The organism is Paracoccus homiensis, from assembly GCF_900111675.1.
GTDB classification, from domain to species: Bacteria; Pseudomonadota; Alphaproteobacteria; order Rhodobacterales; family Rhodobacteraceae; genus Paracoccus; species Paracoccus homiensis.
On record NZ_FOHO01000003.1, the window covers coordinates 1 to 112283 of the forward strand.

Consider the following 112283-nt stretch of genomic DNA (forward strand, 5'->3'; position numbering starts at 1 on the left):
GAGCTGGCCGGATCATTTTTTTCCGAGCGCCTCCTTCAGCAGGTCGTTCTGCATGCTGACGTCGGCGTACATGCGCTTCAGCCGCCGGTTCTCCTCGGCCATCGCCTTCATCTCGCTGATGAGGCTGGCGTCCATGCCGCCATACTTCGCCCGCCACTTGTACAGCGTGGCGCTGCTCATCCCGTGCTCGCGGCACAGCTCGGCGGCGGGCACACCGCCCTCCATCTGCCGCAGCACGCCCATGATCCGGGCCTCGGTGAATCGTGTCTTCTTCATCGGAATCTCCTCGTTCATCCTGCCGAGAAAATTCTACTTCCGCATCCCCTTAAGATCGGGGGAGATTACCCCCACTATTTAGAAAACGGCCCGCCAGAGGGCGGGCCGTTTGAATTGCATGTCACATTTTCAGAAGTGAACCGACAGCGTGTCCAGCGGTGCCTGTTTCGGCGGCGCGAACTTGGTCAGGTCGATGCCCGTGACGGCCTCTTTGTATTCAGGCAGGGTGGGGGTGCGGCCCAGGATCGCGGACAGGACCACGACCGGGGTTGATGCCAGAAGCGATTCACCCTTCTTGGTTTCGGTATCCGCCACGACGCGGCCCTGGAACAGACGGGTCGAGGTCGCAAGAACGGTGTCCCCGTTCGCGGCCTTTTCCTGGTTGCCCATGCACAGGTTGCAGCCGGGACGTTCCAGATACAGGATGTTCTCGTATTCCGTCCGGGCGGTGGTCTTCAGGTTGAAGTCATCGAATTCGAAGCCGGAATATTTCTGCAGAATCTCCCAGTCGCCTTCTTCCTTCAACTCGTCGATGATGTTGTAGGTCGGCGCGGCGACCACCAGCGGGGCCTTGAATTCGACCTTGCCGGCGGTCTTTTCCAGATTGCGCAGCATCTGGGCGACGATCTTGATGTCGCCCTTGTGGACCATGCACGACCCGACAAAGCCCAGATCGACCTTCTTTTCCGCCATGTAGTAGGAAATCGGGCGGATCGTATCATGGGTATAGCGCTTGGACACATCGGCGTTGTTGACGTCGGGATCGGCGATCATCGGTTCGTCGATGGCGTCCAGATCGACCACCACCTCGGCGAAATACTGGGCATTCGCGTCGGGTTTCAGCGCCGGCTTCTCGCCCGAGCGGATTTCGGCGATGCGCTTGTCGGCGATGCCGATCAGCTTTGCCAGCATGCCGCTTTCCTGCTCCATGCCCTTGTCGATCATGATCTGGATGCGGCTTTTGGCGATTTCCAGGCTTTCGATCAGCGTTTCGTCATTGGAAATGCAGATCGATGCCTTGGCCTTCATTTCGGCCGTCCAGTCGGTGAAGGTGAAGGCCTGGTCGGCCAGCAGCGTGCCGATATGGACCTCGATGATGCGGCCCTGGAACACGTTGTCGCCATGCTGTTTCAGCATCTGCGCCTGTGTCGCGTGAACCACGTCGCGGAAATCCATGTGATCGGCCATTTCGCCCTTGAAGGTGACCTTCACGCTTTCCGGGATCGGCATCGACGCCTCGCCCGTGGCAAGGGCCAGTGCCACAGTGCCCGAATCCGCGCCGAAGGCCACGCCTTTCGACATCCGGGTGTGGCTGTCGCCGCCGATGATGATGGCGCGGTCATCCACGGTGATGTCGTTCAGCACCTTGTGGATCACGTCCGTCATGGCGTGATAGACGCCCTTGGGGTCGCGGCCGGTGACAAGGCCGAACTTGTTCATGAAGGCCATCAGCTTGGGCGTGTTCGCCTGTGCCTTCTTGTCCCAGACCGAGGCGGTGTGACAGCCGGACTGATAGGCACCATCGACCGCCGGCGACAGGACCGTCGCGGCCATCGATTCCAGTTCCTGGGCGGTCATCGGGCCGGTCGTGTCCTGGCTGCCGACGATGTTGACGCGCACGCGCACATCGGATCCGGCATGCAGCACCTTGCCTTCGGCAACGCCGACGGCGTTGGCGTTGAAGATCTTTTCGACGGCGGTCAGGCCCTGACCTTCATGGCTGATTTCCTTCGAGGGTGCGAAGACGACCGGCGGCTCGATGCCCAGAATCTCGGCGGCGGTGGTTTGCAGCTTTTTGCCAAAGACGATGGCGTAGGAGCTGCCCGCCTTCATGAATTCCAGCTTTTGCGGCGTGAACGAGGACGACATGTCCACCAGCTCTTCGCCGTTTTCGTTGTAAAGCTTCTTCTTCTTGGTGTTGATCTTCAGAACCGTGCCGGTCGCGACCGAATATTTCTGTTCCAGCAGCGGGTTGCCGTCATTGCCAAGGATCGGCTTGCCGTCCTCGCCCATTTTCTTGACCCAGTTCTTCAGATCGACCCCGATGCCGCCGGTCACGCCGACGGTGGTCAAGAAGATGGGCGAGATGCCGTTGGTGCCGGCCACGACGGGGGCGTAATTGACGAAGGGGACATAGGGCGAGGCCTGCTTGCCGGTCCACAGCGCGACGTTGTTCACGCCCGACATCCGCGACGAACCGACGCCCATCGTGCCCTTTTCGGCGATCAGCATGACGCGCTTGTCGGGATGTTGCAGCTTCAGGTCCTGAATATGCTTCTGCGCGGCCTCGTCGCACATGCATTTGCCGTGCAGTTCGCGGTCGGCGCGGGAATGCGCCTGATTGCCCGGCGACAGCAGGTCGGTCGAGATGTCGCCTTCGGCGGCAACAAAGGTGACGACGTCGATTTCTTCCTCGACCTCGGGCAGCTTGGTGAAGAATTCCGCATTGGCATAGCTGTGCAGGATTTCGGTTGCGACCGCGTTGCCCGCCTTGTGCGCGGCTTGCAGGCGGTCGGTGTCGGCTTCGTACAGGAAGACCTGCGTTTTCAGGACTTCGGCCGCCTCGGCGGCGATGGCCTTGTCGTCGCCAAGCGCCAGATCCAGCAGCACCTTGACCGACGGGCCGCCCTTCATGTGCGACAGCAGTTCAAAGGCGAAGGCAGGGGTGATTTCGGGAACCTCTGCCTCGCCAAGGATGATCTCCTTGAGGAAGGCCGCCTTCACGCCCGCCGCGCTGGTCGTGCCGGGCAGGGTGTTGTAGATGAAGAAATGCAGCGAGTCGGCGCGATGTTCGTGTCCGGGAACCTTGATCTGGGCGATGATCTCTTCGGTCAGCGCGCCATCGTCGATCGGCTTGGGGCTAAGCCCCTGCAATTTGCGCGTATCGATTTCTTCAAGATAGCTGGCATATTGGCTCATCGGAATTTCCCGGTTGCTGTGATACGGATCTGGGCAAGGACGATCGGGGCAGATCGACCGGCGGTAAGCTGGGTGTACAATTGTATACAACGCAGCAGATACACACAGATCAGCGATATTGCAACCGGCGACATGGGCCGGACAGGCGGGTTGGGCACCGGGCGGGATAAGCCGCAGGCTGTGCCCGGGGCAGGTATTCGGATCGAAACGGGCGGCGGCGTTGCGCGCTGCTGTGGCTGTCGGATGGGCTGACGCCCGGCAAGCCGTGCGGGGGCGCCGGGCGTCGTGAGATCTGCGGGATGGGTGGCGCCGCCTAGAACCAGCTGACCGTGTCGTCCATACTGCGCCGGGTCTTGGGAAATTCGGGGTCCTTGGCGCGATAGCCGAAGGCAAACATCACTGCCGGTTTCCATGCGGTGCCGTCGATCTGGAAATGATCTTGCAATGTCTGGGTGGTCCGTTCCATGTCGAAGCCTTCGATCGGGCAGCTGTCGATGCCCAGCAACGCGCCTGCGGTCATCATGTTGGCCAGCACGATATAGGCCTGCTTGCCCGACCAGTCGGTGATCTGGCGGTCGGTGGTGATGCCGTGATCGCTGGTCTGGAACTTGCCATAAGCGCCGTTGAAAATCTCGATCACCTCTTCGGGCAGGTGTTTGACGTCGCGATAATGGTCCTGCAGGTAATCCGAGCCTGCGGTCATCGTCTTGCCCGTGCTGGCCAGGATGATGCCGAAATGGCTGGCGGTGCCCAGTTGCCCGGTGGTTCCGCTCATCATGCCGTTCGCACCCCAGGAAAACTCGCGGAACAGTTCCCGCTTTTCCTGCGACTGGACCATCAGGATCTTGAAGGGTTCATGCCCGAACGACGTAGGCGACAGGCGCGCCGCCTCCAGAATGGTTGCGAAGGTGCGCTCGTCGATCTTCCTGTCGGCATCAAAGACCTTGGTCGCATGGCGGAAATTGAAGGCGTCGATGATCTGCGCCTGAATGTCTTTGGTGATGTCGGTGATCGCGTTCATGGGTGCCTCGGCGGGTAGGGTAAGTCTTTGCCGTCAGATAGCACCTGAACCCGCCGGTAAAATCGGCGCAGATCAGAGTTCAGTTTTCGTGTTCCGCATATAATGTTGCCCTGATGCGTTGGGGTCGGCAGCGCCGGGGGCGTGCTGGTCGGGCTGGGTGCGGCAGGATTGCCAGATCCGTTCCAGCACGGGGCGCGCCCGCTCTGCCGAACGGTAAAGTTTGACAGTGATCTGCGGCTCGAAGGCGGGCTGGCTGATCTTGACAAGGGTGCGGGCTTTCAATTCCTTCTGGACGGCGACCGCAGGCAGGAATGCGATGCCGTGGCCTTCCAGGCAGGCGGCCTTCAGCGCCTCGGCGACCGAGTTCTCGTAAACCGGGCTCAGCCTGTCGCGCAGATCGCCGCGCCTGACGGCAAGGTCGGACATCTGCCCAAGGAAACTGTCGGGCGAATAGCACAGAAAGGGGGTCTGTCGGGCGCCGTCCAGACGGTGCCGCGCTTCGCCATGCGCATCGGCGGCGCTGACGGCGATCAGCCGATCCTGCGCGACGGTGATCGAAGGATGCCGGTTTGCATCTGCGATGGTCCGCACCGAGGCATGGGCATAGCACAGCATGAAATCGGCGCTGCCGCTTAGGATCGCTTCGGCGCAGCCTGAATAGTTTTCGGCAACCACCCGCGTCTTCAGCGGGCCAAGCCTTTCGGTGATCCGGGTCAGCCAGCCGGGAAAGAAGGAAATCGCCAACGTGTGCAGGGCGATGAAGTTGACGACCTCGGTTCCCTGCCGCGACAGATCGCGCAGATCGTGCCGGCACATTTTCAATGCGTTGATCGTCTCGATGGCGGTGGGCCTGAATGCCCGGCCTGCCTCGGTCAGTTCGACGGGATGGACATTGCGATTGAACAATGGCGCCCCCGCCCAATGTTCCAGATTCTTGATGCGTCGGGTAAAGGCGGCGGGGCTGATGTTTCGTGCCTCGGCGGCCCTGGAAAACACCCCTGCGGAAGCCAGCGCCAGAAAATCCTCCAGCCAGTCAACTTCCATCGCAGATCCTTTCGCGCATCCTGTCGCGATTGTCGCACGGGCGATGCAAAATTCACAATGCCGTTGTGCGCTGTGAAATGGATGACCGCGCCGCGCCATGCATAACTGCGCCGAAAATCCGGCCAGCCGCGTTGCCACGCGGGCCGGACAAGTGGCTTCAGGAATGAAACGACATGACGATTGTACAGAACGATGCCGACGGCGTTGGTTGCCCGGTGGCTTGTCCAGTCTTGGGCGGCTGCGCGCAGGATACGTTCCGGCGCCGGGCTGGCGGGCTTGCGAAGGGGACGCCGCGATGAGCCGGGGGCAATCGTTGCGTTTGGGCATTGTCGGCGGACTGGGCGCGCTGGCCGGGGCCGATCTTCTGTATCGCATCGTCAAGGAAACCCCGGTCAGGGGCGAGGGCGATCACCGCGAATTGGTGTTCGAACAAAGGCCGATGCGCGAACCGACCTCTCCGAAAGATCCCGGCTACAGCCCGGTTCACCGCAAGTTCTATGTCTTTGATACCCTGTCGCATATGGAGCGCGAGGGCTGCGACCTCGCCCTGCTGCCCTGTTTCGTGACCCACACCTTCCTGGGTGAGCTTGCGGATGAACTGGGCATCAGGCTGATCAGCATGACCGAGGCGATCCGCGAGGCGGTTCAACGGCTGACCCCGCGGCCCAGTCGCATCGGCGTCGTGACCACGCCGTTCGTGCGCCGCACCGGCCTGTTCGACGGGCTGTTCGGCGACGATATCCGGGTCGAATACCCTTCGGACATGGCCGAGGCGGCGGTGATGCAGGCGATCTATGGGGAAAACGGGCTGAAGGCAGGAAATCTTGGCGTTTCGATCCTGCCCCCATTGAACGATGCCCTGGATGAATTGCATGGGCGCGGCTGTCAGGTCTTTGTGCCGGGCATGACCGAAATTCCGCTGTTGCTGGATCAGTTGACCGTGCCGCAGGGGATGTCGGTCCTGAACACCGCAGAGGTCTATGCGCGCCACGCCCTGAAGGTGACCGGTGCCGAGCAGCGCAGACGTTTCAAGGTCGGCGTCGTTGGCGGTGTCGGGCCCGCGGCGACCGTGGATTTCATGGCCAAGCTGGTCGCCGTGACCGAGGCGCGGCGCGATCAGGACCATATCAAGGTCCTGGTCGAGCAGAACCCCCAGATCCCGGACCGGACCGAAAATCTGGTGGGGGACGGCGTCGATCCGACCGTGGCCCTGTATTCGACCTGCAAGAAGCTGGAACGCGGAGGTGCCGACATCATCGCCATTCCCTGCAATACCGCACATGCCTATCTGGACCGAATCCAGCGACATCTGGGCATTCCGATCATTTCGATCCTGACGGCGGCGACCGACCATATCCGGCTGGTTGCGCCCGATATCCGCCGTGTCGGTGTTCTGGCCACCAATGGCACGATCCGAAGCGGCCTGTATCAGCAGGCGCTGCAAACCGCTGGGCTGGATCACATCCTGCCCGATGCCCCCCATCAGGCACTGGTGATGGAGTCGATCTATGGCCCGCGCGGGGTCAAGGCGGGCCATGTCGAAGGGCTGTGCAAGACGCAGATCGATCAGGCCATCGCGCATCTGGTCGCTTGCGGGGCCGAGGCGGTGATCCTGGGCTGCACCGAACTGCCGCTGATCGTGAAGGAAAGCCGCGACCAATTGGGTGTTTTGCCGGTCGATCCGACGCAGGTGTTGGCGCGCAAATGCGTGCAGCTTGCGCAAGGCTGATCCTGGGCAAGGGGCATTGCAAAGATCGCAAGCCGCTTGCCGTCTTTGCATCGGTCGCGTCACGCCGCGTCTGTTACGTATTGACTTCGCAAGCGGCGCGCCCGTTAAGCCAACCAAAACCAACAGATGAGAGGGATTACCCCAGATGCAACCAGAAACACGGAAATCCGGCTTCCTTGCGGGCTGGCGCAACATGCTTTTGTGGAAACAGATCGTGATCGCGCTGGTTCTGGGCGTCGCGGTGGGGATCGTGCTGAACATGACCGGCAATCAGGGTATTGCCGCATCGATCAAGAATATCGGCACGCTGTTCCTGTCGCTGATCAAGATGTTGATCGTGCCGCTGATCTTCGTGTCGCTGGTTTGCGGCATGACCTCGGTCAGCGACATGGCGCGGATGGGCCGGATCGGTCTGAAGGCCGTCCTGTTCTATATCGGCACCACCGCCTTTGCGATCACCATTGGCTTGTTGCTGGGCACGATCTTCCAACCGGGGGTCGGCGTCGACATCGCCGCAGCCTCGGCGATGGAACCCAAGGCCGCGCCTGCCTTTATCGACCAGCTGATCGGGATCGTGCCGACCAACCCGATCGCGGCCGCCGCAGATGGCAACGTGTTGCAGATCATCTTCTTCGCGATGATGTTCGGTCTTGCGATCAACCTTGTGGGCGACGCCGGCAAGCCGGTTCGCGATTTCTTTGAATCGCTGAACTCGGTGATCCTGAAACTGACCGAGATCGTGATCTCGTTCGCGCCCTATGGCGTCTTTGCGCTGATCGCCTGGGTCGCGGGGACCTATGGCCTGGATCTGCTGCTGCCGTTGGGCACCGTGATCGCGGCGCTTTACCTGGGCTGCATCCTGCACGGGCTTCTGGTCTATGGCGGTCTGATCACGCTGGTCGCGCGTCTGAACCCCGTGCGCTTCTTCCAGGGCGCGCTAGAGCCGATGATCGTGTCCTTCACCAGCACCTCTTCCTCGGGGACGCTGCCGGTCACGCTGACTGCGGTGCAGAAGAACCTGGGCGTGGACCGGTCAGTGGCCAGCTTTACGCTGCCCTTGGGTGCGACGATCAACATGGACGGCACCGCGATGTATCAGGGCGTGGCCGCACTGTTCGTGGCGCAGGCATTCGGCGTCGATCTGGGGATGTCCGAATATGTCACGATCGTGATGACCGCGACGCTGGCCTCGATCGGGACGGCAGGTGTGCCGGGGGCAGGGCTGGTCATGCTGTCGCTGGTTCTGACGTCGGTCGGTCTGCCGCTGGAAGGCGTCGCGATCGTCGCCGGCATCGACCGTATCCTTGACATGGCCCGCACGTCGCTGAACGTGACAGGCGACGCGGCCTGTACCGTGCTGATCGCGAAATCCGAAGGTCAGCTGGATCTGGAGGCGTATAACACGCCGCATGTTTTGGCGACGCCGCAGGTATCGCGCAGCTGAGTGAACAAGCGTGACGCAGATGGCCGCTCTTGCAAAAGAGCGGCCATTTTCATGCGTCATTCGGGTCATGCCGATATTCCGTCGCCCTTGGCTTGGTCGGGCGATAGGTTGACGGAAATGACCGCGCCGTCGACCGCGTTCAGCCGTTTACGCAAGGCCAGACGGTTTCGCTTCCGAAATGGCACGGTTCAACGCAACAAAGATCGGCGAATGGCGCAGACATCTGATGATGATATGGATTTTTATGGTGCTGCGAGAGAGGATTGAACTCGACTAAATCGCGGCCTTCTTGTTGATATTGAATGACTTTTCTAGAGGCCGTTGTGCGTTATGTGTACCAGCCGTGTGGCCAATGGTAAAGCCCCGCCCACAAAAGGCATTATCCACCTCGAAGGGCAGAGCCATGCGTATTTCTCAATCCGCTTCAAGGACACGGTAGACAGAGGATCGTGCCAACCCCAAGCGCTTGGCAATCTCGGTCGGCCCCAGTCCTTCCACGTCACGCAACCGCTTGACCTCTTCCGCGTCGATTGAAGGCTTGCGGCCCTTGTAGACGCCCGCTGCTTTGGCCTTGGCGATGCCCTCCATTTGCCTTTCACGTCGAAGGTTGGTCTCGAACTCGGCAAAGACCCCAAGCATCTGGAAGAACGCCTTGCCTGCTGCGGTGCCTGTGTCCACGGGTTGCTCTGTGGCCCTCAGCGTCACTCCCTTGTCCTGCAGTTGTCGCGAAATGGCGGACAGATCATCCATCGACCGCGCAAGGCGGTCCAGTCTGGTTACGACCAAGGTGTCACCTTCCCGAAGGAAGTCTAGCAGAGTGGCCAGTTCATCGCGCCCGGCCAACTTCGTGCCGCTGCGCTTTTCTTCTCGGATCACGTCGCAGCCCGCCGCCATCAAGGCTTCACGCTGAATAGTCAGGTTTTGGTCGGTGGTCGATACGCGGGCATAGCCGTAGGTCTTCATGATGAAGTGTCCGTTTTGGGTCTAAGACCCTTTCTCGGTATCGTCCGATAAGTGCGAAGTCAACCCTAATGGGACGTGAAAACTGTCCTGTCGGCGCGTCCCGTTAAGGTATACCCAAAAGAACAATGTCCTCGACTGGATGTCTTCGATGCGCTGGCCAATGCTTCCGCTGGCCAATGCTTCCGTTGGGCATTAGCCTACGGGCGATACTTTCTACGGTAGCGGAGATGCCGCATGCAGATTGACTGGGCAGTAGTTGCCGCGACATTCCTTGGCCCAATTCTGGCTGTGATCGTGACTTTGTTTCACCAGCGCCGACACGCTTTGAAGCAGGTGCAGATGGGTATCTTCTGCGACATGATGCAGTGGCGGCGTGATACTCTTAATCCCCAGTTCGTATCGGCCCTCAATCTGATCCCTATACACTTCCGAAAGAAAAAAGCAGTAATCACGGCCTATAGTCGTCTCATGGATACTCTCAGCGATCCGTCTTGGAATGTGACGGACGCGATCCCCAGCATCCACCAAAAATCACACTCCGATGTTGCAAACCTGCTCCACGAACTATCAAAGGCGGTAGGGGCCGAAGTCGATTATGCGGTGATCGCGCAGGGGGGATACGCGCCCACTGGCTGGATAAACGAGACGCTGGCCCAGCGAGACCTTCGGGACAGGTTGGCCTTGGTTCTCTCAGGGGAAGCGCCGCTAGAGGTGGTGTTGCGTCCCATGCCCACCGACGAGGCGCAAAAGGCCCTGACCAAGCAGGGTTAGCCGGGGCCACGGGGGGAACCCGGCTAAGATCATCTATATGATCGGCCTCTCACAATTTTCTGCAGAAACATCTTGGGGCTTCCGAAGACCTCCCCCGGTGGCATCACGGGTCAGGCTGCGGAGCGCTTGGCAAAACCGCTAGGCCTCGCCCGTTCCGCTGCTGTCCTCGCCAGTGCATCCGCGCGTTCGTTGTAGGCATGGCCCCTGTGGGCCTCTACCCACCGCCAAGAGACGTCCTGCCCCTCTGCGGCACTTTCCAGCCTTTCCCACAGGTCTTGGTTCTCGACCGCCTTGCCGCTGCTGTTCCGCCATCCTCGGGCCTTCCAGCCGGGAAGCCATTCGGTGAAGCCTTTGACCAGATATTGGCTATCGCTTAGGATGGTCACGGGTGTGCCGGGGTGGGCCTTGTTTGCATACCCCATGGCGGCAATGGCTGCTGCCAGTTCAGCCCGGTTGTTCGTGGTGATCTTGGACCCGGAAGCCGACCGCTCGGCCTCTTCGACTACGTTGCCGCCTTCGTCCAGCAGCACCGCGACAAAGCCCCAGCCGCTCGGGCCGGGATTTCCGAGAGAAGATCCATCGGTGTAGATTTCAAGGCGAGTTTCACCGGTAGCCGGTTCAGCATCGCCGCTGCTTGCTTGGTTCATCTGGTTTCCTTGTGGGTGTGTTGAAGATTGTCTGACCGCGAGTGCCGGTTGCAGACGTGTCGAGCGTAGAAAGGCCTCACCAGAGACATCAGCACCGTTCTATGGCGGTAACACTTGCAGGGGATCCGGCATTTCTCGCCATTGGGTCATGCGGGCCTGTGCGCTGCGACAGTCAGGAACACTTCGCCAGTAGCTTGAAGTTCATGCTCCACCTCCAACATGACTCCTGCCAATCGCCGCCACTCAGCGGCTGCGGCCAAGACTTCCCGTTTGTCGTATTTATCGACACCCGCCAAATTCTCGGGGTCAATCGCATCATCGGCCTCATGCAAGAGGTCTGCGGCATGTGTGCGCAGCAAAGTCGCCGCGTCTTGATAGTTGGCCGCCTTCTTGAGAAGGTCGCACGCCCGGTCACCCGACATGACCTTCGTTTGGGAGCAGCGCGTCATTTCCTCGGCATTGGTCAAGTCGAGGTGAGTGGTCGGTAGATCAGTATTCATGGTTCTTCCTCTTGTCGTGTTAATGCTGTCTGACTCAGGCTCGGGGGGCCTCGATGTCTTCTGTCCAGTATGGTGGGTAATCTGGTCTCGCCTCAGATTGGCGCTATCTCGGCGTGGGATGTTCAGGCCGCCCCACAGGCAGCTTTTGGGTGAGCGTCGTTCGGGACAGGTCCTTAGGCCCGTGACGTGTCAGCCGTAGAACGGCCCTAGACCCCTGCCGGGTGTCCTGAGCCATCAGAAGCGCCAAGGCCGCTCTGTGGCGATACCGTCTGCCCGAAGTCAGGCATTTGGCGGTAGTTGGTCAGGCGGATCGACTGGGTGTCGCTTTCGGTCGTTGCCATCCCCGCGAACTTGCCCAACGCGGTCGGAACGAAACAGAGGGTGCCGCCTCGGTAAATGTGCAGGACCGTTTCGGGGGCCACACCGGCTGCGACCAGCCTTCGGCAATAGGGCAACAGGACGGGTTTAACCGGCAGGTCAATCCGCATGGCAGGCGGGGCCGCCCCTTGGGTGCCGCCTTCCGGCAGGGCGCTGATGGTTGCTGCGATGATGTTCGTCATCTTGGTTTCCTTGTGACAGAGAAAAGCGAGGGTCATTCCTCGGTCATGCCGTCCAGCACGGGCCTGTCACCGCCACCAATGACAGTCGGAAAGCTGCCATCGGGTGCGCTGGGCGGCATGACAAAGGAATGAGGGGGAACTGTTCGGGCGAACCCGTGGGGACTCTGGGGGCCGTCCTGTGGGGCCTCAAGGGGGTCAAGCCTGACACACCCAGCCTAAACCACCAGCGAGTCTGAAGGGGGCCTTTCAGAGCCTCTGAGGGCATGCTGGCCATGGCCTACATTCCAAGGTCGGGCGGGGGGAACTGTTCTTGGGGCCTGCCATGGTGGTGGGCATCCTTGCCCAATGTCTTTGATGATACGCTGGATGGTCAGCAACACCGGCTCGGAAGGGCCGCTTTCAGCGGGGAAGACCGAGGGGCGCTGCTGTGTGGGCCAGCAGGCAGGGAAGACCAAAGGCCAAGAGGCTCTGGCCAAGGTGGTCTTCATCCTCGACCATCTGTAGGTCGATCAGGAAGAGCCTCCTTAGAACATCCTCAACAGGTAGTAGGCAAGGATAAGGTATAGATCATGGTGAAGATTGTCTTAGGACGAGTCATAAGGATCTCATCAGGTAATCATTAGGACATTCGGGGGTCTCTCATATATGGGGGGTAATCGCCTCGGTCCCCATCCCCCGGAAATGCAGAAGGGACCGCCGTAGCGACCCCCTTTGCCCCTCATGCCTGTCTTTTGTCAGCCATCCCGGTGTCAGCCCCCGGCCACCTTATTCATCCCTGACCGCTGCCCAGCCATCCACGGCCCACTCCGTCTGCCGGGTCCAGTGGCCCTGCCCAATGAAGGGCAGGCGATACCAGATCCAGTGGCGGGAAAGATCCAGTTCAATACGATAGCGCCCAGCGCCGATACGGAAGTTCATGGTGGTTCCTTATGCTCAGTGAATGGTCTGCGCATATCCCTGCCGACTCACCCGATCAAGAAGAAAAAACCATAATAATCAAGTCACTAGTGGGAGCATTGCCACTGTGCCATGCCGCCGTCTACTGCATCTCTAGCATTTCCTGAGTGGATCCCCGGCAAGCCCTAGATGTTGCATCTGGAAAAATCTTTGGGGTGGGCAAGGACACCATGGAGGCACTCTCCACCTTCACCTTCAACACCCACGACATCCGCGTGATCGACCGCGAGGGGAACCCTTGGTTCGTCGCAGCTGATGTCTGTCGGGTTTTGGGCCTGTCGAACACGACTGTCGCACTCCACCACCTGACCCCTGACGAAAGGGCTAAGGCAGACTTAGGGGTGCGTGGCCTCTGGCCTAACATCATCTCCGAGAGCGGCTTCTACCGCCTCGTCATGCGCTCGGACAAACCCGAAGCCCGCGCCTTTCAGGACTGGGTGACCCGCCACGTTCTCCCCGCGATCCGCAAGGATGGTGCCTATGTGATGGGTGGGACACCATGAACGCACTCACGACCAGCCCCGCCGAACCCCTCACCATGTCCAGCAAGGAGATCGCTGAACTGGTCGAGAAGCAGCACGCCCATGTCCGTCGCGACATTGGCCGGATGCTGGAAGAACTTGGCGAAGATGTCTCCAAGTTTGGAGGGATCTTCCAAGACAGCTATGGACGCAGCCAGTCCTGCTTCAACCTCCCCAAAGACCTGACCCTGACGCTGGTTGCGGGCTACAACGTGGTTCTCCGCAAGCGGATCATCGACCGCTGGCTGGCACTGGAAGCAGAGAAGGCCAAGGGTGCCTTGGCGATCCCCGACTTCTTCAACCCGGCAGCCGCAGCCCGTGCATGGGTGTCTCGATCACGACCATTCATACCGGGGCAGCTTCTGGATTTCCCGATACATGGCCTTCGCCGTGGTCTCGCCATAGCCCGCTGCGGCGCTGCCATCGCTGTGTCCTTGGATTGCGTCGATAAGCCTGTCTGGCATGTCCACATCACGGGCCAGCGTCTTGAACCGGTGACGCCATCCGTGGGTCGGCTGGACCCCCATATCGGTCACCCCCGCGCCCGTGCGGACCCACTCGCTGACCTTCTTGCCCACGTTCTCGGCCCGTCTGCTGGTGGCTTCCAAGGTCTCTGCAGGCGTCAGGAAGAGGTATTCCCCACGCTGGGCTGCGACGAACTCAAGCAATCCCATCTCGATCAGGTGAGGGTGCAGCGGCACAACCCGATAATGCCCGGTCTTCACCGACCCGGCGTCCGGGGTGATCCTGACGCACGGTATCCCGGCCTCTGTGATGAAGTCCTGCTTCCGTAGCTGGGTCAGTTCGTTGATCCTCGCCCCGGTATAGGCCCCCAGCCATGGCGTCCACCGGATTGCCAGCTTGTTCTTCTCGGCCATGTTGCCCAGCGTCGAGGGGTCTTGCAGGGCTGCCAAGAGGATCGCCCTGGCCTCTTCATCGGTGAACCCGCTGGGCCTCGTCTTGATCTGTTTGGGCTTTCTGACCCGGACCCCATCAGTCGGTGCCGCCGTGATTCGCCCCTTTTCCACGCCGATCCTGTAGACGGCTCTTACTGCCGTCAGGTATTTGTCGCCCACAGTCTTCGCTGACAGCTTGGCCTCGGCCCGCAGGTGGTCGCACCAGTCGATGATTTGCCGCTGGGTGACCGCCGCCGCATCATCATAGCCCAGATATGCCCCAAGACTGTCCAGCTTGTGGGCGAAGTCCCTAGCGGTTTTCTCCGATCCACCGGCCAGACGGTGCTCCTTGGCCCAGAGGTCGAACAGGTCGGACAGGGAAACCCTCGGCGCTGTCTGCGGCTGCCCCGCCTTGGCTCTGGTGGTCTCTGTCACCATGGCCCCATCATCAAAGGCAGGGAACCGGGCAGTCCTCGGATCGGCTGCGTAGTCGCCCACGGCCCGCCTTTCCTGACCTTCCGCAAACATCACATAGGCCCGGTGCATGGCTTCCATCAGGGCCTTGCGGCTGCCATCATCCACGGTCATGCCGCGCTGTTGCAGCATCAGGTTGGCGCTATCCCCGTGCAGCCGCTCTAGCCCCGCCACCGTCTCGCCCATGTCCTGCAGGGCGGACCTTGTCGCGTCCCATTCATCAGGCTGACCGGGGCTGTCCTGATGCTGCTGGGTCTCGGCTCGGTAGTATTCCCCCGCAAGGGCCTCAATCTGGCGCTGGGTGAGCCGCACAGGGCCTGTCGCGGCTTCCTGCTGGATGAGCCTGTAATGTTCTTGAAGGGCTGCTGAGGCGTCCCTGTAGCGTTCCTTGGCCACGGTCGCGTCCTTGGTCCGCAGGGACAGCTTCACCCAGCCACCGATCTTCACGGAAAGGCTCTGACCCTCGATCACAATTGCGACGGTTCTTCCTGCTGCCGTTTCTTGGACAGCTACAGGAACTCGCTCACGCAGGTAGTAGGAACCCGTTTCGGGATGCTTCCAAGGTGTCGCCATTCTCAAGCCCATGTGTACCCGTCCTGTGTACCAGTGAGACGGCCCATAGCCCTGATAAATCAGGAAGTTCTTGCAAATCAACAGGATGAGATGGTGCTGCGAGAGAGGATTGAACTCTCGACCTCTCCCTTACCAAGGGAGTGCTCTACCACTGAGCTACCGCAGCGCCGTGGAGGGGCGTTTAGCCAATGCTGCGGGGGGGCGCAAGGGGGGCTGGTGAAAAAATGTCGTCGCGGCATCCTGCCGGGCGCATAGCCTTTGCTGGACTGTCCTTACAGCGGGCGCTAACAGTTGCGGATGGAAGATCGTCAGAAGAACAAGCGCACCCTGGCAAAGGGTGATGGTGACAGCCGCGAAGACCGGCTGCGCGCGGCATTGCGTGCAAATCTTGCGCGCCGCAAGGCGCAGGCGCGTGCCCGCGACCAGAAGGCGCAGGACGGCGAATCCGATACAAGCAGCGATACAGGCAAGGACGACATTTAGATGGATCAGATCATCGTTCACGGGAACGGCCCGCTGAAGGGCGAGATTCCGATTGCGGGGGCGAAGAACGCCTGCCTGACCCTGATGCCCGCGACGCTGCTGACGGACGAGCCGCTGACGCTGACGAACGCGCCGCGCCTGTCGGACATCCACACCATGACGACCCTGCTGCAAAGCCTGGGCGCCGAGGTCGCGGCGCTGCAGGACGGGCAGGTGCTGGCCATGTCCAGCCACGATCTGACCAGTCATCGCGCCGAATATGACATCGTGCGCAAGATGCGCGCCTCGATCCTTGTGCTGGGGCCGATGCTGGCACGCGACGGCGTGGCCGAGGTGTCGCTGCCCGGCGGTTGCGGCATCGGCGCGCGCCCGGTGGACCTGCATCTGCGCGCCCTGGAGGCGATGGGCGCGCAGTTGGACCTGCGCGACGGCTATGTCTTTGCCAAGGCGCCGCAGGGCGGCCTGAAGGGCGCGACCTATGAATTCCCGCTGGTTTCGGTCGGCGCGACCGAGAACGCGCTGCTGGCCGCCGTGCTGGCACGCGGAACCACGGTCCTGAAGAACGTCGCCCGCGAACCCGAAATCGTGGACCTTGCGCGCTGCCTGCGGGCGATGGGCGCGCAGCTGGAGGGTGAGGGCACCAGCACCATCACCATCCAGGGCGTCGAATCGCTGCACGGCGCGACCTATCCCGTCGTGACCGACCGGATCGAGCTGGGCACCTATATGCTGGCCCCCGCGATCTGCGGCGGCGAGGTCGAATGCATCGGCGGCAGGATCGAGCTTCTGTCGGCCTTCTGCGAAAAGCTGGAAGAGGCCGGCGTCACCGTCGAAGAAACCGCCCGCGGCATCAAGGTGTCCCACCACAACGGCCGCGTGAAGGCCGTGGACGTGACCACCGCGCCGTTCCCCGGCTTTCCGACCGACCTGCAGGCGCAGTTCATGGCGCTGATGTGCACCGCCGAGGGCACCAGCGTTCTGGAAGAAACCATCTTCGAGAATCGCTTCATGCACGCGCCCGAACTGACCCGCATGGGCGCCAATATCGAGGTGCATGGCGGTCACGCGACCGTTCAGGGCGTCGACAAGCTGCGCGGTGCCCCGGTCATGGCGACGGATCTGCGCGCCTCGGTCAGCCTGATCCTTGCGGGGATGGCGGCGGAAGGTCAGACCACGGTCAGCCGCGTCTATCACCTGGATCGCGGCTATGAGCATGTCGTGCGCAAGCTGCGCGGCGTGGGGGCCCATATCGAACGCGTGAAAGAGGAGCAATCATGACGCAAGACGCCCGTTTCGCCGATGCCGATCCGCGTCCGATGGCGCTGAAGGCCGAGGATGAGGCCGATCTGCGGATCATGTCGGCGCTGGTGCAGGACGCGATCCTGCCCGGCACCGAAATCAGCCATGACCCGAAAACGCGGCGCCTTGCGCTGTTGCTGAATCGGTTCCGCTGGGAAGATGCCGATCAGGCGCGGGCCGAGGGGCGGGGCTTTGAACGGGTCCGCAGCCTGTTGGTCATCAACGATGTCATGCGCTTGCAAAGCGATGGGGTCGATCGCGATGCCGATACCGTGCTGGCGCTTCTGTCGATGGAATGGCAGCCGGGCGAGGATGGGATGGGCCGTCTGGTCCTGAATTTCGCGGGTGACGGCACGGTTGCGGCGGATGTGGAATGCATCAACCTTGATCTGCGCGATGTCACGCAGCCCTATCTGGCCCCTTCGGGCAAGGCGCCGCACCATCCCGAATAGGCCGCCCGCGGCGCTTGAGCATGGTGGGTCTTGGCGATAACAAGGCGTATCTGCAGGGGATTTACATGCCGGTCACGTTGAACACTTCCGCCTCCGATTTCGAAGACAGCTTTGTCGCGATGCTGTCTGCCAAGCGCGAGGATTCGTCGGATGTGAACGACACCGTCGCCGCGATCATTCGCGATGTGCGCGACCATGGCGATGCGACCCTGTGCAAGCTGACATCGCGCTTTGACCGGCTTGACCTGACGCCCGACCGCCTGCGGTTCACCCCCGATGAAATCGAGGCCGAGGTTGCGAAGGTCACGCCCGAGGATCGCGCCGCCCTGACCCTGGCGGCCGAGCGGATCCGCGCCTATCACGCCCGTCAGATGCCCGAAGATGCCAGCTGGACCGACCCCGAGGGCGCGACCTTGGGCTGGCGCTGGACCGCGGTATCGGCGGCGGGTCTGTATGTGCCGGGCGGCAGCGCGGCCTATCCCTCGTCGGTTCTGATGAATGCGATCCCGGCGCGTGTCGCCGGGGTCGATCGTCTGGTGATCTGTGTGCCGACCCCGGATGGGGTGATCAACCCGCTGGTCCTGCTGGCGGCACAGCTTTCTGGCGTGTCCGAAATCTATCGCATCGGCGGGGCGCAGGCGATCGCAGCGCTTGCCTATGGCACAGAAACCATCGCGCCGGTCGACAAGATCACCGGGCCGGGCAATGCCTATGTCGCCGCGGCCAAGCGTCAGGTCTTTGGTCGCGTCGGCATCGACATGATCGCCGGCCCGTCCGAGGTTCTGGTGATCGCGGATGGCGACCAGAACCCCGACTGGATCGCGCTGGACCTGCTGGCGCAGGCCGAACATGACGCGGATGCGCAATCGATCCTGATCACCACGGATGAGGGGTTGGGTCATGCCGTTGCCGGGGCGGTGGATCGCATCCTGCCGACATTGCCCCGTGCCGAGATCGCGGGCGCAAGCTGGCGCGATTACGGCACGATCATCATCGCTCGCGATCTGGACGAAGCGGCTGCCCTGTCGAACCGGATCGCACCCGAACATCTGGAACTGATGGTCGCGGATGCCGATGCGCTGGCCGCGAAATGCACCCATGCCGGGGCGATCTTTCTGGGCGCCTACACGCCTGAGGCGGTCGGTGATTACGTCAGCGGCCCGAACCATGTCCTGCCGACGGCGCGCTCGGCCCGATTTTCGTCCGGGCTGTCGGTGATGGATTTCCTGAAACGGACCACGATGGCGCGGCTGACGCCCGGCGCGCTGGCGGCGATCGGGCCGGCGGCGATGCGTCTGGCCGCGTCCGAGGGGCTGCAGGCGCATGGCGCCTCGGTCGAGGGGCGTCTGTCGGTGCTGAATGAAAGGGGGCACGAATGAGCAGACTGACCCGGATCGAGATCGACGATTCCGCGATCGCCCCTGCAACCCCCGAGATGGAGCAAGAACGCAAGGTCGCCATCTTCGACCTGATCGAGGATAACAGCTTTGCCGTTCCGGGGCGCGACGATCAGCCCGCCCCCGACGGGCCATTCGCGCTGGAGCTGTGCATCCGCGAAGGCCGGCTGGTCTTTGACGTGACCACCGAACAGGCCGACAAGGTGGCTGAATTCCACCTGTCGCTGGGTCCGTTCCGGCAGGTGGTCAAGGACTATTTCCAGATCTGCCAAAGCTATTTCGATGCGGTCAAGAAGCTGCCGCCCGCCCAGATCGAGGCGATCGACATGGCCCGTCGCGGCATCCACAACGAAGGCGCGCGCACCTTGCAGGAACGGCTGGAAGGCAAGGCGCAACTGGATATCGACACGGCCCGGCGTCTGTTCACCCTGATCTGCGCATTGATTCCGCAGCAGGCCTGACAGATGCCGCAGGACAAGATACCGCATTCGATCCTGTTCTGCTGCGACCATAATGCCATCCGCTCGCCCATGGCCGAGGGGATCATGAAGCGCCTTTACGGACGGTCGGCCTATGTGCAGTCCGCCGGTGTCAAAAGCGACATGGAGATCGACGGCTTTGCCATCGCCGTCTGCGATGAAATCGGTGTGGCGCTGTCGAATCACCGCAGCCGCAGCTTCGAGGAAATGCAGGCCTGGGGCGACGATCTTGGCGGTTTCGACCTGATCGTCGCCCTGTCACCGGCCAGTCAGCGGCTGGCGCTGGAAATGACGCGGGTGTTTCACCTGGACATCGAATACTGGCCGATCATGGACCCGTCCGGTCTGGCCGAGGGCCGAGAGGCCAAACTGGCCGCCTATCGCCAGACTCGCGATCAGATCATGTCCAAGATGATCGAAAGGTTCGGCCCCGCCACCGTCGACGGGGCGGGGCCGGGACGGCAGTGACCTAGCGCCGCCAGTTCGACGGCACATCCCAGGTGGTGCGGGCCAGTTCCTGCTGCACATCCGCGCGGGTCAGGCCCACATCGCACAATTGTTCATCGGTCAGGCGGGCCAGATCGATACGGCTTTTGCGCACGTCAAGAAGTGTCAGGATACGCTCTATCCAACCCGGGCGCGGAACGATGCCGTGTCCGGTGACGACGCGCAGCATGGCGGCTGATTTCTGTGCCATAGTTCATCTCCGGTGATCTGTTTCATCATGCAGGATGATGTTTTGCTCTTCTATCATCTTGCATGTTGATATTTAGGGCGCCGCGACGTATTCGTATAACGAATGATTTTGATATCAGTCATCACGAGGGTTGAATGATCCGCAATCTCGATATCGCCACGATCCGCTCGCTTCAGGCGGTGGCGGAATACGGTGCCGTCACCCGCGCGGCAGAATCGCTGAACATGACGCAAAGCGCGCTGTCGATGCAGATGAAGCGGCTGGACGACACCTTCGGTCAGCCGATCCTGCTGAAACAGGGGCGGGGGGTCGTGCTGTCCGATTTCGCCACCGAACTGCTGATCGAGGGGCGCAAGCTGGTCGCGCTGAACGATGCGATCCTGTCGCGCTTTGCCGGGGTGCGGCCCGAAGGCAGGCTGCGGGTCGGGCTGACCTCGGACTGGCTGTTCAACAAGGTGGCGCAGGCAGTGCGCGATTTCCGGCAGGACAATCCCCGGATCGAGTTGACGATCAACGACGCCCGCAGCCGCGATCTGCGCGCCCAGATGAAGCGTGGCGAACATGACGTCATCCTGACCACCGAATTCGAGGCGCCCCCCGGTGCCATCCATCTGGCCAAGGCCGATCTGGCCTGGTTCGGCGCGGTTGCCGGACATGCCTGGACCGAACGGCCGCTGCCCTTGGCGAATTCCCCGTCCTGCGCCTATTACCCGATCGGGGTTGCCGCGCTGAACAAGGCCGGTTTCGACTGGCAGCAGATCGCGGGGGATGGCGGAACCGAAACGTGGCGCGTGCTGGCGGCGGCGGATCTGGGGATCACCATCCTGCCGCGTGGCATCACCCAGACCGGGCTTGAGGTGATCGACCACGGCGGCGCGTTGCCGCCGCTGCCGCCGACCTGGCTGAACGTCTATGTGGCCGATACGCCCGCGCGGCGGCTGGCCGCCGATTTCACCGGCTATCTGCGCCGCGCGGTCTGCGAGGTTGCGGCGGCCGCCGCCGCCTAGACCACGACGCCAGCGCCTTCGGTGGCCGGACCTGCCACGGCGCGGAAGGGGGCGAACAACTCTCGGCCCAGTCCTTCGCTGCTGGGGCCGGGGTCAAAGCTGGCAGGGCTGCGGCTGTCGAAATCCCCTGCTTCGCAGTCCAGCGTACCGGTGACCGCGTCCAGCGTGACGATGTCGCCATCCTGAACCCGCGCCAGCGGTCCGCCGACCGATGCCTCGGGCGAGATGTGGATCGCGGCCGGCACCTTGCCCGACGCCCCCGACATGCGCCCATCGGTCACCAGCGCCACCTTCAGCCCGCGATCCTGCAAGACGGCCAGAATCGGGGTCAGCGAATGCAGTTCCGGCATCCCGTTGGCGCGCGGTCCCTGAAAACGGACGACAACGACCGTGTCTTCGGTGAACTCGCCCGCGCGGAAGGCGGTTTTCACCTGTTCCTGATCGCTGAAGACGCGGGCCTTGGCGCGGATCACGCGACGATTCTCGGCCACGGCGCTGACCTTGATCACCCCGCGGCCCAGATTGCCGTTCAGCTGTTTCAGGCCGCCAGTTCGGGCAAAGGGATCGGCCGCCGGGCGCAGGATCCTGTCGTTCAGGGTCTGGCGCGCGCCGTGGTCCCAGCGGATGCGATCGCCCTCCAGTTTCGGCTCGGCGGTATAGCCGTCAAGGCCGGTGCCGTTGATGGTTTTCACATCCGGATGCAGCAGGCCCGTTTCCAGCAACTGCCCGATCATATAGCCCAGCCCGCCGGCGGCGTGGAAATGGTTCACATCGGCCAGACCGTTCGGATAGACGCGCGCCATCAGCGGCACCGACTCCGAGATGTCGTGAAAATCCTCGATATCCAGCAGGATCCCCGCCGCCTTGGCCATGGCCGGGATATGCATGACCAGATTGGTCGAACCGCCCGTCGCCATCAGCCCGACGATGCCGTTCACAAAGGCCTTTTCATCCATGACCTGACCGGCGGGCAGGTATTCATTGCCCAGATTGGTGATCGCCGCCGCGCGTTCGACCCCGGCAACGGTCAGCGCCTCTCGCAGGGGGGTGCCGGGATTGACGAAGCTGGACCCGGGCAGATGCAGGCCCATGAACTCCATCAGCATCTGGTTGCTGTTGGCGGTGCCATAGAAGGTGCAGGTGCCGGCGCTGTGATAGCTGGCCATTTCCGCCGCCATCAGTTCCTCGCGGCCGACTTCGCCTGCGGCGAATTGCTGTCGCACCCTGGACTTTTCGTCATTGGGCAACCCCGAGGGCATCGGCCCGGCCGGGATGAACACCGCCGGAATATGGCCGAAGGTCGCCGCCGCCATGACCAGCCCCGGCACGATCTTGTCGCAAACGCCCAGATAGACCGAGGAATCGAAACAGTCATGCGACAGCGCCACCCCGGCAGCCAGCGCGATCACATCGCGCGAGAACAGCGACAGTTCCATCCCCGGACGGCCCTGGGTCACACCGTCGCACATGGCTGGCACGCCGCCCGCGACCTGAACCGTGGCACCCGCGGCATGGCCCGCGCGGCGGATGATGTCGGGATAGCGTTCAAAGGGCTGATGCGCCGACAGCATGTCATTATAGGCGGTGACGATGCCGATATTGGGCTTTTTCGTCGTCGCCATCACATCCTTGTCGTCCATCGCGGCATAGGCATGGGCCTGATTGCCGCAGGACAGATGCGCACGGCGCGGGCCGTCTTCGGCGGCGCGGGCGATCTTTTGCAGATAGGCGTCACGGGTTTTCAGCGACCGTTCGCGGATGCGGTCGGTGACACGGTCGATGGTGGCGTGAAGGGTCATCAGTCGGCCTCCTCTGGCTTCGGGGCGACTGTAGCTTGTTAGCGGTAACAATTCAACCGGCGCGATGACCTGCGCAGAATATGGCGATCGCGGCAGGGCAGGGGCGTCAGGCGCGGGCCTTTTCGGCCAGCTTGGCCTGATCCCACAGGCGATCCATTTCGGCCAGATCGCTGTCCTCGGGGCGGCGCCCTTGGGCGGCCAGCGCGGATTCGATCGCACCGAAGCGGCGGGTGAATTTGGTATTGGCGCGGCGCAGGGCCTGTTCGGGGTCGATCTTCAGATGTCGCGCCAGATTGGCCATGACAAACATCAGGTCGCCGAACTCTTCCTCAAGCGCGTCGGCACCAAGGCTGTCGCGCGCCTCGACCAGTTCGGCGGTTTCCTCGGTGATCTTGTCCAGAACCTCGGTCGCGTTCGGCCAGTCAAATCCGACACGCGCGGCCCGGTTTTGCAGCTTGACCGCGCGTGTCAGCGCGGGCAGCCCCAGCGCGACCCCGTCCAGCGTGCCCCGTTCGGCCTTGCCCGCCCGTTCGACGGCCTTGATCGCCTCCCAGTCCTTGACCTGCTGTTCGGCGGATTTGTCGCGGCTTTCATCGCCGAAGACATGCGGGTGGCGGAAGATCAGCTTGTCGCTGATGGCGGCGGCGCAATCGGCGAAATCGAACATGCCGTCCTCGGCGGCCATCTGCGCGTGAAACACCACCTGCAACAGAAGATCGCCCAGCTCGCCCGGCAATTCGTCCCAGGCCTTGCGGTCGATCGCATCGGCGACCTCATGCGCCTCTTCGATGGTGTAGGGCGCGATCGAGGCGAAATCCTGTTCGATATCCCAGGGGCAGCCCGATCTGGGATCGCGCAACTGGGCCATGATCCGGATCAGGCGCTGAATTTCAAACGCTGCGTCCTTGGGGCTGTCCTTGGCGGAAAGGGTCACGTCGGCCATTGCAATTCGTCCTGTCCTCGGGTCCTTTGCTTCGACTGCCACAGCCCAACAACGGTGTCCACATGCCTGTTCTGAACCGCATCGCCTCTTTCGCCGAGGATCTGACCGCGTGGCGCAGGCATCTGCATCAGCATCCCGAACTTAGCTTCGACTGTCACCGGACCGCCGCCTTCGTGGCCGAAAGGCTGCGCGATTTCGGCGTTGACGAAATCCATGAAGGCATCGCGGAATCGGGGCTGGTGGCGATCATCAACGGGCAGGGGACAGGGCCGACCATTGGGCTGAGGGCCGACATGGATGCACTGCCCATGCAGGAAAGGACCGGGGCGGACTGGGCTTCGACCGTGCCGGGACGGATGCATGCCTGCGGCCATGACGGTCATACGACGATGCTGTTGGGGGCGGCGCGTTATCTGGCCGAGACCCGCAATTTCGCGGGCCGGGTCGCGCTGATCTTTCAGCCGGCCGAGGAAACGTCAGGCGGGGCCCGGGTCATGGTCCAGGACGGCATCATGGAACGGTTCGACATCGCCCGCGTCTTTGCGATGCATAACAATCCGGGCCAGGAGGCGGGGACGTTTCACACCACGCCCGGCCCGATGATGGCCGCCTTCGACAATTTCGAGATCCATGTGACCGGGCGTGGCGGACATGGCGCGATGCCGCATCTGACCGCCGATCCGGTCGTCGCGGCCGTGGCTGTGGTCGGCGCGATCCAGACGATTTCCAGCCGCAATCACTATGCCCTGGACGATCTGGCGCTGTCGGTCACGCAGATCCACGCGGGCACCGCCGACAATATCGTGCCCGACACCGCCTATATCTGCGGCACCGTCCGCACCTTCGAACCACATGTCCGTCAGATGGTCCGCCGCAGGATGCAGCAGATCTGCGACGGGCAGGCCGCAGCCTATGACGTCGATATCCGGCTGGACTACCAAGAGGGTTACCCAGCCACCGTCAACGATCCGCGGCAGACCGACTTTGCCGCCGATGTGGCCCGCGATATTGCCGGCGAGGCGGGCGTGACCGTGGATGACGCCCGCGAGATGGGGGCCGAGGATTTCAGTTATATACTGCAGGCGCGGCCCGGCTGCTATCTGTTCATCGGGCAGGGCGATACCGCCAGCGTCCACAACGCGCATTACGATTTCAACGACGAGATCGCGCCGGTGGGCGCCAGTTTCTTCGCCCGCCTTGTCGAACGCGCACAGCCCGTCGCCGGGTGATCGGCAGGCCTGCGGCAATGGGCCGCCCTCAGTTTCTTGCCAATGTTCGGCCCCGCAGATAGGTTGCGCGCCAAATTGGACCGGGCGTGTCGCCTTGACCCGCCCCTTTGCCCAACAGAAGAGGAAATCGCATGTTCGTGACCCCCGCCTACGCTCAGGCAGCCGGATCGGCTGGTGCAGGCAGCGCCTTTGCGCAGTTCATCCCCCTGATCTTGATCTTCGCGATCATGTACTTCCTGATGATCCGCCCTCAGCAAAAGCGCGTGAAGCAGCACCGCGAGATGGTTGCAAACCTGAAGAAAGGCGATCAGGTCGTCACCCAGGGTGGCCTGATCGGCAAGGTCACCGCCGCCCGCGAGGACGAACTGGAAGTGGAAATCGCATCGGGCGTCAAAGTGCGCGTCGTGCGCGGCACCATCTCTCAGGTCGTCACCGCGACGACACCCGTTGCCGCCAATAGCTGAAAGGCCTGACGCCACATGCTTCAGATCGACCGTTGGAAACGAATCCTGATCATCGGGATCTGCGTGCTGGGGCTGGCCTATGCCATGCCCAACCTGTTCTACAAACGGGTCGAGGCACATAATGACGCCATCGCGTCGATCGAGAAGACTGGCGTCACCACGCCTGAGGATGAGGCGGCCCGCGCCGGCTGGCCCAATTGGCTGCCCAGTGGGCTGGTCAATCTGGGTCTGGACCTGCGCGGCGGTGCGCATCTGCTGGCCGAGGTGCAGGTGGGCGATGTCTACAAGTCGCGCATGGATGCGCTGTGGCCGGAACTGCGCCGCGCCCTGGCCGAGGAACGCGGCACCATCGGCGCGATCCGCCGCGTCAACGCCCCTGAAGGCACCCTGAAGATCGAGATCGGCACCCCCGATCAGATGGCCCGCGCGGTCGAGATCGCGCGCGGCTTTTCCGATCCGATCACCACGCTGTCCGGGGCCGGCCAGTCCAGTCTGGCGATCAGCGGGCAGGGCAGTACCCTGACGATTCAGCTGTCGGATGCCGAAAAATCGGCCACCGATGACCGCACCATTCAGCAAAGTCTGGAAATCATCCGCCGCCGTGTCGACGAGGTCGGCACCCGCGAACCGACGATCATGCGTCAGGGCAGCGACCGCATTCTGATCCAGGTGCCGGGCATCGGCTCGGCCGAGGAGCTGAAGGCGTTGATCGGCACGACGGCGAAACTGACCTTCAATTCCGTGGTCGGGACCGGTTCCGACCCCGACGCGCGGGTCGGCGTGGGGCAGGTCGTGCTGCCATCCGTCGATCAGGACGGCGTCTATTACACGATCGAGGAAACCCCCGTCGTCACCGGCGAGGAACTGACCGATGCGCTGCCCGCCAGCGATCAGAACGGACTGCCCTCGGTCGATTTCCGCTTCAACCCGTCGGGCGCACGCAAATTCGGCGCCTATACCAGCGCCAATGTCGGCCAGCCCTTCGCCATCGTTCTGGATGACGAGGTGATTTCTGCCCCGGTCATCCGTCAGGCGATCACCACCGGCTCGGGGCAGATTTCCGGCTCGATGGACTACGAAGAGGCAAACCGTCTGGCCGTTCTGCTGCGTGCAGGCGCCCTGCCGGCCGAACTGACCTTCCTTGAAGAACGCACCATCGGACCAGAGCTGGGCCAGGACAGCGTGGATGCCGGCAAGCTGGCCTCGATGGTGGGCTTTGTGGCGGTGATCGTGCTGATGGTCCTGTCCTATGGCATGTTCGGGGTCTTTGCCTCGGTCGCGCTGGCGGTGAACATGGCGCTGATCTTTGGCGTGCTGTCGATCATCGGCGCCACACTGACCCTGCCGGGCATTGCCGGGATCGTGCTGACCATCGGCATGGCCGTCGATGCGAATGTGCTGGTGTTCGAGCGGATCCGCGAGGAACTGAAAACCGCACGCGGCCCTGCCCGTGCAATCGAACTGGGCTATGAACGCGCCATGTCGGCGATCGTTGACGCCAATATCACCACCCTGATCATCGCCGCGATCCTGTTTGTTCTGGGGTCCGGCCCGGTCAAGGGCTTTGCCGTCACGCTGTCCATCGGCATCGTGACCTCGGTCTTCACGGCGCTGTGGGTGACGCGCCTGATCACGATCACATGGTTCGAACGCGCCCGCCCGCGCAAGATCGAGGTGTAACATGGCCTTTCGTCTGAAACTTGTTCCCAGCGAAACCCGGATCGACTTTTTCCGCTGGCAGTTCCTGACCTTCGGCCTGTCATCGGTGCTGATGGTCGGCTCGATCATCTGTCTGCTGGTGTTCGGGCTGAATTTCGGGATCGATTTCCGTGGCGGAACGACGATCCGCACGGAATCGACACAGGCGGTGGATGTGGGGGCCTATCGCGATGCCCTTCAGACGCTGGATCTGGGCGATGTCGCGATCACGCAGGTATTCGATCCGAATTTCGACGCGGATCAGCACGTGGCGCAGGTTCGCATCAGCGCGCAGGACGGCGCTGAATCGGTGACGCCCGCGACGATCAACGCGGTCGAGGCGGCGTTGCAGCAGGTCGATCCGGACATCACCTTCCCGTCGGTCGAATCCGTCGGGCCGAAAGTGTCCGGAGAGTTGATCCAGACGGCGATCTACGCGGTTCTGGCCTCGCTCGTGGCGATCTCGATCTATATCTGGCTGCGATTCGAATGGCAGTTCGCCATCGGCGCGATCGTGTCGCTGGCCCATGACGTGTTGATCACGATGGGCGTCTTTGCGCTGTTCCAGATCAAGTTCGACCTGACGACCATCGCGGCGCTTCTGACCATTGTGGGCTATTCGATCAACGATACCGTGGTCGTTTTCGACCGGCTTCGTGAAAATCTGATGAAGTACAAGAAGAAGCCGCTGCGCGAGCTGATGAACCTGTCGGTCAATGAAACGCTGTCGCGGACGGTGATGACCTCGGGAACGACGCTGGTGGCGTTGATCGCGCTGCTGGTTCTGGGCGGCGATGTGATCCGTGGCTTTGTGTTCGCGATCACCTTCGGTATCCTGATCGGGACCTATTCTTCGGTCTATGTGGCCAAGAACTTTGTCCTGTGGCTGGGCGTGAAGCGCGATTGGTCCAAGAAGGACCCGAAACAGGACGCCTCGCCGTTTTCGGGCGCCGAGGCCCCCTGATGGCGATGAAGCCCACCGAATTCGACGGGGCCGTGCCGGTTGACGGCTATGGCCCCGGCTTTTTCCGGGTTGGCGGCAAGGTCTTTCACGGGCCGGTTCTGGTCACGCAGGGCGGCGGTCGCGACTGGGGCGGGCTACAGGACAGCGACGCGCTGATCGCATTGTCGGGGCAGATCGACGTGCTGTTTCTGGGGATGGGGGCCGATATCGCGCATCCGCCCAAGCTGCTGGTAGAGGCGTTGGAACAGGCGGACATCATGGTCGAGGCGATGGCATCGCCCACTGCCGCGCGCACCTATAATGTGACGCTGTCCGAAGGCAGGCGGGTCGCCTGCGCCCTGATCCCGGTATGACGCCCGCCTTGCTGGCCGTTCACGATCTGGCCGTCGCGCGCGGCGGCCTGCGTGCGGTTGAGGGATTGTCCTTCACGCTGGACCGCGGGCAGGCGCTGATCCTTCGCGGACCGAACGGCATTGGCAAGACGACCCTGCTGCGCACGATCGCAGGGTTGCAGCCGCCGGTCGCCGGACGGATCGACATGCCCGAGGATTGCGTGGCCTATGCCGCCCATGCCGACGGGATCAAGACGACGTTGACGGTGGCCGAAAATCTGGGCTTCTGGGCGCAGGTCTTTGGCGGCGGCGGGGTCGATGATGCGCTTGCAGCGATGGACCTGCGGGCCTTGGCGGATCGCGCGGCAGGTACGCTGTCGGCGGGGCAGAAACGTCGCCTGGGGCTGGCGCGGTTGCTGGTCACCGGCCGCCCGCTGTGGATTCTGGATGAGCCGACGGTTTCGCTGGATCAGGCGTCGGTCGCGCTTTTCGCGGCGGCGATCCGTGCGCATCTGGCTTCGGGTGGGGCCGCAGTGATGGCCACCCATATCGACCTGTCCCTGTCCGAGGCGCGACACCTTGATCTGACCCGGTTTCGGGCCGTGCCGGGGAAACCGTCGATCCCGGCTGGTTTCAACGAGGCTTTCGCATGATCGCCCCGGCTGCAATGTCGCGCCGCCCGCGGGTTTCTCGCGGGCAGCGCCCGGCAATCCGGTACCGTGATCGGCAGGTTGCGCGATCGGCTTTCCGCGCGCGCGGGATCGGGCGCTTCGCCCCCGCCGGCAGCGCAGCGCCGGCAGCAGTCGGGTTCGCGCGATGATCGCCCTTCTGAAGCGCGATCTGGTTCTGGCGACCCGCGCGGGGGGCGGGTTTGGACTGGCCGTGGCCTTTTTCCTCATCCTCTGCAGCCTCGTTCCGTTTGGGGTCGGCCCGCAAAGTGCCACCCTTCGCCCGGTCGCCCCCGGTATTCTTTGGGTCGGGGCCTTGCTGTCCTGCCTGCTGTCGCTGGACCGCATCTTTGCGCTGGATCACGAGGACGGCAGCCTCGATCTGCTGGCGACCGCACCGATCCCGCTGGAAGGCGTGGTTGCGATCAAGGCGCTGGCGCATTGGCTGACGACGGCGGTGCCGCTGATCATCGCAGCGCCGTTGTTCGGTGTGCTTCTGCAGCTTCCCGCGGCGGCGATGCCGATGCTGGTCGCGTCGCTGGCGATCGGCACACCCGCGCTGTCTGTTCTGGGGGCTTTCGGGGCGGCGGTGACCGTGGGTCTGCGTCGGGGTGGTCTACTTTTGTCGCTCTTGGTTCTGCCCCTTTATATCCCCACGCTGATCTTCGGGACCGAGGCGATCCGCCGGTCTGCTGAGGGCGGGCAGGCCGGTGTCGCGCTGATGCTGCTGGCGGGCATTTCCGCGGCGGTCCTGGCCTTGGTGCCCTTTGCAGCCGCGGCCGCCTTGCGTATCAACCTGCGCTGATGTGACTTGAGCGTCGGACGACGCCGGAATAGGGAAGACAGCATGTCGATCTGGGAATATGCCAACCCCGTCAAATTCATGCGCGTCTCGGGTGCGATGCTGCCCTGGACGGTGGCGGCCGCCGTGCTGTGTTGCGTTGCCGGGGTCGTCTGGGGATTTCTGACGCCGCTGGATTACAAGCAGGGTGCGACGGTCAAGATCCTGTTCCTGCATGTGCCCGCCGCGATGATGGCGATCAATATCTGGGTAATGATGCTGGTGGCGTCGTTGATCTGGCTGATCCGCCGCCACCATGTCAGCGCGCTGGCCGCCAAGGCCGCCGCGCCCGTGGGCGCGGTAATGACGCTGATCGCCCTTGCGACCGGCGCGATCTGGGGGCAGCCGATGTGGGGCAGCTGGTGGGAATGGGACCCACGCCTGACCAGCTTTCTGATCCTGTTTCTGTTCTATGTCGGCTATATCGCCCTGTGGTCGGCGGTCGAGGATCCCGACAGTGCCGCCGATCTGACCGGCGTTCTGTGCCTTGTCGGGTCGGTCTTTGCCCTGCTGTCGCGCTATGCGGTGCTGTTCTGGAACCAGGGCCTGCATCAGGGGGCCAGCCTGTCCGTCGCGCCGGGCGAACGGATGAGCGCGATCTATCGCTATCCGCTGTATCTGTCGATGCTGGGCTTCTTCTTGCTGTTTCTGGCGCTGTTGCTGATCCGCACCAGAACCGAGATCCGCAAACGTCGTCTGGCCGCGTTGATCGCACGGGAGATGCGCACATGATCGAGTTGGGGAAATACGCGGTCACGGTCTGGATGGCCTATGGCGTGTCCGCCATCCTGCTGGTCGGTCTGATCTGGCACACGGTTGCGGCCAATGCCCGTGCGCGGCGCGAATTGAAGAAACAGGAAGATCATGGCTAGGATTTCACCGCTTGTCGTGTTGCCCCCGGCGATTTTCGCGGGGCTGGCGGCCTTGATGTTGTGGGGGATGGGGCGCGATGAGCCGAATGCGATCCCCTCGACGATGGTCGGGCGCGACGCCCCGGCCGTGCCGCAGACCGGTTTGCCGGGCAAGACCCAGCTGACCGATGAGATGCTGCGCCAGCCGGGCGTCAAACTGGTCAATTTCTGGGCCAGCTGGTGCCCGCCCTGCCGGGCCGAGCATCCGACACTGACCGAACTGGCCAAGGATATTCCCGTCTATGGGATCGATCTGAAGGATCCCGAAGCCAATGCCCTGACGTTTCTGGACGAACATGGCGACCTGTTTCATGCGCTGGCAACCGATCCCAAGGGGCGCGGTGCCATCGAGTGGGGCGTGACGGCGCCGCCCGAGACCTTCATCATCGATGGCGAGGGCAAGGTTCTGTATCGCCATGCCGGGCCCTTGATCCGCGAGGATTATACCAAGCGCTTTCTGCCCCAGCTTGAACAGGCCCTGTCGGACCAGCCCTGACGGCCTGCGCTGTCGCGCAGGCGGGGGCAGGCGGCGGGACAACGCCCGCGGCACCCTGACCGGCGATATACGGCTGTCGGGACCGGGCTTCCGCCCCCGTCCGCCGCGTTGCGGCGGACATCGCGCCAGTTGAAACCCCGCGCCCCGTTGCGGCCCTGCGTTGTTCGGGTCATGGTGCGGGCGACGTTCTTGCAACAGGGGGATGCAGATGAAACTGGGTCATGTGATGGGGGCCGTCTGGCTGGGGGCGATTGCGGCTTTGCCGGCGGTGGCGCAACAGGCCACCGATGCCATTTCACCCGAAGCGGCCACCGCCGAGCCCGACCAGGCCATTGGCGGTTTGAACGCGGCCGGGCAGGCCGCCTGGGAGGCAAGGACCGCGGGTCAGCCGGTGATGGGCAAGGACTGGATGGTCACTGCGGCGCATCCATTGGCGGTGCAGGCCGGGGCCGATGTGCTGGAAAACGGGGGGACGGCCGCGGATGCGATGGTTGCGGTGCAGACCGTTCTGGGGCTGGTCGAACCGCAAAGCTCGGGGCTGGGCGGCGGGGCGTTTCTGGTCTGGTACGACGCGGCCTCGGGCAAGCTGACCACACTGGATGGCCGCGAGACCGCGCCCATGGCTGCGACGCCGACCTATTTCCAGGACGAGAACGGCGAACCGCTTGCCTTCTATGATGCGGTTGTCGGGGGGCGTTCGGTCGGCACGCCTGGAACGCCCGCGCTGCTGGAAGAGGCGCATCGCCGCTGGGGACGCAGCAACTGGTCGGGCCTGTTCGACGCCGCCATTGATCTGGCCGAGGATGGTTTTCCCGTCTCGCCCCGCCTTGCCGGGGCCGTGGCCGAGGACAGCGAACGGCTGGGCCGTTTCGACAGCACCCGCGACTATTTCTTTCCGGGTGGCCAGGCCATCGCCGCGGGCGACATGCTGACCAATGCCGATTACGCCCATGTCCTGCGGCGCATCGCGGGCGAGGGCAGCCGCGCCTTTTATCACGGTGAGATCGCCGAAGGCATCGTTGCCACCGTGCGCGGGGCCGAGGGCAATCCCGGCCTGCTGTCGGCCAAGGATCTGGCCGACTATCGCGTGGTGGAACGCCCGGCGGTCTGCACCGAATATCGCGATCACGATATCTGCGGCATGGGCCCGCCCTCGTCCGGGGGGCTGACCGTGGGGCAGATCCTTGGAATGCTGGGCGGTTACGATCTGGCGACGCTGGGGGCCGACAATCCCGAAAGCTGGCGACTGATCGGCGATGCGTCGCGTTTGGCCTTTGCCGATCGTGGCCGCTATATGGCCGACAGCGATTTCGTTCCGATGCCGACCGTCGGGCTGATCGACCCCGCCTATCTGGCCGAGCGCGGCAAGCTGTTGTCGGGCGATGACGCCTTGCCGGAAGTCAGCGCAGGCAGCCCCGGCTGGAGCCATGCGATGCTGTGGGGCCGGGACAGCGCGATCGAGTTCCCCTCGACCTCGCATATCTCGATCGTGGATGCCGAGGGCAATGCACTGTCGATGACGACGACCATCGAAAACGGCTTCGGCTCTCGCCTGTTCACGCAGGGGTTCCTGCTGAACAACGAGCTGACCGATTTCAGCTTCGAGACCCATGACGAGGCCGGTTATCCCATTGCCAACCGGATCGAGCCGGGCAAGCGGCCGCGGTCCTCGATGGCGCCCAGCATCGTGATGAAGGACGACAAGCCGGTTCTGGTCATCGGTTCGCCCGGTGGCAGCCGGATCATCGGCTATGTCGCCAAGGCGATCATCGGGCATCTGGACTGGGGACTGGATGTGCAGCAGGCCGTCGCGCTGCCCAATATCCTGAACCGCTTTGGCACGATGGATGTCGAAGCGGGCAGCGATGCGACGGCCCTGACGCAGCCGCTGACGGATCTGGGCTTCGAGGTCGAAGAGCGTGACCTGAATTCCGGCCTGCATGGTATCGCGATCACCCCCGACGGGTTGCAGGGCGGGGCCGACCCGCGCCGCGAGGGTATCGCCATCGGAGGCTGAGCCGGCGCAGCGCGGCGGGTCTGCCGCCGCGCTGCGTGCCGCCAAGGCGGTTTTGTCATGGCATCCGCTGTCCGGCTGGCTGAGTGGCCCTAGATCAGCGGCGTCAGGTGCAGATCCCGATCCAGTGCGATCAGGTCCGCAAGCGGCGTGCCGATGGCGATCCGAAGCGGATGCAGTCCCATCGCCTGACGCGGAATGTCGGTTGCCATCGCGATGGCCTGTTCCAAGGTCGCGGGCGTCATCGCGATCAGGCGGCGCAGGCTTTCCAGCATGTCGATATGCGCCCCGGCCAGCGATCCTTCGGCATTGATCAGGGCGCCGTCACGAACCCGGATCTGTTGGCCGTAAAGCTGAAAGCGATCCGGCCCGCCGACGGTGGGCATGGCGTCGGACACGATGAAGCAGCGGTCCTTGCGGGGCCGGGCAGCCAGCGTCAGGGCCAGCATGTCGGCGCTGACATGGATGCCGTCGGTGATCATGCCGCAATAGGCATCGGACAGGATTGCGGCGGCCACCATGCCCGGATCGCGCGAGTTCATCTGCGGCATGGCGTTGTAAAGATGGGTGAACATGGTGACCCCATCGGCCATGGCCTGCCGCGCCTGATCGGCGTTGGCCATGCTGTGACCCGCCGACAGCACGACCCCCATCCGCGCCGCCCTGCGCAGCAGGTCGGGCGCAGCCAGTTCCGGCGCAAGCGTCAACAGCACCGGCACATCCGCATCGCGAAGCCGTTGCAGCACCGTCATCGTGCGACCGTCCAGCGGGCGGATATGGCGCGCATCATGGGTGCCGCGCTTTTCGGGGGCCAGATGCGGACCTTCCAGATGGATGCCGGCGATGCCGGGACGGCCCATCGCGGCGATGACGGCGCTGGCGGCGGCCTCCATCACCTCGGGCGCGTCGGTGATCAGCGTGGGCAGGATCGACACGGTGCCCAGCCGGCGATGGGCGGCGGCAATCGCCTCGATCCCCGCAACCGTCGGGTCGGTGTTCAGCAGGACACCGCCGCCGCCATTCACCTGCAAATCGGTGCAGCCGGGCATCAGCAGCGGAACGTTCAGGTCGGCCCGGTCACGGCCACGCGGGCGCAGATCCGTCACGGTGATCCCGTCGGTTTCGATGGCAAGGCCAGTCTGCAATTGGCCGTCGATCCAGATGCGGTCTGCGGAAATCAGCATGGCAGGCTTTCGAAACAGGGTGCCCAAGGCCGCCAGATGGTTCGGAACGGGCAGGTCATACAAGCCCCGCCCGCGCCATCAGCGCGGCCCCGCGTGCGCCACCGCTGTCGCCATGACGGGCGGGACGGATTTGGGGCAGGCGCGCGCCTGCCAGCCGCAGACGGCTCAGCGCGGCAGAAAGCCTGCTGTCGATATCGGGAATGTTCGACAGCCCGCCACCCAGCACGATCACCGCCGGATCCAGCATGATCTGTGCGGTATACAGCATCTCGCCGGTCAGATCGGCCCAGATCTGCATGACGCGCCGGGCTTTCGGGTCGTCCGAGGCGGCGATGGAAGCAGGGTCGGTCACCGCGGATCCCGCCCATTCGGCAAGCCGCGTCAGTCCCGTGCCGGAAACATAGTTTTCATAACAGCCGGTCCGCCCGCAGCCGCAATCCCACAAGGGCAGGTCGTGACGGGCCAATGCACGGGCCGGCACGCCCAGATGCCCGATCTCGACCGCAAGGCCGGCATGGCGTGGGGGGAACCTGCCGTTCTGGACCAGACCGGCACCCACCCCCGTGCCCAGGATCAGGCCCAAGACCGATTCCGCTCCGTCGCCAGCCCCGCCACAAGCCTCGGAATAGGTGAAGGCCATGCAGTCGTTGATCAGGGGCAGATCGCGGCCCAGGCCTTCTTTCAGCGCGGCACCGATATTCCGGCCGCTGACAGGGATATTGGCGGCGGTCGCAAGGCCTGTCTGCGGATCGATCACCCCCGCGATCGAAATGGCGACCGGCAAGGCGGCGTCATCTGCCTGTCCCTGCAACCACAATATCTGATCCGTCAATGCGGCGATAAAGCTGTCGAAATCCGATCCGGGCGTCGGGATGCGGCGCGTCCGAACGGTCACCATCGCGGCATCGAACAGCCGCGCCTCGATCTTGGTGCCGCCAAGGTCGATCCCGCCGCAGATCATGCCCACGCTCGGGCCAAGGACGCACTGCGGGCGGGCCGCGACGTGGCAGAGGGTTCGATGTCGGGTCTGGTTGCGGTGGTCATGGCCTGTCGGTGTTCTGGGCAGCTTGATCGTTCGGTGGGGTTGCATCACCGATCCTGCGTGAATGCAATGCGGCATATCCTTGTGATCGGCGGGGGGCTTGTCAAATCCAAACAGGCTGCATCATCCTGTTGGTTTGGATAAGGAAATCTGTGACAAGACAAGGCAGCCGCGCTTGACTGCCGCGGATATCGAACAAGGGTTGTTGCCGATATGGTCGCCAAATCACCAGTTCTGGAAGTCTGTGTCGATGATCCGGCGGGGTTGCAGGCCGCCATCGAGGGTGGGGCCGACCGGATCGAGCTATGCGCCGCGCTGGCCCTTGGTGGCCTGACGCCTGCGCCGGGTCTGATGGCGGCGGCGGCGGATTGCGGGTTGCCGGTCTTTGCGATGATCCGACCGCGGCCCGGTGGCTTCCTGTATGACGCCGGGGAAATGGCCGCCGCGCTGCAGGATGTGGCGGCGGTGCGGCGCTTTGGCTTGGCGGGGATCGTCTTTGGCGCGACCGGTGCCGACGGGCGGCTGGATGTCGCGGCGATCGGGCGCGTGGCCATGGCCGCCGGTGATCTGCCGATGGTCCTGCACCGTGCCATCGACGTGACCCCGGATCAGGACGAGGCGCTGCAGACGGCAATCGATTGCGGATACTGCCGGGTGCTGACCTCGGGTGGCGCGGAGACGGCCGTTGACGGCGCCGCGAACATAACACGGATGGTGCAGCGGGCCGCAGGGCGTATCGAGATCATGGCTGGCGGCGGGGTCGAGGCCGAGAACGCCGCCCGTCTGCTGACCGCCGGGGCACAGGACCTGCACGGGTCCTGTAGCCTGGTCATGGCCGATCCCGCCCCGGTCGGCAGGCTGCGGATCGCGGGCGAACGGGCGCAGACCTCGGCTGATCGGGTGCGCGCATTGCGTCAGGCGATGGATCGGCACATGCGCGGCGTTTGAGGCGCGAAGGGGCAGGATGGTGCGCGTGACCTAGCCCAGTTGCCCGCCGGGTTGGAAGAAATGCGACAGGGGCAGGGTGGCCGCGCCCAGAACGCGTGCGGTGCGGCCCATGCTGCCCGCGGCGACCTCGGGTCGCTCGATCCCGGCGGCGGGCATCGCGGCGATGGCCCGCCGCGTTTCGTGGATCAACCGTTCCCGCGTGGCATGCGGAACGGCACCGTCCAGCACCAGCAAGGGCAGGTCCACCAGGGCGACCGCCGACATGGCAACGAAAGCCAGCGCCCTGCCAGCCTCTTCCGCCCATTCCTGTTCGATCTGCTCGGGCACGTCCCAGCCCATATCGTCAGGGGGCAGGTCGCGGCCCAGACGGTGTTCCAGCGACGATACCGAGGCCTGATCCAGCAACTGCCCGCCGCTGGGTATCGGCATGGATCCCAGCGCACCCGCGTTGCGTTGTGGGCCCATCCGCAGACGACCGTCCAGCACGATGCCGCCCCCGGCGAAATGCGCGACATAGATATGCAGGAAATCGCGCGGCAGCTTCAGCGTGCCGAACACGAGTTCCGCCCCGCAAGCTGTGGTCGCGTCATTTTCCAGAAAGACCGGAAAGGGCAGGTCGGCGGCCAGATCCCGCTTCAGGTCGCGCCCGTGCCAATCGGCCATGTCCTGACCCCAATCCCACAGCTTGAACGGGGTCGCGATGCCCAGACCGGCGATTCGCGACCGTTGATCGGCGGGCAATGCGGCAAGGAATGTGGCGATTCCATGCCGTGCGAAGGTCAAAATTCGATCCGGTTGAGGAAAGGCGTGAATTTCCTGTCGGTGCAGGCGGACCTGTCCGGTAAAATCCACCAGGGCCAGTTCGACCAGCCGACGGCCCAGTTTCAACCCAAGGAAGAACGCGCCATTCGGGGCCAGCGTCAGCGGGGTTGTCGGCTGGCCGACGCGCCCGCGAACCAGATCGCCTTCTACAAGAAAACCGTTTGCAATCAGTTTCCTGCTGATATTCGTTATGGCCTGTGCCGACAGCCCGGTTGCCTGTGCCAAGGCGGCGCGCGGCAAGGGGCCCTGGCGACGGATCAGCGAAAGGATCTGCCGTTCATTCTGACTGAGCAACTCTGCCGTCAACCGATCTTTCGCCATGTAAACGTTCCTCCTGCTCACATTAATCAATCAAAGTGAGTTATTGACAAGTGAAAACTTCTGAGGCTTCCTTGAGACAAGGCGGGCCGAGGAACCCGCTTGTGGTGGAGGAGATGAATTACATGAAAGCAACGTCCGCAGTCCGTCTGTCATTGGCCGCCTCGGTGCTGGCCCTTGGTGCGGGATTTGCCTCGGCGCAAGAGCCGGTCAAGGCCTGTCTGATCACCAAGACGGATATCAACCCGTTCTTCGTGAAGATGAAGGAGGGCGCGACCGCCAAGGCCGAGGAGCTTGGCGTCGAGCTGATGACCTTTGCCGGCAAGATCGACGGCGATCACGAAACCCAGCAGCAGGCATTCGAAAGCTGCATCGCCGCAGGGGCCAAGGGCATCCTCATCACCGCCTCGGACACCAAGGCCATCGTCGATTCCGTCAAGCAGGCGCAGGAACAGGGCATTCTGGTGATCGCACTGGATACGCCGCTGGACCCGATCGACGCCGCGGATGCGACCTTTGCCACCGACAATTTCGAAGCCGGTCGTCTGATCGGGGCTTGGGCCAAGGCCAAGATGGGCGATGGTGCCGCCGATGCCCGGATCGCCTTCCTTGACCTTTCGGCCAGCGCGCCATCGGTCGATGTGCTGCGCGATCAGGGGTTCATGGACGGTTTCGGCATCGACACCAAGGACGCCGCCGTGATCGGTGACGAGGACGATGCCCGCATCGTCGGCCACGAAGTCACCTCGGGCAATGAAGAGGGGGGGCGTCAAGCGATGGAAGCCCTGATGCAGAAAGACCCCAACATCAATCTTGTCTACACCATCAATGAACCGGCTGCCGCCGGGGCCTATGAGGCGCTGAAATCCTTTGGCAAGGAGAACGATGCGCTGATCGTGTCGGTCGATGGCGGCTGCCCCGGCGTCCAGAACGTCCAGGAAGGCGTGATCGGGGCCACCTCGCAGCAATATCCGCTGAAAATGGCGTCGATGGGCATCGAGGCGATCGCCGCGTTCGCCAAGGATGGCACCAAGCCTGAAACGACCGAAGGCCTGAACTTTACCGATACCGGCGTCAATCTTGTTGCCGGAGAAGCGGTCGAGGGCGTCGACTCGATTAGCGTCGAGGACGGCCTGGACCAATGCTGGGGGTGATCCCCGCCCCCACTTGTTCCCCCTGATCGGCGAACAAGATCGGCGACGCGCGTCCCCCGGCGCGTCGCCACACCCTTTCCAAATTCAACACGAGGACAAAGAGGCCCATGTCGGACGCCCCTGATCCCGTGGTCGAGCGCAATCCCAACGAGTCGGTCGCCAGTTTCGAGCACCACTCGCGCGGGGCATTGGCCCGGCTGCAGCATTTTCTGCATCGCTTTCCCACGATGGTGCCTGTCATCGTGCTGGTGCTGTCGCTGATCGCCTTCGGGCTGATCTCACCCAATTTCTTCTCGGCCTTCAACTTGTCGCTGATCATGCAGCAGGTTGCCGTGGTCGGCACGCTGGCGGCGGCGCAGTCGCTGGTCATCCTGACGGCCGGGATCGATCTGTCCGTCGGCGCGGTGATGGTGATGATTTCGGTCATCATGGGGCAGCTGGCGGTGAATTTCGGTATTCCGGTGCCGATCGCGATCCTGCTGGGCCTGGGCTGCGGGGCGTTGACGGGGGGGCTGAACGGCCTGCTGGTCACGCGATTGAAGCTGCCGCCCTTCATCACCACGCTGGGGACCTGGAACATCTTTCTGGCGCTGAATTACTACCTGTCGGGGCGCGAGACGATCCGCAGCCAGACGCTTGATGCCGAGGCGCCGCTGCTGAAGCTGTTCGGCGAGCGGTTCAATCTGGGCGGTGCGGTTCTGACCTGGGGCGTGGTGCTGATGCTGCTGGTCTTTGCGGTGCTGTGGTATGCGCTGAACAAGACAGCCTGGGGGCGTCGGGTCTATGCCGTGGGTGACGATCCCGAATCCGCGGCGCTGGCGGGGATCCAGACCAAGCGCGTTCTGATGTCGGTCTATATGATCGCAGGCGTGATCTGTGCGCTGGCGGCCTGGTCCTCGATCGGGCGTGTCGGTTCGGTCAGTCCGACGTCGTTCTTTGAATCGAACCTTGAATCCATCACTGCCGTGGTGATCGGCGGGATATCCCTGTTCGGGGGGCGCGGCTCTATTCTGGGGCCGCTGATCGGGGCGCTGATCGTGGGCGTCTTCAATTCGGGTCTGCGCCTGGCCGGTGTGGATGTCCTGTGGCAACTGTTCGCGACCGGCTGGCTGATCATCGTCGCCGTCGCCGTGGACCAATGGATCAGAAAGATTTCGTCATGACCCAGCCGCTTTTGACTGCCCGCAATCTGGTCAAGCGTTATGGCCGTGTCACGGCGCTGGATCACGCGGATTTCGACCTTTACCCCGGTGAGATCCTGGCCGTGATCGGCGATAACGGGGCCGGGAAGTCCAGCCTGATCAAGGCGATTTCCGGTGCCGTTCAGCCCGACGAGGGCGAGATTCGGCTGGACGGCCAGCCCGTCAGCTTTGCCAGCCCGCTTGAGGCACGCAAGGCCGGGATCGAGACGGTCTACCAGACGCTTGCCCTGTCGCCCGCCCTGTCGATATCGGACAATATGTTCATGGGCCGCGAAATCCGCAAACCCGGTGTCATGGGCAAGTGGTTCGGGATGCTGGACAAGCCCGCGATGGACAAGTTCGCCCGCGACAAGCTGACGGAACTAGGACTGATGACGATCCAGAATATCAGCCAGCCCGTCGAAACCTTGTCGGGCGGTCAGCGTCAGGGCGTGGCCGTGGCCCGCGCCGCAGCCTTCGGCAGCCGGGTGATCATTCTGGACGAACCCACCGCAGCGTTGGGGGTGAAGGAAAGCCGTCGCGTGCTGGATCTGATCCTGGACGTCAGATCGCGCGGTATTCCGATCGTGCTGATCAGCCACAACATGCCGCATGTGTTCGAGGTGGCCGACCGCATCCATATCCACCGTCTTGGCAAGCGGCTATGCGTCATCAACCCCAAGGAACACAGCATGTCGGATGCGGTGGCCTATATGACGGGCGCCAAACTGCCCGAGGGCGTCGCGGCATGAGCGTGAGGGAAGGGGGGCGCTGCCCCCCGTCCTGCGGACTCCCCCCGGGGTATTTCGACAAAGAAGAAGGGCAAGCCCTGATCCGGCGGATCGAGGAGCTGCCGGGGGCGCGGGTTCTGGTTGCCGTCGCGGGGGCGCCGGGATCGGGGAAGTCGACGCTGGCCGAGGCTTTGGTGGCGCGTTTGGCTGACGCGGTCGTGGTTCCGATGGACGGGTTTCATCTGGATGACCGGATCCTGGACGGGCGCGGGTTGCGGGCGCGCAAGGGGGCGGTCAACACATTCGATTCGCAGGGTTTCGCCGCGTTGGCGGCGCGTCTGGCCGATGAGGCGCAAGAGGTGTTCTATCCGGTATTCGACCGGTCGCGCGAGATATCCCTGGCGGGCGCGGGCGCGGTTCTGCCGCAGGATCGGATCGTCGTGATCGAGGGGAATTACCTGCTGCTGGACCATGCGCCGTGGAATGCGGTGTCATATGATCTGCGTGTGTTTCTGGACGTTCCGCCGGCAGAGCTGCGGCGGCGTCTGACGGCGCGGTGGGCGGGATTGGGCAAGAGCGACGCCGAGATCGCGGCGCATCTGCAAAACGATCTGGCCAATGCCGAACTGGTCGCGGGCCAGTCGCGCGGGGCGGATGTGGTTCTAGTCGGTCAGGAAGCGCATCATGAACCAGGCGATGGCTGAACAGATCAGCGTGGCCGTGACGACCGGAATGGCCGTGCCGTTATAAAGCAGTCCCACCGGGGCCGCGATGGCCACCGCCAGCACCGTCGAGATCGCCGAAACGATCGACGCGGCCATGCCCGCGATGTGACCGACCCGCTGTAGCGCCAGCGCGTTCAGGTTGCCGAAGGTGACGCCTGCCATGAAGAATACGCTGACACACCAGGCGAAAAAGGCCGGAAAACGCAGGCCCGGAGGCAGCAGATCGGTCGTCAGCAGGATCAGCATCGTCGCGCTGACGCAGCTTTGCATGATATAGGCCCATTTCGCGATCCGCCGCATGCCAAAGCGGGTCACGAAGGTCGCGTTCAGGATCGTCCCCGATCCTGACAGAAGCGCCATGGCGGCGAACCAGATCGGGAAGGCCTCGCCCTTGCCATAGGCTTCGCCGAAAAGTTGCTGGGCCGAGGACAGCAGGCCGAACATCTGCCCGAAGCCAAGCGTCAGGATCAAGGTGCACAGCATGACATGGCGGTTGGTCAGCACTTCGCGCGCGGCCTCGGTCAGGGGGGAAAGGCGCAGCGGGCGGCGGCGTTCGGGCGGCAGGGTTTCGGCCTGGCGCAGGTTCAGCCAGGCGGCGCCGATGCAGGCGAAGGCCAGAAATCCGATGAAAACGCCCTGCCATCCGGCCAGCCAGATCATGCCTGCCCCGATGGAGGGGGCCAGCGCCGGGATGATGATGAAGACCATCATCACGAAGCTGGTGATCCTGGCCATCTCGCGTCCGGCATAGAGGTCGCGGACAAGTGCCAGTCCCGCGATGCGCGGTCCGGCCGCGCCGAGGCCCTGGATGAAGCGGGCGATCAGCAGCATCTCGATCGAGTGGGCGAAAAGGGCGGCGAGCGCGGCGAGGAAATAGATCGCAAAGCCAAGCGTGATCGCGCGCTTGCGGCCGATTGCGTCCGAGATCGGCCCCGCGAACAGCGTGCCCAGCCCCATGCCGCCGACAAAGGCGGTCAGGATCAGTTGCGCGCGGTTGATGTCATCGGGGGTCAGTTCGGCCGCGATCTGCGGCAATGCGGGAAGCATCGCATCGATGGAAAACGCAATGGTGGCGAATAGAAAGGCCAGCATTGCAATGAATTCGGGCATCGGCAGCCGACGCATGGTCGGGGCGCCGTGAAGGGCAGTCTCGGACATCGCGCGATCCTTGAGGCAGGGTTACGCCATGCCCGGATTTTGCAGAAATTGCAAGATATGGTTCATGACGTCGCGGAAAGGTCGTCGATGACCTTCTGCCACAGCACGGCGGGCTGGGCGCCGCTGACGGCATGGGCATCGGCGATGATGAAGGTCGGGACCGCATTGATGCCACGTTCGCGGGCGTGCATTTCGCGGCTGGTGACCTGATCCAGATCGGCGTCGGTTTCCAGCAGACGCGCGATCATATCACGGTCCAGTCCGGCATTGCCGGCGATCTTGACCAGTGTCTGGTGATTGCCGATATCCAGCGCATCGTACCAGAAGGCCCGCAGCAGGCCCGACATCACACGGGTCTGCGCGCCTTCCAGACCCGCCCAATGCATCAGGCGATGGGCGTCCGTGGTATCGGACTGGGTCGGGCTGACATTCAGGTCCAGCCCCAGTTCGGCCGCGCGTTGGGCGACGCCGCGGGCGGCCTCTTCGGCGCGGTCACCGAACTTGGCCTTCAGGTAGTCGACGCGTGGCATCCCGTCGCGCGGCATCTGCGGGTTCAGGCGAAACGGGTGCCAGGTGATCGCGAAAGGATGGTCGGGGCGGCTTTCAAGTGCGCGATCCAGTTCGACCTTGCCGATCAGGCACCACGGGCAGACGGGATCGGCGAAAATGTCCAGGCGGGTCATGGCAGGTCCTTGCGGTAGGTTTCGCGCAGGGCGCGGCGGTTGATCTTGCCGGTCGCGGTGCGGGGCAGGCTGGCAAGCGGGATATAGTCGCGGGGCTGCTTGTATCGGGCCAGCGCGGATTCGGCCAGCGCCCGCAAATCCTGCGCCTCCGCCGTGCCCGTCCAGAAGGCGGCGATGATGCTGCGCCCCTGTCCAAGCGGCAGTTCGGTGACCGCGACCTCGCCCGCGTCGGGGTGGCGGGACAAGGTTTCCTCGACCTCCGGTGGGGCGACCCGATAGCCACCGGCATTCATGATATCGTCGCCGCGCCCCAGCACGGTGATTGCGCCATGTTCGTCGATGCGGGCCATGTCGCCGGTCAGGAACCAGTCGCCGCGGAAACGCGCGGCGGTGTCCTGCGGCTGATCCAGATAGCCAAGAAATAACCCCGGATCGTCGCGGTGAACGGCAAGCGCGCCGGGCATGTCGCAGGCGCAGTGCCGACCGTCATCCGTCAGGATCGCCACGCGGCGGCCCTGTTGGGCAAAGCCTGCGCAGCCTTTGGGTGCGGGGCGCGACGGGCTGCCCGAAATGAAGGTCGATATTTCCGATGCGCCCATCGCCTCGTGCAGATCGGTGCCGGTGCGGGTGGCCCAGTCGCGGCGCAGGGCAGGGTCCAGACGTTCGCCCGCCGCAAGGCCGTGGCGCAGGCTGCGGATCGGCGCCCGGTCGGCGCGCAGCATACGGCGAAAGACACCGGGTGCCCCGGCAAGAATCGTCGCACCATGCCGCCCCGCCAGCAGCGGGATCTGTTCCAGCGTGGTCGCCGCCGACGGGATCAGCGCCGTCGCCCCCAGGGTCCAGGGATCCAGCAGCCCGGTTCCCAGCGTGAAGGTCCAGTTGAACGCGCCCGCATGCATCATCCGATCGCCCGGGCGCAGATCGTACCAGCCCTGGAACATCATCTGCCGGGCCAGGATCGTGCGGTGGGCGTGCATCACGGCACGGGGCTGGCCCGAACTGCCCGAGGTATAGACGATATAGGCCAGCCGGTCGGGATCGCCGTCCTGAAACGGCGCGGCTGGCAGCGTAGCAAAGGCGGCAAGCTGTGTATCCGCGATCACGGGTGCGGGATGGTCCGGCAGGGCGATATCCCGGCCCGCGACGATCATCGCGGGGTCGGTCTGGGACGCGATATGGGTGATTTCCGGGCCGGTCAGCTGCGCGGATGTGGGAATCGGCACGATGCCCGCCACAATCGCCCCCAGATAGGCCACGGGGAATTGCGGCGTATTGCCCAACCGCATCAACAGACGATCGCCCGGGCGCAGGCCTGCCTGCTGCAATCCGGTCGCGGTGCCACGCACCGCGGCGATCAGGCGGGCATAGGACCAGCGTTCGGCACGGGCCAGCCCGACGACCGACAGCGCCAGCTTGTCAGGCGTTCCGGCCCCCGCGCGCAGGACATGTTCGGCAAGGTTCATCGCATCCTCGGGTCGGTGTCGCTGCCAAGGGTATAGGCAAAGAAAAACGGCCCGCGCAAACGGGCCGTTCCTGTCTTTCTTGGGGTGAAGCTATCAGAGCAGCTTCAGATCGGCAGCCGACGCACGACCGTCGCGACCCGACTGCAGTTCATAGGCAATCTTCTGATTGTCCTGCAGTCCGGTCAGCCCGGCGCGTTCCACGGCCGAGATGTGCACGAACACATCCTTGCCGCCTTCATCGGGTGCGATGAAACCAAAACCTTTGGTGGCGTTGAACCATTTAACCGTTCCGGTCGCCATAACCGTATCTCCTTCGATAATTTCCCGCAGCGAGATTGCCACGGGCCGTGCAGCAGCGCTTTCAGTCTTGCCGGCTGCCCGTCGAGGGAGGCGGTGGAAAGTTCTTGTCGCTCACGCGGTTCGGAGGATGAACGAATCGCGCGAAAAAGCAAGCGGGAAAGCAGTCCCGCTTGCAAATATCGTATGAACAAACCCCCTCGCGGCTGGCATCAGGCCAGATCCCGCCGTATTCGACCCCTAGCGCAGGTCCGGGGCAGTCGCCTCATCGGCGAGTTGGGCGATCACCTCGTCCAGAGACAGGGTGCGGCTGCCCTGCTGATCCAGACGCCGCATCGAGACGCTGCGGCTTTCGACCTCTTTCATGCCGATGGCCAGAATCGCCGGAACCTTGGCGACGGAATGCTCGCGGACCTTGTAATTGATCTTTTCGTTCCGGGTATCGGCCTCGGCGCGGATGCCGGCGGCCTGAAGCGCCGAAACGACCTCATGTACGTAATCATCGGCGTCCGAGACGATGGATGCCACCACAACCTGACGCGGGGCCAGCCAGAAGGGCAGCTTACCGGCGCTGTTCTCGATCAGGATGCCGATGAAACGTTCAAAGCTGCCCAGAACCGCGCGATGCAGCATGATCGGGCGGTGCTTGTGCCCGTCCTGGCCGACATATTCGGCGTCCAGACGTTCGGGCAGGTTCGGGTCCACCTGCAGCGTGCCGCATTGCCAGTCGCGGCCGATGGCGTCGGTCAGCACGAATTCCAGCTTGGGCCCGTAGAACGCGCCTTCGCCCGGGAAGATCGTGAAGTCATAGCCCGCGGCCTGGCACGCATTGCCCAGGGCCGCCTCGACCCGGTCCCAGCTTTCGTCGGAGCCGATGCGCTTTTCGGGGCGCGTGGACAGCTTGATCCGCCAGCCCGTGAAGCCCAGATCGGCATAGATGCCGGCCAGGAACTCGATGAATTTCTTCGTCTCGGCCTCGATCTGGTCCTCGGTGCAGAAGATATGCGCGTCGTCCTGCGTGAAGCCGCGCACGCGCATGATGCCGTGCAACGCGCCCGAGGGTTCATAGCGGTTGCAGGACCCGAATTCGGCCATGCGCAGCGGCAGGTCGCGATAGGATTTCAGGCCGTGATTGAAGATCTGCACGTGGCAGGGGCAGTTCATCGGCTTCAGCGCGTTGATCGTTTTGGTCCGCGCGTGATCCTCGTCGACCTCGACGATGAACATGTTCTCCTGATAATTCTCCCAGTGGCCGGATTCCTCCCACAGCTTGCGGCTGACGACCTGCGGGGTGTTCACCTCGACATAGCCGTCGGCGCGCTGCTTGCGGCGCATGTAATCCTGCAGCGTGGTATAGATGTTCCAGCCGTTCGGATGCCAGAAGATCTGGCCCGGCGCCTCTTCCTGCATGTGGAACAGGTCCATCTCGCGGCCCAGCTTGCGGTGGTCGCGCTTGGCGGCCTCTTCCAGCATGTGCAGATGCGCCTTCAGGTCGTCCTTGTTGCGGAAGGCCACGCCATAGATGCGCTGCAGCATCGGGCGCGTCGCATCGCCCAGCCAGTAGGCGCCCGCGATATGGGTCAGCTTGAAGGCATCGGCGGGCAGCTGGCCGGTGTTCTGCAGATGCGGACCGCGGCACAGGTCCTGCCAGTCGCCATGCCAGTACATCCGCAGATCCTCGCCTTCGGGGATGCGGTCGATCAGTTCCACCTTGAACGGCTCGTTCGCGGCCTCGTAATGCGCGACGGCGCGGGCGCGGTCCCAGACCTCGGTGCGGACGGGTTCGCGGGCGTTGATGATCTGTTTCATCTTCGCCTCGATCTGGCCCAGATCCTCGGGGGTGAAGGGCTCGGCCCGGTCGAAATCGTAGAACCAGCCGTGGTCGCGGACCGGCCCGATGGTGACCTTCACATCCGGCCAGATTTCCTGCACGGCGCGGGCCATGACATGGGCGAAATCGTGGCGGATCAGTTCCAGCGCCTGCTCCTCGTCCTTGAGCGTGTGGATCGCGATCGCGCCGCTTGCGGTGATCGGCCAGGCCAGGTCGATATGCTTGCCATCGAGGCTGGCGCTGATCGCGCGCTTGGCCAGGCTGGGGGCGATGCTTTCGGCCACCTGCGCGGCGGTCACGCCTGCGTCGTAGTCGCGCGAATTGCCATCGGGAAAGGTGAGAGAGATCTGGGACATCACGTCCTCCTCGTCGGTTTGGCGCCCACGGAACGCCCGGCTGCGGGTTATGGTTGGGGACCAGATGGACCCCGGCGGAAAAACTGTCAAGATAAACAACACCCAGCATGCGCGAGGCGGAATGGATATCGAGGAAGAACTGTTTGAAAAGCTGGTCGACGATCCGCAACAGGCGGGCGGTCTGGACCCCGATGCCCGCAGGGCCGAACCGGGAAATTTCCTGCGCCATGTCGCCAGCCTTGCGGGATCGAAGCTGGCCGATGGGCTGATCGATCCGAAACTTGTGCTGACCTGGCTGATGACGCATCTGGGGGCGGGGGCTGCCTTGACGGGGCTTCTGGTGCCGGTGCGCGAGGCCGGATCGCTGTTGCCGCAACTGTTCACCGCAGGTGCCATCGGTGCCTTTCCGCGCCGCAAATGGGTCTGGGCGGTCGGGTCGGTGGCGCAGGGGCTGGCCGCGATCGGCATCGGTCTGGTCGCGCTGACCCTGCAAGGCGTCGTCGCGGGTGCGGTGATCGTCGGCCTGCTGGCGGTTCTGGCGCTGGCACGGTCGGCCTGTTCGGCATCCTACAAGGATGTGCTGGGCAAGACGGTCGGCAAGTCGCGGCGCGGCACGGCCACGGGTCTGGCCAGCAGCATCGCCTCGGGTGGGGTGATCCTGTTTGCGGTCGTGCTGCTGTGGGGCGGATTGCCGCGCGAGGTTCTGGTGATCGCCGCGATCATGCTGGCGGGCGCGTTCTGGGTTCTGGGCGGTGCGATCTTTGCCACGCTGCGGGAACAGGCGCAGCCGCGTCAGGGCGTGATGACCGGCGGCCAGGCGTTGTCGCAACTGTCGCTGTTGCGCTCGGATGCGCAACTGGGCCGTTTCGTCGCGGCGCGGGCGGCCCTTGTGGGGACCGCGCTGGCGCCACCCTATCTGTTGCTGATCGGCGCGGGGCAGGACGGCAACGAGAGGCAATTGGGCCTGCTGGTTCTGGCATCTGCGCTGGCGTCGCTGCTGTCGTCCTATGTCTGGGGACGGCTGTCGGACAGATCGGCCCGGCAGGTTCTGATCGGGGCGGGGCTGGCGGGGGGCGTCGCGCTGGCCATCGCGTTGGGTCTGGCATGGATGGGTCTTGCAGGCAGCATCTGGGCGATTCCGGCGGTTCTGTTCGGCCTGATGATCGCGTATCACGGGGTCAGGCAAGGGCGGTCGACCTATCTGGTGGACATGGCCCCCGAAGATCAGCGCGCCAGCTATACGGCGGTGTCGAACCTTGTCGTCGGCCTTGTGTTGCTGGCCGCGGGGGCACTGTCGGCGGGGCTGGCTGCCCTTGGCCCGCTATGGGTGATAGCGGTATTCGCCCTGGCCTCTTTTGCGGGGGCATGGATTGCATATGGATTGGATGAGGTAAGCGCATGACCGAATATCTGGATACGCCGCAGGGTCGGCGCATCGCCTATCGCCGGACCGAAGGCAAAGGCCCCGGCATCGTGTTTCTGGGTGGGTTCAAATCCGACATGCAGGGCACCAAGGCGCTGTATCTGGAAGACTGGGCCCGCCGTCAGGGCCGGGCCTTCCTGCGTTTTGACTATTCCGGTCACGGCGACAGCAGCGGCCTGTTCGAGGAAGGCGCAATCGGTGACTGGTTCGCGGATGCGGCCTCGGTCCTGACGACGCTGACGCAGGGGCCGCAGGTTCTGGTCGGGTCCAGCATGGGTGGATGGATCAGCCTGCTGCTGGCGCGCGCGATGCCGCAGCGGGTCGCCGGACTGGTCACCATCGCGGCGGCGCCCGATTTCACCGAGCAGGGCTTCTGGGCGGGGTTCGACGCGACCGCGCGGGCCGAGTTGCTGGACAAGGGCCGGTTGGAACTGCCAAGCGAATATGGACCCGATCCCTATGTCATCACCCGCCGCCTGATCGAGGATGGCCGCGACCATCTGGTCATGGGGCAGGCGCTGCCGCTGCCCTTCCCGGTGCGGCTGTTGCAAGGTACGGCGGATGAGGATGTGCCGGTGCAATGGGCGCTGGACCTGCTGAACCACGCCACGGGCAAGGACATCCGGCTGACGCTGGTCAAGGATGCCGATCACCGGTTTTCGACGGATGCGTGCCTTGCACTGATATCGGACGCGGTCGGCGAGGTCGTGGCCTGATCCCCGCGCATCGCGCCCGCGGGGCAGGCCACCGGCTATTCTTCGCGGAAAGCGTAATAGATCTCGTCCATCAGGGGGCCAAGAAGATAGCCCATGACCGTGCGTGACTGGCGGTTGATGATCACATCCGCAGGCATTCCCGGACGCAGGATCGCGTCATGGCGGGCCATATCATCGGGCAGGGGGGCGATGCGCAGCGCGTAATAGGCCCGCCCGGTCACGCTGTCGGTCAGACGGTCGGCCGAGATCCCCGTGACCCGTCCCGCGATCTGCGGACGGGTGGCGCGGGGCAGGCCGGTCAGCTTGATCTCGGTCGTGTCGCCGATCGCGATCCCGTCGATATCGGCCACGGACAGTTTTGCCTCGACGATGATCGGCGCGCCGTCGGGGACAATATCCATCAGCTTTTCGCCCGGCTGGACGACGCCCCCTTCGGTAAAGACCGACAGACCGACGACCTGCCCGCTGACGGGGGCGCGGATATCGGTCTGTTCGCTGACCCGCCGCGCAGCGGCAAGGCGCGGGCGGGCCTCGGACAGCGCGTCATCGGTACTGCGCAATTCATCGGTGATGCGGCTGGTCCGCGCGGCCTCTAGGCGGGCAGCCTCAAGCTTGACCTCCAGCACCTGCTGATTGGCGCTGGCGATCTGGGCGCGCAGCCCGCCCTGATCGCCGATGGTGCCGGCCAGCAGACGCTCGACCTCCATCACGCGGCTCCGCGACCCCAGTTTCGAGGCCAGCAGATCCTGTGCCGTCTGCAATTCGTCCTCCAGGATCGTCCGCTGGCGGGTCATGCTGTCCAGACGCGCCTGAAGTCCCGCGATTTCCTGTTGTAACTGTTCTGCGCGGCTGTCCAGCACCTGCGATTCCAGCCGGTGGGTCGCCAGCTGGGCGGCGGCCAATGCGCGTTCGTTCCGCAGCGCCTGAGACGCGGCGGCGTCCTGATCATCGCCAAGGCGTTGCAGGCAGGCGACGGGATCGTCGCTGTCGCGTTCGCATTCCAGCCTGTGCTTGCGGGTCTGCATCGCCGTCAGCCTTGCGGCGGCGATATCGCGATTGGCGCGGGCCTGTATGGGGTCCAGTTCGATCAGCAGGTCATTGCGGGTCACATGATCGCCCTCAGCCACAAGCAGGCGCTGCACGACACCTCCATGAGGATGCTGGACGCTTTGCCGCTGACCGATGACCTGCAACCTGCCACTGGCAATCGCGCTGCTGGCGATGGTGGTCAGGCTTGCCCAAATAAGAAACACCAGAAGCAGCAACACCGTCACGATCAACCCGGCAAGCGCGGGTCTGCCCGGATGATACAGGCGGTCCAACTGCCGAGAGGTCGCGGTTCTAGTCATTCGGCGGCCCTGGTTGCGGGCATGTCGCGGTGGATCGGTTGCAGGCGAGCGTCCTGCAATTGCAGGACCCGATCGGCCAGTTGCAGGATCGGTGAAAGATGGGTGACGATGATGATCGCGGCGCCGCGATCCCTCATGATGCCGACGGCGTTTTGCAGGGCGGTCTGACCCGCCTGATCCAGATGTGCGTTGGGTTCGTCCAGAATGATCAGACGCGGATCGCCGAACAGGGCGCGGGCAAGGCCCAGTCGCTGTCGCTGACCGCCCGACAGGCCGGTGCCGCCCGGACCCAGCAGGGTGTCATATTGCCGGGGAAGGCCGGTGATCATGTCGTGAATCCCGGCAAGGCGGGCCGCGGCGACCACCTGTTCGGTCGTGGCCTTCTGAAAACGGCTGATATTGTCGCGCACGGTGCCTGCGATCAGCCCGACATCCTGCGGCAGATAGCCGATCCTTCCACCCAGCAGGGCGGGGTCCCAGTGGTCATAGCGGATGCCGCCCAGCCACAACTGTCCGGTGTCAGGCTGCAACGCGCCGACCAGAAGTTTCGCAAGCGAGGTCTTGCCCGCGCCGCTGTCCCCGACGATGGCAAGCACCTGACCGCCGCTCAGCGTCAGCGAGGCATCGTCCAGGATCGCATGTTGCGCGCCGTCCTGACGGAAGCCCACATGCGCAAGCCGCAATTCGGTCTGGTCACTGTGCAGCGTGGTGCCGGCGGGCCGCGCCGGGGTTTCGGCCAGCAGGGCATTGACCTTGCGATAGGCGATGCGTGCGGCGATGGCGTGGCGCCACGCGCCGACAGCCTGTTCTATGGGCAGCAGGGCGCGGCTCATGATGATGCTGGCGGCAAAGATCGTGGCGGGCTGGATGGCGTCGTCGATGACCAGCCACGCCCCCGTGCCCAGCAGCAGCGATTGCAGCAGCAGCCGCAGGAACCGGGTCAGCGCCACGGCCGAGGCGTTCCGTTCGCTTGCGCGGGACTGCTGGGCCATCATCGCGCCGCGTGTCGCCTGCCAGTGCTGGCCGACGGCGGCGCCCATCGACATGGCCTGCACCGCATCGGCATGCTGAAGCAGGTTGTCGGCAAAGGTGTAGGCCCGGCGGGACGATCCCTGCGCCCGCTCCAACGCGGGCCGCGTCAGGTATTCGTTCAGCACGGCCAGCCCAAGCACCGCCGCCGCGCCAAGCGTCGCGACCACGCCCAGCACCGGATGGATCAGGAACAGCAGGCCCAGATAGATCGGTGTCCAGGGCAGGTCGAACAGGAAATTGATGCCCGGCCCCGTCAGGAAGGCCCGCAGTTCATCCAGTTCCCGCAGCGTCTGCGCCGACAGGTTCTGCCCCGCGCGCGCGGATCTGCGCAGCAGGGCCTGCAGCACCGCCTGCGCCAGACGCATGTCCATGATGACGGAACATCTGACAAGGATATGGCCGCGAAATGCCTCAAGACTGGCCATGACGGCAAGCGCAAGGGTCAGGATCACGGTCAGCGCCAGCAATGTCGGGATGCTTTCGCTGACCAGAACGCGGTTATAGATCTGCAGCAGGTAAAGCGGCGACGACAGGTAAAGCATGTTCGTCAGGAACGAAAAGAAGCCCGCGATGGCGAAATAGGGGCGCAGCGGGCGCAAGGATATCCCGATTGCGCTGGCGCCGGCGGCGACCTCGCGTGTTTCGCCTGACGGATCGGGGCGTTCGGGTGTCATGCGTGTAGGGTCTTGGGGGTGTCAGGTTTTCGAAGCGGCAAGGCCTCGTTGGAAAAAGGGCCCGGTGACCGGACCCTTGGTGTCATGCCTGCGGCGATCAGCCCAGCAGGCCGCCCGCATCGCCCAGGCCACCGCCCAGTCCGTCAACCGTTCCCAGCAGACCATCTGCCAGACCCAGCGTGCCGCCCAGCAGACCTTCGACGCCCAGGCCGCCGCCATTGCCGAGGTTGTCGACAACGCCACCGCCACCGATGACATTGGCATAACCGTCAAGAACTGCACCCGACACGTCGCCTTCGGAGACATTGTCCACCAGATCGCCCAGCAGGCCGTTGTCAGCCAGCAGATTGCCGGTCAGCGTGGTCCCGTTCATCGAGCCCGGCGCGACGGTTTCAACCGTGTCCTGAACCAGATCGGCCACTGACCCAAGCAGGCCACCGACGGGCGAAAGTAGAAATCCCAGCATATTGCACACTCCTGTTCTAGCTTGCGTTCATGCTATCGCTAAGGTTGATTAGCATGTGCAAAAAAGCATCTTACGTATGTACTAGTCAACCGATATGCATAAAATGCAAACTAAACCTTACAGATCGAAAGCTAACCCCATGATCTCGATCGGCTATCCCGTGCGCTGTATCTCTGTGGTGAATTTCACCGGATTTCGGGCGAATTGGGGCTGTCAGGCGACAAGCTGGGGGCTGGTCGATCTGCTGAACGGCGCAATGCCGGTGCCGGACCTGCCGCATCTGCGGCCGGTGCCCCTGCTGGGCCGCAATCCCGCCGACCTTGCGATGGAGCAGCAGCGCGATCAGATCCATCAGGCGATCGAGGATGTCGCCAATGCCCGCCCCGGTGCCGATGCCGGGCTGCGCTTTCTGGAAACGCTGTGCACCCAGCGATATGGCCGCTATGCCCAGCAGGTGCGTCACAGCGATCTGGTCGTGTTGCAGGCCGAAGGGACGATGGCCGGAACCGATATCGTTCGGGGCGCAAGGCTGTTGCTGCTGCCCTTCGTGGCCCGGCACGCCTGGAAGAAGCCGGTCATCGCGATGAACCAGACCATCTATTCCTGCGACGATGATTTCACCCGCGTTCTGGCGGCGGCCTATAACAGCTTTGACATGGTTGCGGTGCGCGAAAACATCTCGTTCGACGCGGCGCGGCGGGCCGGGATCCGTGATGTGCTGCATATCCCCGATGCGGCGTTTCTGGTGCGCCCGCGACCGGGCGGGCAGGGGCTTGCGACGCCGGGGCATTTCGCTGTCAGCGGGACCGCCTATGAAGGTGCCGAGACTTATTCCCGCCTGATCGCGATCGCCGATCACCTGCGCCGCGAAACCGGCCTGCGTCCCCTGGTTCTGGTATCGGCCAGCGAAGATCGGGCGCTGGTCGATCAGGCGCGGCAGCTGTGGGGCGACGGCGGTTTCGACACGCTGCCGACCGAGGCGCCCCATAGCGTGGTCGCTTCGGTGTTGCAGCGCTGTCGTTTTCTGCTGGGCGGGCGCTATCACATGGCGATCATGGCCGCGGCGATGGCGACGCCGGTGATCCAGTTGCCGGGCAACACCTACAAGAACGAAGGGCTGTCGGCGATGCTGGATGGGCTGATGCCCGTGCGTCAGCCAGAAGATCTCGCCGCGATCACCGCCGATGCGGCGGCGATCATGGAGGCGCCGGATCGGGCGCGGGACGGCCTTCGCGCGGCGGTCGCCCCCTTGCACGACCGGTTGCAGGTCGCCGCGCAATATCTGGCGCAGCTGCAGCAGGGGGAAACGGTTGCAGCGCCCGATCTTTTGCGCCACGCACCGGGGCAGGCAATCAGCGCGTCGGATCATCTGCCGGTTTATCGCGCGAACTCGATCCGGCGGGCCGAGGGGTTCAGCTATCACGGCGCGGCTGGTGTCGGGGGCGCGCCCGCGCCGCGCGATCTGTTCGAGGCCCGGCTGGACGATCTGCAGGCAGGCGATCAGGGCGCGCGCAGCAGCCTGATCCAGATGATGAAAAGCTTTCCCGGCGCGCCGGAACGGGCTCGCCCGACCCTGCGCGAGGCGATCTATCGCCTGCCGCTGGACCTGTTTCGCGATGCCCGCGTGCCGCGCCCGCCATCCGAGGATGCGCAGATGCGGACGCTGGAAGACATCCTGCGCGTCTGCGGACCCGATCTTCAGGTGATGTGCGACCGCATCGTGCCGGGCCAGCCTGCGCCTCACCGTCCGCGTGCTGCCGATCTGGCCGTTCATCTTGCGACCCTTCGCGAGGAATTCGGCGGCAGCCCCGAACTGCTGTTCTATCACGCGGCGCTGATTACCCTGATCCGCCGCGGCCAGGATGACGCCGCCATTGCGAAGTTCAGGGCGCTTTGGGCCGAGATGCCGGATTTTCTGTGCGCGCGGCTGAATGCGCGCTGGCTTGTGTCGGCCTGCGATACCTTTGCCGACATCTCGCGCGGCAGCAGCGAAGGGACCACCGCGCTGCTGGGGTCGGTGCTGATCAACACGGTCAAGCTGTACGAGACCGAGCGCGAGGCGTTGGGGATTTCCGATGAATCCGCAAATTATCGCAGCATGGCCGGACCGCCGCCGCTGCATGACGGGCTGACGGCCTATGGGGTCGGGGGTGGCGAGATGGTCGGCAATCTGCTGGACCGGATCCGGGTCGCGGCCCTGTCCGGGGGGGCGCCAGGTCGGATCGTGGGCGAACTGCTGACCCGCACGATGCAGGCGCATACGGCCTATGCGCGGCTTGCGCCCGAAGGGGTGCGCGCGGCCTGCGCCGTTCCGCCGCGCTGAATGTTGACGGCCCGCGCGGGGCTGGCTACCAGCTTGGCCATGACATTCAAGCTTCCCACCCCCCGCGGCACCCTGACCCCCGATCGACCCCTGGACAGCCTGACATGGCTGCGCGTGGGCGGGCCGGCCGACTGGCTGTTTCAGCCTGCCGACGATCAGGATCTGGCGACCTTTCTGGCCGCATTGGACCCGCAGGTGCCGGTCTTTCCGATGGGGGTCGGCAGCAACCTGATCGTGCGCGATGGCGGCATCCGTGGCCTTGTCATCCGTCTGGGACGCAGCTTCAACGGCATCACGATCGAGGATGACCGGGTGACGGCGGGCGCGGCCGCGCTGGATGCGCATGTCGCGCGGCGGGCGGCGGATGCGGGGCTGGACCTGACTTTCCTGCGCACCATTCCAGGCAGTATCGGTGGCGCGGTGCGGATGAACGCGGGCTGCTATGGATCCTATATCGCCGATCACCTGATCGAGGCGCGGGCCGTGACCCGCGACGGTCGACAGATCACCCTGACCCCCGCGGATCTGAATTTCACCTATCGTCACGCCGATATTCCCGACGGCGCGGTTATCACCGAGGCGGTGTTTCAGGCCGGCAAGGGCGACCCCGACGCGCTGCATCAGAAGATGGCCGACCAATTGGCCAAGCGTGACGCGACCCAGCCGACCCGCGACCGCAGCGCCGGTTCGACCTTTCGCAATCCCGCCGGGTTCAGTTCGACCGGCCGGGACGATGACAGTCACGATCTGAAGGCATGGTCGCTGATCGACCGGGCCGGCCTGCGCGGGCACAGCTGGGGTGGGGCGCAGATGTCGGAAAAACACCCGAATTTCCTGTTGAACACCGGTGCCGCCACCGCGGCCGAGCTTGAGGCGCTGGGTGAATTGGTCCGTCGGCGCGTGCTTGAGGAAAGCGGTCACGACCTGCAATGGGAGGTCATTCGCATCGGTGATCCGCTGCCTGACGGCGAAGATCCGCATGACGCTCAAGTTTTTGGTTAACAGAGCGAAAATCATCTTTTGTGAAATGGTCTTTGCGGCTATTCTTTTGAAATAGGGCGCAAAGACGGATCAACCGTCCGCGCAGAATTGATAGAAGTCCGGATAAACCGGACGCATGAGGCGATAAAGTGGCGGGCAAGTCGAGCAGGACAGCCCAGACCGTTGCTGTTCTGATGGGTGGCCCCTCGGCCGAGCGCGAGGTGTCGCTGTCGTCAGGGCGCGAATGCGCAAAGGCGCTGCGGTCGGCGGGCTATGACGTGGTCGAAATCGAACTGGGCGATCAGCGGGGCGAGGATATCGTCTCTCGCTTGCGTTCGGTGGCGCCCGATGTGGTGTTCAACGCATTGCATGGCCGCTGGGGCGAAGACGGTTGCGTGCAGGGCATCCTTGAATGGATGGGCCTGCCGTATACGCATTCCGGGGTGCTTGCCTCGGCCATGGCGATGGACAAGACAGTAGCGAAACAGGCTTTCCGCGAGGCCGGCTTGCCGGTCGTCGAAAGCCTGATCGCCGATGCCGACGAGGTGCGCCGCCGTCACGTGATGGCCGCGCCCTATGTCGTGAAGCCCAATGACGAAGGCTCATCCGTGGGCGTCTATATCGTCCATGACGGGGCCAACCAGCCGCCGCAATTGTCCGATGCCATGCCCCCTCGCGTCATGGTCGAAACCTATGCGCCGGGCCGCGAATTGACCACGGCCGTACTGGGCGATCGCCCGCTTGGCGTGACCGAGATCATCGTCGATGGCTGGTATGATTACGACGCGAAATACAAGGCGGGCGGGTCGCGCCACGTGATCCCCGCCGAAGTGCCGCAGGAAATTACCGAAGCCTGCCTGGCCTATGCCGTCCGCGCGCATCAGGCGCTTGGCTGTCGCGGGCTTAGCCGCACCGATTTCCGCTGGGACGAAACGCGCGGTCTGGACGGGCTGATCCTGTTGGAGGTGAACACCCAGCCGGGCATGACGCCGACCTCGCTGGCCCCAGAACAGGCACAGCATGCGGGGCTGGATTTCCCGCAGCTGATGCGCTGGATGGTGGAGGACGCGCTGTGTCGGTCGTGATCGATCATCGCCCCGGACGACAGCAACAGCAACGGCAATCCGCCGAGGCGCCGAAGGTCAGGCGCGACCCCGCGCCCTCGCGTCTGAAATACCGGTTGGAACGGATGTGGCTGCGGCCGCTGTATCGCCGCGTCGTCCGCATCGGCCTGCCGGCATTTCTGCTGGCCATGACCGCGGGCATCTGGCTGTCGGACGAAACCCGCCGCGCGGGGCTGAATGACGGCATCGCGGCCATCGTGGACAAGGTCCAGAACCGCGAGGAATTTCAGGTCCGCATGATGACCATCGAAGGCGCATCGCCCGCCGTCGACAAGGCGTTGCGGGGCATGCTGCCGGTGGATCTGCCAGCCTCCAGTTTCGAAATCGACCTGACGGCGCTGCGGTTGCAGGTGATGCAGCTGGACGCCGTCGAATCGATCGATCTGCGCATCAAGCCGGGCGGCATCCTGTCCGCGGTGGTGCAGGAACGCGTTCCCGCGCTGTTGTGGCGCAACGCGCGTGGCATCGACATGCTGGACAAGGATGGCCACCGGGTCGCCAGCGTGACCTCGCGCGCGACGCGCAAGGAACTGCCGCTGATCGCGGGCGAGGGGGCCGATCTGCACACCGACGAGGCGCTGGCGCTGATCGATGCCGCCGGCCCGATCCTGCCGCGTTTTCGCGGGCTGGTCCGTCGCGGCGAACGGCGCTGGGACATGATCCTGGATCACGGTCAGCGGATCATGCTGCCCGAGGAAGGGGCCGTGATCGCGCTGGAGGCGGTGATCGCACGCAACCGTGCCGATGACATGCTGGGCCGCGATATCAGCGTGATCGACCTGCGCGATCCGGCGCGTCCGGTGCTGCGGCTGGGCGTCGATGCCCGCAACACCATCCGCGCGGCTCAGGGGCTGCCCGCGCTGGGGCCGGACGGACAGATCTTGGATGAACAGAAGGGGGGCTAGGTGATGGTGGAACTGTATCAGACTCAGCGGGCGATGCGGAACATTCGTCGTGCGGCCCTGCAACGGGGCGTGATCGGCGTGCTGGATATCGGCACCTCGAAGATCGCCTGTATCGTGCTGAAATTCGACGGCACCGGCACCGACCGCGAAACAGACGGCATCGGGCCGATGGCCGGGCAGGCGAATTTCCGCGTGATCGGTGCGGCCACGACCCGGTCGCGCGGCGTCCGCCGCGGCGAGATCGAGACCATGGCCGAAACCGAACGCGCGATCCGCACCGTGGTCGCCGCCGCGCAGAAGCTGGCCGGGGTGCGTGTCGATCACGTCATTGCCTGCCTGTCGGGGGGGCACCCTGCCTCTTACGGTCTGAATGGCGAGGTGCCGCTGCATACCGGCACAGTGACCGAACATGATGTGGCCTCGGTCCTTGCGGCCTGCGACACGCCCGATTTCGGACGCGGGCGCGAAGTTCTGCATGCGCAGCCGGTGAATTTCGCCGTCGACAACCGGTCGGGCCTTGCCGATCCGCGCGATCATGCCGGCAATCGTCTGGCCTGTGACATGCATGTGCTGACCATCGACGGTGACATGATCGGCAACCTGATCCAGTGCATCCGGCGCTGTGATCTGGAACTGGCGGGGATCGCCTCGGCCTCTTATGCGTCGGCCCGCGCCAGCCTGATCGAGGATGAGCAGGAATTGGGCGCCGCCTGTATCGATTTTGGCGGCGGCGGTACCGGAGTTTCTGTTTTCATCAAGAAACACATGATCTTCGCCGATAATGTTAAAATCGGCGGAAATCTTATTACTCAGGATATTGCACAGGGCTTGCGTGTACCCCTGCCGGTTGCAGAGCGTCTGAAAACCCTGAATGGCGGGGTCGAGGCGACCGGGCGCGATGATCGGGACATGATCGATGTGGGTGGCGACACCGGCGACTGGGAGGCCGATCGCCGCAAGGTCAGCCGCGCCGATGTCATCGGCGTCATGCGCCCGCGCGTCGAAGAGATCCTGGAGCAGGTCCGCGAGGTTCTGGATGCGGCGGGCTTCGATTATATGCCCAGCCAGCAGATCGTCCTGACCGGGGGCGGCAGTCAGATCCCCGGACTTGATGGTCTGGCGGCGCGGATTCTGGGGCCGAACATCCGCTGTGGCCGTCCGCTGCGGATCGACGGTCTCGCCCATCAGTTGACGGATCCAAGCTTTTCCAGCGCCGTCGGGCTGGCCCTGTTCGCGGCCCATCCGCAGGACGAATGGTGGGATTTCGAGATGCCTGCCGACAGCTATCCCGCGCGCAGTTTCAAGCGCGCCTATCGGTGGTTCAAGAACAACTGGTAGTTGAACCTGCTCCTGATTCGGTGGTGGCCCTGTCACGGCCACCATATTCAGGTGCCTTGGCAAGATACCGCCTATTCACCGCGTCGTGACCGCCAGATTTTGTGTTTGCTGGGGTTTTTTCTGATGACGCCGATAGGCTGAATCGCTACGATTGTTTCTAATACGGGGGATTCGAACGGGCGTCCTGCGTCCCAATCGAACAGCGAATAAACAGGCGGAAACCATGAACCTCAATCTGATGATGAACGACGAAGAAGAGCTGAAGCCGCGCATCACCGTGTTCGGTGTCGGCGGGGCGGGCGGCAACGCGGTCAACAACATGATCGAGAAGCAACTCGACGGGGTCGAGTTCGTGGTCGCCAATACCGACGCGCAGGCCCTTGCCGGGTCGCGCGCCATGAGCCGCGTCCAGATGGGCCCGAAAGTGACCGAAGGTCTTGGCGCGGGCGCCAAGCCTGTCATCGGCGCCAAGGCCGCCGAGGAAACGATCGAGGATATCGTCGATCACCTGATGGGTGCGCATATGTGCTTCATCACCGCGGGCATGGGCGGCGGCACCGGCACCGGCGCCGCCCCGATCATCGCGCAGGCCGCGCGCGAGATGGGCATTCTGACCGTCGGCGTCGTGACCAAGCCCTTCCAGTTCGAAGGCACCAAGCGGATGCGCCAGGCCGAAGAGGGTGTCGAAGCCCTGCAGAAGGTCGTGGACACGCTGATCATCATTCCCAACCAGAACCTGTTCCGGCTGGCGAATGAAAAGACCACCTTCACCGAAGCGTTCGCCATGGCCGATGACGTGCTGTATCAGGGCGTGAAGGGCGTGACCGACCTGATGGTCCGTCCGGGTCTGATCAACCTCGACTTCGCCGATGTCCGCGCCGTGATGGACGAGATGGGCAAGGCGATGATGGGCACCGGCGAGGCCGCGGGCGAAAACCGCGCCCAGGAAGCCGCCGAACGTGCGATCGCCAACCCGCTGCTGGACGAAGTCAGCCTGCATGGCGCCAAGGGTGTGCTGATCAACATCACAGGCGGCTATGACATGACCCTGTTCGAGCTGGACGAGGCCGCCAATGTCATCCGCGACAAGGTGGACAGCGACGCGAATATCATCGTCGGCTCGACCCTGGATCCGGATATGGACGGCTCGATCCGCGTGTCGGTCGTGGCGACCGGCATCGACGCCGCCGCCGCCGCCGCCGCCGAGGCACCCGCTGCCCGCCGCAGCATCGCCGAGCCGCTGACCCAGAACCCGCCGGTCGCCCGCAAGGAAGAGCCTGCCGCACAGGATGACGAGATGCAGGTCCCGCCGCGTCGCGTGGCCCCGCTGACCGAAGCCCGCAGTGCCGCGCCCAAGGCCCCGGCTGCGCGGATCGAAGACGACATGCCGCCCTCGGCCTACCAGCCCAAGGAACCGGCCCGCCCGACCGCCGTTCGCATCGATGACGACGCCTCGGATTTCGTCGCGCCCAAGGCTCCGGCAGGTCGTGGCCAGCCCGCGCCCGAGGTGATGGATCGCCTGCGCCGCGCCGTGGAACATAGCGGCGAACGTCAGGCCGCGCGCCAGCCACAGCCCGCCCAGCCGTCCGAGCCCGCACGCAGCCAAAGCCGCATGAGCGGTCTGGGCCGCATGTTGGAACGCATGGCCGGTCACAACGAGCAGGCGGCCGGTGGCAAGCCCGCAGCCTCTTCGATCGCGGAACGTGTCAGCGACCGTGTCGCCGCCCGTGCCCGTCAGCAGGACACTGATTTCGACGATCTGGCCAGCCCGGACAATGGCGACAAGGATGTCGAGATCCCGGCTTTCCTGCGTCGTCAGGCAAACTGAGCCTTCACGAAAAAGTCACAACCAGTACGCGAAGGGGCCGCAATGCGCGGCCCTTTTCTTTTTAAATGCAGATACTTGTGCCAAGACGCCTGCGGAATGTGTCAGCGGACGCAGCGAATGTTTCACCCCGTTACAATTCGTTAATTGAATGCTGGGCGGGGTGGGCCTAGCTGATCTTGCACCGGGGCGACGTGACCCTGGACGTTATGAAAGAAGGCAGGCAGATCATGCAGGCGACAGTGAAGAAGAAGGTTGGTTTCCAGGGCGTGGGCCTGCACTCGGGTGCGGCCGCTTCGCTTGAGATCAACCCGGCTCCGGCAGGTCATGGCATCGTGTTCCGCCGCACGGACCTGACGCCTGCTGTCGAGATCGCCGCGCGGTGGGACAATGTGACCCCGTCCAAACTTTGCACGCTACTGGATGACGGGCAGGGAACGACCCTGTCGACGGTCGAACATATCATGGCGGCGCTGGCCGGCACCGGTATCCACAATGCGCTGATCAAGGTCGACGGCCCCGAAGTTCCGATTCTGGACGGCTCTTCGGCACAATTCGTGCGGGGCATCCTGTCTGCGGGGATCGCATTGCAGGCGGTGTCGCTGAAGGCGATCCGCGTGCTGAAACCGGTCGAGGTCCGCGAAGGGGACGCCTTTGCCCGCCTGACCCCGGCCGATCATCTGGAGATCGATTTCCAGATCGACTTTGTCGATGAAGCCATCGGTCATCAGGAAAAGCGGCTGGACATGGCCAATGGTGCCTTCCTGCGCGAATTGGCCGACAGCCGGACGTTCTGCCGTCAGGCCGATGTCGATGCGATGCGCAAGAACGGGCTGGCGCTTGGCGGCACCTATCTGAACGCCGTCGTCGTGGATGGCGCGCGGGTGCTGTCGCCGGGTGGTCTGCGTCATCAGGACGAGGCCGTGCGCCACAAGATGCTGGACGCGATGGGCGATCTGGCGCTGGCCGGGGCGCCGATTCTGGGGCGCTATACCGGGCATCGTGCCGGTCACGCCATGACCAACCGTCTGCTGCGCGCGTTGTTTGCCGACCCGACGGCCTGGACGTGGGAAACCTGCACGCCGGATCTGGAAAACCGGCTGCCGGGCGCAGGCGTCGCCGCCTATGGCGATCTGGCCGGAATCGAGGCGGTCGCGCTGTAAGCGCGGCCGACTTTGCCGCCTTGCCGACACGAACCTGTAAATGGTAAGCGGATTTCAACGGATTGCCATTTTGCGCCCCCTGATGTTCTGTGCTACGAGAACGCGGCGATGCGGCCCGAAGGGGCCGGGCGCACCGAAGAATCGTAGGGCAGGGTAAAGATGACGCGCTCGAAAATCTCGGCTACCTTCATGGCGGCTGTGCTTGCTGGTTTTACCTTGTCTGCCTGCGGCGGCGGTCCCTCGGACGCCGAAAAGCGCAATCTGGAGCGTTTCACCGCAGAAGAGATCTACAAGCGCGGCGAGTTCGAGCTTGAGAACAGCAAGAAACCCGAGGACGCGGTTTTCTATTTCGGCGAGGTCGAGCGGCTTTACCCCTATTCCGAATGGGCCAAGCGCGCGTTGATCATGCAGGCCTATGGCTATCACCGTGCGCAGGAATACGAAGAGGCGCGCGGCGCCGCGCAGCGGTTCCTGGACACCTATCCCGGCGATGCCGATGCCGCCTATGCGCAATATCTTCTGGCGCTGTCCTATTACGACCAGATCGACGAAGTGGGCCGCGATCAGGGCCTGACCTTCCAGGCACTGCAATCGCTGCGCGAAGTGATCGAGCGCTATCCCGACAGCGAATACGCCCGCAGCGCGATCCTGAAATTCGATCTGGCCTTCGATCACCTTGCCGGCAAGGAAATGGAGATCGGGCGGTATTACCTGAAATCGGGTCACTACGCGGCTTCGATCAACCGGTTCCGGGTCGTGGTCGAGGATTACCAGACCACCTCGCAAACCCCCGAGGCGCTGCTGCGTCTGGTCGAGGCCTATCTGGCGCTTGGCCTGACCGATGAGGCGCAGACGGCGGGCGCCATCCTTGGCTACAACTTCCAGTCCTCGCCCTTCTATGATGATGCCTATCGGCAGCTTCGCGGCCGTGGCCTGTCGGCCGAGGCCAAGGGCGACAATTGGTTGAACAACGTCTATCGCCAGATGGTGCAGGGAAAATGGCTGTGATCCCCAGCCTTCGGGGTTAGGGCAGGGCGGTCGATACATCATGCTTCGATCGCTGGATATCCGCGACATGCTTCTGATCGACCGGCTCGAACTGGAATTCGCGCCGGGACTGAACGTGCTGACCGGCGAAACGGGGGCGGGCAAATCCATTCTTCTTGACTGCCTTGGCTTTGTTCTGGGCTGGCGTGGTCGCGCGGATCTGGTCCGTCAGGGCGCCGATCAGGGCGAGGTGACGGCGGTGTTCGATCTGCCCGCTGCCCACCCTGCACGGGCGATCCTGCAGGATGCCGGGATCGAGGTTGATGACGACGAACTGATCCTGCGGCGCATCAATGGCGGCGACGGGCGCAAGACCGGCTTTGTGAATGACCGTCGCGTGTCCGGCGAGGTGCTGCGCCATCTGTCGGCGGTTCTGGTCGAACTGCACGGGCAGCATGATGATCGCGGCCTGCTGAACCCGCGCGGGCATCGCCTGTTGCTGGATGATTTCGCCGGTCTGGACCTGTCGGGCATTCGGGCGGCATGGGTGGCCCGCCGCAAGGCCCGCGAGGATCTGACCGCAGCCGAGGCTCAGCTTGCCAAGGCCCGCGCGGAAGAGGATTTCCTGCGCCACGCGGTTGCCGAGCTGGACGATCTGGCCCCCGTCGCGGGCGAAGAGGCCGAACTGGATATCCGTCGTCGTGGAATGCAGGCGGCCGAACGGATCCGCGAGGATGTGGCCAAGGCCTTGCAGATGCTGGGCGGTGCCGGTGCCGAAGGGGCAATGCTGGATGCCAGTCGTTGGCTGGAAGGGGCTGCCGATCGCGCCGAGGGGCGGTTGGACGCGCCGATCGCCGCACTGTCGCGTGCGCTGATCGAACTGGGTGAGGCGACCAGCGGCGTCGAGGATGCCCTTTCCGCGATGTCCTTCGACCCCGCCGCGCTGGATGCGGCCGAGGAGCGGTTGTTCGCGTTGCGCGGGCTGGCGCGCAAACATGATGTTCTGCCCGATGATCTGGCCGGATTGGCCGATGAGTTGCGCGACCGCCTGCACCGGCTGGACGCTGGCGAGGAAACCCTGATCGCGCTGCAACGGCAGGCCGAACAGGCCGAGGCCGCCTATCATGACGCCGCCGAGGCCGTGTCGCAGCAACGTCGGCAGGCGGCGCAGCGGCTGGATCGCGCGGTCATGGATGAACTGGCCCCCCTGAAGATGGAGCGTGCGGTCTTTACCACCCGCGTGACCAGGGGCGATGCGGGGCCCGATGGCATCGACAGCGTGGCCTTTACCGTTGCGACGAATCCCGGTGCGCCTGCGGGGCCTTTGGACAAGATCGCCTCGGGCGGGGAATTGTCGCGCTTTCTTCTGGCGCTGAAGGTCTGTCTGGCGCGCGGGAATGATGCGCTGGTGATGATCTTCGACGAAATCGACCGGGGTGTGGGCGGGGCGACGGCCGATGCCGTCGGTCGTCGCCTGAAACGTCTGGCCCAGGATGCGCAGGTTCTGGTCGTCACCCATTCGCCGCAGGTCGCGGCGCTTGGGGCGCAGCATTTCCGCGTGGCCAAGCGGGTCGAGGACGGGATGACCAGCTCGACCGTGACGGCGCTGCCGGGCGATCAGCGCGTTGATGAAATCGCACGGATGCTGTCGGGGGACCGGATCACGGATGCGGCGACGCAGGCCGCGCGGGCGCTGCTGGATGGGTAACGCGCTGCGCAGCATTGCGGGGATCGCCCTTGCGCTTTGCGTGCTGTTGGGCGGGCTGGGTGCCGCCACGATGATTGCGCCTAGCCCCGACCGGCAACAGCTTCACAGCATCCAGATGGTCTTTGGCGACCAGCTGGGCGAATTGTGCGGCACGATGCCGGGCCATGACCACCACTGCCCCTTCTGCCATGCCTTGCCCGAAGCGCCCGTCGCGCAGCGGGCGCAAGTCGTGACGCAATTCCTGCCCGGCAATAGCTGGGCGATCCTGACCGATCTGACGCGCGACCGCGCCTGGGCCGATCACCTGCCCGGTGTCAGGGCACCACCCGTTCCCGCCTAAGCCAATTGTGATGTGAACGCGTCGCGGAGACGGTCGGCTGGCCGCCCCGGCGCATGGCTTTGCGCCCTGTCCGTCGTGACGGGGCTGGAACGGGACGACTTCATGCAAGAACAAACCAATCGCGCGGCCGCGTCCGCGCTGTATCGTGCCATCTGGCGATGGCATTTCATCGCGGGGCTGCTGGTGCTGCCCTTCATGCTGATCCTTGCGATCACTGGCGGCATCTATCTGTTCAAGGACGAGGCCAATGACGCGCTGCACCGTCAGCTGCGCTTTGTCCAGCCGGTGCAGGCCCCGATGCTGGCACCATCGCAGATCGTGTCGGCGGCCATCGACAGCCACCCCGGAACGCCCATGACCTATCTGCCGCCCGCCGCGCCCGACCGGTCCGCCGCGGTCAAGATCAAGGGGGCCGACGGGATCAAGGATACCATCCATGTGAACCCCTATGACGGGCAGGTGCTGGGCAGCATCTGGGATGCCGGTGCGGCGGGCAGCCCGACCATGTATGTGGTTCGCAAGCTGCATTCGCTGGAATATGTCGGCTGGCTGGGCAATCGCATGATCGAGGCCGCCGCCGGCTGGATGGTGTTGCTGGTCGCAAGCGGTATCTATCTGTGGTGGCCGCGTGGTCGCAGGCAGGGCACGTTCCGCATCAAGGCCGCCAGGGGCCGCCCGTGGTGGCGGGATCTGCACGCTGTGACGGGGATCTATACGGCGTTCTTCATCGTCTTTCTCGCGATGACGGGGCTGCCCTGGTCCTCGGTCTGGGGGGGCAAGTTCTATGACATCGCCTATTCGATGGGGCTGGGAATGCCGGATGGCTACTGGTCGAAATATCCAAGCTCGACCCAGCCGGTGGGCGAGGCGCTGGACCGCAGCCCGTGGATCATGGAACATCAACCCATGCCGCAATCGCTGACCGATGCCGGGGCGCCCGCAGCGCTGGACGCTGTCGTGACGACCGTCGAATCGCGCGGTATCGTGCCCGGCTATGCGCTGACAATTCCCGCAGCGCCCGAAGGTGTATTCACCGTCTCGGTCTATCCCGACGACATCAGCGACGAACGCGTCATCCATCTGGATCAATACAGCGGCGAGGTGCTGTATGATGCCGGATTGCAGGATCTTGGCACGCTGGGTCGGTGGGCCGAATGGGGCATCAGCGTGCATATGGGGCAGGAATGGGGGCTGGCGAACCAAATCGTCCTGGCGCTGGCCTGTCTTGCGATGGTGCTGCTGTCGGTGTCCGGCGCCGTGATGTGGTGGAAACGTCGTCCGCAGGGCGCAATCGGCGCGCCGCAGATGCCGCTGGACTGGCGCATTCCGCGTGGTCTGTTGCTGATCGCGGTGACGGCGGGCGTGTTCTTCCCGCTGGTCGGCTTGACCATGCTGGTCATCGTCGCGATCGAGGTGATTCTGTATCTGACCGCGCGCCGTCGCCTGACGCCCGGTCGCGCGTAGGGACCATCGCGGGGCATCCTGATCGGGGTGCCCCTTCCTTGCGCGGGACGGCCTTCGCGAAGGACATGAAAAAACCCGCAGCAATGCGGGCGACAGAAACATCATCGGGATGGAAAGTGGCAGCCCGTAGGGGAATCGAACCCCTCTTTCCAGGTTGAAAACCTGGCGTCCTAACCGATAGACGAACGGGCCACTTTGCGCCTTTGGCGCTGTCTGATCAGGGAAGTGGCAGCCCGTAGGGGAATCGAACCCCTCTTTCCAGGTTGAAAACCTGGCGTCCTAACCGATAGACGAACGGGCCACTCTCACTGATCCGCCAACCTTCCGGCGGCGTGGGGCGGTGTTTAGGCAAACCCCCGGAAAGTCGCAAGAGGAAAATATCGCGTCCCGGCAAATTTTTCGACCGCTTTGCCGGGGCATGGGGCGCTAGCCCACAAAAGCCGAAAGCAGCATCAGCCAGCAGGGGATGCTTGCCGCCGACAGGACCGTTTGCCAGGTGAACATATCGGCATAGAAATCCGCGTCTCCGCCCATCTGGCGGGCCAGGATATAGCCGACCGGCGCGCCCGGCGCCGCAGTCAGGACAAGACCCGATGCCAGCTGGATCCCGCTGACGCCCAATGGCAATGCCAGCGCCAGAAACAGGATCGGGCACAGGACCAGCCGCATCAGCACGCCGATCCACATGGCGGCATCGCTTTGCCACAGGCGGCGGATCTCGATCCCGGCGCCGACCGACAACAGGCCCACGGCCAGCGCCCCTTGCGCCAGCCAGTCCAGCGGCACCAGAACCCGGTCAGGCAGCGGCACATGACCCAGATTCAGTGCCAGTCCCAGCGCGCAGGCCAGCACCATCGGATTGCGACAGATCTCTCGGGTGATTCTGGTCATGCTTTGGGCGCGGGTCGGGCGCAGGATGTCCTGCCCGTCCTCGGGCGGGAAGATCGTCAGCGCCACGATGGCCGAGATATTGAACGCGGGCACCATGAAGGCCATGGCCACCGCCAGATCGCTAAGCGCACGCGGGCCCAGTGCCTGCGCCGCAAGCGCCAGCACCAGAAGCGAATTGAACCGCATGGATCCCTGAAACATCGAGGTCAGGCGCGGATTGGTCAGGCGCAGGGGCCGGCGCATCATGAAGGCGGCAAGCCCGGTTGCCGCAAAGGCCACCGACAGCGCAAGGATATAGCCGCCCAGCACCCCCAGCGACAGATCCGACCGATAGATCGAGGTCAGCAGGATCGCCGGAAACAGCAGGCGAAACCCCAGCTGCTCGACCCCACGCCAGTTCGCGGCGGCGATGATGTTCCAGCGCCGCGCGACATGACCCAGCGCCACCAGCGCGATGATCGGCAGGATTGAAAGGGCGGCTTGCATTCTGCTCTCCTTCGGCCCAAATCGGCGGGCTTCTTGCGGCTTTGCGAACAGACTTGTAAACCGCCGCTGAACGAAAGGAAAAGCCATGTCGATCACCGAAGACGAGGCCCGTAAGGTCGCGCATCTCGCGCGGATCGCGGTCGAAGATGAGGCGCTGCCCGCGCTGGCGCGCGAGCTGAGCGGCATCTTGCAATTCATGGAGCAGCTGGGCGAGGTCGATGTCGAGGGCGTCGAACCGATGACGGGCGTGATCCCGATGCGGCTGAAGCGGCGCGAGGATGCCGTGACCACGGGCGGAATGCCCGAAAAGATCCTGTCGAACGCGCCCGACGCGCGCGAGGGATTCTTTGCCGTGCCGAAGGTGGTGGAATGAGCGATTTGAACAAGCTGACGATCACCGAGGCCCGCGATGCGCTGGCCAAGGGCGATGTAACCTCGGTCGAGCTGACCGAGGCCTGTCTGGGCGCGATCGAGGGGGCAGGGGCGCTGAATGCCTTCGTGCATGGCACCCCCGACAAGGCACGTGCCATGGCCGCCGCCGCCGATCAGCGGATCAAGGACGGTCAGGCAAGCGCGATGACCGGCATCCCGGTGGGCATCAAGGATGTGTTCTGCGTCCAGGGCGTCCCCAGCCAGGCCGCCAGCAAGATCCTGGACGGTTTCGTGCCGGAATATGAATCGACGGTCACGCAGAACCTGTGGAACGCGGGTGCGGTCATGCTGGGCAAGCTGAACCAGGATGAGTTCGCCATGGGTTCGACCAACGAGGCCAGCTGCTATGGCCCGGCCGTGAACCCATGGCAGGGCGCGGATGGTCAGAAGCTGACGCCGGGCGGGTCGTCGGGCGGATCGGCTGCCGCCGTCGCCGCCGATCTTTGCCTTGGGGCGACCGGCACCGATACCGGCGGCTCGATCCGTCAGCCTGCCGCCTTCACCGGCACCGTCGGCCTGCGTCCGACCTATGGCCGTGTCAGCCGCTGGGGCGTGATCGCCTATGCCAGCTCGCTGGATCAGGCGGGCCCGATGACCAAGACCGTGCGCGACGCCGCGATCATGCTGGGCGCGATGGCCTCTGTCGATCCGCAGGATTCGACCAGTGCCGACCTGCCCGTGCCCGATTACGAATCGCTGCTGACCGGTGACATCCGCGGCAAGAAGATCGGCATACCGCGCGAATACCGCATCGACGGCATGCCCGACGATATTGCCGCGTTGTGGGACAAGGGTGCCGACATGCTGCGCGACGCGGGCGCCGAGATCGTCGATATCAGCCTGCCGCACACGAAATACGCGCTGCCCGCCTATTACGTGATCGCCCCGGCCGAGGCCTCGTCGAACCTGGCACGCTATGACGGGGTGCGCTATGGCCGCCGCGCCAAGTTGGGCCAGGGGGACGGCATCGTCGAGATGTATGAAAAGACCCGCGCCGAAGGCTTTGGCCCCGAGGTGCAGCGCCGCATCATGATCGGCACCTATGTGCTGTCGGCGGGCTTCTACGACGCCTATTACAACCGCGCCCGCAAGGTCCGCACCCTGATCAAGCGCGATTTCGAAAACGCCTATGCCGACGGCATCGACGCGATCCTTGCGCCGACCACGCCGTCGCCCGCCTTCGCGCTGGGGGCGATGGATCAGGCCGATCCGGTACAGATGTATCTGCAGGACGTGTTCACCGTGACGCTGAACCTTGCCGGTCTGCCGGGGATTTCCGTGCCCGTAGGGCAGGACAAGTCCGGCCTGCCGCTGGGACTGCAACTGATTGGCCGCCCGTTCGAGGAAGGCGATCTGCTGAATCAGGCGCTTGTTCTTGAAAAGGCTGCGGGCTTTGTAGCCAAGCCGGAACGCTGGTGGTAGGGTTCCAGACAAGAATGCAGATGGCGAGGGCGTGATGCGCAGCTGGGTGGTGATTTCGGTGCTGGCACTTGCCGGCTGTGGCGAACATCTGGGCTATAACCCGAATTATCAGTTCGGGTCGAATGCCTATGGTGAATATCGCGTCGCCCGCGAGGCGGCCCTGGTGTCCGGGGACGAACCGCCCGCCACCATCCCCATCGCCCTGCCTGCCGAGGCGCCGACCCCGGCCCAGATCGCCGGGCAGGATCCGGTGCCGGTGCCCGCGACCATGGGCGTTCGCCGCAAGGCCGCGGTTGCTGCCCCCGCGGCGGCTGCCGCGCCTGCGGCCATTGCCGCGCCGGTCACGACAAGCGGCCCCTATCCGGGATCGACCCCGGTTCTGGTTCGCTATGCCTTTGCCGCGCAGCATGCGCCGGGCACCAAGATCTATGCCCGCAACGGCGCATCCGCAGCCACGGCCACCCGTGTCTGCGCCGGATTCGCCACCCCCAGCGCCGCGCAGACCGCCTTTCTGGCCGCCGGTGGTCCCGAAACCGATTCGCGCGGCATGGACCCGGATGGCGATGGGTTCGTCTGCGGCTGGGACCCTGCGCCGTTCCGTCAATCACAGCTTTGAGCCAGCCGCCGGTCAGCCCAAATCACGGGGATCGGCGCGGTCAGCGGCCACAGCTGATCGTGATCCACTATACCGCGATGGCCAGCGCCGCGCTGGCACGGGCGCGCCTGTGCGATCCGCAGGCCGAGGTCAGCGCCCATTGGCTGATCGACGAACAGGGCAGGGCCGAGGCTCTTGTCCCCGAAGATCGTCGCGCCTGGCATGCAGGCGCCGGGTCATGGCGGGGCCGTGACGACGTGAATTCCCGCAGCATCGGCATCGAACTGGCCAATCCCGGCGACAGGCCCTTCGCGGCGGCACAGATGGATGCGCTATGCGCCCTGCTGGGCGACATCATGGCCCGCTGGTCGATCCCGGCAAAGGCCGTCATCGGCCATTCCGACATGGCGCCCGATCGCAAATCGGACCCCGGCCCACGCTTTGACTGGGAACGGCTGGCGCGTCAGGGTTTGGCGCTGCCTTCCGCCTGTGCCGAGGATGCCGATTTTCGCGGCAGTCTTGACAGGATCGGTTATCCAGACTGCGCCGCCGCCGATCGGCTTGCGGCCTTCCGGCTGCGATTCCGGCCTTGGGCCACTGGTCCCGAAAGCCAGCAGGACCGGCGTGTCGCGGCGGGCGTTGCCGCCCTGATCTGCGCCGACGCGTAATCGGGGCGCGCTGAAAAAACCAGCACTGTCAGCGCTTTGCGGCTGCCTTTCTGCGGGCGCTGTCAGGGTTTTCATGCCTTGCCAGAACCCGACCAAGAAATGTCGCAAACGGTGTTGCCAAGTCTTTCCCTGGGCGCTTAACGTTGCCCTGCGCTGAACAAACAAACCATATCAGGGAGAGCGCCCATTGCTGGACCAACGCACAGGCGACGCTTTTGTCGCCTTTGAACATGTGCAAAAAAGCTATGACGGACAAACGCTTGTCGTCAAAGACCTGAATCTTTCTATCGGCAAGGGCGAGTTCCTGACGATGCTGGGCCCGTCAGGGTCCGGCAAGACGACCTGCCTGATGATGCTGGCCGGTTTCGAAACCGCGACCCACGGCGAAATCCGTCTGGACGGGCGCCCGATCAATCAGGTCCCGCCTCATAAACGCGGCATCGGCATGGTGTTTCAGAACTATGCCCTTTTCCCGCATATGACCGTTGGCGAAAATCTGTCCTTCCCGCTGGAAGTGCGCGGCATGGACAAGGCCGAACGCGAAAGCCGGATCAAGCGGGCGTTGGACATGGTGCAGATGGGCGCCTTTGCCAGCCGCCGTCCCGCCCAGCTGTCGGGCGGCCAGCAACAGCGGATCGCCCTGGCGCGGGCATTGGTGTTTGATCCCCAACTGGTGCTGATGGACGAACCGCTTGGTGCGCTGGACAAGCAGCTTCGCGAACATATGCAGTTTGAAATCAAGCATCTGCATGAAAAGCTGGGGATCACGGTCGTCTATGTGACCCATGATCAGGGCGAGGCGCTGACCATGTCGGATCGCGTGGCCGTGTTCAACGATGGCCGCATTCAGCAGCTGGCCGCACCCGCCGATCTGTATGAGCGGCCCGAAAACAGCTTCGTGGCGCAGTTCATCGGCGAAAACAACAAACTGCCCGGCACGATCGAACAATTGGACGGCGACAAGGCGCTGGTGCGCCTGCATACGGGCGAACTGATCGACGCGACCCCGGTGAATGTCGCCCAGACCGGTCAGCCAACGCTTGTCTCGATCCGGCCCGAACGCGTTGAATTCAAGCCCGAGATGATGCCCCCCGGCGCCCATATGATCGACGCCAGGGTGATCGAGGTCATCTATATGGGCGATATCCTGCGCGCGCGGCTGTCGGTCGCGGGTTCGGACGATTTCGTCATGAAGATGCGCAACACGATCGGGCAGACGCAGCTGACACCGGGGCAGACGATCAAGGTCGGCTGGCACCCTGCGGACGCGCGGGCGCTGGACCCGATCTGATCCGATACCGGGCCGCGCCCGGCGCGTGGCCCGATCCGGCCCGGAAGGGCCAAAGACCATGGCCATCGCGCCGCGTATGATCCTTGTAACGGAGCCATCATGAAGAACGCATTATTCCTGACCACCGCAATGTCCCTGATCGCGGGGCCCGCGCTGGCGGATGTGAATCTGCTGTCCTGGGGCGGGGCCTATGGCAACAGCCATCTGGAAGCCTATGCCAAGCCCTTCGAGGCCGAGACCGGCACCAAGGTCGTCATGGCCGATGCCGACAACCCGGCGACCCCGATCAAGGCCATGGTCGAGGCCGGCAATGTCTCGGCCGATGTGGCTTCGGTCGAATATGCCGACGCGGTGCGGCTGTGCGACGAAGGCCTGCTGGAACTGATCGACCCGGCGATTCTGGCCCCGACCGCGGATGGTGTGGCCGCCGAAGAGGATTTCATCGACGGTGCGATCACCGAATGCTTTGTCGGGACCGATGTCTATTCGATGGTGCTGGCCTATGACGACGCCCAGTTTTCGGATGCCAAACCCGCCAGCCCGGCAGATTTCTTCGATCTGGAAGCCTTTCCGGGCAAGCGCACCATGCGCAAGGGCGCCAAGTTCAATCTTGAACTGGCACTGATGGCCGATGGCGTGCCCGCCGATCAGGTCTATGAGGTGCTGGGCACCGACGAGGGCGTCGATCAGGCATTTGCCAAGCTGGAAGAGATCAAGGACGACGTGATCTGGTGGGAGGCCGGCGCCCAGCCGCCGCAACTGCTGGCCGATGGCGAAGTCAGCATGGCCTATGCCTTCAACGGCCGGATCTTCAACGCCGCACAGGGCGAGGGCAAGCCGTTCAAGATCATCTGGGACGGTCAGATCTATGAGATGGAAGGCTGGGTCATCCCGAAGGGCGCGCCGAATCTGGAAGAGGCGCTGGAATTTGTGACTTATTCCACCTCGCCCGCGCCGCAGGCCCGTGCCGCCGAATTCATCAGCTATGGCCCGCCGCGCAAATCGGCCGCCGCGCTGGTCGGCAATATCGAGGGCACCGATCAGCCGATGGGTCCGAACCTGCCCACGACCGAGGCGAACATGCAGAATGCGCTTGGCTCGGATCTGGATTTCTGGGTCGATCACGACGCCGAGCTGAACGAGCGTTTCAACAGCTGGCTGGCCAGCTGATGGAAAGACGGCGGGCCGGGACAACCTGGCCTGCCGGCCCCGAAACGGGGCAATCACGACGGTCGAAAACGGCCGCATGAACCAACGGGAGAGAACATGAAAAAGACCCTAGCCTTGACGACCGCACTGGTCGGCTTTGCCAGCGCCGCGATGGCCGAAGGCGAAGTGAATGTCGTGTCCTGGGGCGGCGCCTACGAGATGTCGCAGGTCGAAGCCTATAACAAGCCCTTCGCCGAGATGACCGGAACCAAGGTCAACATGATCGCCGCCGACAACCCCGCCACGCCGCTGAAGGCGCAGGTCGAGGCGGGCAATGTCACCGGCGATGTGTTCGACATCGAGGTCAGCGACGCGATCCGCCTGTGCGACGAGGGCGCGTTGATGGAAATCGACCCGGCCGCGTTGCCCGCCGCGCCCGATGGCACGGCTGCGGCGGATGACTTTATCGACGGGGCGCTGCTGGATTGCGCCGTGGCGAATATCTTCTGGGGCACGGTCATCGCCTTTGACAACAGCAAGTTCGAAGGCGATGCCCCGGCAACCGCCGCCGACTTCTTTGACCTTGAGAAATTCCCCGGCAAGCGGGGCCTGCCCAAAAACCCCAAGCGCACCCTGTATCTGGCGCTGATCGCCGATGGTGTCGCCGCCGATGACATCTATGACAAGCTGGGTTCGGATGAGGGTGTCGAGCAGGCTTTTGCCAAGCTGGACACCATCAAGAACGATGTCGTCTGGTGGGAAGCCGGGGCGCAGCCGGTGCAATTGCTGGCCGATGGCGAAGTCACCATGGCGACCGGGTACAACGGCCGCTTCTTCGACGCGATGGTCGGCGAGGGCAAACCGTTCGAGATCATCTGGGACGGGCAGTACATGGACATGGACATGTTCGTGATCCCGAAGGATGCGCCCAATCCCGAAGCCGCGATGGAATACCTGAAATTCGCCACCGACACGCAGCGGCTGGCGGATCAGGCGAAATACATCGCCTATGGTCCGGCACGCAAATCCTCGGCCGATCTGGTCGGCATGTATCAGGATGGCGAAACCGAAATGGCGCCGCATATGCCCACCAACCCGGATCACCTGACCACCGCCGTCATGGATGACCCGGAATTCTGGGCCGATCACGACGCCGAACTGACCGAGCGTTTCAACAGCTGGCTTGCCGGCTCGTGATCTGAACCTGCCGCCCGCGCCATGATGGCGGGGGCGGCGCATCGACTGCCGGGGACATCATGGCGAACGCGACCGATCCACATGCCGCCAGTGTCACCACCGCCTCGGGCGCGGGTGACGGAACGCTGACCACTGCCGATGGCAAGCCGCTGGCCCGTGCGCTTGCGCGCAGTCAGGGCCGCGCGCGCCGCCGGGCCTTTCTGCTGGTGCTGCCGCTGCTGGCCTTCATCCTGATCACCTTCGTGGTGCCGATCGGGCAGATGCTGCAACGCTCGTTCCACAATGACGGGTTCTCGGCCAATATGCCGCAGATCTCGCAATGGTTCGCCGAAAACCCGCGCGGCACCGATATCGACGAGGCCGCATGGACCGCGCTGGCCCTTGATCTTCAGGCCTCGGCGGAAGAACGCAGCATCGGGGTCGTGGGCACCCGGATCAATTACGACGTGCCCGGCACGCGGTCGCTGTTCACCTCGACCGGGCGCAAGGTCCGCCGCGGGATCGAGCCGCCCTATCGCGAAACCCTGCTGGACATCGACGAGGATTGGGGCGACCCGGTGCTGTGGGGGGCGATGCGCGATGCCTCGACGCCCTATACCGGAAATTTCTATCTGGCCTCGCTGGACCGCACGCGGGCCGAGGATGGCAGCATCGAGATGGTCCCCGAACGCCAGCAGGTCTATCAGATGCTGTTCATGCGGACGTTCTGGCTGTCGCTGCTGATCACCGGACTAACCTTCGTTCTGGGCTTTCCGGTCGCGCATCTGCTGGCGACGCTGCCGATGCGGAAATCGAATCTGCTGATGATCCTTGTGCTGCTGCCGTTCTGGACCTCGCTTCTGGTCCGCACGACCAGCTGGATGGTGCTGTTGCAGCAGCAGGGCGTGATCAACGACATCCTTGTCTGGCTGGGCGTGATCGGCGACGGGCAGCGGTTGCAGATGATCTATAACCAGACCGGCACGATCATCGCGATGACGCATATCCTGCTGCCCTTCATGATCCTGCCTCTGTATTCGGTGATGCGCACGATCAACCCTTCCTATGTCCGCGCCGCCCGCAGCCTTGGCGCGACCAGCTGGACCGCCTTTCGCCGGATCTATTTCCCGCAGACGCTGCCTGGGCTTGGGGCAGGGGCGCTGTTGGTTTTCATCCTTGCGGTCGGCTATTACATCACGCCCGCGCTGGTGGGGGGATCGTCGGGTCAGCTGATCTCGAACATGATCGCCATGCATATGACCGACACGCTGAACTGGTCGATGGCCGCCGCGCTGGCCGCGCTGCTGCTGGCTTCGGTTCTGGTTCTTTACTGGCTCTACGACCGGCTCGTGGGCATCGACAATCTGAAGCTGGGGTAATCGCAGATGGCTGTTCCGTCCTATGCAAGTCCGCTGGAACGCGTGTGGCATTACGCCTATCTGGTGCTGTGCGGGCTAATCTTCTTCTTCCTGATCGCGCCGATCGTGGTGATCATTCCGCTGTCCTTCAACGTCGAGCCTTATTTCACCTTCACCGACAAGATGCTGAGCTTCGATCCCGAAGGTTACAGCATGCGCTGGTATGACAGTCTGCTGACCTTCGGCATGGTCGCGCCCGACGGGCCGCGCGACGCCAGTTGGTGGGCCGATGCCTGGGCCAATGCGAAATGGGTGAACGCGGCCAAGAATTCGATTATCGTCGGCTTCTTTTCGACCGTGCTGGCGACGGTGCTGGGCACGCTGGCCGCGTTGGGGTTGTCGCGGCCGGAAATGCCCTTCCGCCGGGCGATCATGGCGACGCTGATCTCGCCGATGATCGTGCCGCTGATCATCACCGCGACGGGGATGTTCTTCTTCTATTCGAATCCCTGCGAACTGTTGGGCCTGATCGGTCTGCCGACGAATTGCGGACGTTTGGCCGGAACCTATCTGGGCGTCATCCTGGCCCATGCCACGTTGGGGATACCCTTTGTCATCATCACCGTGACGGCGACGCTGGTGGGCTTTGACCAATCGCTGAACCGTGCCGCGGCCAGTCTTGGGGCCAATCCGCGCACGACCTTCTTCCGGGTCACCATGCCGCTGATCCTGCCGGGCGTGATCTCGGGTGCGCTGTTCGCCTTCGTGACCTCGTTCGACGAGGTGGTGGCCGTGCTGTTCATCGCCGGTCCCGATCAGCAGACCATCCCGCGGCAGATGTGGAACGGCATCCGTGAACAGATCAGCCCGGCGATTCTGGCGGTGGCGACGATCCTGGTGCTGTTCTCGATCGCGCTTCTGACCACGGTCGAACTGCTGCGCCGCCGGTCCGAGCGTATTCGCGGGATCACGCCCCATTGATGACCCCGGCGGATCTGGAGGATGAGGCGGCACGCCCCAAGCTGCCGCCTGATCCCGGCCTCAGCCCGCAGCAGCGCGCACATGGCCGGCGTCTGGCGCAGATCCATGACATGTATCGCGGCGAACTGGATGCTGTCGCCGCGCTTCTGGCCGAACTGCGCGTGGATGGGACCGGCGGCGACCGGCTGGCCACTGCGGTCGAAGGGATGCAGCTGACGCGCAATCTGGCGCTGTTCGGGACGGTCTGTGGCCGGGACTGCGCGCTTTTGCAGCATCACCACGACATCGAGGAACGGTGGATGTTTCCGGCCATCGCGGAACATGCCAGCGATGCCGTGCAGGCGGTTCTGGACCGGCTGATTGCCGAACATCGGGTGATCCATGACCTGATCGAGTGCCTGCGCCAGACGGCAACCAAACTGGCACGCAACCCCGATTCGTTGTCCTTTTCGGAATGCGCCGCGGATTTCGAACGGCTGGATCGCGCGATCCGGTCGCATTTCGGCTATGAGGAAACGCAGCTGGAAACACCCTTGGGGCGTCACGCCATTCCGATCTAGGGCAGTATCGCCAGCCACATCCAGATCGACAGGATGGACCCCATCGTCGCGATCAGCACGGTCGAGGCCGCGACCCGCCGCGCCGCGCCATAGATATTGGCGAACAGATAGGCATTCACCCCCGGCGCCATCGAGGCCGTCAACACGGCCGAGCGCATCCCCGCGCTATCCAGCCCGGTCACATGGCCCATGCCGAAGGTGATCGCCGGATGCAGGAACAGCGAACACATGCAGCACATCGCGATCGCCGCCATGTCGCCTTCGGGGCGATAGCGGTAAAGGATGCCGCCCAGGCCGAACAGCGCGGCGGGCAGGGCCGCGCGGGTGATCATGTCGACCGCCGCCCAGAACGCCTCGGGCATGACCAGCCCGGCATGGGTCAGCAGGTTCATCCCCAGCCCGCACAGGATGCCGATCACCAGCGGGGTCCGCAGCACACCGGTCAGCGCCCGCAGGGCAATACGGCCGATCGACTGGCCGGTGCCGCGCGCGCGGGTGAATTCCATGGCGGTAATGCCAAAGGTGTACATCGTCGGGGAATGGATCGCCAGAATGGCCCAGTTCCCGGCCAGCGCCTCGGCGCCATAGGCGCGTTCCATGATCGGGATGCCCAGCAACAGACTGTTGGAAAACAGGCAGACAAACCCGATGGCCACGCAATCCTGTGGTTGGCGCCCAAAGAGGTATTTCGCCCCGGCCCAACCCGCCAGATAGCTGGCAAAGGCACCCGCATAAAAGGGCAGCAGCAGGGCGCCCCGAAATTCATTGCCCAGGTTCAGCCGGGCCATCGAGGCAAATAACAGCGTCGGCACCGCGAAATTCTGGGCAAAGCGCATCAGCCCATCGACGGCGCTTTCCGAAAACCATCCCCGCCAGCTGACCAGATAACCAAAGCCGATGACCAGAAAGACCGGGACGATGATCGTGAACAGCGCGCTCACAGGCGGGCCATGACATTCAGATCGGCATCGGCCGATACCGTCACCTGCATGCCGTCATGGGCCGGCACGATATGGTCGGGCGTCTGCGCCATGACCTGATCGTAATCCATGTCGATATGCATATTGGTCAGCACGCCGCGAGGCGTCCCCGCACGATCAAGCCATTCCAGTGCCAGCGCCATATGCGCATGGCTGGGATGGGGTTCGGGGCGCAGCGCGTCGCAGATGAACAGCTCGGCCCCGCGGATCAGCGGCCATGCGGCCTCGGGGATCTCGGACACGTCGGGCAGATAGACCAGCCCGCCGATGCGAAAGCCCAGTGCCGTGATCTCGCCATGCTGGACGCGGAACGGGTGAAAGGTGATGTCGCCGCCCGGCCCGCCGATGATCACGGGCCCATCCAGCAGGTTCAGATCCGCGATGGGCGGGTAAAAGCTGCCTTCCGGGGTTTCGAAGATATAGCCGAAACGTTCGGACAGCGCCTGCGATGTCGGTTCGTCCGCCCAGACCTGCATCTTGCGCCGGGCGTTGTAGACCAACTGACGGATATCGTCGATGCCGTGGACATGATCGGCATGGGCATGGGTATAGATCACCGCGTCCAGCGTGCCGACCCCCGCATCCAGAAGCTGCGGCACCATATCGGGACCGGTGTCGATCAGCACCTGCGTGGTCCCTTCGGCCCCGTCACGTTCGACCAGCAGCGAACAGCGGCGACGCCGGTTTCTGGGATTGGTCGGGTCGCAGTCGCCCCAGCGATCGCCCAACCGTGGCACCCCTCCCGAGGAACCGCAGCCAAGGATCGTCGCCCGGATCACGCGGCACCCGTGGCGGCTTTCCAGAACAGCCGATCAAAGTTCTCGGTCGTCTGACGTGCGAAATCGGCATAGTCCATGCCGAACAGTTCGGCCCCGACGGCGGCGGTTTTCGCCACATAGGCCGGTTCGTTGCGCTTGCCGCGATGGGGCGGCGGCGCCAGATAGGGGCTGTCGGTTTCGACAAGGATCCGATCGACGGGCGCCGTCGCGAAGATATCACGCAGATCCTTGGACCGGGGAAACGCCGCGATCCCCGACATGGACAGGTAGAATCCCAGGTCCAGTGCAGCCTTGGCCAGTTCGGCCCCCGAGCTGAAGCAGTGCATCACGCAGCTATAGGCCCCGGCGCGGAATTCTTCGGTCAGGATGCGGGCCATGTCCTGATCGGCGTCGCGGGCATGGATGATCAGGGGCAATCGGGTCTGACGCGCGGCCTCGATATGCAAGCGCAGGCTTTCCTGCTGCTGCGCCGCGCTTTCGGCGGTATAGTGGTAATCCAGACCGGTTTCGCCGATGCCCACGAATTTGGGATGTGCGGCCAGCGCGACCAGTTCATCAACCGTCGCCATCGGTTCGTCTGCCACGCTCATCGGGTGGGTGCCGGCGGCGTAAAAGACGTTCTCATGCGTTTCGGCCAGGGCACGGACCTGCGGTTCAAGCCGCAGCTTGGTGCAGATGGTGACCATCCGGGTCACACCGGCCTCGGCGGCACGGGCGATCAGGGTGTCGTGTTCGCCATCGAAATCGGGAAAGTCCAGATGGCAATGGCTGTCGACAATCGGCGGAAGGGCCGCTTGGGTCATGGATCAACCTTTGGCTGGCAGGGCGGATTGCGCCGGCGGCAGATGCGCCAGTTCGGTCAGCATATCCATCACCAGCGCGGCAGGGTCAAGGTTGACCGCCCGGCCGGCGCGGGCGCGGGCCGACAGCCGGGCCTGTGCATCGGCCCAGACCCGCGCCGACAGATCGTCGGGCGACAGCCGCGCCAGCAGCGCGCCTTCCCCCTGCGCGGCCTGTGGCAAGGGCGCGCCCATCAGCCCGGCCCGGGCGGTGCGGGTCAGGAACCGATCCAGCAGGGTCGCTGTCAGGTCGAACGGATCGCCGTCGGCATTCGCGCGACCGGCCGCCCCATCGGCCAGCTTCGCTGCCGCCAGACGGTCCATGCGGGGCAGGGTGGCAAACAGGTCGATGATCTGCTGATAGCGGGCCAGCCCGTCCTGACCGGCAAGGCGCAGCGCCTCGCCGACCGAACCGTCGGACAGCGCGGCAAGGGGCTCGGCCTCTTCGTTTATGCCAAGATCGGCCAGCACGCGCGTCATCATCGCAGGCGGCAGCGGGTTCAGCCGCAGCGTCCGACAGCGCGACCGGATCGTCGGCAGAAGGCGCGCGGGTTGATGCGCGATCATCAGGATCAGCGTTTCGGCAGGCGGTTCTTCCAGCACCTTCAACAGCGCATTCGCGGCCGAGACGTTCATTTCGTCCGCGGCGTCGATGATCGCGACGCGGCGACCACCCTCGGCGGCCGAGAGGTGAAAGAAGGACAGAAGCTTGCGCACCTCATCGACGGTAATCTCGGCGCGCAGACGGCTGGCCTTGTCATCCCACGGGCGGCGGATCAGCTGCAGGCGCGGTTCCGACAGGGCAGCGATGCGGCGGGCGGTTGGGTCATCGGCCGCCACCGAAAGATCGTCGCTGTCGGCCCCCGACAGCAGCCAGCGCGCAATCGACCAGGCCAGCGTTGCCTTGCCCACGCCACGCGGCCCTGTAAGCAGCCAGGCATGATGCAGCCTGCCGCCGCGTGCCGCGTCGATGAAATCGCGGATCGCCGGATCATGGCCGATTACCCGGCCGGTCATCCGTGGATGCGGGGCGCCGGGAACGCGGTCGGGTTCGGGAATATCGTCGGGATCGGTCTTCACAGCACAGCCCTGATCCGCGCCGCGATATCCTGCACCGATCCGCTGCCGTCGATCAGGCGCACCCGGTCGGGATATTCCTGGGCCAATGCCCGAAAGCCAAGCGCGAGCTTTTCCTGAAATCCCAGCCCCAGGCTTTCGAACCGATCCTCGTTGCCGCCCCGTGCCTGCCCACGCGCAAGCGCGGTCGCCGGATCGATGTCGATGACGAAAGTCAGGTCGGGTTCGACCCCGATCATCAGTTCGTGCAGGCGGTCGACCATTTCGCGCAGCGTGCCGCGTGCCGCGCCCTGATAGACGCGGGTGCTGTCGGCAAAGCGGTCGGTGATCACGGTCTGCCCGGCATCCAGCGCGGGGCGGATCGTGCGTTCAAGGTGATCGCGGCGGGCCGCGGTGAACAGCAGGCATTCGGTTTCGGCGGACCAGCGTTCGCCCGCCCCCTCGACCAGCAGGCGTCGGATTTCCTCGGCGCCGGGGCTGCCACCGGGTTCGCGGGTCAGGACGACCTGCCGACCCTGATCGCGCAGCGCCTGTGCCAATGTCCGGGCCTGCGTGGACTTGCCGCAGCCGTCTACCCCCTCGAAGCTGATGAACATGCCGCTTACAGACCCGCGGCTTCGACCGCCTTGTGGCCCAGCCGCATGACCGCGCCCTTCATGCGCCCGGCAAAACCGGCCTCAGGGACGTCCTCGGTGGCGATCAGCGGGGTGACGGCATCCTTGGCGCCGGGGACGGTCACGACCAGTTGGCCCACACGGTCGCCCTTGGCAATCGGCGCGGGCAGGGGCGATTCGTAGACGGCCTCGACCTTGACCTGATCCTGCGCACCGGCGGGGATCAGGACATTCGCGCCTTCGGTCGTGGTCAGGCCGACACGCGGCTGCGTGCCCAGCCAGACGGGGGCCTCGACCACGGTTTCCCCTGCGGGAACAAGCGTCTGCATGGTGAACTGCCGAAAGGCCCAGTTGACGATGCGTTCCGATTCCTCGGCGCGGGCGGTTTCGCTGTCAAGGCCGGTGATGACGAAGATCACGCGGCGGTCGTCCTGCTTGGCCGACCCGACCAGCCCGTAGCCCGCCTCTTGGGTGTGGCCGGTCTTCAGACCATCGGCGCCGATCCCCAGCCCCAGCAACGGGTTGCGGTTGAACCGGTTCGAGGGCGCACGGTTGTCGAAGGGAAATTCGGTGATCGCGAAATTCTTGTAGAGTTCGGGGAAATCCTCGACCAGATGCCGGGCAAGGACGCCCAGATCATGCGCGCTCATCCGGTGGCGCGGGTCGGGCCAGCCCGAGGCATTGGCGAAGGTCGAATTGGTCAGGCCCAGTTCCTTGCCCTTGGCGGTCATCTGGCGGGCAAAGGCATCTTCGGTACCCGACAGCCCCTCGGCCACGACCACGCAGGCGTCATTGCCCGACAGCACGATGATGCCCTTGATCAGTTCTTCGACGGTGGGGCGGTCCTGTTCGTTCAGGAACATGGTCGAGCCGCCCATCTGCCGTGCCTTCGTGGACACGGGCAGGCGCGTATCCATCTGGACGCGCCCTTCATGCAGGGCCTCGAACAACATATAGACGGTCATCAGTTTCGACATCGACGCGGGGGGCAGCGCCTCATCCGCGTTCTTTTCCATCAGGACGGTGCCGGTGGCCACGTCATAGACCCATGCCGCCCGGGCATTGGTGTCGAATGCCTGCGCCGCCGGGGTCGTCAGACACATGATCGCGGCCAGCCGCAGCAGAAAAGCGCGCATGAGAGTTCCTTTGCCTGTTCTTGCCCCGATGGTTACAGCAAGGGTGTTTTTCCCGCAACGCGACAGCGGCGGCAGTCATCGCGAATTTGATCGGATTGCGGCGGGTTTTTCAGCCCATGCCCGTCTGGCTGCCATGATGGCGTGCGCGGGCCGCATCGGCACGCCCGCTGAGATAGGCGATGATGCCCCAACTGGTGCAATAGACCAGCCCGACCGTCAGGACCAGCCAGCCCGGAAACGGCCCGATCGAGGCACGTTGCAGCAATTGTTCCGGGATCTGGATCGGGTAGGGATGGACGATCAGCTTGCCCAGATAGGCGACCGTCTGGATCAGCAGGATCCAGAAATAGTTCCGCCGGATCCGCCGCCCGATCGCGGTCCACAGGCTGACGTGATAACGGGGATGCAGGTAATCCTCGGCCAGGGTGTCCTGCCAGCATTCTTCCAGATGCAGATCGCCCTCCTTCAGCATCGGCGCCATGAAATGCAGTTCCAACCAGCGGCACCGCGCCCGCCAGACGTTGAAATAGCGATAGCGCCGCGCCTCCAGCATCAGGAAGAAGATGATCAGGATGCCCACAAGCACCAGTGGCAGCGGCGATGCCTGGGGCGAGGAAAAGGTGATCGACAGCGCAACGCCAAGGGTCACGACCGACCAGTTCGTCGTCGTGTCCAGCCGCGTCCGCCAGATGGTCGAGCGATAGACCTCGCCCCGGTACAGATGCGCGATGACACCCATCTCGGCCGCGTCCAGCTTTTTGCGGGGTTTCGTGTTCCCGTCCATTTCCCTCTCCCTTCCAGCAGCTTGGCAGGGAAGGGGGGCTTCGGCAAGGCTCAGTTGCCGGTCGCCTCGCGCCAGTGGCGGCGGCACAGCGACACATAGGTTTCATTGCCGCCGACCTGAACCTGTGCCCCTTCGGTGATGGCGCGGCCCTGTTCGTCGCGGCGAATGACCATGGTGGCCTTGCGACCGCAATGACAGATCGTGCGGACCTCGCGCATGTCATCGGCCAACGCCAGCAGCGCGGCCGAGCCGGGAAACAGCTCGCCCCGGAAATCGACGCGCAGGCCATAGCACATGACCGGAATGTTCAGGTCGTCCGCGACACGGGCCAATTGCCAGACCTGTTCGGCGGTCAGGAACTGCGCCTCGTCGATGAATATGCAGGCGCAGTCGCCGCCGTGATCGCGGATCAGCGCGAACAGGTCGGTCGCGGTCTCGAAGGTCAGCGCCTCGTCGTCGATGCCGATGCGGCTGGCAATCCGGCCCGCGCCCGCGCGATTGTCCAGCGAGGCGGTCAGCAGCAGCGTCCCCATGCCACGTTCGCGGTAATTATAGGACGCCTGCAGCAGCAGCGTGCTTTTGCCCGCGTTCATGGTGGAATAGTGGAAATACAGCTTGGCCATGACCCGGCCAGATAGCGGCAGCCCCGCCCGGCATCAAGCACCCATGGGTCGGTTGTGGCACGGCGCGTTTTGTGGCATATTCTGCCAACGGCGGCGGTTCTGATCCCTTGGCGCGATTTCGGCGCTGCCTTTTTCTGTTTCTAAATCCGGTTTCCCTGATGCGTGACCCCATGTTCCGCATGGCCCTGTTGCTGGGCTTGCTTTCCGCCGTCGGCCCCTTCGCGGTCGACATGTATCTGCCGGCGCTGCCGCAGGTCGCCGCCGATCTGCGCACGACCGAGGCCGGGGCCGCGCTGACGCTGACATCCTATTTCATCACCTTCGGCATCGCGCAGATGGTTTATGGGCCGATGGCCGATGCCGTCGGGCGCAAGCGTCCGCTTGTCATTGGTGTGGTGGTGTTTCTGGTCGCGACCATCGCCGCCGCGCTGGCCCCGACGATCGGCTGGCTGATTGCCGCGCGTGCGGTGCAGGGCCTTGGCGCGGCCACGCTGATGGTGGTGCCGCGCGCTGTCATCCGCGACGTGGCCACCGGACCGGCCGCCGCCAAGATGATGGCCGCGATCATGATCGTCATTTCGGTATCCCCGATGCTGGCGCCGTTGACCGGTTCGATCGTGATGGCCTGGGGCAACTGGCGCGAAATCTTTGCCGTTCTGGGGGTGGCCGCGCTGATCAGCCTTGGCCTGATCCTGTTCGTGCTGCCCGAAACGCTGGACCCCGATCGTCGGCGTCCGGTGCGCCTGGCCGAGATGGCGGCCGGCGCGCGCAGGCTGCTGACCGACAGGCGGTTCATGGGGCTGACCATGATCGGCGGCTTTGGCATCGCCAGTTTCTTCGTGTTCCTGTCCACCGCCAGCTTTGTCTATACCAGCCAGTACGGGCTTAGCCCCACGGGCTTTTCCATCGCTTTCGCCATCAATGCGGTCGGGTTCTTTTCCGCCTCGCAACTGGCCGGTCCGCTGGCCGAGAAATTCGGGATGGAGCGGGTGATCTCGCTGGCGATCACGGGCTTTGCCGGGCTGGCATTGATGACCACGCTGGTCGTCTGGGCCGGGGTTGATGCGCTGCCGGTGGTGATTGCGGGCATCTTCATGGCCAATGCCTGTCTGGGTCTGGTCATGCCGACGACCATGGTGATGGCCCTTGACCCGCATCCCGATATTGCCGGGCTTGCATCCTCGCTTGGCGGCACGATCCAGATGCTGACCGGCGGGCTGATGATCGCGGTGACGGGGCCGTTCATGGATAACAGTTCGGCCACGATGGTTGCGGCGATCGCGCTATGTGCCGCGCTGGCCTGGGTGTCGGCGCTGTTGTCGCTGCCGCGCCTGCGGCTGCGGGCCGCCTGAACGAAGAATGCCCGCGATCATCTCGCGGGCATTCCGGGTTCCGGCAGTCAGGTCGCGATCACTCGTCGCTGGCCATCGCCTCGACAGAGATCTTCACCTCGACCTCGTCGCCGACGGCGGGTGCGAACATGCCCAGGTTGAAGTCGCTGCGCAGCAGCGTGGTGGTCGCGTCAAAGCCCATCCAGGGCTTGTTCTGCATCGGGTGGTTGCCTTGCTGGTTCAGGGTCGTGTCCAGCACGGTTTCCTTGGTCACGCCGTTCAGCGTCAGGTCGCCGGTGATCAGCGCGGTGTTGTCGCCCGTCACCTCGATCCCGGTCGACACGAAGGTCACTTCCGGGGCGGCGGCGTCGCTGCCGAAGAAATCAGCCGACAGGAAGTGCTTGTCGCGGCCCTCGTCGCCCGTCATCAGCGAGGCGATCGGAAAGCTTGCCTCGACCGAGGAATTGGCCGGATCTTCGGCGTCAAAGGCGATCTTGCCGGTGATGCCGCTGAACATGCCGGTCGTGGTCGAGAAACCCAGATGATTGTAGTCGAACACGATCTGGCTGTGCGACGTGTCAAAATCGTAGGTCACCGGTTCGGCCAGTGCGGCGCTTGCGGCAAGGGCGAAGGCGGTGGTCAGTGCTGCGGTCTTGAACATGGAATTCTCCGTGGTTGCAGGGGGATAGTTCGGGGAAGGGGGGCGGGATTGCAATTGGCGACCGGCGAACAATGGCTGCGTATAGGCGCACAATCGCGTCAGCGTGTCGCGGTCAGATCGACCTGCAACTGCACCGGAAACCCGACCGAGGATTCGTTGTCATAGCCCTGGCCGATATTCCAGTCGCGGCGATCCATCTGTGCCTGGCCCGACATTCTGGCGGTGCCCTGGGCGATATCCAGCGTGAAGGACAAGGTGACCGGCACCTGTTGCCCCTTCAGGTCCAGCGGTCCTTCGGCGACAAAGCCGTCCCCCTCTGGGCGAATATCGGCAGAATAGGTCGCGGTCGGGTGCTGGGCCACATCAAAGAATTCGGCACCCTTCGCCTGATCGGTGACGGTGCCGATGGTCACCGAAGCCATGTTGATCGTGACATCGACATGGCCGGTGCCGCTGTCGGGATCGAATTCGATGGCGGCGGTCCAGTCCGAAAAACCGCCCTCGACCGCTGCGCCCATCTGGACGACCGAAAAGCCAAGCGTGCCGTCCTGCACCTGCCATCCGGACGCCGCCTGTTCCAAGGCGGCTGCCGGTTGCGGATCGTGATCGCGCGGGGCAATGGCAAAGGCGGTTCCGGCCGCAAAGACCGCCACCGCGGCCAGCGCGGGTCGCAGGTGACGCTGTTGCAGGGGCTTGCCCGCAGGCGCCCCGCGCAGCATCCGCGCAAGAACGCTGTCGCGGTCGATCACCGCATGTTTCAGCGCCCCGGCGACATGCAGCGCCACCGCGCCCATCAGCATCCAGGCAAAGACGTGATGCACCTGGGCCATCGCTTCGGCGAAATCGGGGGATTTCGGGACCAGTGGCAGGTTCTGCCCGAAGGGCCACAGGATCGGCGCGAAACCTTCGGTTGCTGCATGTTCGATCCAGCCCGTCAGGGGCACCATCAGCATCGCGGCATAAAGAACCCAATGAACGGTCTCGGCCAGAAAGGTTTCGGCCCGGCGTTCGGGATGCAGCGGCGCCGGGCGCGTCTGGGTCAGCGCCCACAGGATCCGGGTCAGCGCGACGGCGAATGCCATGACCCCCAGCGTCTTGTGCAGCGAAAACAGCAGGATCTTGGTCTCCAGCGCCTCCATCGACAGACGATTCGCCAGAAGGCCAAGGCCGATATTTGTCAGGATGATCAGCGCGGTCAGCCAGTGCAGGCTGCGGGCGACGCTTCCGTAACGGTCATGGGTGTTCTGTCGCATGGGATCTCCGGTCGATGTCAGCCGGAAGATAGACGCGTTTGGCGCCGGGTGTGAGAGGCGCAGCCGCGCAGTTTCTGTGCGGGAATGCGCGGAACGACAGAAATGAGGGGGGAAGGTGCAGGATTCTGTTGCAAGGCTCCTGCGGGCCCCGCCTTACGCGGCTAAGCGCAAGGAGTTAGGTTTCGGTTACCCGAGCTGCTTACGCAGCCAGAGCGACCGGAGCACGGTTGTCGTTGGCAACTGTACATTTCGCACCGATAACGGTGGTAGCTCACCGGGACAAAGCAAACCCCTTTAGACGTTCGTCGATCCTGTTTCGGCCCCATGGTCCCCCAACGAGGGTATCTGGTGGAGCCGCCGGGTACCGCCCCCGGGTCCGATCCGCTTATTACGAGCGCGTTTATGTCCATAGTCCGGGTTGCCCCGAACAGGACAAACATAGGTCCGACAGGGGGCGGGTGCAAGGCAGGGGCGCGGGGAAATCACTGTTCGCGCATAAAGAAACCGCGCCCACCGTTTCCGGGGGCGCGGTTCTTCAGGCGTTGCGCGCGGACGGGGATCAAGCCGCCTGACGCATCGCCTGTTCCTGTCCCTCGACCAATGCGCCGTGAAGGGCCTTGATGGCGGGTTTCATCACGTCGCGTTCGACGATGAACTGCACATCGACCGGGCGTGGTCCCTGGGTGGCGCCGATCGCCTCCAGCCCGTTATCGGCCAACGCGTTCAGCCCGCGGCTGAGAACGGCCAGCGTGTCCAGATCGCGGCCCACCGCGGCCACCATCGAAATCGCCCGCGAGGTGATATCGGCAGCCGGGTATTTCGCGGCCAGATCCTTTTCGACGCGGCGCAGCACCTTCATGCTGCTGTCGACATAGTGCGTGATCGTGTTCGCATTCGAGACTTTCGACACGATACGGACATTATGCCGCGTCAGGATCTCGATGATCGAGGCGTCATAGCCCTTCACGCCGACCATATCCTGTTCAAACACCTCCAGCGCGAACAGATCCAGACCAGTCACGATCTCGACCGCGGGTTCGGCAGCGGGTTGATCGTCGATCAGGGTGCCGGGGTCCTTCGGTTCGAACGCATTGGTCACGCGCAGGGGGACGCCCGACTGGCGCAGAGTCTTGGCGGCTTTCGGGTGGATCGCCTCCATGCCCAGATTCGACAGCTGATCGGCCACGTCGTAATTCGTGCGGCCCAGCTTGCGCACGGCATCCTCGCCGACAAGGTTCGGATCGGCCGACGACAGGTGAAATTCCTTGTGGATGATCGCCTCACGCGCGCCCGTCAGGGCGGCAAGACGCGAAAAGGTCACTTCGGAATAGCCACGGTCGAATTCGCGCATCAGACCTTCGGCGCATTGGGCATAGCCGGTGACGATGGGCAGTTCGCTCATCGGATCGACGGCTTCCATCGCACCTGTGATACGCTGATCCAGCGTCACATTGCCTTCGTCGCGCCAGCCCGACAGATCGACGAAACGCGCGTTGACGCCTGCACGCTGCAACATCAGGCTGGTGACGAAGGCGGAATGCGCCTCGCCCAGACCCGACAGCAATTCGCGGATCTGCAACAGGTGTTCCGACAGCCGGAAATGGCCGTAAGAGCACAGACGTTGCAGGTCGATCAGGCAGTTGCGGGCACCGATCAGGCGGTCGCGCACGAATTCGGTCGCACGCTCGATATCGCCGGGATGGTCCAGAACCGCCTCGTGCGCCGCGATCATCTCGTGTTGAACGCGGTCCAGGGCGGCGTGCCATTCGTGGTCGCCGTCACCGCCGGCAAAGGCGGCATAGACCCCCGCCTCGCCGGATTTCTTGTGTTCCAGCAGCAGGTTGGTGATGCCACCAAAGGCCGAAACGACAAAGATGCGACCGTAAAGATCCGCGCCCTTGCGGTCACCGATGATCAGGCTGTCGCGCAGCTCGTTCACCCGCGACATCGACGTGCCGCCAATTTTCTCGACCGTATGATGTTTGGGTGCGTCTGCCATGGTTCAGGTAAACTCCTCGACGGGGGCGTAGGACCCGTCTTCGCGATGCACTTCCTTGCCGGTCACCGGGGGGTTGAAGCAGCAGGCCATGACCAGCTCTTCTTCGGCGCGCAGGGTGTGCTTGTCGTTTTCGTTCAGCGCATACATGACGCCGGGCTTGATTTCGTGCGTCTGGCCGGTCGCCAGATCGGTGATCGAACCACGGCCGGACATGCAATAGACGCTTTCGAAATGGTGCTTGTAGTGGAACGTGTGTTCCGAACCCGCCTGCAGCGTGGTGATGTGGAATGAAAACCCCATCCCGTCATCGGCCAGCAGCATCCGGACCGAGGTCCACTTGGCATCCGAAACGGCGCGGTCGGTGTCTTTGAGCTTGTTGAAATCACGAACGATCATAACGGTTACTCCGCTGCGATTTTAGTTGTTTCCAGAACTTCACGGGCAGCTTCGATCACGATGTCGAAGCCCTTGTTGAAGGTGTCGACCGGGGTGGTCAGCGGTGCCAGAACCTTCACGACCTGGTCCTCGCTGCCCGAGGTTTCGATCACCAGACCCTTGTCATAGGCGCGCCCGCAGATCTTCTCGGCCAGCTCGCCGGATCCGACATCGACGCCGCGCATCAGGCCGCGCCCCTTCAGGAACGCGCCGGGGACCATATCGGCCAGCTCGGTCAGGCGACGTTCGATCAGTGCGGCCTTCTGGGCCAGCTCATTTTCGAACGCGTCATCGGCCCAGAACTTTTCAATGGCCACGCGGGCGGTCACGAAGGCATGGGTGTTGCCGCGGAAGGTGCCGTTATGCTCGGCGGGGCCGAACACGTCATGCTCCGGGCGCACCAGAACCATCGCCAGTGGCAGGCCAAAGCCAGAGATCGACTTGGCCATCGGCACCAGATCGGGCACCACGCCCATGTCCTCGAACGAGAAGAACTTGCCGGTGCGACCGCAACCAGCCTGAATGTCGTCGAGGATCAGCAGGGCACCGTGCTTCTTGGCGACCTTGGCGACCTTCTGCACGAATTCCGGCGATGCGGCGTTCAGACCGCCTTCGCCCTGAACGGTTTCCAGCATGATCGCGGCCGGTGCATCGATCCCGCCCGAGGCGTCGGACAGCATCTGGTCCAGCAGCGCGGCACCATCGACGCCCTTGGCAAATCCGTCATAGGGCATGCGGGTCACGCCTTGCGTATCCATACCCGCGCCGCCACGGTGATAGCCGTTGCCGGTCGCCGCCAATGCACCCATGGTCACGCCATGAAAGCCATTGGTGAAGGCGATGATGTTCGTACGACCCGTCGATTTGCGGGCGATCTTCATCGCGGCCTCGACGGCATTGGCGCCGGTCGGACCCATGAACATCACGCGGTGGTCCATTCCGCGCGGTTGCAGGATGTGACGTTCGAACGCGTCAAGAAAACCCGCCTTGGTATCGGTATGAAGGTCAAGACCATGCGCCAGACCGTCAGCGGTGATATGGTCAATCAGCGCCGCCTTCATGTCGGCGTCGTTATGGCCATAGTTCAGCGACGAACAGCCGGCCAGGAAGTCGATGAATTCACGGCCGCTTTCATCCTTCAGGATCGATCCGCTGGCCGATGCGAAAACGGCCGGGATCCCGCGGCAATACGAACGGGCCGCGCTTTCGCGGCGTTCAAAGATATCGGTGGCGGTATGTGTCATGTCTTTGGGCATAGGAAGTCCTTTCGCACAAAGGGGTGCGCTGAATTCTGATGTCAGGAAGCGGATCTCAGGCGGCGCTTTTGGCGTCGGCCTCGACCTCTTCGGGCAGGGTGATCGTCACCATATGCTCGGTGGCGTGGTGCCCGTCGAAATGAAGCTCTTTCTTGTAATGCGCCTTGTCCGACAGTTCGCCGCCAAGGTCGCGGGCAAAACTACGGAACAGCGCCCAGGACGCTTCGTTATCCTTGGTGATGGTCGTGTTCAGTTGCGTCGCCTCGGCGCAGGCATCGCGCCCGATCAGATGTTCAAGCATCTTCTTGCCAAGACCCAGACCGCGGGCCTTGGGGCTGACGGCAACCTGCCACACGAACAGGGCATCTTCGTTCGGGATCATGTGGCCCGAAATCCAGCCGACGATCTGGCCGTTCAGCTCTGCGACGACGCAGGTGTCGCTGAAATGTTCGGCCTGAACCAGATTGCAGTACATCGAGTTCTCATCCAGCGGCTTGCAGGCGCGCACCAGTTCCCAGATCTCGGATCCGTCGGTGCTGCGCGGCTTGCGCAGGATGAGGGTCTTACTTCGACGTTCTTCGATATCGTTCATATCTTTCGGCATGGTTGATCCCCGTTTCATTCGGCAATCAAACTAGTAAAGCCGCCCTAAGGTTGCAACCTTTCTGGCAAAATTTGTGCAAAATCAGCTAAATAGATGAAAATATAGGGGAATATACCCATGCCAAGGGTGCGCCTTGGCTGTATATGCTTAGTCAAGCAAAATATTTAAGTGCCGATGCTTAGCCAATTGAAGTATTCGCCCGATCTGTGGCATGGTGAGATCCATGAGTGACACGCCCGACGAACGCATCGACAACGCCTTGATCGCATTGCGCAGGATTCTGCGGGCGACCGAATTATACGAACGGGAACTGGCGCAGGCCGCCAAGCTGACCCCGGCCAAGCTGCGGGTCCTGCAGATCCTTGCCAGTCGCGATGGGCGCAGTGCCACGCCGACCGCGCTTGCGCAGCAGATGGGGGTCAGCCAGGCCACGGTGACGGCACTGGTCGATCAGTTGGAAAAACGAGGATTCGCGCGTCGCGAACGGTCCAGCACCGACCGGCGGCAGAATTTCGTGACCCTGACCGATGATGGCGGCGCGGCGCTGAAATCGGCGCCCAGTGCCTTGCAGCAGAATTTCGTCGGCAGCTTTCAGAAGCTGGAAAACTGGGAACAGCTGATGACCATCGCGGTTCTGGACCGCGTGGCCGGGATGTTGAACGCCGGCGAGATCGACGCCTCGCCGGTTCTGACCATCGGCGATATCCGCAAGCCGCGGCCCCCCGCCTAGATCAGGTCAGGGGGCGGCGCGGGATATCACGCGCCCCAGGGGCCGTGCGCGTCCGCGATGCCGTCCAGCCGTTCAAAGCCGTGCATCCCGAAAAAGTCGCGCTGGCCCTGGATCATGTTTGCCGTACCGCGCGCGGTGCGCATCATGTCGAACCAGTTCAGGCCCGACGCCAATGCGGGCATGGGATGGCCCTTGGCGATCCCTTCGGCCACGGCCTGACGCAGGGCGGGGATGTTTTCCTCGATCAGATTTGCGAAGAAGGGGGCCAGGATCAGGTTGCGTTCGGCGTCCTCGGTCAGGGCCTCTGCCATGTCGTTCAGCATGGAGGACCGGATGATGCAGCCCGCACGCCAGACGCGCGCGATCTCGGGCAGGGGAAGCGACCAGCCGAATTTCTCGGATGCGGCCGAGATCATCGTGAAACCCTGCGCGTAGCACAGGATCTTGCCCGCGATCATCGCCTTTTCCAGAACCGTGCTGTCGATGTCAAAGCCCTGCGGCGCGGCGCCGAAACGATCCTGCATCACGCGCCGTTCTTCCAACCGGGCCGAGACGTTGCGCGCCATGACCGCGGCCTCGATCACCGGGATCGGCGCGGCCAGATGCTGTGCCTCGATCGCGGTCCAGCGCCCGGTGCCTTTCTGTCCTGCCTTGTCCAGAATGACGTCCAGCATCGGCTTGCCGCCATGCGGATCGGTGGCCTTGGCGACCTTGCCCGAAATTTCGACCAGATAGGATTGCAGAGGCCCTTCGTTCCAGGTCGCGAAGGTGTCACCGATCTGCGCGGCGCTCAGGCCCATGCCGTCGCGCATCACGCCATAGATTTCGGCGATCATCTGCATGTCTGCATATTCGATGCCGTTATGCACGGCCTTCACGAAATGCCCCGCGCCTTCTTCGCCCATGCGGGTCGCGCAGGGGGTGCCGTCTTCGGCCTTGGCGGCGATGGCGTTCAGCACATCCGACACGCGGTCCCAATCGGCCTGCCGACCGCCCCCCATGATCGAGGGACCGTGCCGCGCGCCTTCTTCACCGCCCGAAACGCCCATCCCAAGGAACTGCATCTTGTAGCCGGTATTCGCGCGGCGGTTGGTGTCGTGGAAATCGGCATTGCCGGCATCGATCACCAGATCTTCGGGTGACAAAAGCGGCTCCAAGGCCTCGATCTGCTGATCGACAGGCGTGCCCGCCGGAACCATCAGGATGATCGCGCGCGGCGTGGCGATGGCGTTGACGAACTCTTCCAGGCTTTCGGTCGGAACCACATTGCCCGCCAGATCGCCGGCTTCCTGATGAAAGTCGCGCGTCACCTGCGTGGTGCGGTTGTAGACGGCAATGGGAAAGCCCTTCTCGGCGATGTTCAGGGCCAGCGCCGACCCCATTGTTCCCAGCCCGATCAACCCGATTTGTGCTTGCTGCATGTCCATGCGCCCTTCTGAAAGACAAGTTGCGCACTGACTATGCCGACAGGGCGCGACTGTCACGCGCTAACACGATCACGTTTCACCCGCGACCCGGATCAGCGTTTGCAGCCCCGTAGCGCAATGGGTGCGGCCGTCATCGGTCACGCCCCAGACATCCAGCTGGCAGATTGTCAGGGTGCGGCCCGGTTTGATGACGCGGCCTGTCGCCTCCAGCCGCTGGCCCTGGGCAGGGCGGATCAGGTTCAGTTTGAACTCGACAGTCAGGACGGAACTGTCCGGCGGAAACAGCGTCATCGCGGCATAGCCGCCCGCCGTATCCGCGATTGTCGAACTGCCGCCCGCGTGAAAATAGCCATGCTGCTGCGTCACCTCGGGCCGAAAGGGCAGGGCGATCGTGACCAGCCCGGTTTCGACCCGAAGCAGCCTGGCCCCCAGAAGCCCCATCAAGCCCTGTCTGGCAAAGCTGGCCTCGATCCGTTGGCGGCTTGCCGCATTCAGTTCACGACCGATCTCCATGTCCGTCCCCCTTGGTTTCCCAGGGACAGTCTGCGGTCGATCGGTCCTGGCCCCAAGCGTGACGCCGGGTCATTTGGGCGATCCTGTGGTCGCAGGCGGCGCAGGACAAACAGAAAGGCGCGGACCGGATGGCCCGCGCCTTGCGTTTCGGTCGGTAGTCCGGGTTCAGCCCTTGGTCTTGCGCAGGCGACCCGCAGCCTCGATCAGCAGGGTGGCGGCGGCGGCCTTGACCAGATCGCCCAGAATGAAGGGCGCAAAGCCAACCGCGATCAGCTTGTCGGCGGGCACGAAAGCCGACAGCCAGGCCAGACCGGCGGCATAGACCACGGCGATACCGACCAGCATCCCACCGGCGCGGCCCAGCAGGCCACGACCATGTGCAAGCACCCCGGTCACGGCCGACATCAGCAACATGCCGATCAGAAAGCCGCCCGTCGGACCCATCGCATAGGCCAGACCGATCCCCCGCTCGGGCGAGCCTGCAAAGACCGGCAGCCCGGTCATGCCCGCACCCAGATAGGCCAGAAAGGATGCAACCGCCACACGCGGTCCCATCACCGTCGCGATCAGCATGACCGCCATGGTTTGCAGCGTCATCGGCACGGGCCAGAACGGCACCTGCACCTTGGCCGACAGCGTCAGCAGGGCAACCCCCGCCAGAACCAGCCCAGCATTGCGGGTCATTGCGCGATTGTCGAAAGTGGTAAGCTGCTGCATGAATATGCCCTCTTGTTCCTGGGGCCGGGTCGGGCGATCCCCGAACCGGCGCATCTGCGCGAATTGATCGCAATTCCCGCCACAGTGCAAGTGCAGCATCGCCCTAGAACGGCACCCCCGCCCATAGCGCGATATTGGCATAGGGCGTGAATTCGCCGCTGCGCACCACCGCGCGGGCGTCGCGGCTGAGACGTTTGAATTCCTCGTGTGGGACCGCCTCGGCCTTGGGCAGGCGGGTCAGGAAAGCCGCGCCAAGATCGGCGCCGACCTCGGTGGCAATGGTGGCGCGTTCGACGACCAGGTCCTGAAGGACCGCATCCAGCACCTGAAACATCTGCGGCACGCCCGGACTGACCGCCAGATCGATGCAGGGCACACCGGGCGGAACAGGCAACCCGGCATCCCCGATCACGATCAGATCGCCATGGCCCATCGCCGCGATCAGCGCCGACAATTCGGCATGCAACACACCCTTGGCCTTCATGTGTCCCCCGTCGCAGGCAGCGTCTCTGCCAGATACCGCATCATGTTGCCGCCCATGACCTTGGCGATGCGGCGCTGATCCAGACCCGCATCGATCAAGGCCTGGGTCAGGGCCGACAAATGCGCGGCGTCGAAGGGCGCGTCAACCGATCCGTCGTAATCCGATCCCAGCGCGACGTGATCCTCGCCCAGCAGATCGATCGCGGCGATGATGGCGCCCGCGATATCCGCAGGTGTGCCGCCGCAGACAACATCCGACCAATAGCCGATCCCGATCACCCCGCCCTTGTCGGCGATCTGGCGCATCAGATCATCTTCCAGATTGCGGTGGCTGGCGCAGTGGCCGTGAATACCGGTATGGGACAGGATCGGACGGGTATCGGGCATCGCCAGCACATCTTGAACCATCTGCGGGCTGGCATGGGCCAGATCGATGACCATTCCCTTCTCGACCATCCGCGCGACCACCTGCCGCCCGAATTCGGACAGCCCGGCTCCGCTGCCGCCTTCGCCATGCAGGCTGCCGCCCAGTTCATTGTCGAAGAAATGCGTCAGCCCCATCAACCTGAAGCCTGCGTCGTACAGCACATCCAGATTGGCCAGATCACCTTCCAGCGGATGCCCGCCTTCCGACCCAAGCACGGCCCCCAGAACCCGCTGTCCCGATGCGCGATCGGCCAGCAGGTCCGCCAGATCGCCCCGCGTGCGCAGAATGCGCAATTGCTCGGGCGCGCGTCTGGCCATGTCCTGCAACGCCTCGGCCTGAACCAGCGCCCGCTCGCGCAGCGATGTCCATGACCTGATCGGGCGCAGCTGGCCCATGAACAGCGGGGTGATGTTGTCGGGCGCTTCGGCACTGTTGGCGCTGTAATTCTGTCCGCGCGGGCTTTTGGTCACGGTGGTAAAGACCTGTACCGCGACATTGCCCTCCAGCAGCCGCGGAATGTCGGTATGCCCGCGGTCGGCACGTCGCAGCAGATCGCGATCCCACAGCAACGGGTCCGCGTGCAGATCGCCGATCACCAACCCGTCATGCAGGACCTGCGCCTCGGCACTTACCGGCCAACCGTCCTCGGGCATGCGAAGGGGGTTCAGGCTGCGCTCGACATAAGCCGGCGCAAGACTGAAAAACGCGACCGCCCCCGCGATCAGCAACACGAGCGCCACCAGCAAGATCCGTTTCAGCATCGCAGCCCCCTATTCCGCCCGGCTCAGGATTGACCGCATGCGCGCCGGGCACAAGCCCCGCATCTTCTGTGCTCAAATATCCGCGGGGGAAGGACGCGACGTCAGGCGCGGCCGGGGGCGGCAGCCCCCAGCCACCTTCGCAAGCCGTGCTACGCCTCCAGCTTTTCCAACTCGTCGATGAAGCCTTCGATCATCGACAGTCCCTTGTCCCAGAAGGCGGGGTCGGATGCATCCAGCCCGAAGGGGGCCAGCAGCTCCTTGTGGTGCTTGGACCCGCCCGCAGCCAGCAGGTCGAAATACTTCTGCTGGAAGTCCGGCAGCCCGTCCTCGTAGGCCGCATAAAGCGCGTTCACCAACCCGTCGCCGAAGGCATAGGCATAGACGTAAAAGGGCGAGTGCACGAAATGCGGCACATAGGTCCAGAAGGTCTCATATCCGGGCATGAACTCGAAGACCGGGCCAAGGCTTTCGTGCTGCACCTCCATCCAGATGGCGTTGATGTCGTCGGGGGTCAGTTCACCTTCGGCACGCGCGGCATGCAGGCGGCATTCGAAATCGTAGAAGGCGATCTGGCGGACCACCGTGTTGATCATGTCCTCGACCTTGCCGGCCAGCAGCGCCTTGCGCTGCGCGGGGTCGGTCGTCTTGGCCAGCAGCGCGCGGAAGGTCAGCATCTCGCCAAAGACCGAGGCCGTTTCCGCCAGCGTCAGCGGGGTCGAGGACAGCAGCTCGCCCTGATCTGCCGCAAGGCGCTGATGCACGCCGTGACCCAGTTCATGGGCCAGCGTCATCACGTCGCGCGGCTTGCCCAGATAGTTCAGCATGACATAGGGGTGCACCGTCGTGACCGTCGGATGCGCGAAGGCGCCGGGCGCCTTGCCGGGCTTCACGGCAGCATCGATCCAGCCCTTGTCGAAGAACGGCTCGGCCAGTTCCGCCAGCCTGGGCGAGAAACCCGCATAGGCGTCCATCACGGTCGCGCGCGCCTCGGTCCAGTCGATGGTCTTGGGCGCGTCGGTCGGCAGGGGCGCGTTGCGGTCCCAGACCTGCAGCTTGTCCAGACCCAGCCATTTCGCCTTCAGCGCATAGTAGCGGTGCGACAGGCGCGGATAGGCCTTGGTGACGGCATTGCGCAGCGCCTCGACCACCTCGGGTTCGACATGGTTCGACAGGTGGCGGCCATGCTGGGGCGTGGGCATCTTGCGCCACTTGTCCTCGATGGCCTTTTCCTTGGCCAGCGTGTTGTGGACGCGGGCGAACAGGCCGACATTCTTCTGGAACACCTGCGCCAAGGCGCGGGCGCCGGCCTCGCGCCGCGTGCGGTCGTGATCGGTCAGCAGGTTCAGCGTGGCTTCAAGACCCAGTTCCTCGCCATCGACATCGAAGGTCAGCGCGGCGGTGGTTTCGTCGAACAGGCGGTTCCACGCGGCGGCGCCCACGACCGAATTGTCGTGCAGGAACTGCTCCAGCTCGTCCGACAGCTGGTGGGGGCGCATGGCGCGCATCCGGTCGAAAACGGGCTTGTAGCGCGCGGGACCGTTCGGGGCGGTGAACACGGCCTCATAGGTTTCATCCGGGATGCGGTTGAATTCCAGGCTGAAGAAGACCAGCGGCGTGGTCATGTCGGTGATGCGGGCCTGAAGGTCGCCCATCATCTTGGCCCGTGCCGGGTCCGTCGTGTTCTGGTAGTACCGCAGCCCCGCATAGGACATGATGCGACCGGCGATGATGTCGATCTGTTCATAAGCCTCGATGCAGGCCAGCATCGCCGCGGCATCCAGACCGGCCAGCTTGCCCTGATAGGTCTGGGCAAAGTCGCGGACCAGACCTTCCAGACGCTCGATATCGGATTTCAGTTCCGGGCTGTCGGGGCCGGGATAAAGATCGCTGAGGTCCCATTCCGGCAGATCCCCGAAGGGCGTGCCCTTGACCTGTTCTGCGGCATCGTAAAGCGGTGTGGCGGCCATGCGTCGGTCCTTTCTTCTGTCGCAACAGATGTGGACCCTGAGACGGGGAACCGCAAGCCTTGGTCACAGCGCCGCGAAGGCCGGGGCATGGGCAATGGCGGCGCCTTTCGGCAGATCGCCCCGCATCTGCAGATAGGGCCCCGCATAGGGCGAGGTCAGATCGGCTGGCCGGAACCCGAAGCGCGAATAATAGGCCGGATCGCCCAGCACCACGACGGGCGCCGCACCCGCATGATCCAGCGCGGCGCGGATCAGCGCCGACCCGATCCCAAGCCCCTGCGCGGCGGGATGCACCGCGACCGGCGCAAGCGCCAGCGCGGGGCGATCGCCGCCCAATGGCGACAGCGCCAGATGCCCGACGATGGTTCCGGCGGCCACTGCGACCAGCGACAGCGACAGATCGTCATCGGCGCGCAACCGGCGCACCAGACCGGCCTCGGCGCCGCCATCGAAGGCGATATGCAGCAGATGGTCGATGGGATCGTGATCGCCGCGTTGTTCGGGACGCAGGGCGGGGGTGACCTTTGCCCGGCTGACATCGCGGGTAATGGCGGCGCTGTCGCGGCCCCAGGGACTGTCGGCGGTGCGTGCCTGATGCGCGGCGACGGCGGCGTCGTCGCGGAACAGTTCGGACAGATGCCAGATCATCGGATCTTCGTCCTGCCACAGATCGAACCGCAGGTTTCCGGGCTCGGCGCGGCTAAGATCGCGGTGGTCGGGCAGCAGGCCAAGCGCCGTCATCATCTGTGCCGTGTCATTGCAGATCAGCCGCCCGGTCAGCGCAATCATCGGCGTGGGCAGGGCGATGGGGGTGCCGCTGCTGTCGCATTCATGCGGTTCGGCATTGTGATTATGTCCGCAGGCACAGGTCATGGTCGGATCCCTTCAAGGCTGTGGCGTCAACCTGACCAAAAAGCGCGGCGATGAAAACCCGTGTCAGACGGTTTCGCCCGCATCCATGCGCGTCAGGAAATCGGCAGCCTCGGACCGGATCGTCTTGCGCTTGTCGGCATCCATCCGGTCCCATGTGCCATAGATGCGGCTGATGCGCGGGTTCTTTTGGAACCGTTCACGGTGACGGACAAGGAAATCCCAGTACAGCAGGTTGAACGGGCAGGCGTCCTTGCCGGTCTTGGCCGTCACCTTGTAGGCGCAATGTTTGCAGTAATCCGACATCTTGCTGATATAGTTGCCGGAACTGACATAGGGCTTCGACCCGACGATGCCGCCATCGGCGAACTGGCTCATCCCGATGACATTCGGGGCCTCGACCCATTCATAGGCATCCAGATAGACCTCAAGGTACCATTCATGGACCTGGTGCGGGTCGATCCCGGCCAGCAGGGCAAAGTTTCCGGTGACCATCAGGCGCTGGATGTGATGGGCATAGGCAAGGCGCTGCGTCTGGCCGACCGCCTGCGACAGGCAGTTCATCCGCGTTTCCGCACCCCAGTACAGCGGCGGCAGATCGCAATCGTGGCCCAGCTCGTTCCGGTCGGTGTAATCCGGCCCCTGCATGAAATAGATGCCGCGCATGTATTCGCGCCAGCCAAGGATCTGGCGGATGAAGCCCTCGGCGGAATTCAGGCGCACCTTGCCCTCGGCATAGGCCTTGGCGACGCGGTCGCAGACCTCGCGCGGGGACAGAAGGCCCGCATTGATATAGGGCGACAGGATCGAGTGATGCAGGTGCGGATCGTCCTGCAGCATCGCGTCCTGATAGGGGCCGAATTCGTCCAGCGAATTGTCGATGAAATGCCGCAGCACCTTCAGCGCGCCCTGGCGGTCGGTGGCATAGTCGAAGGGGCGCAGATCGCCGAAATTGTCGGGGAAACGCTGCTCGACCAGATCCAGCACATCACGGGTGATCCGGTCGGGTTCGAAGCGCGGGGGGCCTTCGCGGAACAGGTCGGCCTCGGCGGGCTTGCGGTTGTCGTGGTCATAGTTCCACTGACCGCCCGCAGGCTCGTCGCCCTCCATCAGCAGGCCGGTGCGGCGGCGCATCTCGCGATAGAACCACTCCATCCGCAATTCCTTGCGCCCCTCGGCCCAGTCCTGGAAATCCTTGTGGCTGGCATAGAAGCGGTCGTCGGGCAGCTGGCGCACCGTGATCGGCAGATAGGTCAGGATGTCGATCAGGCGCCATTCGCCGGGTTCCGTCGCGATCACCTCGGACGCGTCGTGTTCCGATGCGCGGCGCAGCAATTCACCGCCGATCTTCTGGCTGTTCTCGGGGTCGTCCAGCCGCGTATAGGCGACGGTGAAGCCCTTGTCGCGCAGGTGATCGGCAAACTTGCGCATGGCCGCGAACAGGAACGCGATCTTCTTGGGGTGGTGGCGGACATAGGACGCCTCGTCCATCACCTCGGCCATGACGACGACATCGCCGTCCTTCGCCTCGCGCAGCGCGGACAGATCGTCGGACAGCTGATCGCCCAGAACCAGTATCAATCGCGTCATGGCACCCCCTTGAACGAAAGGGACGCGCAAGTTGCCCTGCGCGTTCCCCAACTTCTCAAGTCATTCCCACTCGATCGTGCCCGGCGGCTTCGAGGTGATGTCATAGGTGCAGCGGTTGATGCCCTTGACCTCGTTGATGATCCGCGTTGCGGTCTCGCCCAGGAATTCGTGGGTGAAGGGATAGTAATCCGCCGTCATCCCGTCGACCGAGGTCACCGCACGCAGCGCGCAGGCATAGTCGTAGGTCCGACCGTCGCCCATCACGCCCACGGTGCGGACCGGAAGGATCGCGACGAAGGCCTGCCAGATCTCGTCATACAGGTTGTGCTTGCGGATCTGGTCGATGAAGACCGCATCTGCCTTGCGCAGGATCTCCAGCTTGTCGCGGGTGATCTCGCCGGGGCAGCGGATGGCAAGGCCGGGGCCGGGGAAGGGGTGACGCCCGATGAACTTGTCGGGCAGGCCCAGTTCGCGGCCAAGGGCGCGGACCTCGTCCTTGAACAGCTCGCGCAGCGGCTCGACCAGCTTCAGGCCCATCTTCTCGGGCAGGCCGCCGACATTGTGGTGCGACTTGATCGTGACCGACGGCCCGCCCGAGAAGCTGACGCTTTCGATGACATCGGGATAGAGCGTGCCCTGGGCCAGGAACTCGGCGCCGTCGATCTCGCCCGCGTATTTCTGGAACACGTCGATGAACAGGCGACCGATGGTCTTGCGCTTGACCTCGGGGTCGGAAACGCCTTCCAGCGCGCCAAGGAACAGATCGGCCTCGTCCGCGTGGATCAGCGGGATGTTGTAGTTGTCGCGGAACATGGCGACGACCTCGTCAGCCTCGTTCAGGCGCAGCAGGCCGTGATCGACAAAGACGCAGGTCAGCTGGTCGCCGATCGCCTCGTGGATCAGGACGGCGGCAACGCTGCTGTCCACGCCGCCCGACAGGCCGCAGATGACCTTGCGGTCGCCCACCTGCTCGCGGATCTTGCGGATCGCCTCGTCCTTGTAGGAGGCCATCGTCCAGTCGCCGGTGAAGCCCGCCATCCTGACGAAGTTTTCCAGCATCTTGCGGCCGTTCGGGGTGTGGTGCACCTCGGGGTGGAACTGCACGGCATAGAAGCGACGCGCCTCGTCCGCGATCATCGCCAGGGGCGCGTTGGGCGAGGTGCCGATCACCTCGAAGCCCGGCGCGATCTCGGTCACGCGGTCGCCATGGCTCATCCAGACTTCCTCGCGGCCCGCGTCGAAGAGGCCGGCGAAGATGCCGTCGCCCTTGTGGCCCGGCGCGGGGGCGATGAAGGCGCGGCCGTATTCGGCGTGGTGGCCCGCCTCGACGCGGCCGCCCAGCTGTTCCATCATGACCTGCTGGCCATAACAGATGCCGAAGACCGGAACGCCCAGATCGAACACCGCTTGCGGGGCGCGGGGGCTGCCCTCTTCGGTGACGCTGGCCGGACCGCCGGACAGGATCACCGCCTGAGGTGCCATCTGGCGCAGGCTGTCATCGCTGACGGCGTTGAACGGGTGGATTTCGCAGTAAACATTCAGCTCGCGCAGGCGGCGCGCAATCAGCTGCGTCACCTGAGAGCCGAAATCGATGATGAGAAGGCGCTGATGCTGGGTCATGGGTGCGCTTTAAGACCGGTTCCCGGTTGGCGCAAGAGGCCAAACCGGGCAGTGTCGGTCATGGAACCGGGGAAAGGCGCGTGCCGTTGCCCCGATGACCGCCACAGACACGACATGCCAGCAGGAATTTTCCATGTCCCATCGCAAGCTTACGCCCGCCCTGTTTGCCCTGACCGCGCTTGCCGCATGTCAGGCACCGATCACCTTTCCGGGGCAGGCAGATCAGATCGGCGCGGCGCGGGACACGGTGCTGGCCGCCTGCACCGCCGACGCCCCCGCGGCCGAGCGTATGGCCTTTGCCGTCAACGAGGCGCGCCAACAGCGGGGAAAAACGCTGTTGCAGGGGGATGAAACGCTGGCTTTGATCGCGCAAAGCCATGCCTGCGACATGCTGGCGACGGGACGCGCGACGGTGGCCGGGTCGGACGGATCGAACGTGGTCGATCGGGCGCGGCGGGCCGAGTATGACAGATGCGGCGTGGCGCAGCTTGTCGCCGTCGGCGGCACGCCCGAAGGGACGGTGGCGGGCTGGCTGGCCTCGGATCAGCATCGGGTCGAATTGCTGGAACAGGGCGCACGCGATTTCGGCGTCGGCGTGACCCGCGATGCCAACGGTCGCGCATGGTTCAGCCTTGTGATCGGCGATACCTGCCGCTGACATGAAAAACGGCGCGGGATGACCGCGCCGTTTCAGTCTTGCGGGGGATGGCCCCTATTTCTCGGGCACCAGCCCGCGGGGGGCAAATCGCAGCACCAGCAGCAGCACCAGCCCCATCGCGATGAACCGCATATGTGCGGAACTGTCCAACAGATGCTCTTTCAGGCCACCATCGGGCAGCGGCGCGGTCAGCACGCCGATCAGGGCAGGGCCCCAGACCTCGGCCTTGATCCACAGGAACCAGATCAGCACCGCCCCCAGAACCGAGCCCCAGTTGTTGCCGGACCCGCCCACGATCACCATCACCCAGATCAGGAATGTATAGCGCAGCGGGTTATAGCCCACCGGGGCCATCAGGCCGTCCTGAGTGATCATCATCGCCCCCGCCATGCCGATCACGGCCGAGCCAAGGACAAAGACCTGCAGATGCCGGGCGGTGACGTTCTTGCCCATCGCCTCGGCCGCGGTTTCATTGTCGCGGATCGCGCGCATCATCCGGCCCCAGGGCGATTTCAGCGCCAGTTCGGCCAGCAGGATCAGCACCAGCAGCACGACAAGGAACAGCGACATGTAGCAGATCTTGACCCAGATCCCCGACGCCTCGGTCGCGGAAAAGCCCCAGCGCGTGGCAAATTCGACAAAGGCAGGGTTCTGTTGCAGGTCGATCTCGTAGGGGACGGGGCGGGGGATCGACACGACGTTCTTGACGCCGCGCGCCAGCCAGTCCTCGTTCTTCAGAACGGCAACGATGATTTCCCCGATCCCAAGCGTGGCAATGGCCAGATAATCCGACCGCAGCCCCAGCGCGACCTTGCCCACGGCCCATGCGGCGGCGGCGGCAAAGGCCCCGCCGACCACCCAGGACAGCATCACCGGCATGCCGAGGCCGCCCAGATTGCCGTGACGGGCGGGGTTGTTCGCCTCGATCGCGGTGACGGCGGGGTCGAACAATCCTCGATAGACGAAGAAGCCAAGGATCAGAACGCCCGTGACCGCCAGACCGCGCAGGCGACCCTTGCCCATGCGGCGCCACAATTGCGTGGCCAGCGCCAGCGTGCCCAGCCCCACGGCCAGCGACAGAAGAACGCGCGGGCCGCCCGCGCTCCAACCGCCTTCGACGGGGGGCATGGCGACCAATACCGGCGCAAGGCCGCCAAGGGCCAGAAAGCCCACGACGCCCACGTTGAACAGGCCCGCATAGCCCCATTGCATGTTCACGCCCAGGGCCGTGATCGCGGAAATCAGCCCCATGTTCAGAATGGCCAGCGAGGTGTTCCAGCTGCCCGAGAACATCGAGTTGCGCACCGTGCCTTCCAGCACGAACAACAGGGCCAGCGCGGCGAACAGGATCGGCGCGCGCCAAGGGCTATGGGCTGTGGCTTGACGATTGGTTGACATCGGCAAGACCTCCTTACACCGATTTGCCGCGGAACAGCCCGGTGGGCTTGAACAGCAGGACAACGATCAGAATGACGAAGCTGACGGCGAACTTGTATTCCGTGCCCAGCAATTGCAGCAGCCCGTCGGGTTGCCAGCCGGGGAACAGATAGCCCGCGATCTTCAGCCAGGGATAGGTGATCGCCACCTCGGAAAAGGCGACGACGAAACCGCCGGCGATGGCCCCCAGCGGATTGCCCAGCCCGCCGACGATGGCGGCGGCAAAGATCGGCAGCAGGATCTGGAAATAGTTGAAGGGCTTGAAGGCCTTGTCCAGTCCATACAGCACGCCCGCGATCGTCGCCAGCGCGGCCGCGATGATCCAGGTCAGGCGCACGACCTTTTCGGGGTCGATCCCCGACAGCAGGGCCAGATCCTCGTTGTCGGAATAGGCGCGCATCGCCTTGCCCGACTTGGTGCGGTTCAGGAACCAGAACAGCGCCCAGACGACAAGAATGGCGATCACCAGCGTCAGAAGCTGCGTGGTCTTCAGGGCCAGCCCCTCGGCCAGGCCGGTCATGGCCTTGAAGTCGCGGACATTGATCACGAAACGCTCGCCATCGGCAAAGCGCTGTTCGTCGACGCCGATCAGCAGGCGGGTCAGACCGTTCATCAGGAACATCACCCCGACCGATGCCATCACAAGGATGATCGGCGCGGCCTTCTGGACCCGGTAGAACCGATAGACCGCGCGATCCGTGGCCAGCACCAGCAGCGCGGTCGCGGCAATGCCCACCGGCAACGCCAGCAGCGCTGTCGGCAGCGGCCCCAGCGATATTCCCAGCGCCTGCAAGCCCCAGGTCACCAGAATGGTGATCGCGGTGCCGAAGGCCATGGTGTCGCCATGGGCGAAGTTCGAAAAACGCAGGATCCCGTAGATCAGCGTGACCCCCAGCGCTCCCAGCGCAAGCTGGGCACCATAGGCGGCGGCGGGGATGAAGACAAAATTCAGAAAGGCCACAAGGGCGTTCAGGATATCCATGGATCAGCCCCCCAGGAAGGTGCGGCGCACCTCGTCATTGGCCATCAGTTCCTTGCCGGTACCGGTATGGGCATTGGCCCCCTGAACCAGCACATAGGCCTTGTCGGCGATCATCATCGCCTGCTGGGCATTCTGTTCCACCATCAGCACGGGCAATCCGCCGCGGGCGATGGCGATGATGCGGTCGAACAGCTCGTCCATGACGATGGGGCTGACGCCCGCGGTTGGTTCGTCCAGCATCAGCACCTGTGGCCGGGTCATCAGCGCGCGGCCCACGGCCACCTGCTGACGCTGGCCGCCCGACAATTCGCCGGCCGCCTGACGGCGCTTTTCGGCGACGGCGGGGAATAGGTCATAGACCTGCTCCAGGGTCTGGCGGATATCGTCGTTGCGGATGAAGGCGCCCATTTCAAGGTTCTCTTCCACCGTCATCGACGGGAAGATGTTGTGGACCTGTGGCACGAAGCCCATGCCCGCCTTGACCCGGTCCTGCGGGTTCAGCGCGGTGATGTCGCGCCCGTTCAGGCGGACACTGCCCTGACGCAGGTTCAGCATCCCGAAGATGGCCTTCATCGCGGTCGATTTGCCGGCGCCGTTCGGCCCGACGATGACCGCGATTTGGCCCTTTTCGACGGCGATGGTGCAGTCATGCAGAATGTCGGGGCCACGGCCATAGCCGCCCGACATCGCCTCGCCGATCAGGAACGGGTCGCCCGCGCGGCCCGGACCAGTGCTGCCTGAACGCCTGGTGCCGTCGATCGTGCCCCGACCATGCGGGTTGACGACCGAGGCGTCGCGGTTGCCGCGATTGCCAAAGGCCTGATCCTGATCGCTCATGCGCCCACCATGTCCTTGTTCTTCAGACCGGTGCCCAGATAGGCCTCGATCACCTCTTCGTTCTGCATGATGTCGGCGGCGCTGCCCTTGGCCAGCACCTTGCCCTCGGCCATGACGATCACCGGGTCGCACAGCTTGCCGATGAAATCCATGTCATGTTCGATCACGCAGAAGGTATAGCCGCGTTCCCGGTTCAGGCGCAGGATGGCGTCCGCGATGGTGCCCAGCAGCGTGCGGTTCACGCCCGCGCCGACCTCGTCCAGAAAGACGATCTTGGCATCGACCATCATCGTGCGGCCCAGTTCCAGCAGCTTTTTCTGACCGCCCGAAAGATTGCCGGCCTTTTCGTGGGTCAGATGGCTGATGGTCAGAAAATCCAGAACCTCGTCGGCCTTGCGACGCAGTTCGGCCTCTTCGCGTTCGATCCGGCCGCGCTGGAACCAGGTGTTCCAGATCGTCTCGCCGGTCTGCTGGCCGGGCACCATCATCAGGTTTTCGCGAACCGTCATGCTGGCGAATTCATGGGCCAGCTGGAATGTCCGCAGCAGGCCCTTGTGGAACAGTTGATGCGGGGGCAGGCCGGTGATGTCCTGGCCGTCCATGATGACGCGCCCCGATGTGGGGGGCAGCACGCCCGCGATGACGTTGAACAGCGTGGACTTTCCGGCGCCGTTGGGGCCGATCAGCCCGGTGATCGAGCCGGTCTCGATCGTCAGGCTGGCCCCGTCAACGGCGCGGAACCCGCCGAAATGTCGGTGAAGGTCTTCGACCTTTATCATGCGTTACATCCCCGTCTTGGCCCAGTATCGGGCAAAACGTGGCCGCTGTCGCGGCTTGTTATGATTGAAAAATGGCCCGGCGCCACATCCGGGTGCCGGGCCGAGATCATGTCAGGTCAATCAACGATAACCGATGACCTTCATTTCGCCGCCCTCGAAGCTGACTTCGCGGAAGGTGCCGGCGGTTTCGCCCGGCTCGACCAGTTCGACCGCGGCTGCGCCGACATAATCGACATCGCCACCGCCATTGATGATTTCCAGCGCCTTGGCCAGCTGACCCGGCATGATCTTTTCGCCCGGCTCGTTGGCGACATCCATCACCTTGTCCTTGTAGACGGCGGGATCCGACGAATCCGCAGCCGCCATGGCCAGCAGGATCAGCGCGGCAGCGTCATAGGCTTCGGCCGAGAAGGCGCCCGAACCGTCGAATCCGGCCTCTTCGGCCATCTTCAGATAGGTTTCGCGGCCTTCGCCTTCGGCGGCGGGGTTCTGACCGAAGCTGCCTTCGATTTCGTCGCCAAAGTTTTCGACCACGGCATTGCCGACCATGCCGTCGGGGAACACGAAGGTTTCGAAGGCGCCGGTATCAAGTGCGGCGCGCACGACGCCGGAACCGCCCTGATCGACATATCCGGCCACGACCAGCGCGTCGCCCCCGGCGGCGGCCAGTGCCGCGACCTCGGCCGAATAGTCGGCCTTGCCGTCGTCATGGGCGCTGTTGACGGTGACGTTGCCGCCCTTTTCCTCGAACGCGGCCTGGAAGCTGTCGGCCAGACCCTTGCCGTAATCGTTGTTGGTATAGGTCACGGCGACCGAGTTGATGCCTTTTTCCAGCACGATATCGGCCATGACTTCGCCCTGACGCGCATCCGAAGGCGAGGTGCGGAAGAACAGGCCGTTATCCTCGATCGTGGTCAGCGCGGGCGACGTCGCCGAGGGCGAGATCATCACGATGCCATTGGCCTTCGCCACGTTTTCCAGCGAGGCGATCGTCTCGCCCGAGCACATGCCCCCGACGATGCCCTTCACGCCCTCGGCGGTAATCAGGCGTTCCACCGTGGCGGTGGCGGCGGCGGCGTCGGCGCAGGTCGAATCGCCCTGCACGGCAACGACGGTCGTGCCGTCCATCAGCAGGCCCGAGTCGTTGACTTCTTGCATCGCCATCTCGGCGCCCTTCGCCATGGCCGGTGCCATGGATTCCAGCGGACCGGTAAAGCCAAGCGAGATGCCCAGCTTGATGTCTTCGGCGCTGGCGGCGCCCGCCAGCAGGGCACCGGCGGCGGTAGCGAGAAGGAATTTTTTCATGATCTTGTCTCCCAGTTGGAACAATGTCCTGCGCGCACGTTAGAAGCGGTCTGCTCAAAAGAAAAGCAGCTTATCGTTACGTCTTTATGGCTTTCTGGACAGGTTTTGGCTGCACATGCGGCGTTTCAGGCATGCGCCTAACGCCAACCCAGCCGTTCCTGCGGGCGCCGAAAGGGCAGGCCGGCCAATCCGGTCAGCACCCAGCCAAGCGCCAGGCCGATCAGCGCCGCGATCAGGCCGGATGCGGTCAGCGGCAGCGCGGGGCTGAAATCGCCCCATGTGGCCGCAAGCGTGGGCAGGTCGCGCATCCTGTGAGGCAGCAAAAGCCGTTCCAGCGGCCCGGCGATGCGCAGCATCTGAAGATCGGCGCGGGCATGGTCCAGACGCTGGAACGCGCGGATCAGATCGGCGCGATGGGCCTGTTGAAAGCGGCTGGCCGACAGATCGGCCAGCGCCTGATCCCGGTCCAGTCCCGCGGCGCGCGCGCTGGCGTCGAATTCCGTGGCGACCAGGGTCAACGCATCGACCTGCCCGCCCAGCCGCTGGACATATTGATCGGTAAAGGCGGGGAACTGCGACAGGGCGGCGGCGCAGGCCACCGCCGCGATCAGTCGCAGCACCCGTATCATACGGTCGGCAGGGCCGCGGCAAGAACCGGGGCATAGATGTCGGCCAGACGGACAACGGCCTCGGCGGGCGACATCTCGACGGTTTCGCCGCTGCGGCGGTTCGTCAGTTCGACCTTGTTGCTGGCCAGGCCGCGCGGCCCGACGGTGATGCGCCAGGGCAGGCCGATCAGATCCATCGTGGCGAATTTCGCCCCCGCGCGTTCGTCGCGATCGTCATACAGCGGCTGCAACCCGTTCTTGACCATCTCGTCATAAAGCGCGGTGCAGGCGCTGTCGGTCGAGGCGTCGCCCTGCTTGAGATTGACGATCCCGACATGGAACGGGGTCACGCCTTCGGGCCAGATGATGCCCTTGTCGTCGTGGTTCGCCTCGATGATCGCGCCCAGAAGGCGGCTGACACCGATGCCGTGGCTGCCCATGTGGACGGGCACGCGCGCCCCGTCGGGACCGACGACCGTCGCGCCAAGCGGTTCCGAATACTTGGTGCCGAAATAGAAGATCTGGCCGACCTCGATGCCGCGTGCCGTGCGGCGGCGATCCTCGGGGACGTCAGCGAAGATCGCCTCGTCATGGGTTTCGTCGGTGCGGGCATAGCGGCTGGTGAATTCTTCCAGCACGGCCTGACATTCGGCGTGATCGTCATAGTCGATCTGCCGGTCGCCGAAGGTCAGATCGGTGATCTGGCTGTCATAGAACACCTCGGATTCGCCGGTTTCGGCCAGCACAAGGAATTCATGCGTGTAATCGCCGCCGATCGGGCCGCCATCGGCGCGCATCGGGATCGCCTGCAGGCCCATGCGTTCGTAGCTGCGCAGATAGCTGACAAGATGCCGGTTATAGGCGTGCAGCGCGTCCTCCTTGGTCAGGTCGAAATTGTACCCGTCCTTCATCAGGAATTCGCGGCCACGCATCACGCCGAAACGGGGGCGGATCTCGTCGCGGAATTTCCACTGGATGTGGTACAGCGTCAGGGGCAGATCCTTGTAGCTGTTCACATGGCTGCGGAAGATGTCGGTGATCATCTCTTCATTGGTGGGGCCGTAAAGCAGGTCGCGCTTGTGGCGGTCCTTGATGCGCAGCATCTCTTCGCCGTAATCGTCATAGCGACCGCTTTCGCGCCACAGGTCGGCCGATTGCAGCGTCGGCATCAGCAACGGGATGTGCCCGGCGCGGATCTGTTCCTCGTGGACGATCTGCTCGATGCGGCGCAGCACCTTGAAGCCTAGCGGAAGCCAGGAATAGATGCCTGCGGACTGTTGCTTGATCATCCCCGCGCGCAGCATCAGCCGGTGGCTGACGATCTGCGCCTCTTTGGGGTCTTCTTTCAGGACGGGAAGGAAATAGCGCGACAGACGCATGGGGGCCTCATCAAAGCGTTTGGCCCCGTGTAGGCCACCGCATCCCGGCAAGCAAGCCGCGCGGCGGGGCGGTGGCCGGGCCTTGCCAACTCTTGCAACGGCACGGCCAAGCCGTCACATAGTGTCAGAACAGGTGACAGGGGCGGTCCACGATGCATATGCCGGTGCGCAAGCAATTGATCTGGTGGGGTGTCGGGGGCCTTGGGCTGCTGATTGCGATGTGGCTGCTGGGGCAGGCGATCCTGCCCTTCATCCTTGGCGCGGGCGTTGCCTATCTGCTGGACCCTGTGGCCGACCGCCTGGAACGCGCGGGTCTGTCGCGCACGATGTCGGTCGTGGTGATCACCTTCGGAACGGTGCTGATCTTTGCCGCCGTGACATTGCTGGTGGTGCCGACGCTGGTGCGTCAGGCCGCCGCCCTGATCGAAACCGCGCCCCAGATGCTGGAACAGGCGCGGGCCTTCACGACCTCGCGCTTTCCCGAATTCCTGCCCGAGGGCGGCACCGTCGGTGCCGCGCTGACCGATCTGGGCAAGGCGATGGGCGATCAGTGGCAGGGGGTGGCGCAGACCATCCTCAGCTCGGTCGGGGGGGTGATCAGCGCGGTGGCGATTCTGGTGATCGTGCCGGTCGT

General features: G+C 64.0%; 110 protein-coding genes, 3 tRNA genes, 1 other RNA gene and 2 pseudogenes (1 of these 116 running past the window's edge). 57 read left to right on the forward strand and 59 right to left on the reverse strand.

Features of this window, described 5'->3' with window-relative positions:
- Positions 1 to 15: 15 nt before the first annotated feature.
- The 4 genes and pseudogenes from BMX67_RS04615 to BMX67_RS19305 form a co-directional block, all read right to left on the reverse strand.
- Positions 16 to 276, reverse strand: a pseudogene (locus tag BMX67_RS04615) (transposase); the annotation flags it as partial.
- Between the two features lie 129 nt (positions 277 to 405).
- Positions 406 to 3195 (reverse strand): bifunctional aconitate hydratase 2/2-methylisocitrate dehydratase, encoded by a 2790-nt coding sequence (locus BMX67_RS04620; protein ID WP_090732914.1) that lies wholly within the window; start codon positions 3193 to 3195, stop codon positions 406 to 408.
- Positions 3196 to 3508: 313 nt separating this feature from the next.
- Positions 3509 to 4216, reverse strand: coding sequence for an NAD(P)H-dependent oxidoreductase (locus BMX67_RS04625; protein ID WP_090732915.1), 708 nt, complete (start codon positions 4214 to 4216; stop codon positions 3509 to 3511).
- Between the two features lie 72 nt (positions 4217 to 4288).
- Positions 4289 to 5260, reverse strand: a complete 972-nt coding sequence (locus BMX67_RS19305; RefSeq protein WP_175479811.1) for a LysR substrate-binding domain-containing protein — start codon at positions 5258 to 5260, stop codon at positions 4289 to 4291.
- Between the two features lie 295 nt (positions 5261 to 5555).
- On the opposite strand from BMX67_RS19305, the gene cuyB reads away from it, so the two are divergent.
- The 3 genes from cuyB to BMX67_RS19310 all read left to right on the forward strand — a co-directional run bounded on the left by cuyB (position 5556) and on the right by BMX67_RS19310 (position 8700).
- Complete coding sequence (gene cuyB / locus BMX67_RS04640; protein WP_175479812.1) at positions 5556 to 6989, forward strand: cysteate racemase; 1434 nt, start codon at positions 5556 to 5558, stop codon at positions 6987 to 6989.
- Positions 6990 to 7134: 145 nt separating this feature from the next.
- Positions 7135 to 8433, forward strand: a complete 1299-nt coding sequence (locus BMX67_RS04645; protein ID WP_090732919.1) for a dicarboxylate/amino acid:cation symporter — start codon at positions 7135 to 7137, stop codon at positions 8431 to 8433.
- Positions 8434 to 8700: a hypothetical protein gene (locus tag BMX67_RS19310; RefSeq protein ID WP_175479813.1), complete on the forward strand. Its 267-nt coding sequence runs from the start codon at positions 8434 to 8436 to the stop codon at positions 8698 to 8700.
- A 147-nt stretch (positions 8701 to 8847) separates the two neighbouring features.
- Here the strand turns inward: BMX67_RS19310 and BMX67_RS04650 are convergent, their stop codons facing one another.
- Positions 8848 to 9396 carry a recombinase family protein gene (locus tag BMX67_RS04650; protein WP_090732921.1) on the reverse strand — a complete coding sequence of 183 codons (549 nt, stop codon included), beginning with the start codon at positions 9394 to 9396 and terminating at the stop codon, positions 8848 to 8850.
- A gap of 234 nt (positions 9397 to 9630) precedes the next feature.
- Between BMX67_RS04650 and BMX67_RS04655 the strand changes: the two genes are divergently transcribed.
- Positions 9631 to 10167 carry a DUF6680 family protein gene (locus tag BMX67_RS04655; protein ID WP_090732922.1) on the forward strand — a complete coding sequence of 179 codons (537 nt, stop codon included), beginning with the start codon at positions 9631 to 9633 and terminating at the stop codon, positions 10165 to 10167.
- Positions 10168 to 10277: 110 nt separating this feature from the next.
- Here the strand turns inward: BMX67_RS04655 and BMX67_RS04660 are convergent, their stop codons facing one another.
- From BMX67_RS04660 to BMX67_RS04670, 3 genes are all read right to left on the reverse strand, one after another.
- Complete coding sequence (locus BMX67_RS04660) at positions 10278 to 10814, reverse strand: ribonuclease H family protein (protein WP_090732923.1); 537 nt, start codon at positions 10812 to 10814, stop codon at positions 10278 to 10280.
- A 146-nt stretch (positions 10815 to 10960) separates the two neighbouring features.
- The gene (locus BMX67_RS04665) at positions 10961 to 11314 is read right to left on the reverse strand and encodes a hypothetical protein (RefSeq protein WP_090732925.1); all 354 of its coding nucleotides are present in this window, start codon (positions 11312 to 11314) and stop codon (positions 10961 to 10963) included.
- A gap of 206 nt (positions 11315 to 11520) precedes the next feature.
- Positions 11521 to 11874 carry a hypothetical protein gene (locus tag BMX67_RS04670; RefSeq protein ID WP_139206448.1) on the reverse strand — a complete coding sequence of 118 codons (354 nt, stop codon included), beginning with the start codon at positions 11872 to 11874 and terminating at the stop codon, positions 11521 to 11523.
- A 366-nt stretch (positions 11875 to 12240) separates the two neighbouring features.
- On the opposite strand from BMX67_RS04670, the gene BMX67_RS19515 reads away from it, so the two are divergent.
- Positions 12241 to 12378, forward strand: a complete 138-nt coding sequence (locus tag BMX67_RS19515; RefSeq protein WP_175479814.1) for a hypothetical protein — start codon at positions 12241 to 12243, stop codon at positions 12376 to 12378.
- A gap of 261 nt (positions 12379 to 12639) precedes the next feature.
- Here the strand turns inward: BMX67_RS19515 and BMX67_RS19520 are convergent, their stop codons facing one another.
- Positions 12640 to 12792, reverse strand: coding sequence for a hypothetical protein (locus tag BMX67_RS19520; protein WP_175479815.1), 153 nt, complete (start codon positions 12790 to 12792; stop codon positions 12640 to 12642).
- A 194-nt stretch (positions 12793 to 12986) separates the two neighbouring features.
- Here BMX67_RS19520 and BMX67_RS04675 point away from each other — a divergent pair, with 194 nt between their 5' ends.
- Entirely contained in the window at positions 12987 to 13334 is a 348-nt protein-coding gene (locus tag BMX67_RS04675) for a BRO-N domain-containing protein (RefSeq protein WP_217645779.1), read from the forward strand.
- Between the two features lie 35 nt (positions 13335 to 13369).
- A pseudogene (locus tag BMX67_RS20035) lies at positions 13370 to 13597 on the forward strand (Rha family transcriptional regulator); the annotation flags it as partial.
- A gap of 90 nt (positions 13598 to 13687) precedes the next feature.
- On the opposite strand, the gene BMX67_RS04685 reads toward BMX67_RS20035, so the two are convergent.
- On the reverse strand, positions 13688 to 15307 hold the full coding sequence (locus BMX67_RS04685) for a site-specific integrase (RefSeq protein ID WP_090732929.1): 1620 nt from the start codon (positions 15305 to 15307) through the stop codon (positions 13688 to 13690).
- A 79-nt stretch (positions 15308 to 15386) separates the two neighbouring features.
- Positions 15387 to 15461, reverse strand: a tRNA-Thr gene (locus tag BMX67_RS04690).
- A gap of 131 nt (positions 15462 to 15592) precedes the next feature.
- Between BMX67_RS04690 and BMX67_RS04695 the strand changes: the two genes are divergently transcribed.
- From BMX67_RS04695 to BMX67_RS04720, 6 genes are all read left to right on the forward strand, one after another.
- Complete coding sequence (locus BMX67_RS04695) at positions 15593 to 15778, forward strand: hypothetical protein (RefSeq protein WP_090732930.1); 186 nt, start codon at positions 15593 to 15595, stop codon at positions 15776 to 15778.
- Complete coding sequence (murA, locus tag BMX67_RS04700; protein WP_090732932.1) at positions 15779 to 17056, forward strand: UDP-N-acetylglucosamine 1-carboxyvinyltransferase; 1278 nt, start codon at positions 15779 to 15781, stop codon at positions 17054 to 17056. It abuts the gene before it with no gap.
- On the forward strand, positions 17053 to 17529 hold the full coding sequence (locus tag BMX67_RS04705) for a DUF2948 family protein (RefSeq protein ID WP_090732933.1): 477 nt from the start codon (positions 17053 to 17055) through the stop codon (positions 17527 to 17529). Before murA ends, BMX67_RS04705 begins: the two co-directional genes overlap by 4 nt.
- A 65-nt stretch (positions 17530 to 17594) precedes the next feature.
- A complete protein-coding gene (gene hisD, locus BMX67_RS04710) occupies positions 17595 to 18908 on the forward strand; it encodes a histidinol dehydrogenase (RefSeq protein ID WP_090733486.1) in 1314 nt (437 codons plus the stop codon).
- Positions 18905 to 19387 carry a UPF0262 family protein gene (locus BMX67_RS04715; RefSeq protein ID WP_090732935.1) on the forward strand — a complete coding sequence of 161 codons (483 nt, stop codon included), beginning with the start codon at positions 18905 to 18907 and terminating at the stop codon, positions 19385 to 19387. Before hisD ends, BMX67_RS04715 begins: the two co-directional genes overlap by 4 nt.
- Positions 19388 to 19390: 3 nt before the next feature.
- Positions 19391 to 19873, forward strand: coding sequence for an arsenate-mycothiol transferase ArsC (locus BMX67_RS04720; RefSeq protein WP_090732937.1), 483 nt, complete (start codon positions 19391 to 19393; stop codon positions 19871 to 19873).
- A 1-nt stretch (position 19874) separates the two neighbouring features.
- On the opposite strand, the gene BMX67_RS04725 is transcribed toward BMX67_RS04720, so the two are convergent.
- Positions 19875 to 20102, reverse strand: coding sequence for a DUF1127 domain-containing protein (locus BMX67_RS04725; protein WP_217645782.1), 228 nt, complete (start codon positions 20100 to 20102; stop codon positions 19875 to 19877).
- 134 nt (positions 20103 to 20236) lie between these two features.
- Here BMX67_RS04725 and BMX67_RS04730 point away from each other — a divergent pair, with 134 nt between their 5' ends.
- Positions 20237 to 21109, forward strand: coding sequence for a LysR family transcriptional regulator (locus BMX67_RS04730; protein ID WP_090732939.1), 873 nt, complete (start codon positions 20237 to 20239; stop codon positions 21107 to 21109).
- Here the strand turns inward: BMX67_RS04730 and edd are convergent.
- Both edd and mazG read right to left on the reverse strand, forming a co-directional pair.
- Entirely contained in the window at positions 21106 to 22908 is a 1803-nt protein-coding gene (gene edd, locus BMX67_RS04735; protein WP_090732941.1) for a phosphogluconate dehydratase, read from the reverse strand. The two genes, BMX67_RS04730 and edd, sit on opposite strands and share 4 nt — an antisense overlap.
- 106 nt (positions 22909 to 23014) lie before the next feature.
- On the reverse strand, positions 23015 to 23851 hold the full coding sequence (gene mazG / locus BMX67_RS04740; RefSeq protein ID WP_090732942.1) for a nucleoside triphosphate pyrophosphohydrolase: 837 nt from the start codon (positions 23849 to 23851) through the stop codon (positions 23015 to 23017).
- 62 nt (positions 23852 to 23913) lie between these two features.
- Here mazG and BMX67_RS04745 point away from each other — a divergent pair, with 62 nt between their 5' ends.
- From BMX67_RS04745 to ggt, 11 genes are all read left to right on the forward strand, one after another.
- Entirely contained in the window at positions 23914 to 25080 is a 1167-nt protein-coding gene (locus BMX67_RS04745; RefSeq protein WP_090732944.1) for a M20 aminoacylase family protein, read from the forward strand.
- Between the two features lie 131 nt (positions 25081 to 25211).
- Positions 25212 to 25544 carry a preprotein translocase subunit YajC gene (yajC, locus tag BMX67_RS04750; RefSeq protein ID WP_090732945.1) on the forward strand — a complete coding sequence of 111 codons (333 nt, stop codon included), beginning with the start codon at positions 25212 to 25214 and terminating at the stop codon, positions 25542 to 25544.
- Positions 25545 to 25559: 15 nt separating this feature from the next.
- Positions 25560 to 27224, forward strand: coding sequence for a protein translocase subunit SecD (secD, locus tag BMX67_RS04755; RefSeq protein WP_090732946.1), 1665 nt, complete (start codon positions 25560 to 25562; stop codon positions 27222 to 27224).
- 1 nt (position 27225) lies between these two features.
- On the forward strand, positions 27226 to 28206 hold the full coding sequence (gene secF, locus BMX67_RS04760; RefSeq protein WP_090732948.1) for a protein translocase subunit SecF: 981 nt from the start codon (positions 27226 to 27228) through the stop codon (positions 28204 to 28206).
- Entirely contained in the window at positions 28206 to 28559 is a 354-nt protein-coding gene (locus BMX67_RS04765) for an Mth938-like domain-containing protein (protein WP_175479817.1), read from the forward strand. Before secF ends, BMX67_RS04765 begins: the two co-directional genes overlap by 1 nt.
- Positions 28556 to 29191: a heme ABC exporter ATP-binding protein CcmA gene (ccmA, locus tag BMX67_RS04770; protein ID WP_090732949.1), complete on the forward strand. Its 636-nt coding sequence runs from the start codon at positions 28556 to 28558 to the stop codon at positions 29189 to 29191. Before BMX67_RS04765 ends, ccmA begins: the two co-directional genes overlap by 4 nt.
- A 163-nt stretch (positions 29192 to 29354) precedes the next feature.
- Positions 29355 to 30011 (forward strand): heme exporter protein CcmB, encoded by a 657-nt coding sequence (gene ccmB / locus BMX67_RS04775; protein ID WP_090732951.1) that lies wholly within the window; start codon positions 29355 to 29357, stop codon positions 30009 to 30011.
- A gap of 42 nt (positions 30012 to 30053) precedes the next feature.
- Complete coding sequence (locus BMX67_RS04780; RefSeq protein ID WP_090732953.1) at positions 30054 to 30779, forward strand: heme ABC transporter permease; 726 nt, start codon at positions 30054 to 30056, stop codon at positions 30777 to 30779.
- Positions 30776 to 30919 (forward strand): heme exporter protein CcmD, encoded by a 144-nt coding sequence (ccmD, locus tag BMX67_RS04785; RefSeq protein ID WP_090732955.1) that lies wholly within the window; start codon positions 30776 to 30778, stop codon positions 30917 to 30919. Before BMX67_RS04780 ends, ccmD begins: the two co-directional genes overlap by 4 nt.
- Positions 30912 to 31454 (forward strand): DsbE family thiol:disulfide interchange protein, encoded by a 543-nt coding sequence (locus tag BMX67_RS04790; protein ID WP_090732956.1) that lies wholly within the window; start codon positions 30912 to 30914, stop codon positions 31452 to 31454. The genes ccmD and BMX67_RS04790 overlap by 8 nt, the downstream gene beginning before the upstream one ends.
- 208 nt (positions 31455 to 31662) lie before the next feature.
- Positions 31663 to 33471 carry a gamma-glutamyltransferase gene (gene ggt / locus BMX67_RS04795; RefSeq protein WP_090733490.1) on the forward strand — a complete coding sequence of 603 codons (1809 nt, stop codon included), beginning with the start codon at positions 31663 to 31665 and terminating at the stop codon, positions 33469 to 33471.
- Positions 33472 to 33560: 89 nt separating this feature from the next.
- Here the strand turns inward: ggt and BMX67_RS04800 are convergent, their stop codons facing one another.
- Both BMX67_RS04800 and BMX67_RS04805 read right to left on the reverse strand, forming a co-directional pair.
- Positions 33561 to 34652 carry an N-acetylglucosamine-6-phosphate deacetylase gene (locus tag BMX67_RS04800; RefSeq protein ID WP_090733492.1) on the reverse strand — a complete coding sequence of 364 codons (1092 nt, stop codon included), beginning with the start codon at positions 34650 to 34652 and terminating at the stop codon, positions 33561 to 33563.
- A gap of 55 nt (positions 34653 to 34707) precedes the next feature.
- Complete coding sequence (locus BMX67_RS04805) at positions 34708 to 35742, reverse strand: ROK family protein (RefSeq protein WP_245739192.1); 1035 nt, start codon at positions 35740 to 35742, stop codon at positions 34708 to 34710.
- Between the two features lie 165 nt (positions 35743 to 35907).
- On the opposite strand from BMX67_RS04805, the gene BMX67_RS04810 reads away from it, so the two are divergent.
- Complete coding sequence (locus BMX67_RS04810) at positions 35908 to 36642, forward strand: copper homeostasis protein CutC (protein ID WP_090732959.1); 735 nt, start codon at positions 35908 to 35910, stop codon at positions 36640 to 36642.
- A gap of 30 nt (positions 36643 to 36672) precedes the next feature.
- Here BMX67_RS04810 and BMX67_RS04815 read toward each other — a convergent pair whose 3' ends face one another.
- Positions 36673 to 37785, reverse strand: coding sequence for an ROK family transcriptional regulator (locus tag BMX67_RS04815; protein ID WP_090732961.1), 1113 nt, complete (start codon positions 37783 to 37785; stop codon positions 36673 to 36675).
- A gap of 122 nt (positions 37786 to 37907) precedes the next feature.
- Between BMX67_RS04815 and BMX67_RS04820 the strand changes: the two genes are divergently transcribed.
- The 4 genes from BMX67_RS04820 to BMX67_RS04835 all read left to right on the forward strand — a co-directional run bounded on the left by BMX67_RS04820 (position 37908) and on the right by BMX67_RS04835 (position 41552).
- Positions 37908 to 38936: a sugar ABC transporter substrate-binding protein gene (locus BMX67_RS04820; RefSeq protein WP_090733493.1), complete on the forward strand. Its 1029-nt coding sequence runs from the start codon at positions 37908 to 37910 to the stop codon at positions 38934 to 38936.
- Positions 38937 to 39043: 107 nt separating this feature from the next.
- Positions 39044 to 40099: an ABC transporter permease gene (locus BMX67_RS04825; protein WP_090732962.1), complete on the forward strand. Its 1056-nt coding sequence runs from the start codon at positions 39044 to 39046 to the stop codon at positions 40097 to 40099.
- Positions 40096 to 40869: an ATP-binding cassette domain-containing protein gene (locus BMX67_RS04830; RefSeq protein ID WP_175479818.1), complete on the forward strand. Its 774-nt coding sequence runs from the start codon at positions 40096 to 40098 to the stop codon at positions 40867 to 40869. Before BMX67_RS04825 ends, BMX67_RS04830 begins: the two co-directional genes overlap by 4 nt.
- The gene (locus tag BMX67_RS04835; RefSeq protein WP_090732965.1) at positions 40866 to 41552 is read left to right on the forward strand and encodes an AAA family ATPase; all 687 of its coding nucleotides are present in this window, start codon (positions 40866 to 40868) and stop codon (positions 41550 to 41552) included. Before BMX67_RS04830 ends, BMX67_RS04835 begins: the two co-directional genes overlap by 4 nt.
- On the opposite strand, the gene BMX67_RS04840 is transcribed toward BMX67_RS04835, so the two are convergent.
- The 5 genes from BMX67_RS04840 to thrS form a co-directional block, all read right to left on the reverse strand.
- Positions 41511 to 42731, reverse strand: a complete 1221-nt coding sequence (locus BMX67_RS04840; RefSeq protein WP_245739194.1) for a multidrug effflux MFS transporter — start codon at positions 42729 to 42731, stop codon at positions 41511 to 41513. The two genes, BMX67_RS04835 and BMX67_RS04840, sit on opposite strands and share 42 nt — an antisense overlap.
- A gap of 62 nt (positions 42732 to 42793) precedes the next feature.
- The gene (locus tag BMX67_RS04845; RefSeq protein ID WP_090732967.1) at positions 42794 to 43414 is read right to left on the reverse strand and encodes a DsbA family oxidoreductase; all 621 of its coding nucleotides are present in this window, start codon (positions 43412 to 43414) and stop codon (positions 42794 to 42796) included.
- Positions 43411 to 44877, reverse strand: a complete 1467-nt coding sequence (locus tag BMX67_RS04850) for a class I adenylate-forming enzyme family protein (RefSeq protein WP_090732968.1) — start codon at positions 44875 to 44877, stop codon at positions 43411 to 43413. Before BMX67_RS04850 ends, BMX67_RS04845 begins: the two co-directional genes overlap by 4 nt.
- A gap of 93 nt (positions 44878 to 44970) precedes the next feature.
- Positions 44971 to 45177: a cold-shock protein gene (locus BMX67_RS04855; RefSeq protein WP_090732970.1), complete on the reverse strand. Its 207-nt coding sequence runs from the start codon at positions 45175 to 45177 to the stop codon at positions 44971 to 44973.
- Between the two features lie 237 nt (positions 45178 to 45414).
- Positions 45415 to 47361: a threonine--tRNA ligase gene (gene thrS / locus BMX67_RS04860; protein ID WP_090732972.1), complete on the reverse strand. Its 1947-nt coding sequence runs from the start codon at positions 47359 to 47361 to the stop codon at positions 45415 to 45417.
- A gap of 121 nt (positions 47362 to 47482) precedes the next feature.
- Between thrS and BMX67_RS04865 the strand changes: the two genes are divergently transcribed.
- Together BMX67_RS04865 and BMX67_RS04870 are read left to right on the forward strand one after the other, a co-directional pair.
- Positions 47483 to 48763, forward strand: a complete 1281-nt coding sequence (locus BMX67_RS04865; RefSeq protein WP_090732973.1) for an MFS transporter — start codon at positions 47483 to 47485, stop codon at positions 48761 to 48763.
- Positions 48760 to 49500: an alpha/beta hydrolase gene (locus tag BMX67_RS04870; RefSeq protein ID WP_090732975.1), complete on the forward strand. Its 741-nt coding sequence runs from the start codon at positions 48760 to 48762 to the stop codon at positions 49498 to 49500. The genes BMX67_RS04865 and BMX67_RS04870 overlap by 4 nt, the downstream gene beginning before the upstream one ends.
- A 35-nt stretch (positions 49501 to 49535) precedes the next feature.
- Here BMX67_RS04870 and BMX67_RS04875 read toward each other — a convergent pair whose 3' ends face one another.
- The 3 genes from BMX67_RS04875 to BMX67_RS04885 form a co-directional block, all read right to left on the reverse strand.
- Positions 49536 to 50849, reverse strand: coding sequence for an HlyD family type I secretion periplasmic adaptor subunit (locus BMX67_RS04875; protein WP_090732977.1), 1314 nt, complete (start codon positions 50847 to 50849; stop codon positions 49536 to 49538).
- A complete protein-coding gene (locus tag BMX67_RS04880) occupies positions 50846 to 52555 on the reverse strand; it encodes a type I secretion system permease/ATPase (RefSeq protein WP_090732978.1) in 1710 nt (569 codons plus the stop codon). The genes BMX67_RS04875 and BMX67_RS04880 overlap by 4 nt, the downstream gene beginning before the upstream one ends.
- 97 nt (positions 52556 to 52652) lie before the next feature.
- On the reverse strand, positions 52653 to 53021 hold the full coding sequence (locus BMX67_RS04885; protein WP_090732980.1) for a hypothetical protein: 369 nt from the start codon (positions 53019 to 53021) through the stop codon (positions 52653 to 52655).
- A gap of 139 nt (positions 53022 to 53160) precedes the next feature.
- Here BMX67_RS04885 and BMX67_RS04890 point away from each other — a divergent pair, with 139 nt between their 5' ends.
- From BMX67_RS04890 to BMX67_RS04940, 11 genes are all read left to right on the forward strand, one after another.
- Positions 53161 to 55344, forward strand: a complete 2184-nt coding sequence (locus tag BMX67_RS04890; protein ID WP_175479819.1) for a polysaccharide pyruvyl transferase family protein — start codon at positions 53161 to 53163, stop codon at positions 55342 to 55344.
- Between the two features lie 39 nt (positions 55345 to 55383).
- Positions 55384 to 56346, forward strand: coding sequence for a UDP-N-acetylmuramate dehydrogenase (gene murB, locus BMX67_RS04895; RefSeq protein WP_090733496.1), 963 nt, complete (start codon positions 55384 to 55386; stop codon positions 56344 to 56346).
- Positions 56347 to 56519: 173 nt separating this feature from the next.
- Entirely contained in the window at positions 56520 to 57410 is an 891-nt protein-coding gene (locus tag BMX67_RS04900; protein ID WP_245739259.1) for a D-alanine--D-alanine ligase, read from the forward strand.
- Positions 57398 to 58354 carry a cell division protein FtsQ/DivIB gene (locus BMX67_RS04905; RefSeq protein ID WP_245739195.1) on the forward strand — a complete coding sequence of 319 codons (957 nt, stop codon included), beginning with the start codon at positions 57398 to 57400 and terminating at the stop codon, positions 58352 to 58354. The genes BMX67_RS04900 and BMX67_RS04905 overlap by 13 nt, the downstream gene beginning before the upstream one ends.
- Before the next feature lie 3 nt (positions 58355 to 58357).
- Positions 58358 to 59692, forward strand: a complete 1335-nt coding sequence (gene ftsA, locus BMX67_RS04910) for a cell division protein FtsA (RefSeq protein ID WP_090732984.1) — start codon at positions 58358 to 58360, stop codon at positions 59690 to 59692.
- Between the two features lie 223 nt (positions 59693 to 59915).
- A complete protein-coding gene (gene ftsZ, locus BMX67_RS04915) occupies positions 59916 to 61520 on the forward strand; it encodes a cell division protein FtsZ (protein WP_090732986.1) in 1605 nt (534 codons plus the stop codon).
- Between the two features lie 227 nt (positions 61521 to 61747).
- The gene (gene lpxC / locus BMX67_RS04920; RefSeq protein WP_090733499.1) at positions 61748 to 62680 is read left to right on the forward strand and encodes a UDP-3-O-acyl-N-acetylglucosamine deacetylase; all 933 of its coding nucleotides are present in this window, start codon (positions 61748 to 61750) and stop codon (positions 62678 to 62680) included.
- A gap of 159 nt (positions 62681 to 62839) precedes the next feature.
- Entirely contained in the window at positions 62840 to 63688 is an 849-nt protein-coding gene (locus BMX67_RS04925; protein ID WP_090732987.1) for an outer membrane protein assembly factor BamD, read from the forward strand.
- Positions 63689 to 63728: 40 nt separating this feature from the next.
- Entirely contained in the window at positions 63729 to 65375 is a 1647-nt protein-coding gene (gene recN, locus BMX67_RS04930; RefSeq protein ID WP_090732988.1) for a DNA repair protein RecN, read from the forward strand.
- On the forward strand, positions 65368 to 65715 hold the full coding sequence (locus BMX67_RS04935) for a hypothetical protein (RefSeq protein ID WP_139206450.1): 348 nt from the start codon (positions 65368 to 65370) through the stop codon (positions 65713 to 65715). Before recN ends, BMX67_RS04935 begins: the two co-directional genes overlap by 8 nt.
- Positions 65716 to 65817: 102 nt before the next feature.
- Positions 65818 to 67179 carry a PepSY-associated TM helix domain-containing protein gene (locus BMX67_RS04940; protein ID WP_090732992.1) on the forward strand — a complete coding sequence of 454 codons (1362 nt, stop codon included), beginning with the start codon at positions 65818 to 65820 and terminating at the stop codon, positions 67177 to 67179.
- A gap of 117 nt (positions 67180 to 67296) precedes the next feature.
- Here the strand turns inward: BMX67_RS04940 and BMX67_RS04945 are convergent.
- From BMX67_RS04945 to BMX67_RS04955, 3 genes are all read right to left on the reverse strand, one after another.
- Positions 67297 to 67371, reverse strand: a tRNA-Glu gene (locus BMX67_RS04945).
- Positions 67372 to 67405: 34 nt separating this feature from the next.
- Positions 67406 to 67480, reverse strand: a tRNA-Glu gene (locus BMX67_RS04950).
- A 125-nt stretch (positions 67481 to 67605) separates the two neighbouring features.
- Positions 67606 to 68556, reverse strand: a complete 951-nt coding sequence (locus BMX67_RS04955; RefSeq protein WP_175479820.1) for an AEC family transporter — start codon at positions 68554 to 68556, stop codon at positions 67606 to 67608.
- 85 nt (positions 68557 to 68641) lie between these two features.
- On the opposite strand from BMX67_RS04955, the gene gatC reads away from it, so the two are divergent.
- From gatC to BMX67_RS05005, 10 genes are all read left to right on the forward strand, one after another.
- Positions 68642 to 68929 (forward strand): Asp-tRNA(Asn)/Glu-tRNA(Gln) amidotransferase subunit GatC, encoded by a 288-nt coding sequence (gene gatC, locus BMX67_RS04960; RefSeq protein WP_090733501.1) that lies wholly within the window; start codon positions 68642 to 68644, stop codon positions 68927 to 68929.
- Positions 68926 to 70410: an Asp-tRNA(Asn)/Glu-tRNA(Gln) amidotransferase subunit GatA gene (gene gatA / locus BMX67_RS04965; protein WP_090732994.1), complete on the forward strand. Its 1485-nt coding sequence runs from the start codon at positions 68926 to 68928 to the stop codon at positions 70408 to 70410. The genes gatC and gatA overlap by 4 nt, the downstream gene beginning before the upstream one ends.
- Positions 70411 to 70444: 34 nt before the next feature.
- Positions 70445 to 71026 carry a hypothetical protein gene (locus BMX67_RS04970; protein ID WP_090732996.1) on the forward strand — a complete coding sequence of 194 codons (582 nt, stop codon included), beginning with the start codon at positions 70445 to 70447 and terminating at the stop codon, positions 71024 to 71026.
- Positions 71023 to 71673: an N-acetylmuramoyl-L-alanine amidase gene (locus BMX67_RS04975; RefSeq protein WP_245739197.1), complete on the forward strand. Its 651-nt coding sequence runs from the start codon at positions 71023 to 71025 to the stop codon at positions 71671 to 71673. Before BMX67_RS04970 ends, BMX67_RS04975 begins: the two co-directional genes overlap by 4 nt.
- A 187-nt stretch (positions 71674 to 71860) precedes the next feature.
- Positions 71861 to 72964, forward strand: a complete 1104-nt coding sequence (locus BMX67_RS04980) for an ABC transporter ATP-binding protein (protein ID WP_090732998.1) — start codon at positions 71861 to 71863, stop codon at positions 72962 to 72964.
- Positions 72965 to 73063: 99 nt separating this feature from the next.
- The gene (locus BMX67_RS04985; RefSeq protein WP_090733000.1) at positions 73064 to 74134 is read left to right on the forward strand and encodes an ABC transporter substrate-binding protein; all 1071 of its coding nucleotides are present in this window, start codon (positions 73064 to 73066) and stop codon (positions 74132 to 74134) included.
- 96 nt (positions 74135 to 74230) lie between these two features.
- Positions 74231 to 75310: an ABC transporter substrate-binding protein gene (locus BMX67_RS04990; RefSeq protein ID WP_090733001.1), complete on the forward strand. Its 1080-nt coding sequence runs from the start codon at positions 74231 to 74233 to the stop codon at positions 75308 to 75310.
- 59 nt (positions 75311 to 75369) lie between these two features.
- Entirely contained in the window at positions 75370 to 76668 is a 1299-nt protein-coding gene (locus BMX67_RS04995) for an ABC transporter permease (RefSeq protein WP_090733002.1), read from the forward strand.
- Positions 76669 to 76674: 6 nt separating this feature from the next.
- Positions 76675 to 77628, forward strand: a complete 954-nt coding sequence (locus BMX67_RS05000; RefSeq protein WP_090733004.1) for an ABC transporter permease — start codon at positions 76675 to 76677, stop codon at positions 77626 to 77628.
- The gene (locus BMX67_RS05005; protein WP_090733005.1) at positions 77628 to 78188 is read left to right on the forward strand and encodes a hemerythrin domain-containing protein; all 561 of its coding nucleotides are present in this window, start codon (positions 77628 to 77630) and stop codon (positions 78186 to 78188) included. Before BMX67_RS05000 ends, BMX67_RS05005 begins: the two co-directional genes overlap by 1 nt.
- On the opposite strand, the gene BMX67_RS05010 is transcribed toward BMX67_RS05005, so the two are convergent.
- From BMX67_RS05010 to BMX67_RS05045, 8 genes are all read right to left on the reverse strand, one after another.
- Positions 78185 to 79129: an AEC family transporter gene (locus BMX67_RS05010; protein WP_090733007.1), complete on the reverse strand. Its 945-nt coding sequence runs from the start codon at positions 79127 to 79129 to the stop codon at positions 78185 to 78187. The genes BMX67_RS05005 and BMX67_RS05010 overlap by 4 nt on opposite strands.
- Complete coding sequence (locus tag BMX67_RS05015) at positions 79126 to 79947, reverse strand: MBL fold metallo-hydrolase (protein WP_090733008.1); 822 nt, start codon at positions 79945 to 79947, stop codon at positions 79126 to 79128. The genes BMX67_RS05010 and BMX67_RS05015 overlap by 4 nt, the downstream gene beginning before the upstream one ends.
- Positions 79944 to 80750: a TatD family hydrolase gene (locus BMX67_RS05020; protein ID WP_090733009.1), complete on the reverse strand. Its 807-nt coding sequence runs from the start codon at positions 80748 to 80750 to the stop codon at positions 79944 to 79946. Before BMX67_RS05020 ends, BMX67_RS05015 begins: the two co-directional genes overlap by 4 nt.
- A gap of 3 nt (positions 80751 to 80753) precedes the next feature.
- Positions 80754 to 81866 carry a DNA polymerase III subunit delta' gene (locus tag BMX67_RS05025; RefSeq protein ID WP_281249135.1) on the reverse strand — a complete coding sequence of 371 codons (1113 nt, stop codon included), beginning with the start codon at positions 81864 to 81866 and terminating at the stop codon, positions 80754 to 80756.
- A complete protein-coding gene (gene tmk / locus BMX67_RS05030) occupies positions 81863 to 82459 on the reverse strand; it encodes a dTMP kinase (RefSeq protein WP_090733011.1) in 597 nt (198 codons plus the stop codon). Before tmk ends, BMX67_RS05025 begins: the two co-directional genes overlap by 4 nt.
- Positions 82460 to 82464: 5 nt before the next feature.
- Positions 82465 to 83613, reverse strand: a complete 1149-nt coding sequence (locus tag BMX67_RS05035) for a D-alanyl-D-alanine carboxypeptidase family protein (RefSeq protein ID WP_090733012.1) — start codon at positions 83611 to 83613, stop codon at positions 82465 to 82467.
- A gap of 109 nt (positions 83614 to 83722) precedes the next feature.
- Positions 83723 to 84397 carry a DUF2270 domain-containing protein gene (locus BMX67_RS05040; protein ID WP_245739199.1) on the reverse strand — a complete coding sequence of 225 codons (675 nt, stop codon included), beginning with the start codon at positions 84395 to 84397 and terminating at the stop codon, positions 83723 to 83725.
- 50 nt (positions 84398 to 84447) lie between these two features.
- Positions 84448 to 85020 carry a thymidine kinase gene (locus BMX67_RS05045; protein ID WP_090733014.1) on the reverse strand — a complete coding sequence of 191 codons (573 nt, stop codon included), beginning with the start codon at positions 85018 to 85020 and terminating at the stop codon, positions 84448 to 84450.
- A 158-nt stretch (positions 85021 to 85178) separates the two neighbouring features.
- Here BMX67_RS05045 and BMX67_RS05050 point away from each other — a divergent pair, with 158 nt between their 5' ends.
- Complete coding sequence (locus tag BMX67_RS05050) at positions 85179 to 86372, forward strand: multidrug effflux MFS transporter (protein WP_090733506.1); 1194 nt, start codon at positions 85179 to 85181, stop codon at positions 86370 to 86372.
- A gap of 58 nt (positions 86373 to 86430) precedes the next feature.
- Here the strand turns inward: BMX67_RS05050 and BMX67_RS05055 are convergent, their stop codons facing one another.
- The 7 genes from BMX67_RS05055 to ectA form a co-directional block, all read right to left on the reverse strand.
- Positions 86431 to 87012 carry a YceI family protein gene (locus BMX67_RS05055; protein ID WP_090733015.1) on the reverse strand — a complete coding sequence of 194 codons (582 nt, stop codon included), beginning with the start codon at positions 87010 to 87012 and terminating at the stop codon, positions 86431 to 86433.
- Between the two features lie 98 nt (positions 87013 to 87110).
- Positions 87111 to 88265, reverse strand: a complete 1155-nt coding sequence (locus BMX67_RS05060) for a cytochrome b/b6 domain-containing protein (RefSeq protein ID WP_090733017.1) — start codon at positions 88263 to 88265, stop codon at positions 87111 to 87113.
- A 114-nt stretch (positions 88266 to 88379) separates the two neighbouring features.
- Positions 88380 to 88733, reverse strand: a transfer-messenger RNA (tmRNA) gene (ssrA, locus tag BMX67_RS05065).
- A gap of 91 nt (positions 88734 to 88824) precedes the next feature.
- A complete protein-coding gene (locus BMX67_RS05070) occupies positions 88825 to 90264 on the reverse strand; it encodes an aspartate kinase (RefSeq protein WP_090733018.1) in 1440 nt (479 codons plus the stop codon).
- A 3-nt stretch (positions 90265 to 90267) separates the two neighbouring features.
- A complete protein-coding gene (locus BMX67_RS05075) occupies positions 90268 to 90660 on the reverse strand; it encodes an ectoine synthase (RefSeq protein ID WP_090733020.1) in 393 nt (130 codons plus the stop codon).
- A gap of 5 nt (positions 90661 to 90665) precedes the next feature.
- On the reverse strand, positions 90666 to 91955 hold the full coding sequence (gene ectB, locus BMX67_RS05080; protein ID WP_217645784.1) for a diaminobutyrate--2-oxoglutarate transaminase: 1290 nt from the start codon (positions 91953 to 91955) through the stop codon (positions 90666 to 90668).
- A gap of 55 nt (positions 91956 to 92010) precedes the next feature.
- On the reverse strand, positions 92011 to 92559 hold the full coding sequence (gene ectA, locus BMX67_RS05085; RefSeq protein WP_090733021.1) for a diaminobutyrate acetyltransferase: 549 nt from the start codon (positions 92557 to 92559) through the stop codon (positions 92011 to 92013).
- Positions 92560 to 92782: 223 nt separating this feature from the next.
- On the opposite strand from ectA, the gene BMX67_RS05090 reads away from it, so the two are divergent.
- A complete protein-coding gene (locus BMX67_RS05090) occupies positions 92783 to 93289 on the forward strand; it encodes a MarR family winged helix-turn-helix transcriptional regulator (RefSeq protein ID WP_090733022.1) in 507 nt (168 codons plus the stop codon).
- 26 nt (positions 93290 to 93315) lie between these two features.
- Here BMX67_RS05090 and gndA read toward each other — a convergent pair whose 3' ends face one another.
- From gndA to guaA, 9 genes are all read right to left on the reverse strand, one after another.
- Positions 93316 to 94710: an NADP-dependent phosphogluconate dehydrogenase gene (gene gndA, locus BMX67_RS05095; protein ID WP_090733509.1), complete on the reverse strand. Its 1395-nt coding sequence runs from the start codon at positions 94708 to 94710 to the stop codon at positions 93316 to 93318.
- Between the two features lie 75 nt (positions 94711 to 94785).
- Positions 94786 to 95229: a PaaI family thioesterase gene (locus tag BMX67_RS05100; protein ID WP_090733024.1), complete on the reverse strand. Its 444-nt coding sequence runs from the start codon at positions 95227 to 95229 to the stop codon at positions 94786 to 94788.
- Positions 95230 to 95394: 165 nt separating this feature from the next.
- A complete protein-coding gene (locus tag BMX67_RS05105) occupies positions 95395 to 95913 on the reverse strand; it encodes a biotin transporter BioY (RefSeq protein ID WP_245739204.1) in 519 nt (172 codons plus the stop codon).
- Positions 95914 to 96049: 136 nt separating this feature from the next.
- Entirely contained in the window at positions 96050 to 96430 is a 381-nt protein-coding gene (rbsD, locus tag BMX67_RS05110) for a D-ribose pyranase (RefSeq protein WP_090733027.1), read from the reverse strand.
- Entirely contained in the window at positions 96427 to 97617 is a 1191-nt protein-coding gene (locus BMX67_RS05115) for a dipeptidase (RefSeq protein WP_090733029.1), read from the reverse strand. Before BMX67_RS05115 ends, rbsD begins: the two co-directional genes overlap by 4 nt.
- A gap of 149 nt (positions 97618 to 97766) precedes the next feature.
- On the reverse strand, positions 97767 to 99584 hold the full coding sequence (locus BMX67_RS05120; RefSeq protein ID WP_090733030.1) for a M3 family oligoendopeptidase: 1818 nt from the start codon (positions 99582 to 99584) through the stop codon (positions 97767 to 97769).
- Between the two features lie 63 nt (positions 99585 to 99647).
- Positions 99648 to 100457 carry a GNAT family N-acetyltransferase gene (locus tag BMX67_RS05125; RefSeq protein WP_090733032.1) on the reverse strand — a complete coding sequence of 270 codons (810 nt, stop codon included), beginning with the start codon at positions 100455 to 100457 and terminating at the stop codon, positions 99648 to 99650.
- A gap of 63 nt (positions 100458 to 100520) precedes the next feature.
- A complete protein-coding gene (locus tag BMX67_RS05130) occupies positions 100521 to 102044 on the reverse strand; it encodes a cryptochrome/photolyase family protein (protein ID WP_090733034.1) in 1524 nt (507 codons plus the stop codon).
- Between the two features lie 60 nt (positions 102045 to 102104).
- Complete coding sequence (gene guaA, locus BMX67_RS05135) at positions 102105 to 103664, reverse strand: glutamine-hydrolyzing GMP synthase (protein ID WP_090733035.1); 1560 nt, start codon at positions 103662 to 103664, stop codon at positions 102105 to 102107.
- Positions 103665 to 103797: 133 nt separating this feature from the next.
- Between guaA and BMX67_RS05140 the strand changes: the two genes are divergently transcribed.
- Complete coding sequence (locus BMX67_RS05140) at positions 103798 to 104322, forward strand: CAP domain-containing protein (protein ID WP_175479821.1); 525 nt, start codon at positions 103798 to 103800, stop codon at positions 104320 to 104322.
- Between the two features lie 54 nt (positions 104323 to 104376).
- Here the strand turns inward: BMX67_RS05140 and BMX67_RS05145 are convergent, their stop codons facing one another.
- The 7 genes from BMX67_RS05145 to proS form a co-directional block, all read right to left on the reverse strand.
- Positions 104377 to 105720: a branched-chain amino acid ABC transporter permease gene (locus tag BMX67_RS05145; protein WP_090733038.1), complete on the reverse strand. Its 1344-nt coding sequence runs from the start codon at positions 105718 to 105720 to the stop codon at positions 104377 to 104379.
- Positions 105721 to 105733: 13 nt separating this feature from the next.
- Complete coding sequence (locus tag BMX67_RS05150) at positions 105734 to 106741, reverse strand: branched-chain amino acid ABC transporter permease (protein WP_090733040.1); 1008 nt, start codon at positions 106739 to 106741, stop codon at positions 105734 to 105736.
- 3 nt (positions 106742 to 106744) lie between these two features.
- On the reverse strand, positions 106745 to 107578 hold the full coding sequence (locus BMX67_RS05155; protein ID WP_090733042.1) for an ABC transporter ATP-binding protein: 834 nt from the start codon (positions 107576 to 107578) through the stop codon (positions 106745 to 106747).
- Positions 107575 to 108357, reverse strand: coding sequence for an ABC transporter ATP-binding protein (locus BMX67_RS05160; RefSeq protein WP_090733044.1), 783 nt, complete (start codon positions 108355 to 108357; stop codon positions 107575 to 107577). Before BMX67_RS05160 ends, BMX67_RS05155 begins: the two co-directional genes overlap by 4 nt.
- A gap of 120 nt (positions 108358 to 108477) precedes the next feature.
- Complete coding sequence (locus BMX67_RS05165; RefSeq protein WP_090733046.1) at positions 108478 to 109662, reverse strand: ABC transporter substrate-binding protein; 1185 nt, start codon at positions 109660 to 109662, stop codon at positions 108478 to 108480.
- A 137-nt stretch (positions 109663 to 109799) separates the two neighbouring features.
- Positions 109800 to 110282, reverse strand: coding sequence for a DUF2937 family protein (locus tag BMX67_RS05170; protein ID WP_217645786.1), 483 nt, complete (start codon positions 110280 to 110282; stop codon positions 109800 to 109802).
- A 5-nt stretch (positions 110283 to 110287) separates the two neighbouring features.
- Positions 110288 to 111649, reverse strand: a complete 1362-nt coding sequence (gene proS / locus BMX67_RS05175) for a proline--tRNA ligase (protein WP_090733049.1) — start codon at positions 111647 to 111649, stop codon at positions 110288 to 110290.
- A 152-nt stretch (positions 111650 to 111801) separates the two neighbouring features.
- On the opposite strand from proS, the gene BMX67_RS05180 reads away from it, so the two are divergent.
- Positions 111802 to 112283: the 5' portion of an AI-2E family transporter gene (locus BMX67_RS05180; RefSeq protein WP_090733050.1), read on the forward strand. Its footprint extends 721 nt past the window's final position; only the first 482 of its 1203 coding nucleotides appear in the window; the start codon lies at positions 111802 to 111804; its stop codon lies off the right edge, out of view.

Bases quoted from the DNA above. Each gene is read 5' to 3' on its own strand.
- BMX67_RS04620 (WP_090732914.1), bottom strand. From the start codon at position 3,195: ATGAGCCAATATGCCAGCTATCTTGAAGAAATCGATACGCGCAAATTG.
- BMX67_RS04625 (WP_090732915.1), bottom strand. From the start codon at position 4,216: ATGAACGCGATCACCGACATCACCAAAGACATTCAGGCGCAGATCATC.
- BMX67_RS19305 (WP_175479811.1), bottom strand. From the start codon at position 5,260: ATGGAAGTTGACTGGCTGGAGGATTTTCTGGCGCTGGCTTCCGCAGGG.
- cuyB (WP_175479812.1), top strand. From the start codon at position 5,556: ATGAGCCGGGGGCAATCGTTGCGTTTGGGCATTGTCGGCGGACTGGGC.
- BMX67_RS04645 (WP_090732919.1), top strand. From the start codon at position 7,135: ATGCAACCAGAAACACGGAAATCCGGCTTCCTTGCGGGCTGGCGCAAC.
- BMX67_RS04650 (WP_090732921.1), bottom strand. From the start codon at position 9,396: ATGAAGACCTACGGCTATGCCCGCGTATCGACCACCGACCAAAACCTG.
- BMX67_RS04655 (WP_090732922.1), top strand. From the start codon at position 9,631: ATGCAGATTGACTGGGCAGTAGTTGCCGCGACATTCCTTGGCCCAATT.
- BMX67_RS04660 (WP_090732923.1), bottom strand. From the start codon at position 10,814: ATGAACCAAGCAAGCAGCGGCGATGCTGAACCGGCTACCGGTGAAACT.
- BMX67_RS04665 (WP_090732925.1), bottom strand. From the start codon at position 11,314: ATGAATACTGATCTACCGACCACTCACCTCGACTTGACCAATGCCGAG.
- BMX67_RS04670 (WP_139206448.1), bottom strand. From the start codon at position 11,874: ATGACGAACATCATCGCAGCAACCATCAGCGCCCTGCCGGAAGGCGGC.
- BMX67_RS19515 (WP_175479814.1), top strand. From the start codon at position 12,241: ATGGTCAGCAACACCGGCTCGGAAGGGCCGCTTTCAGCGGGGAAGACC.
- BMX67_RS19520 (WP_175479815.1), bottom strand. From the start codon at position 12,792: ATGAACTTCCGTATCGGCGCTGGGCGCTATCGTATTGAACTGGATCTT.
- BMX67_RS04685 (WP_090732929.1), bottom strand. From the start codon at position 15,307: ATGGGCTTGAGAATGGCGACACCTTGGAAGCATCCCGAAACGGGTTCC.
- BMX67_RS04695 (WP_090732930.1), top strand. From the start codon at position 15,593: ATGGAAGATCGTCAGAAGAACAAGCGCACCCTGGCAAAGGGTGATGGT.
- murA (WP_090732932.1), top strand. From the start codon at position 15,779: ATGGATCAGATCATCGTTCACGGGAACGGCCCGCTGAAGGGCGAGATT.
- BMX67_RS04705 (WP_090732933.1), top strand. From the start codon at position 17,053: ATGACGCAAGACGCCCGTTTCGCCGATGCCGATCCGCGTCCGATGGCG.
- hisD (WP_090733486.1), top strand. From the start codon at position 17,595: ATGCCGGTCACGTTGAACACTTCCGCCTCCGATTTCGAAGACAGCTTT.
- BMX67_RS04715 (WP_090732935.1), top strand. From the start codon at position 18,905: ATGAGCAGACTGACCCGGATCGAGATCGACGATTCCGCGATCGCCCCT.
- BMX67_RS04720 (WP_090732937.1), top strand. From the start codon at position 19,391: ATGCCGCAGGACAAGATACCGCATTCGATCCTGTTCTGCTGCGACCAT.
- BMX67_RS04725 (WP_217645782.1), bottom strand. From the start codon at position 20,102: ATGGCACAGAAATCAGCCGCCATGCTGCGCGTCGTCACCGGACACGGC.
- BMX67_RS04730 (WP_090732939.1), top strand. From the start codon at position 20,237: ATGATCCGCAATCTCGATATCGCCACGATCCGCTCGCTTCAGGCGGTG.
- edd (WP_090732941.1), bottom strand. From the start codon at position 22,908: ATGACCCTTCACGCCACCATCGACCGTGTCACCGACCGCATCCGCGAA.
- mazG (WP_090732942.1), bottom strand. From the start codon at position 23,851: ATGGCCGACGTGACCCTTTCCGCCAAGGACAGCCCCAAGGACGCAGCG.
- BMX67_RS04745 (WP_090732944.1), top strand. From the start codon at position 23,914: ATGCCTGTTCTGAACCGCATCGCCTCTTTCGCCGAGGATCTGACCGCG.
- yajC (WP_090732945.1), top strand. From the start codon at position 25,212: ATGTTCGTGACCCCCGCCTACGCTCAGGCAGCCGGATCGGCTGGTGCA.
- secD (WP_090732946.1), top strand. From the start codon at position 25,560: ATGCTTCAGATCGACCGTTGGAAACGAATCCTGATCATCGGGATCTGC.
- secF (WP_090732948.1), top strand. From the start codon at position 27,226: ATGGCCTTTCGTCTGAAACTTGTTCCCAGCGAAACCCGGATCGACTTT.
- BMX67_RS04765 (WP_175479817.1), top strand. From the start codon at position 28,206: ATGGCGATGAAGCCCACCGAATTCGACGGGGCCGTGCCGGTTGACGGC.
- ccmA (WP_090732949.1), top strand. From the start codon at position 28,556: ATGACGCCCGCCTTGCTGGCCGTTCACGATCTGGCCGTCGCGCGCGGC.
- ccmB (WP_090732951.1), top strand. From the start codon at position 29,355: ATGATCGCCCTTCTGAAGCGCGATCTGGTTCTGGCGACCCGCGCGGGG.
- BMX67_RS04780 (WP_090732953.1), top strand. From the start codon at position 30,054: ATGTCGATCTGGGAATATGCCAACCCCGTCAAATTCATGCGCGTCTCG.
- ccmD (WP_090732955.1), top strand. From the start codon at position 30,776: ATGATCGAGTTGGGGAAATACGCGGTCACGGTCTGGATGGCCTATGGC.
- BMX67_RS04790 (WP_090732956.1), top strand. From the start codon at position 30,912: ATGGCTAGGATTTCACCGCTTGTCGTGTTGCCCCCGGCGATTTTCGCG.
- ggt (WP_090733490.1), top strand. From the start codon at position 31,663: ATGAAACTGGGTCATGTGATGGGGGCCGTCTGGCTGGGGGCGATTGCG.
- BMX67_RS04800 (WP_090733492.1), bottom strand. From the start codon at position 34,652: ATGCTGATTTCCGCAGACCGCATCTGGATCGACGGCCAATTGCAGACT.
- BMX67_RS04805 (WP_245739192.1), bottom strand. From the start codon at position 35,742: ATGCAACCCCACCGAACGATCAAGCTGCCCAGAACACCGACAGGCCAT.
- BMX67_RS04810 (WP_090732959.1), top strand. From the start codon at position 35,908: ATGGTCGCCAAATCACCAGTTCTGGAAGTCTGTGTCGATGATCCGGCG.
- BMX67_RS04815 (WP_090732961.1), bottom strand. From the start codon at position 37,785: ATGGCGAAAGATCGGTTGACGGCAGAGTTGCTCAGTCAGAATGAACGG.
- BMX67_RS04820 (WP_090733493.1), top strand. From the start codon at position 37,908: ATGAAAGCAACGTCCGCAGTCCGTCTGTCATTGGCCGCCTCGGTGCTG.
- BMX67_RS04825 (WP_090732962.1), top strand. From the start codon at position 39,044: ATGTCGGACGCCCCTGATCCCGTGGTCGAGCGCAATCCCAACGAGTCG.
- BMX67_RS04830 (WP_175479818.1), top strand. From the start codon at position 40,096: ATGACCCAGCCGCTTTTGACTGCCCGCAATCTGGTCAAGCGTTATGGC.
- BMX67_RS04835 (WP_090732965.1), top strand. From the start codon at position 40,866: ATGAGCGTGAGGGAAGGGGGGCGCTGCCCCCCGTCCTGCGGACTCCCC.
- BMX67_RS04840 (WP_245739194.1), bottom strand. From the start codon at position 42,731: ATGTCCGAGACTGCCCTTCACGGCGCCCCGACCATGCGTCGGCTGCCG.
- BMX67_RS04845 (WP_090732967.1), bottom strand. From the start codon at position 43,414: ATGACCCGCCTGGACATTTTCGCCGATCCCGTCTGCCCGTGGTGCCTG.
- BMX67_RS04850 (WP_090732968.1), bottom strand. From the start codon at position 44,877: ATGAACCTTGCCGAACATGTCCTGCGCGCGGGGGCCGGAACGCCTGAC.
- BMX67_RS04855 (WP_090732970.1), bottom strand. From the start codon at position 45,177: ATGGCGACCGGAACGGTTAAATGGTTCAACGCCACCAAAGGTTTTGGT.
- thrS (WP_090732972.1), bottom strand. From the start codon at position 47,361: ATGTCCCAGATCTCTCTCACCTTTCCCGATGGCAATTCGCGCGACTAC.
- BMX67_RS04865 (WP_090732973.1), top strand. From the start codon at position 47,483: ATGGATATCGAGGAAGAACTGTTTGAAAAGCTGGTCGACGATCCGCAA.
- BMX67_RS04870 (WP_090732975.1), top strand. From the start codon at position 48,760: ATGACCGAATATCTGGATACGCCGCAGGGTCGGCGCATCGCCTATCGC.
- BMX67_RS04875 (WP_090732977.1), bottom strand. From the start codon at position 50,849: ATGACTAGAACCGCGACCTCTCGGCAGTTGGACCGCCTGTATCATCCG.
- BMX67_RS04880 (WP_090732978.1), bottom strand. From the start codon at position 52,555: ATGACACCCGAACGCCCCGATCCGTCAGGCGAAACACGCGAGGTCGCC.
- BMX67_RS04885 (WP_090732980.1), bottom strand. From the start codon at position 53,021: ATGCTGGGATTTCTACTTTCGCCCGTCGGTGGCCTGCTTGGGTCAGTG.
- BMX67_RS04890 (WP_175479819.1), top strand. From the start codon at position 53,161: ATGATCTCGATCGGCTATCCCGTGCGCTGTATCTCTGTGGTGAATTTC.
- murB (WP_090733496.1), top strand. From the start codon at position 55,384: ATGACATTCAAGCTTCCCACCCCCCGCGGCACCCTGACCCCCGATCGA.
- BMX67_RS04900 (WP_245739259.1), top strand. From the start codon at position 56,520: ATGGGTGGCCCCTCGGCCGAGCGCGAGGTGTCGCTGTCGTCAGGGCGC.
- ftsA (WP_090732984.1), top strand. From the start codon at position 58,358: ATGGTGGAACTGTATCAGACTCAGCGGGCGATGCGGAACATTCGTCGT.
- ftsZ (WP_090732986.1), top strand. From the start codon at position 59,916: ATGAACCTCAATCTGATGATGAACGACGAAGAAGAGCTGAAGCCGCGC.
- lpxC (WP_090733499.1), top strand. From the start codon at position 61,748: ATGCAGGCGACAGTGAAGAAGAAGGTTGGTTTCCAGGGCGTGGGCCTG.
- BMX67_RS04925 (WP_090732987.1), top strand. From the start codon at position 62,840: ATGACGCGCTCGAAAATCTCGGCTACCTTCATGGCGGCTGTGCTTGCT.
- recN (WP_090732988.1), top strand. From the start codon at position 63,729: ATGCTTCGATCGCTGGATATCCGCGACATGCTTCTGATCGACCGGCTC.
- BMX67_RS04935 (WP_139206450.1), top strand. From the start codon at position 65,368: ATGGGTAACGCGCTGCGCAGCATTGCGGGGATCGCCCTTGCGCTTTGC.
- BMX67_RS04940 (WP_090732992.1), top strand. From the start codon at position 65,818: ATGCAAGAACAAACCAATCGCGCGGCCGCGTCCGCGCTGTATCGTGCC.
- BMX67_RS04955 (WP_175479820.1), bottom strand. From the start codon at position 68,556: ATGCAAGCCGCCCTTTCAATCCTGCCGATCATCGCGCTGGTGGCGCTG.
- gatC (WP_090733501.1), top strand. From the start codon at position 68,642: ATGTCGATCACCGAAGACGAGGCCCGTAAGGTCGCGCATCTCGCGCGG.
- gatA (WP_090732994.1), top strand. From the start codon at position 68,926: ATGAGCGATTTGAACAAGCTGACGATCACCGAGGCCCGCGATGCGCTG.
- BMX67_RS04970 (WP_090732996.1), top strand. From the start codon at position 70,445: ATGCGCAGCTGGGTGGTGATTTCGGTGCTGGCACTTGCCGGCTGTGGC.
- BMX67_RS04985 (WP_090733000.1), top strand. From the start codon at position 73,064: ATGAAGAACGCATTATTCCTGACCACCGCAATGTCCCTGATCGCGGGG.
- BMX67_RS04990 (WP_090733001.1), top strand. From the start codon at position 74,231: ATGAAAAAGACCCTAGCCTTGACGACCGCACTGGTCGGCTTTGCCAGC.
- BMX67_RS04995 (WP_090733002.1), top strand. From the start codon at position 75,370: ATGGCGAACGCGACCGATCCACATGCCGCCAGTGTCACCACCGCCTCG.
- BMX67_RS05000 (WP_090733004.1), top strand. From the start codon at position 76,675: ATGGCTGTTCCGTCCTATGCAAGTCCGCTGGAACGCGTGTGGCATTAC.
- BMX67_RS05005 (WP_090733005.1), top strand. From the start codon at position 77,628: ATGACCCCGGCGGATCTGGAGGATGAGGCGGCACGCCCCAAGCTGCCG.
- BMX67_RS05020 (WP_090733009.1), bottom strand. From the start codon at position 80,750: ATGACCCAAGCGGCCCTTCCGCCGATTGTCGACAGCCATTGCCATCTG.
- tmk (WP_090733011.1), bottom strand. From the start codon at position 82,459: ATGTTCATCAGCTTCGAGGGGGTAGACGGCTGCGGCAAGTCCACGCAG.
- BMX67_RS05035 (WP_090733012.1), bottom strand. From the start codon at position 83,613: ATGCGCGCTTTTCTGCTGCGGCTGGCCGCGATCATGTGTCTGACGACC.
- BMX67_RS05040 (WP_245739199.1), bottom strand. From the start codon at position 84,397: ATGGACGGGAACACGAAACCCCGCAAAAAGCTGGACGCGGCCGAGATG.
- BMX67_RS05045 (WP_090733014.1), bottom strand. From the start codon at position 85,020: ATGGCCAAGCTGTATTTCCACTATTCCACCATGAACGCGGGCAAAAGC.
- BMX67_RS05050 (WP_090733506.1), top strand. From the start codon at position 85,179: ATGCGTGACCCCATGTTCCGCATGGCCCTGTTGCTGGGCTTGCTTTCC.
- BMX67_RS05055 (WP_090733015.1), bottom strand. From the start codon at position 87,012: ATGTTCAAGACCGCAGCACTGACCACCGCCTTCGCCCTTGCCGCAAGC.
- BMX67_RS05060 (WP_090733017.1), bottom strand. From the start codon at position 88,265: ATGCGACAGAACACCCATGACCGTTACGGAAGCGTCGCCCGCAGCCTG.
- BMX67_RS05070 (WP_090733018.1), bottom strand. From the start codon at position 90,264: ATGGCAGACGCACCCAAACATCATACGGTCGAGAAAATTGGCGGCACG.
- BMX67_RS05075 (WP_090733020.1), bottom strand. From the start codon at position 90,660: ATGATCGTTCGTGATTTCAACAAGCTCAAAGACACCGACCGCGCCGTT.
- ectB (WP_217645784.1), bottom strand. From the start codon at position 91,955: ATGCCCAAAGACATGACACATACCGCCACCGATATCTTTGAACGCCGC.
- ectA (WP_090733021.1), bottom strand. From the start codon at position 92,559: ATGCCGAAAGATATGAACGATATCGAAGAACGTCGAAGTAAGACCCTC.
- BMX67_RS05090 (WP_090733022.1), top strand. From the start codon at position 92,783: ATGAGTGACACGCCCGACGAACGCATCGACAACGCCTTGATCGCATTG.
- gndA (WP_090733509.1), bottom strand. From the start codon at position 94,710: ATGCAGCAAGCACAAATCGGGTTGATCGGGCTGGGAACAATGGGGTCG.
- BMX67_RS05100 (WP_090733024.1), bottom strand. From the start codon at position 95,229: ATGGAGATCGGTCGTGAACTGAATGCGGCAAGCCGCCAACGGATCGAG.
- BMX67_RS05105 (WP_245739204.1), bottom strand. From the start codon at position 95,913: ATGACCCGCAATGCTGGGCTGGTTCTGGCGGGGGTTGCCCTGCTGACG.
- rbsD (WP_090733027.1), bottom strand. From the start codon at position 96,430: ATGAAGGCCAAGGGTGTGTTGCATGCCGAATTGTCGGCGCTGATCGCG.
- BMX67_RS05115 (WP_090733029.1), bottom strand. From the start codon at position 97,617: ATGCTGAAACGGATCTTGCTGGTGGCGCTCGTGTTGCTGATCGCGGGG.
- BMX67_RS05120 (WP_090733030.1), bottom strand. From the start codon at position 99,584: ATGGCCGCCACACCGCTTTACGATGCCGCAGAACAGGTCAAGGGCACG.
- BMX67_RS05125 (WP_090733032.1), bottom strand. From the start codon at position 100,457: ATGACCTGTGCCTGCGGACATAATCACAATGCCGAACCGCATGAATGC.
- BMX67_RS05130 (WP_090733034.1), bottom strand. From the start codon at position 102,044: ATGACGCGATTGATACTGGTTCTGGGCGATCAGCTGTCCGACGATCTG.
- guaA (WP_090733035.1), bottom strand. From the start codon at position 103,664: ATGACCCAGCATCAGCGCCTTCTCATCATCGATTTCGGCTCTCAGGTG.
- BMX67_RS05140 (WP_175479821.1), top strand. From the start codon at position 103,798: ATGTCCCATCGCAAGCTTACGCCCGCCCTGTTTGCCCTGACCGCGCTT.
- BMX67_RS05145 (WP_090733038.1), bottom strand. From the start codon at position 105,720: ATGTCAACCAATCGTCAAGCCACAGCCCATAGCCCTTGGCGCGCGCCG.
- BMX67_RS05150 (WP_090733040.1), bottom strand. From the start codon at position 106,741: ATGGATATCCTGAACGCCCTTGTGGCCTTTCTGAATTTTGTCTTCATC.
- BMX67_RS05155 (WP_090733042.1), bottom strand. From the start codon at position 107,578: ATGAGCGATCAGGATCAGGCCTTTGGCAATCGCGGCAACCGCGACGCC.
- BMX67_RS05160 (WP_090733044.1), bottom strand. From the start codon at position 108,357: ATGATAAAGGTCGAAGACCTTCACCGACATTTCGGCGGGTTCCGCGCC.
- BMX67_RS05165 (WP_090733046.1), bottom strand. From the start codon at position 109,662: ATGAAAAAATTCCTTCTCGCTACCGCCGCCGGTGCCCTGCTGGCGGGC.
- proS (WP_090733049.1), bottom strand. From the start codon at position 111,649: ATGCGTCTGTCGCGCTATTTCCTTCCCGTCCTGAAAGAAGACCCCAAA.